85 protein-coding genes, 2 tRNA genes, 1 pseudogene and 2 riboswitches are annotated in these 111,154 nt (G+C 55.0%); of the genes and pseudogenes, 38 read left to right on the top strand and 50 right to left on the bottom strand.

Annotated elements, in window-relative coordinates:
- A riboswitch (cobalamin riboswitch) is annotated at nucleotides 1–199 on the bottom strand. This riboswitch is flagged as partial in the annotation.
- A 141-nt stretch (nucleotides 200–340) separates the two neighbouring features.
- Entirely contained in the window at nucleotides 341–1,138 is a 798-nt protein-coding gene (locus QZ725_RS13925; RefSeq protein WP_293780817.1) for a hypothetical protein, read from the top strand.
- Between the two features lie 112 nt (nucleotides 1,139–1,250).
- On the opposite strand, the gene QZ725_RS13920 is transcribed toward QZ725_RS13925, so the two are convergent.
- From QZ725_RS13920 to cobT, 3 genes are read right to left on the bottom strand one after another with little or no spacing between them, the layout of a single operon-like run.
- Complete coding sequence (locus QZ725_RS13920; RefSeq protein ID WP_293780813.1) at nucleotides 1,251–1,802, bottom strand: histidine phosphatase family protein; 552 nt, start codon at nucleotides 1,800–1,802, stop codon at nucleotides 1,251–1,253.
- A gap of 12 nt (nucleotides 1,803–1,814) precedes the next feature.
- The gene (locus tag QZ725_RS13915) at nucleotides 1,815–2,633 is read right to left on the bottom strand and encodes an adenosylcobinamide-GDP ribazoletransferase (RefSeq protein ID WP_293780810.1); all 819 of its coding nucleotides are present in this window, start codon (nucleotides 2,631–2,633) and stop codon (nucleotides 1,815–1,817) included.
- Nucleotides 2,634–2,664: 31 nt separating this feature from the next.
- Nucleotides 2,665–3,708, bottom strand: coding sequence for a nicotinate-nucleotide--dimethylbenzimidazole phosphoribosyltransferase (gene cobT, locus QZ725_RS13910; protein WP_293780807.1), 1,044 nt, complete (start codon nucleotides 3,706–3,708; stop codon nucleotides 2,665–2,667).
- A 470-nt stretch (nucleotides 3,709–4,178) separates the two neighbouring features.
- Here cobT and QZ725_RS13905 point away from each other — a divergent pair, with 470 nt between their 5' ends.
- Both QZ725_RS13905 and QZ725_RS13900 read left to right on the top strand, forming a co-directional pair.
- Nucleotides 4,179–4,976 (top strand): protein phosphatase CheZ, encoded by a 798-nt coding sequence (locus tag QZ725_RS13905; RefSeq protein WP_293780804.1) that lies wholly within the window; start codon nucleotides 4,179–4,181, stop codon nucleotides 4,974–4,976.
- Nucleotides 4,977–6,875 (top strand): chemotaxis protein CheA, encoded by a 1,899-nt coding sequence (locus QZ725_RS13900; protein ID WP_293780801.1) that lies wholly within the window; start codon nucleotides 4,977–4,979, stop codon nucleotides 6,873–6,875.
- An 81-nt stretch (nucleotides 6,876–6,956) separates the two neighbouring features.
- Here QZ725_RS13900 and ntrC read toward each other — a convergent pair whose 3' ends face one another.
- From ntrC to QZ725_RS13875, 5 genes are all read right to left on the bottom strand, one after another.
- Nucleotides 6,957–8,486: a nitrogen regulation protein NR(I) gene (gene ntrC, locus QZ725_RS13895; RefSeq protein WP_293780798.1), complete on the bottom strand. Its 1,530-nt coding sequence runs from the start codon at nucleotides 8,484–8,486 to the stop codon at nucleotides 6,957–6,959.
- A gap of 66 nt (nucleotides 8,487–8,552) precedes the next feature.
- Complete coding sequence (gene glnL, locus QZ725_RS13890; protein ID WP_293780795.1) at nucleotides 8,553–9,626, bottom strand: nitrogen regulation protein NR(II); 1,074 nt, start codon at nucleotides 9,624–9,626, stop codon at nucleotides 8,553–8,555.
- Nucleotides 9,627–9,714: 88 nt separating this feature from the next.
- Complete coding sequence (locus QZ725_RS13885) at nucleotides 9,715–10,230, bottom strand: DUF4124 domain-containing protein (protein WP_293780792.1); 516 nt, start codon at nucleotides 10,228–10,230, stop codon at nucleotides 9,715–9,717.
- A 152-nt stretch (nucleotides 10,231–10,382) separates the two neighbouring features.
- Nucleotides 10,383–11,798 carry a type I glutamate--ammonia ligase gene (gene glnA, locus QZ725_RS13880; protein ID WP_293780789.1) on the bottom strand — a complete coding sequence of 472 codons (1,416 nt, stop codon included), beginning with the start codon at nucleotides 11,796–11,798 and terminating at the stop codon, nucleotides 10,383–10,385.
- Nucleotides 11,799–12,114: 316 nt separating this feature from the next.
- A complete protein-coding gene (locus tag QZ725_RS13875; protein WP_293780787.1) occupies nucleotides 12,115–13,365 on the bottom strand; it encodes a putative Na+/H+ antiporter in 1,251 nt (416 codons plus the stop codon).
- A gap of 163 nt (nucleotides 13,366–13,528) precedes the next feature.
- On the opposite strand from QZ725_RS13875, the gene QZ725_RS13870 reads away from it, so the two are divergent.
- Complete coding sequence (locus tag QZ725_RS13870) at nucleotides 13,529–13,996, top strand: rhodanese-like domain-containing protein (RefSeq protein WP_293780784.1); 468 nt, start codon at nucleotides 13,529–13,531, stop codon at nucleotides 13,994–13,996.
- Here the strand turns inward: QZ725_RS13870 and QZ725_RS13865 are convergent, their stop codons facing one another.
- The 5 genes from QZ725_RS13865 to QZ725_RS13845 form a co-directional block, all read right to left on the bottom strand.
- On the bottom strand, nucleotides 13,997–15,346 hold the full coding sequence (locus QZ725_RS13865) for a TAXI family TRAP transporter solute-binding subunit (protein WP_293780781.1): 1,350 nt from the start codon (nucleotides 15,344–15,346) through the stop codon (nucleotides 13,997–13,999).
- A 124-nt stretch (nucleotides 15,347–15,470) separates the two neighbouring features.
- Entirely contained in the window at nucleotides 15,471–17,153 is a 1,683-nt protein-coding gene (locus QZ725_RS13860; protein ID WP_293780778.1) for a peptide chain release factor 3, read from the bottom strand.
- A gap of 105 nt (nucleotides 17,154–17,258) precedes the next feature.
- Nucleotides 17,259–17,477, bottom strand: coding sequence for a DUF1289 domain-containing protein (locus tag QZ725_RS13855; RefSeq protein ID WP_293780775.1), 219 nt, complete (start codon nucleotides 17,475–17,477; stop codon nucleotides 17,259–17,261).
- 83 nt (nucleotides 17,478–17,560) lie between these two features.
- Entirely contained in the window at nucleotides 17,561–17,992 is a 432-nt protein-coding gene (locus tag QZ725_RS13850; protein ID WP_293780772.1) for a flagellar basal body-associated protein FliL, read from the bottom strand.
- 158 nt (nucleotides 17,993–18,150) lie between these two features.
- Nucleotides 18,151–18,648, bottom strand: a complete 498-nt coding sequence (locus QZ725_RS13845; protein WP_293780769.1) for a LapA family protein — start codon at nucleotides 18,646–18,648, stop codon at nucleotides 18,151–18,153.
- 377 nt (nucleotides 18,649–19,025) lie between these two features.
- On the opposite strand from QZ725_RS13845, the gene QZ725_RS13840 reads away from it, so the two are divergent.
- Nucleotides 19,026–19,841: a phosphate/phosphite/phosphonate ABC transporter substrate-binding protein gene (locus QZ725_RS13840; RefSeq protein WP_293780766.1), complete on the top strand. Its 816-nt coding sequence runs from the start codon at nucleotides 19,026–19,028 to the stop codon at nucleotides 19,839–19,841.
- 310 nt (nucleotides 19,842–20,151) lie between these two features.
- Nucleotides 20,152–20,248: riboswitch (TPP riboswitch) on the top strand.
- A gap of 55 nt (nucleotides 20,249–20,303) precedes the next feature.
- On the top strand, nucleotides 20,304–21,635 hold the full coding sequence (locus QZ725_RS13835) for a cytosine permease (protein WP_293780763.1): 1,332 nt from the start codon (nucleotides 20,304–20,306) through the stop codon (nucleotides 21,633–21,635).
- A gap of 62 nt (nucleotides 21,636–21,697) precedes the next feature.
- Here QZ725_RS13835 and QZ725_RS13830 read toward each other — a convergent pair whose 3' ends face one another.
- The 4 genes from QZ725_RS13830 to QZ725_RS13815 form a co-directional block, all read right to left on the bottom strand.
- Complete coding sequence (locus tag QZ725_RS13830) at nucleotides 21,698–23,149, bottom strand: efflux transporter outer membrane subunit (RefSeq protein WP_293780760.1); 1,452 nt, start codon at nucleotides 23,147–23,149, stop codon at nucleotides 21,698–21,700.
- On the bottom strand, nucleotides 23,150–25,213 hold the full coding sequence (locus QZ725_RS13825) for a MacB family efflux pump subunit (protein ID WP_293780757.1): 2,064 nt from the start codon (nucleotides 25,211–25,213) through the stop codon (nucleotides 23,150–23,152).
- Nucleotides 25,213–26,739 (bottom strand): efflux RND transporter periplasmic adaptor subunit, encoded by a 1,527-nt coding sequence (locus QZ725_RS13820; protein ID WP_293780754.1) that lies wholly within the window; start codon nucleotides 26,737–26,739, stop codon nucleotides 25,213–25,215. Before QZ725_RS13820 ends, QZ725_RS13825 begins: the two co-directional genes overlap by 1 nt.
- 326 nt (nucleotides 26,740–27,065) lie before the next feature.
- Nucleotides 27,066–27,842 (bottom strand): ferredoxin--NADP reductase, encoded by a 777-nt coding sequence (locus QZ725_RS13815; protein ID WP_293780751.1) that lies wholly within the window; start codon nucleotides 27,840–27,842, stop codon nucleotides 27,066–27,068.
- A 413-nt stretch (nucleotides 27,843–28,255) separates the two neighbouring features.
- Between QZ725_RS13815 and QZ725_RS13810 the strand changes: the two genes are divergently transcribed.
- Nucleotides 28,256–31,534: an autotransporter domain-containing protein gene (locus QZ725_RS13810; RefSeq protein WP_293780748.1), complete on the top strand. Its 3,279-nt coding sequence runs from the start codon at nucleotides 28,256–28,258 to the stop codon at nucleotides 31,532–31,534.
- A 117-nt stretch (nucleotides 31,535–31,651) separates the two neighbouring features.
- Here the strand turns inward: QZ725_RS13810 and QZ725_RS13805 are convergent, their stop codons facing one another.
- The 4 genes from QZ725_RS13805 to QZ725_RS13790 form a co-directional block, all read right to left on the bottom strand.
- Entirely contained in the window at nucleotides 31,652–32,302 is a 651-nt protein-coding gene (locus tag QZ725_RS13805) for a formyltransferase family protein (RefSeq protein ID WP_293780745.1), read from the bottom strand.
- A 228-nt stretch (nucleotides 32,303–32,530) separates the two neighbouring features.
- Nucleotides 32,531–34,987 carry an EAL domain-containing protein gene (locus tag QZ725_RS13800; protein ID WP_293780742.1) on the bottom strand — a complete coding sequence of 819 codons (2,457 nt, stop codon included), beginning with the start codon at nucleotides 34,985–34,987 and terminating at the stop codon, nucleotides 32,531–32,533.
- A gap of 18 nt (nucleotides 34,988–35,005) precedes the next feature.
- Entirely contained in the window at nucleotides 35,006–35,452 is a 447-nt protein-coding gene (locus QZ725_RS13795; protein WP_293780739.1) for a response regulator, read from the bottom strand.
- On the bottom strand, nucleotides 35,449–36,849 hold the full coding sequence (locus QZ725_RS13790; protein WP_293780736.1) for a sensor histidine kinase: 1,401 nt from the start codon (nucleotides 36,847–36,849) through the stop codon (nucleotides 35,449–35,451). Before QZ725_RS13790 ends, QZ725_RS13795 begins: the two co-directional genes overlap by 4 nt.
- Nucleotides 36,850–37,301: 452 nt before the next feature.
- Between QZ725_RS13790 and QZ725_RS13785 the strand changes: the two genes are divergently transcribed.
- The 10 genes from QZ725_RS13785 (at nucleotide 37,302) to QZ725_RS13740 (ending at nucleotide 50,669) form a co-directional block, all read left to right on the top strand.
- Nucleotides 37,302–37,691 carry a hypothetical protein gene (locus QZ725_RS13785; RefSeq protein ID WP_293780733.1) on the top strand — a complete coding sequence of 130 codons (390 nt, stop codon included), beginning with the start codon at nucleotides 37,302–37,304 and terminating at the stop codon, nucleotides 37,689–37,691.
- A gap of 342 nt (nucleotides 37,692–38,033) precedes the next feature.
- Nucleotides 38,034–40,502 carry a poly-beta-1,6 N-acetyl-D-glucosamine export porin PgaA gene (pgaA, locus tag QZ725_RS13780; protein WP_293780730.1) on the top strand — a complete coding sequence of 823 codons (2,469 nt, stop codon included), beginning with the start codon at nucleotides 38,034–38,036 and terminating at the stop codon, nucleotides 40,500–40,502.
- Nucleotides 40,499–42,586, top strand: coding sequence for a poly-beta-1,6-N-acetyl-D-glucosamine N-deacetylase PgaB (gene pgaB, locus QZ725_RS13775; protein ID WP_293780727.1), 2,088 nt, complete (start codon nucleotides 40,499–40,501; stop codon nucleotides 42,584–42,586). The genes pgaA and pgaB overlap by 4 nt, the downstream gene beginning before the upstream one ends.
- A gap of 7 nt (nucleotides 42,587–42,593) precedes the next feature.
- The gene (gene pgaC, locus QZ725_RS13770) at nucleotides 42,594–43,913 is read left to right on the top strand and encodes a poly-beta-1,6-N-acetyl-D-glucosamine synthase (protein WP_293780724.1); all 1,320 of its coding nucleotides are present in this window, start codon (nucleotides 42,594–42,596) and stop codon (nucleotides 43,911–43,913) included.
- Nucleotides 43,910–44,395: a poly-beta-1,6-N-acetyl-D-glucosamine biosynthesis protein PgaD gene (gene pgaD, locus QZ725_RS13765; RefSeq protein WP_293780721.1), complete on the top strand. Its 486-nt coding sequence runs from the start codon at nucleotides 43,910–43,912 to the stop codon at nucleotides 44,393–44,395. Before pgaC ends, pgaD begins: the two co-directional genes overlap by 4 nt.
- A 234-nt stretch (nucleotides 44,396–44,629) precedes the next feature.
- Entirely contained in the window at nucleotides 44,630–45,082 is a 453-nt protein-coding gene (locus tag QZ725_RS13760) for a hypothetical protein (RefSeq protein WP_293780718.1), read from the top strand.
- Entirely contained in the window at nucleotides 45,075–45,458 is a 384-nt protein-coding gene (locus QZ725_RS13755; protein WP_293780715.1) for a cytochrome c family protein, read from the top strand. The genes QZ725_RS13760 and QZ725_RS13755 overlap by 8 nt, the downstream gene beginning before the upstream one ends.
- Before the next feature lie 283 nt (nucleotides 45,459–45,741).
- On the top strand, nucleotides 45,742–47,418 hold the full coding sequence (locus QZ725_RS13750) for a methyl-accepting chemotaxis protein (RefSeq protein ID WP_293780712.1): 1,677 nt from the start codon (nucleotides 45,742–45,744) through the stop codon (nucleotides 47,416–47,418).
- A 231-nt stretch (nucleotides 47,419–47,649) separates the two neighbouring features.
- Complete coding sequence (locus QZ725_RS13745; RefSeq protein WP_293780708.1) at nucleotides 47,650–47,772, top strand: entericidin A/B family lipoprotein; 123 nt, start codon at nucleotides 47,650–47,652, stop codon at nucleotides 47,770–47,772.
- Between the two features lie 1,199 nt (nucleotides 47,773–48,971).
- Nucleotides 48,972–50,669 (top strand): methyl-accepting chemotaxis protein, encoded by a 1,698-nt coding sequence (locus QZ725_RS13740; protein WP_293780705.1) that lies wholly within the window; start codon nucleotides 48,972–48,974, stop codon nucleotides 50,667–50,669.
- 602 nt (nucleotides 50,670–51,271) lie between these two features.
- On the opposite strand, the gene QZ725_RS13735 is transcribed toward QZ725_RS13740, so the two are convergent.
- From QZ725_RS13735 to QZ725_RS13720, 4 genes are all read right to left on the bottom strand, one after another.
- A tRNA-His gene (locus QZ725_RS13735) sits at nucleotides 51,272–51,347 on the bottom strand.
- A 62-nt stretch (nucleotides 51,348–51,409) separates the two neighbouring features.
- The gene (gene murI, locus QZ725_RS13730; RefSeq protein WP_293780702.1) at nucleotides 51,410–52,276 is read right to left on the bottom strand and encodes a glutamate racemase; all 867 of its coding nucleotides are present in this window, start codon (nucleotides 52,274–52,276) and stop codon (nucleotides 51,410–51,412) included.
- 43 nt (nucleotides 52,277–52,319) lie between these two features.
- A complete protein-coding gene (locus tag QZ725_RS13725) occupies nucleotides 52,320–53,852 on the bottom strand; it encodes a fumarate hydratase (protein WP_293780699.1) in 1,533 nt (510 codons plus the stop codon).
- A 54-nt stretch (nucleotides 53,853–53,906) separates the two neighbouring features.
- Entirely contained in the window at nucleotides 53,907–54,455 is a 549-nt protein-coding gene (locus QZ725_RS13720) for a YqhA family protein (protein ID WP_293780696.1), read from the bottom strand.
- Between the two features lie 303 nt (nucleotides 54,456–54,758).
- Between QZ725_RS13720 and acs the strand changes: the two genes are divergently transcribed.
- The 5 genes and pseudogenes from acs (at nucleotide 54,759) to QZ725_RS13695 (ending at nucleotide 59,759) form a co-directional block, all read left to right on the top strand.
- Nucleotides 54,759–56,741 carry an acetate--CoA ligase gene (gene acs, locus QZ725_RS13715; protein WP_293780693.1) on the top strand — a complete coding sequence of 661 codons (1,983 nt, stop codon included), beginning with the start codon at nucleotides 54,759–54,761 and terminating at the stop codon, nucleotides 56,739–56,741.
- A gap of 148 nt (nucleotides 56,742–56,889) precedes the next feature.
- Nucleotides 56,890–56,980, top strand: a tRNA-Ser gene (locus QZ725_RS13710).
- Nucleotides 56,981–57,144: 164 nt separating this feature from the next.
- Nucleotides 57,145–57,297, top strand: a pseudogene (locus QZ725_RS13705) (Arm DNA-binding domain-containing protein); the annotation flags it as partial.
- Nucleotides 57,298–57,502: 205 nt separating this feature from the next.
- Complete coding sequence (locus QZ725_RS13700) at nucleotides 57,503–57,643, top strand: hypothetical protein (protein ID WP_293780691.1); 141 nt, start codon at nucleotides 57,503–57,505, stop codon at nucleotides 57,641–57,643.
- 529 nt (nucleotides 57,644–58,172) lie between these two features.
- Nucleotides 58,173–59,759 (top strand): response regulator, encoded by a 1,587-nt coding sequence (locus QZ725_RS13695; RefSeq protein WP_293780688.1) that lies wholly within the window; start codon nucleotides 58,173–58,175, stop codon nucleotides 59,757–59,759.
- Between the two features lie 28 nt (nucleotides 59,760–59,787).
- Here the strand turns inward: QZ725_RS13695 and QZ725_RS13690 are convergent, their stop codons facing one another.
- Together QZ725_RS13690 and QZ725_RS13685 are read right to left on the bottom strand one after the other, a co-directional pair.
- The gene (locus tag QZ725_RS13690; protein WP_293780685.1) at nucleotides 59,788–60,243 is read right to left on the bottom strand and encodes a response regulator; all 456 of its coding nucleotides are present in this window, start codon (nucleotides 60,241–60,243) and stop codon (nucleotides 59,788–59,790) included.
- Between the two features lie 3 nt (nucleotides 60,244–60,246).
- Complete coding sequence (locus tag QZ725_RS13685; RefSeq protein WP_293780682.1) at nucleotides 60,247–62,496, bottom strand: ATP-binding protein; 2,250 nt, start codon at nucleotides 62,494–62,496, stop codon at nucleotides 60,247–60,249.
- Between the two features lie 274 nt (nucleotides 62,497–62,770).
- Between QZ725_RS13685 and QZ725_RS13680 the strand changes: the two genes are divergently transcribed.
- A complete protein-coding gene (locus QZ725_RS13680) occupies nucleotides 62,771–64,693 on the top strand; it encodes a PAS domain-containing sensor histidine kinase (RefSeq protein WP_293780679.1) in 1,923 nt (640 codons plus the stop codon).
- Between the two features lie 78 nt (nucleotides 64,694–64,771).
- Here the strand turns inward: QZ725_RS13680 and QZ725_RS13675 are convergent, their stop codons facing one another.
- Entirely contained in the window at nucleotides 64,772–64,936 is a 165-nt protein-coding gene (locus QZ725_RS13675) for a hypothetical protein (protein WP_293780675.1), read from the bottom strand.
- A 242-nt stretch (nucleotides 64,937–65,178) separates the two neighbouring features.
- Between QZ725_RS13675 and QZ725_RS13670 the strand changes: the two genes are divergently transcribed.
- The 3 genes from QZ725_RS13670 (at nucleotide 65,179) to tenA (ending at nucleotide 67,058) form a co-directional block, all read left to right on the top strand.
- Nucleotides 65,179–65,514, top strand: coding sequence for a nucleotide pyrophosphohydrolase (locus QZ725_RS13670; RefSeq protein WP_293780824.1), 336 nt, complete (start codon nucleotides 65,179–65,181; stop codon nucleotides 65,512–65,514).
- 118 nt (nucleotides 65,515–65,632) lie between these two features.
- On the top strand, nucleotides 65,633–66,331 hold the full coding sequence (locus QZ725_RS13665) for a TenA family protein (protein WP_293780673.1): 699 nt from the start codon (nucleotides 65,633–65,635) through the stop codon (nucleotides 66,329–66,331).
- 64 nt (nucleotides 66,332–66,395) lie between these two features.
- Nucleotides 66,396–67,058, top strand: coding sequence for a thiaminase II (gene tenA, locus QZ725_RS13660; protein WP_293780671.1), 663 nt, complete (start codon nucleotides 66,396–66,398; stop codon nucleotides 67,056–67,058).
- 77 nt (nucleotides 67,059–67,135) lie between these two features.
- Here the strand turns inward: tenA and QZ725_RS13655 are convergent, their stop codons facing one another.
- From QZ725_RS13655 to QZ725_RS13645, 3 genes are all read right to left on the bottom strand, one after another.
- A complete protein-coding gene (locus QZ725_RS13655; RefSeq protein WP_293780669.1) occupies nucleotides 67,136–67,867 on the bottom strand; it encodes a superoxide dismutase in 732 nt (243 codons plus the stop codon).
- A 194-nt stretch (nucleotides 67,868–68,061) separates the two neighbouring features.
- Nucleotides 68,062–68,220: a hypothetical protein gene (locus QZ725_RS13650; protein ID WP_293780667.1), complete on the bottom strand. Its 159-nt coding sequence runs from the start codon at nucleotides 68,218–68,220 to the stop codon at nucleotides 68,062–68,064.
- A gap of 32 nt (nucleotides 68,221–68,252) precedes the next feature.
- Complete coding sequence (locus QZ725_RS13645) at nucleotides 68,253–68,669, bottom strand: hypothetical protein (protein ID WP_293780665.1); 417 nt, start codon at nucleotides 68,667–68,669, stop codon at nucleotides 68,253–68,255.
- 305 nt (nucleotides 68,670–68,974) lie between these two features.
- On the opposite strand from QZ725_RS13645, the gene QZ725_RS13640 reads away from it, so the two are divergent.
- From QZ725_RS13640 to QZ725_RS13630, 3 genes are all read left to right on the top strand, one after another.
- Nucleotides 68,975–70,174, top strand: a complete 1,200-nt coding sequence (locus QZ725_RS13640) for an MFS transporter (RefSeq protein ID WP_293780663.1) — start codon at nucleotides 68,975–68,977, stop codon at nucleotides 70,172–70,174.
- A 91-nt stretch (nucleotides 70,175–70,265) separates the two neighbouring features.
- Nucleotides 70,266–70,718, top strand: coding sequence for a universal stress protein (locus QZ725_RS13635; protein ID WP_293780661.1), 453 nt, complete (start codon nucleotides 70,266–70,268; stop codon nucleotides 70,716–70,718).
- A 184-nt stretch (nucleotides 70,719–70,902) separates the two neighbouring features.
- Entirely contained in the window at nucleotides 70,903–71,247 is a 345-nt protein-coding gene (locus QZ725_RS13630; RefSeq protein WP_293780658.1) for a hypothetical protein, read from the top strand.
- An 80-nt stretch (nucleotides 71,248–71,327) separates the two neighbouring features.
- Here the strand turns inward: QZ725_RS13630 and QZ725_RS13625 are convergent, their stop codons facing one another.
- The 6 genes from QZ725_RS13625 to QZ725_RS13600 form a co-directional block, all read right to left on the bottom strand.
- Nucleotides 71,328–71,570 carry a hypothetical protein gene (locus tag QZ725_RS13625; protein WP_293780655.1) on the bottom strand — a complete coding sequence of 81 codons (243 nt, stop codon included), beginning with the start codon at nucleotides 71,568–71,570 and terminating at the stop codon, nucleotides 71,328–71,330.
- 116 nt (nucleotides 71,571–71,686) lie between these two features.
- Nucleotides 71,687–72,097 (bottom strand): glycine zipper domain-containing protein, encoded by a 411-nt coding sequence (locus QZ725_RS13620; protein ID WP_293780652.1) that lies wholly within the window; start codon nucleotides 72,095–72,097, stop codon nucleotides 71,687–71,689.
- A 182-nt stretch (nucleotides 72,098–72,279) separates the two neighbouring features.
- Complete coding sequence (locus QZ725_RS13615) at nucleotides 72,280–73,476, bottom strand: L,D-transpeptidase (protein WP_293780649.1); 1,197 nt, start codon at nucleotides 73,474–73,476, stop codon at nucleotides 72,280–72,282.
- A gap of 59 nt (nucleotides 73,477–73,535) precedes the next feature.
- On the bottom strand, nucleotides 73,536–74,687 hold the full coding sequence (locus QZ725_RS13610; RefSeq protein ID WP_293780646.1) for a tetratricopeptide repeat protein: 1,152 nt from the start codon (nucleotides 74,685–74,687) through the stop codon (nucleotides 73,536–73,538).
- 120 nt (nucleotides 74,688–74,807) lie between these two features.
- Nucleotides 74,808–76,916 (bottom strand): response regulator, encoded by a 2,109-nt coding sequence (locus QZ725_RS13605; RefSeq protein WP_293780643.1) that lies wholly within the window; start codon nucleotides 76,914–76,916, stop codon nucleotides 74,808–74,810.
- Complete coding sequence (locus QZ725_RS13600; RefSeq protein WP_293780640.1) at nucleotides 76,909–81,975, bottom strand: AAA family ATPase; 5,067 nt, start codon at nucleotides 81,973–81,975, stop codon at nucleotides 76,909–76,911. Before QZ725_RS13600 ends, QZ725_RS13605 begins: the two co-directional genes overlap by 8 nt.
- Before the next feature lie 244 nt (nucleotides 81,976–82,219).
- On the opposite strand from QZ725_RS13600, the gene QZ725_RS13595 reads away from it, so the two are divergent.
- A complete protein-coding gene (locus QZ725_RS13595; protein ID WP_293780637.1) occupies nucleotides 82,220–83,227 on the top strand; it encodes a catalase family protein in 1,008 nt (335 codons plus the stop codon).
- 18 nt (nucleotides 83,228–83,245) lie between these two features.
- On the opposite strand, the gene QZ725_RS13590 is transcribed toward QZ725_RS13595, so the two are convergent.
- Genes QZ725_RS13590 through QZ725_RS13580 form a run of 3 tightly spaced genes read right to left on the bottom strand, consistent with a single transcriptional unit; the run spans nucleotide 83,246 to nucleotide 86,111 of the window.
- A complete protein-coding gene (locus QZ725_RS13590; RefSeq protein WP_293780634.1) occupies nucleotides 83,246–84,778 on the bottom strand; it encodes a peroxidase in 1,533 nt (510 codons plus the stop codon).
- A gap of 27 nt (nucleotides 84,779–84,805) precedes the next feature.
- A complete protein-coding gene (locus QZ725_RS13585) occupies nucleotides 84,806–85,489 on the bottom strand; it encodes a hypothetical protein (protein WP_293780631.1) in 684 nt (227 codons plus the stop codon).
- Nucleotide 85,490: 1 nt separating this feature from the next.
- Nucleotides 85,491–86,111, bottom strand: coding sequence for a hypothetical protein (locus tag QZ725_RS13580; RefSeq protein ID WP_293780628.1), 621 nt, complete (start codon nucleotides 86,109–86,111; stop codon nucleotides 85,491–85,493).
- A 183-nt stretch (nucleotides 86,112–86,294) separates the two neighbouring features.
- Between QZ725_RS13580 and QZ725_RS13575 the strand changes: the two genes are divergently transcribed.
- From QZ725_RS13575 to QZ725_RS13565, 3 genes are all read left to right on the top strand, one after another.
- Nucleotides 86,295–86,660, top strand: coding sequence for an Hpt domain-containing protein (locus QZ725_RS13575; protein WP_293780625.1), 366 nt, complete (start codon nucleotides 86,295–86,297; stop codon nucleotides 86,658–86,660).
- An 88-nt stretch (nucleotides 86,661–86,748) separates the two neighbouring features.
- Entirely contained in the window at nucleotides 86,749–87,087 is a 339-nt protein-coding gene (locus tag QZ725_RS13570) for a hypothetical protein (protein WP_293780622.1), read from the top strand.
- A gap of 58 nt (nucleotides 87,088–87,145) precedes the next feature.
- Nucleotides 87,146–87,880 carry a glutamine amidotransferase gene (locus QZ725_RS13565; RefSeq protein WP_293780619.1) on the top strand — a complete coding sequence of 245 codons (735 nt, stop codon included), beginning with the start codon at nucleotides 87,146–87,148 and terminating at the stop codon, nucleotides 87,878–87,880.
- A 14-nt stretch (nucleotides 87,881–87,894) separates the two neighbouring features.
- Here QZ725_RS13565 and QZ725_RS13560 read toward each other — a convergent pair whose 3' ends face one another.
- Nucleotides 87,895–88,893: a serine/threonine protein kinase gene (locus tag QZ725_RS13560; protein WP_293780616.1), complete on the bottom strand. Its 999-nt coding sequence runs from the start codon at nucleotides 88,891–88,893 to the stop codon at nucleotides 87,895–87,897.
- 112 nt (nucleotides 88,894–89,005) lie between these two features.
- Between QZ725_RS13560 and QZ725_RS13555 the strand changes: the two genes are divergently transcribed.
- Nucleotides 89,006–89,704: a UPF0149 family protein gene (locus QZ725_RS13555; protein WP_293780613.1), complete on the top strand. Its 699-nt coding sequence runs from the start codon at nucleotides 89,006–89,008 to the stop codon at nucleotides 89,702–89,704.
- A 97-nt stretch (nucleotides 89,705–89,801) separates the two neighbouring features.
- Here the strand turns inward: QZ725_RS13555 and QZ725_RS13550 are convergent, their stop codons facing one another.
- The 5 genes from QZ725_RS13550 to QZ725_RS13530 form a co-directional block, all read right to left on the bottom strand.
- Entirely contained in the window at nucleotides 89,802–90,128 is a 327-nt protein-coding gene (locus QZ725_RS13550) for a hypothetical protein (protein ID WP_293780610.1), read from the bottom strand.
- Between the two features lie 25 nt (nucleotides 90,129–90,153).
- On the bottom strand, nucleotides 90,154–91,221 hold the full coding sequence (aroG, locus tag QZ725_RS13545) for a 3-deoxy-7-phosphoheptulonate synthase AroG (RefSeq protein ID WP_293780607.1): 1,068 nt from the start codon (nucleotides 91,219–91,221) through the stop codon (nucleotides 90,154–90,156).
- Nucleotides 91,222–91,531: 310 nt separating this feature from the next.
- Nucleotides 91,532–92,992 (bottom strand): metalloprotease TldD, encoded by a 1,461-nt coding sequence (tldD, locus tag QZ725_RS13540; RefSeq protein ID WP_293780604.1) that lies wholly within the window; start codon nucleotides 92,990–92,992, stop codon nucleotides 91,532–91,534.
- A 145-nt stretch (nucleotides 92,993–93,137) separates the two neighbouring features.
- Nucleotides 93,138–93,956 carry a carbon-nitrogen hydrolase family protein gene (locus tag QZ725_RS13535; RefSeq protein WP_293780601.1) on the bottom strand — a complete coding sequence of 273 codons (819 nt, stop codon included), beginning with the start codon at nucleotides 93,954–93,956 and terminating at the stop codon, nucleotides 93,138–93,140.
- Between the two features lie 4 nt (nucleotides 93,957–93,960).
- Nucleotides 93,961–98,157, bottom strand: coding sequence for a YhdP family protein (locus tag QZ725_RS13530; protein ID WP_293780598.1), 4,197 nt, complete (start codon nucleotides 98,155–98,157; stop codon nucleotides 93,961–93,963).
- 91 nt (nucleotides 98,158–98,248) lie between these two features.
- Here QZ725_RS13530 and glnE point away from each other — a divergent pair, with 91 nt between their 5' ends.
- Nucleotides 98,249–101,008, top strand: a complete 2,760-nt coding sequence (gene glnE / locus QZ725_RS13525; RefSeq protein ID WP_293780822.1) for a bifunctional [glutamate--ammonia ligase]-adenylyl-L-tyrosine phosphorylase/[glutamate--ammonia-ligase] adenylyltransferase — start codon at nucleotides 98,249–98,251, stop codon at nucleotides 101,006–101,008.
- 781 nt (nucleotides 101,009–101,789) lie between these two features.
- Here the strand turns inward: glnE and gap are convergent.
- Genes gap through tkt form a run of 3 tightly spaced genes read right to left on the bottom strand, consistent with a single transcriptional unit; the run spans nucleotide 101,790 to nucleotide 105,392 of the window.
- Nucleotides 101,790–102,800, bottom strand: a complete 1,011-nt coding sequence (gene gap, locus QZ725_RS13520; RefSeq protein ID WP_293780595.1) for a type I glyceraldehyde-3-phosphate dehydrogenase — start codon at nucleotides 102,798–102,800, stop codon at nucleotides 101,790–101,792.
- A gap of 43 nt (nucleotides 102,801–102,843) precedes the next feature.
- Nucleotides 102,844–103,401, bottom strand: a complete 558-nt coding sequence (locus QZ725_RS13515; protein WP_293780592.1) for a GNAT family N-acetyltransferase — start codon at nucleotides 103,399–103,401, stop codon at nucleotides 102,844–102,846.
- Nucleotides 103,398–105,392, bottom strand: a complete 1,995-nt coding sequence (gene tkt, locus QZ725_RS13510; protein WP_293780589.1) for a transketolase — start codon at nucleotides 105,390–105,392, stop codon at nucleotides 103,398–103,400. The genes QZ725_RS13515 and tkt overlap by 4 nt, the downstream gene beginning before the upstream one ends.
- 178 nt (nucleotides 105,393–105,570) lie before the next feature.
- On the opposite strand from tkt, the gene QZ725_RS13505 reads away from it, so the two are divergent.
- The gene (locus QZ725_RS13505; protein ID WP_293780819.1) at nucleotides 105,571–106,296 is read left to right on the top strand and encodes a 16S rRNA (uracil(1498)-N(3))-methyltransferase; all 726 of its coding nucleotides are present in this window, start codon (nucleotides 105,571–105,573) and stop codon (nucleotides 106,294–106,296) included.
- Nucleotides 106,297–106,575: 279 nt separating this feature from the next.
- Here the strand turns inward: QZ725_RS13505 and QZ725_RS13500 are convergent, their stop codons facing one another.
- Entirely contained in the window at nucleotides 106,576–107,169 is a 594-nt protein-coding gene (locus tag QZ725_RS13500) for a hypothetical protein (RefSeq protein ID WP_293780586.1), read from the bottom strand.
- A 463-nt stretch (nucleotides 107,170–107,632) separates the two neighbouring features.
- On the opposite strand from QZ725_RS13500, the gene QZ725_RS13495 reads away from it, so the two are divergent.
- Both QZ725_RS13495 and ileS read left to right on the top strand, forming a co-directional pair.
- Nucleotides 107,633–108,625: a bifunctional riboflavin kinase/FAD synthetase gene (locus QZ725_RS13495; RefSeq protein WP_293780584.1), complete on the top strand. Its 993-nt coding sequence runs from the start codon at nucleotides 107,633–107,635 to the stop codon at nucleotides 108,623–108,625.
- 82 nt (nucleotides 108,626–108,707) lie between these two features.
- The coding region (gene ileS / locus QZ725_RS13490; RefSeq protein WP_293780581.1) for an isoleucine--tRNA ligase at nucleotides 108,708–111,154 on the top strand (2,447 nt) is incomplete at its 3' end.

The following is a 111,154-nucleotide window of genomic DNA, read 5'->3' as shown; positions in this document are numbered from 1 at the left end:
TCCGGGCTGAACAAGCAAACGCACCTGACCTTCCCATGCATGAAACGCACAGTGGTATGAAGAAGTGAGTTGTCGTCGATTCGACGACGCTTGTCGACCGTTGCGGGGGCAGCACACGTCAGCCTTGTAAAGACCTCGTGTTTCCCGTTTAACTGCAGCCATGAATATAGCTGCGGGCACCTGAACGGACGCCATTGTACGTGGCTGAAACAGGCCGGGCAATTTTGAGGCGAGTCTTGTCGGATATGTACGACGCCATTGCCTATCTCTGTGGGGAAACACGTCAATCCATCGATAGGGCTGATCTATAATGCCCCCTCGCCTGCTCTTGCCTTTTTTCATGTTTACATCCGAACAGCAGAACGCCATCGATACCACGCTGATGGGCCGCCCCGGTCGCACGCACAAGCTGGATGTGGACGGCACGCCGGTCATCATCAAGCAGCTTGAGCCGCAGCTCAAGCATTGGGGCTATCCGGTGCTGGATACGCTGGCCGCGATTCTTGGACAACCGATGTTGCGTGCCGTGCCGGCGCCCGGCGGCAGCGACGCGCAGCGCATTGAAGTCATGCGTTTGCAGGCGCTGAAGGTAGCTGGTGCTTCGGTGCCGGACGTTCTACATGTGACGCCGCAGTGGTTTGCCATGTCTTTTCTGGGCGAGACGTCACTCGACCATATGTTGCGCGAGCATGCGGATGTAGGCCAGCGTTACTGGGAGGCTGGCCTGAATGCAATTCTCTCCCTGCATCGCCTCGAACAAACTGCGAGCCAGTGTTTCGCACGCAACATGATCTGGCATGAGGGCAAGGTCAGCTTCATCGATTTTGAAGACGATCCGACTAAAAGCATGCCGCTGGAAGCCGCACAGGCACGTGACTGGGTGCTGTATCTACATTCCACAGCCTACATTCTGCGCATGACGCCCGAGCACATCGCGTCGGTACTACTGCGCTATTTGCGCAAGGACAAACCCGACGTACAACAGCATGTCCTGCGCGCAGCCCGCACATTCGGCTGGTTGCGCGTACTACCCAACAAGCGCAAACCGTGGGGACGCGACGTTGTGTCGGCACATTTTGCCGCCATGACACTGCATCATCTGGTCGAGGAAGATCGGCGCGAACGGGCCATTTTCTAAGGATAAGAAGCCTCCGACTGAGCGTCGTAGCGCCTCAACGCCAACGCATTTTCATCAGCAAAGTAGCACGTAAAACATGCCGTGCAACCGCTGCCTTCCATCAGATCGATTTTCAGCAATCAACGATCAACAATTCGCCGTAGCCAATGCGATGCGGTTTCTGTGCCGCATACAAGGCCATCTCCGGTACGGACAGGGCATGCTCGCATGCTGCCAGCAAACGAATGGTGCCGGCATGACAAATGACGATGGCGTGTTCGATATCTAGTCCCGCAAGATCATCGCGAAATGCACGCACACGCTGTGCGACTTCCAGCACCGTTTCGCCACCGCCGGGACGATAACCGATCAGATCGCTGGTCCAGGCATCGATATCCGTACGTGGAATAGCGTCCCAAGGCTGCATTTCCCAATCGCCGAAATGCATTTCACGCAAGCGTTCGTCATAAACGGGCGCACAATCGAGCGCTTCAGCCAACCTGTTCGAAAGTACCGTACAACGACTGAGCGGACTGGAAAATATGCGGGCGCGCGTGGGTAAAAGAGGAAGCAGCGCATCATGCACCGAGGTCAGGGTTTCTTCCGCCACCTTCAGATCGCTGCGTCCGTAACACACGTTGGCGGCAACGATGGGTCGCGGATGACGAATCAGGTAAAGGTGCATGATGACCTCGGGTCAATAAGTGACGGCGCTCAACACTCCCAGATAGAAAGACACCTCGGCCACCTGCTGGACTGCACCAAGGCAATCGCCAGTATAGCCACCGAGACGGCGCTTGAACATTCTTGCCATCCAGAACGTCGCGATACCGGCCAGCAAGATGCCGAACACCACGCCATTCAGCGGTGCCCAACCGGAAATGGCTGCCAGCAAAAAGGCAACCACCACGATCAGCGAGGCAATGCCAAATTCGTGACTGGACATATGCTCGGCAATCGGCTTGGCCTTGCCATCTTCACGAGCGTAATCGAGTCGCCAGATCAGGCTGACGGCACACAGTCGCGATAACGGATGGCCGAGCAACAAGGCTGCCACCACCGTGGCCGGTGGCATGTCGATCAAGGCAACGGTTTTCAATCCCAGCATCAGCAAAATGCCGATCGCACCATACGCGCCAATGCGTGAATCCTTCATGATGGCCAGTGCACGTTCGGCAGTCGCACTGCCACCAAGACCATCGCAGGTATCGGCAAAACCGTCTTCATGAAATGCACTAGTCAACCATATGCCGGCAATCACACTCAGCAGCACGGCGACCGATTGCGGCCACAACAAAGTAGCCATGACGTAGACCAGGCTGGTGATCAGCGCCACGATGAAACCCACCAGCGGAAAATAACGGGCCGCCTGCGACAGCCAGCGTGGATCATGGCCGACCCAGCGCGGTATCGGCAAGCGCGTGAAGAACTGCAAGGCGACGAAGAACAGACGCACTTCGTGCATCATGCGCTTGCCCATGTCCTCTTCTTCAAACAGATCCGGTTCCATCCCCATGTTCGCCTCTTTTTATTCAGATTCTGCTTATTCAGGTTCTGCTGCAAGTCTTGTTGCTGACGGCGGCCGATTCGAAGGTCGCCATGTCGGACAGGAAATTGACTGCCGCGTGCAGCAAAGGCAAAGCCATCACACTTCCCGTGCCCTCCCCCAAACGCAAGCCAAGTTGCATTAGCGGCTTTGCCTGCAAGGCATGCAACAAGGCAGCGTGCCCGCGTTCGTCCGAACAGTGTGCAAATACGCAGTAATCCAGAATTGCCGGTTGCATGCGTGCTGCCACCAGCAAGGCACTGGTCACGATAAAACCATCGATCAGCAACACCATGCGACGCTCCGCAGCCGCCAGCATGGCTCCTGCCATCATGGCGATTTCAAAACCGCCAAAGGTTGCCAATACCTGCTGCGGTGTGCGTATGCCGGCATGCAGAGCGACGGCTTTTTCGATTACCTGCTGCTTGTGCAAGACGCCTTCAGGCGATAGCCCCGTGCCGGCCCCGACGCATTCCGCTGCCGGCAATCCCGTCAGCGCGTGCATGATGGCTGCTGCTGCAGTCGTATTGCCAATGCCCATTTCACCGAATCCGATGACATTGCCATGCAAGCCACGCACCAGCTCGGCACCGTGTTGCATGGCCTGTTCACATTCGGTCATCGTCATCGCCGGCTCTTGCGCAAAATTGCGTGTACCCGCTGCGACCTTGCGATCGAGCAGCCCCGCGCGCTCACCGAATACGTGATTGACACCGGCATCGACGATATGCAGCGCGCAGGCGTTCTGGCGTGCAAACACATTGATGGCTGCGCCACCGGCAAGAAAATTCTCGACCATCTGCCAGGTCACACTTTGCGGATAGGCCGAAATTCCTTCGGCTACCACGCCATGGTCGCCGGCAAATACGATCAACGCTGGATCGCGTAGTACCGGCTGAACCGTCTGCTGAATCAGGCCGATCTGCAAAGCCAGTTGTTCGAGTCGGCCAAGACTGCCTAAAGGCTTGGTCTTATTGTCAATGGCGTGCTGTATCTGCCGAGCGAGCGGCTGGTCTTGAATCGGGAGAATGGAAAACGCGGTCATGCATGAGGCCCGGCGCGATGCGGGAAACGGCAGGAGATGAAAAATGAGAGAAATACGTCGAAAGAAAACAGTCTGCTGCAATAAACAATTCAATAGGCAATTCGATAACAAAGCATCGTGGTAGCCAACGAAACTGCATGCCAGACGACCAGCAGCAGTGTATGCGCCGCCTGTCGGAGCGTCAATTACCGTACATGCAAGCGTCACGAATACGCAACCGTGTACCGCAAACGGCTCGTGAAATGCGAATTCGGCAAGAGGATTTCAACAAATTTCACAAGTGTTGTCTGCTGTCGCCATGTCGCTGGCATTCGCTATGCTGGCCCGGCAAATCTCGGTATTATTGCCTTCAGTCAACGCTCTTCGGGCGCGGTATCCTTGCAGCGTCAGGCTCAACCTGGCGACAAGTCTGCCGATAACAAACCATACGCACGCATCACGTGCGAAGATCATCACGAAAAGGGTTAGCAATGAGCGGGGATACGGACGATTTTGAAGCCTTGTTTGACGAAATTTCGGCACAGCGCCTGAGCGAAGTCGCCACACCCGCACCTACGCCCGCTGCCCCCGCGATGAGTGCCCCCGTTGCGCCTGCAGAACCCATCTCTGCTGCGCCAGTCAGCGCCACGCCGACCGGGGAGACCACGACAGACGAATCCGACAAACCGATGTACGAACGCCTGGGCGGTATTGTGCGCGTCATGCACGATTCCCTGCGCGAACTCGGTTACGACCGTTCGCTATCGGATGTCGCCTCGCAAATATCGGATGCACAAGGTCGACTCGAATATGTTGCGACACTGACCGAACAGGCAGCCAACAAAGTCTTGAATGCCATCGATATCGGTATGCCGGAACAGGAAGCGCTTTCCAAACAGGCAAAGGATATGGATACGCGCTGGGCGCAACTGTTCGAAGGCAAACTCAGCATCGACGAATTCAAGACGCTGGCCGGCGATTCGCGCAGCTTCTCGGCCACGGTTGCCCAAGCCACCGATGCCGAAAAAGCACGCCTGCTCGACATCATGATGGCGCAGGATTTTCAGGACATTACCGGTCAGTTGATCAAGAAGATCGTCGCGATTACCAACCGCGTCGAGACCGAACTGGCACAACTGCTGCTTGATAACGCACCCGCCGAAATCAAGGCCGCAGCCCAGGAACACAAGGCCGAAACACCGGCCGAACTGATGAATGGCCCCGCCATGCCAGCCGTTGCCATGGCGCAGGACGATGTGGATAGTCTGCTTGCCGATCTGGGATTCTAAATGGATGACATGCTCAAGGAATTCGTCGTCGAGGCGCTGGATCTTGCCACCAATGTGGAAGAACACCTGCTCTCGCTCGAACGCAATCCCGACGATCTGAACACACTCAATGCCGTGTTCCGCTCCTTCCATACGATCAAGGGCGGTGCCGGCTTCATGAACTTGCCGGCGATGGTGTCGGCCTGTCACCTGACTGAAAACCTGTTCGATGCCCTGCGTAACGGCCAGGTCCCTGTGACACCGATGGCTATCGAGGCCGCCTTGCAAGCCAGCGGCTTCGTGGCCGACCAGCTCGATGCACTGGCCAATGGCACACCAGCCGAAACGCTGCCTGCAATGCCGGCTGAACTCGAAAGCATTCTGACCAGCGCCATCGAAGGTGGCGCTGCACCAGCCGCCAGTGCAAACGCAGCAGCGCCGCTCGCAACTGCCGCCATGGGTGAAGCAGCCCCCATTTCCGACACCGCCATCATTGACGATGGACTCGATTGGCGTGCCATGTATTTGGCTGTCGTACCGCCCGGCACGGTGGTCGATATGCCTGCCGCTTCCGCACAAGCGCAAACACCTGCCATTGCAGCAACGCCAGCACCGACTGCCTCGGCTCCTGCCACACAAGCTGCGCCGGCTGGCAAACCTGCCGGTTGGGATGGTGTCGAACGTCGCACCGTGCCTGCCGCAGACAAAAACACTACGATCGTCAAGGAAGAAAGCATTCGTATCGATGCCGTCAAGCTCGATGCCTTGCTGGAAGTCGCCGGTGAATCGGTGCAGGCCGCTAACCAGGCCGCCGTATTACTAGAAAAACTGGCGCAATTCCCGTTCGAAGGCCAGGCCGCCACGCTGATGTCTGCTCTTGCGGAAACACTGGGACGTGCCTCACGCTATTCGACGGAATTGCAACGCGCCACCTTGTCCACACGCATGCAGCCAGTCGGCAAATTGTTCCAGCGCTTCCCGCGACTCGTACGGGAACTGGCAAAGGATCTGGGCAAGGAAGTCGATCTGCAGATCGAAGGTGCAGAAACCGAAGTCGATCGCGTGGTGGTGGACAGCCTATACGATCCGCTCGTCCACATGTTGCGCAACTCGCTCGATCACGGCATCGAAGATGCAGCAACACGTGCCACATCCGGCAAGCCGGCCAAATCCGTGATCCTGCTCAAGGCATGGCAGGAAGCCAGCAGCGTCATGATCGAAATTTCGGACGATGGTAAAGGCATGGATGCGCAGGCCTTGCGCGCCAAAGCCTTGTCCAAGGGATTGATTTCCGAAAACGCCGCACAAACGCAGGAAGAAATGCTGCAACTGGTATTTCTGCCCGGCTTCTCAACCAAGGAAGTGGCCAACAGCGTCTCCGGTCGTGGTGTCGGCATGGACGTGGTGAAAACCGCTGTAGAAAAACATCGTGGCGCCATCACCATCGATTCGCGTCTCGGCATCGGCACGCGCTTCTCCATCCGTTTGCCGATCGAACTGTCGATCGTGCCAACGATGCTGGTGCGCAGTTCGGATGCGGCACTGGCCCTGCCAATGGCCGTGGTCGAACGCGTCGTCGAATTGCCGGAGGAATTCGAACACGTCGGTGGCGCACCGGTCTTGCGTGATCAGGGCCGTCCATTGCCGGTACGCTCGCTGGCGGGTGCGCTGGGTTACGAACTGCAATCGGAACGTGTCGGCATCGTCATCGCGGCACCCCAACCTTACATTCTTTCTGTCGGCATGGTCGAAGGCACGGCCGATCTCGTGATCAAGCCGATGACCGCCATGCATGTGGATGGCATTGCCGGTACGGCACGTTCTGCCGAAGGTGAACTGGTACTGGTGGTCGGCCTCTCCTTCCTGCTTGAAGGCAGCAAGGCAACAGCCAAGCGCACGGTGGTCAAGTTGGCAGCCTGATATTGAACAAACAGGCCGATCTAAAAAAAATACCCCGACCAAGTCGGGGTATTTTTTTGCCTGTGACATAAACAGCTTGCGTCAGTCATCTTTCGCACCATCGATGTTGAGCTCATGAATCTTGCGCGTAATCGTATTGCGACCGATGCCCAGGCGTACCGCTGCATCGTTCTTGCGACCGTGCGTATGCTTGAGTGCTGTCTTGATCAGCACGGATTCGAACTGGCGACCCAATACATCCATGACTTCAGGCTGGCCGGCAGCCAGCAAGGCAGCCGCTTCGGCTTCCAGCAAGGCGGTCCATGTCGTCGATTCGCTGGATGCCATGGGTGCGAATGTAGTCGCAGTGTTAGCCGGCGAATTGGCGCTGGCTGCATACGTCTCCACATCCGGTGCCATATAACTGCCTGTAGACGACGGTGCAGCAGCAATACTCGGATTCATGCCTGCCGTGCCCTGTCCTTCCGTCAATTCCTGCGGCAAATCCTTGGCTTCGACCGTTTGGCCCGGCGCCATCACCGTGATCCAGTTGCACAGATTTTCGAGCTGACGCACATTGCCCGGCAGCTCAAGACTACTGAGGAACTGCATCGCACCTTCCGACATGCGTTTGACTTCCACACCCAACTGCTTGGCGCTTTGCGCAAGGAAATGACGCGTGAGAATCGGGATATCTTCCTTTCGTTCGCGCAAACTCGGCAAACGCAGACGAATCACATTCAGGCGGTGATACAAGTCTTCGCGGAACAGGCCTTCACGCACGCGATGTTCGAGGTTCTGGTGCGTCGCGGCAATCACGCGCACATTGGCTTTCAGCGGTTGATGACCGCCGACGCGGTAGAAATGCCCATCCGAGAGCACACGCAACAGACGCGTTTGCAGATCGAACGGCATATCGCCGATTTCATCGAGGAACAACGTACCGCCTTCGGCCTGCTCGAAACGACCGCGACGCGTTGCCTGCGCACCTGTGAAGGCGCCACGCTCGTGACCGAACAGTTCGGACTCCAGCAAATCCTTGGGAATCGCCGCCGTATTCAAGGCAATGAACGGCTGCGAAGCGCGCGGGCTGTGCTTGTGCAGCGCACGTGCGACGAGTTCCTTGCCCGAACCGGACTCACCGGTGATCAGCACCGTCACATTCGATTGAGAGAGGCGACCGATCGCGCGAAAGACATCCTGCATGGCCGGTGCCTGACCGAGAATCTCGGGCGTATCGGCCGACACATGTTCGACGCTGGTTTCACGCAGGCTTTCTTCCAGCGCACGGCGAATCAGTTCCACCGCCTTGTCGATATCGAAGGGCTTGGCAAGATATTCGAACGCACCGCCCTGAAACGCGGCAACTGCCGAATCCAGATCCGAAAACGCCGTGATGATAATGACAGGCAAGCCCGGATGCTTGGCCTTGACGGCCTGCAGCAGCTCGAGCCCGGATTCGCCCGGCATGCGGATATCGGAAACCAATACTTGCGGTGCGCCGTCCTTCAACGCTTCCATGGCATCACGCGCATTGGAAAAACTCTTGGTCGCCAGGTTCTCGCGCGCCAAGGCTTTTTCCAGCACCCAGCGTATCGATTCGTCGTCGTCAACAATCCAGATTGGTTTCATATGTCTTCTAATGTTCCGCGTGATGCGGCAATGTCGGCGACATTGCCAGTTTATTGTTATGCCGTATCAGGGCAAGGGAATCAAAATACGGAAATCCGTATAACCCGGCCGGCTCTCGCATTCGATGACGCCCATATGCTGCTGCACGAATGTCTGTGCCAACGTTAATCCCAAGCCACTACCGCCATCCCTGCCCGATACCAGTGGATAAAAAATCCGATCACGGATGTCCGGCGGGATGCCGGGTCCGTTATCGATAATATGCAAATCTAATGCCAGCCGATAACGCACCTTCGCCAGCGTGATCTGTCGTGCAATACGTGTACGTAAAATTAACTCGGCATCGCCCGCTTTCATGCGTTCGGTCAGCACCTGGGCGGCGTTGTGCGCGATATTGAGTACAGCCTGAATCAGTTGTTCCTTGTCACCCCGGAATTCGGGAATCGACAGATCGTAATCACGCCGAATCTTCAGACCGTTCGGGAATTCAGAGGTGATCAGGCTGCGTACACGCTCGCACACCTCATGAATGTTGACGTCGCCGACGATATGCGGACGACGATGCGGTGCCAGCAGGCGGTCCACCAGCGTTTGGAGGCGATCGGCTTCCTTGATGATGACCTGCGTGTATTCACGCAATTCCTTGAGGTGCCGCTCCGGCAATTCCAGCTCCAGCAATTGCGCTGCACCGCGAATGCCGCCAAGCGGATTCTTGATCTCGTGCGCAAGATTGCGGATCAGTTCCTTGTTGGCCTGGCTTTGATCCAGCAGACGCTCTTCCCGATCGAGCTTGAGTTGCTGCAGGTTCTCGCGCAATTCGATCAATACCGGCGTCTCCGGCTGATCGAGTGCCGTCACCACCGCATGTACCTGCAATGGTTCACGACTCAGACGTTCCAGCGTCAGTTCCTGCCGCTTGTCGGCAAAGGCTTGCTGCAATGCGCCTTGGAACAAGGCATCGAGCTCTTCGTTTTGCAGAAAGAGTTCGGAGAGTGTTTGGTTAAGCAGGATTTTGCTCGACGATTCAAGCAGATTCTCTGCTGCGGGGTTGGCGTAGATGATCCGACCTTCGGGATCAAGCACCAGGACGGCCGATGCCAGCAAATCCAGACCGGCAAGGGAAAGCATATGTTTATTCACAGAACTCCATCATAAAAGGCCGTTCAAAAAAGAATGGCCGCTACATGCGGCCAGACTAAAGCAAACATCATACCGATGCGAACACATCTTATTTGAGATTACCCAGTTCGCGTTTGAGAGCTTCCACATTGCGTTCGGTGCGCGCGACATCATCCTTCAATGCCGCGGTACGCTCCTGATATTTTGCATAGTTGCGCTCGTTGCCGAGACGCTCGGGTTCGCCATTGTTGTATTCGGCCTTGAGCGCGGCCAGCTTGGCTTCTTCCACTTTGAGTTCATCCTGCAGGATGCGTTTGCGGTCACTATCGCGTGCTTTCTGTTCGCCGCTGCTTACGCGCGGAAACTCGCTTGGCGATGTTGCCGTCGCTGGACGCGTAGCAGGCGCAGCAGGTGTCGCACGCGGCGCAGAGGAAGGTACAGTCGATACGCCCGGCAAATCGACCCGCTTGCAACGCGCCGTGGGGCCAGTGTTCTTGTACTCGCGACGACCTTCGGCATCGATGCATAGATAAACATCGTTCTGCGCAAATGCAGGCGTAACGAACGGCACTTTGGCAGACACCATCGCGGTCAGGCACAACAGGGAAATGCAGATGTATTTCATACGCACTGTTCGGTCGGTTGAGTCGCTCCTAGTGTATGACAGGAGACGCCAGGAAAACATCATGTTGCCGCATTTTCCGCAGTGCGAAGGCAAATAAAAAGCGGGAAAAGCTTGCGCTTTTCCCGCTTCGATAACACTACTACAACGAACGATTAGACCGAGTAGTACATATCGTATTCGACTGGATGCGCAGTCATGCGGAAACGCGTGACTTCTTGCATCTTCAGATCGATGTAGGCATCGATCATTGCGTCGCTAAACACGCCACCACGGGTCAGGAACTCGCGGTCTTTGTTCAGATTGTCCAGTGCCTCTTCCAGCGAAGCGCAAACCGTTGGGATCAGTTTGTCTTCTTCTGGTGGCAGGTGGTACAGATCTTTCGATGCTGCTTCACCTGGATGGATCTTGTTCTGAACGCCGTCCAGACCTGCCATCAACAGTGCTGCGAAGCACAGGTATGGGTTGGCCAGTGGATCTGGGAAACGGGTTTCGATACGACGGCCTTTTGGATTCGACACATAAGGAATACGGATCGAAGCCGAACGGTTCTTGGCAGAGTAAGCCAGTTTGACTGGCGCTTCGAAGCCTGGAACCAGACGTTTGTACGAGTTGGTACCTGGGTTGGTGATCGCGTTCAATGCCTTGGCGTGCTTGATGATGCCGCCGATGTAATACAGCGCGAATTCCGACAGACCGGCATAGCCGTCGCCTGCGAACAGGTTTTTGCCATCTTTCCAGACCGATTGGTGAACGTGCATGCCCGAACCGTTGTCGCCAACGATTGGTTTTGGCATGAAGGTCGCGGTTTTGCCGTAGGTGTGCGCAACGTTCCAGACAACATATTTCAGGTTCTGGGTCCAGTCAGCACGCTCAACCAGGGTCGAGAACTTGGTGCCGATTTCGTTTTGGCCAGCGCCAGCCACTTCGTGGTGATGCACTTCAACCGGGATGCCGAGCGATTCCAGGATCAGGCACATTTCCGAACGCATGTCCTGGAAGCTATCGACTGGAGGCACTGGGAAGTAGCCGCCCTTGACTGCTGGACGATGGCCGGTGTTGCCGCCTTCGATTTTCTCGCCGGTGGACCACGATGCTTCTTCCGAATCAATCTTGACGAAGCAGCCATCCATGCCGATTTTCCAACGGATGCCGTCGAAAATGAAGAATTCTGGCTCAGGACCGAAGTAGGCGGTGTCGCCCAGGCCCGAGGATTTCAGGTACGCTTCAGCGCGTTTGGCGATCGAACGTGGATCGCGGTCGTAACCTTTGCCATCCGATGGCTCGATAACATCACACTGCATGAACAGCGTGGTTTCTTCCATGAATGGATCGATGTTGGCGGTGTTTGGATCTGGCATCAACAGCATGTCGGATGCTTCGATACCCTTCCAGCCGGCGATCGACGAACCGTCGAATGCATGGCCAGCTTCAAATTTGTCCATATCGAAATGCGAAACTGGCACGGTGACGTGCTGTTCTTTGCCACGTGTATCAGCAAAGCGAAAATCAACGAATTTGACTTCGTTGTCTTTCACCATCTTCAAGACCTCTGCGGCCGTCATTGCCATGCGAATCTCCTAAATATGAGCAGGTAATACAAGAATAGGGTTGGGTTGTGATCCGTGCTGGTGTTCAACTGCGCAAACAGCGTGCGTCCATAACTCGCCCGGAATAATAGCAGATTCCATGCCACTATTTTGTAGCAAAAACAGGGTGGCCTGCCGGCATTTAAGTGATTGAATCACAAGGGAAAGCGCCGTTTTGGCGCAGGGATTGTCAAAGCAACCACGACCACGTAATCACCATAATTGTGCATTTACGATTTAACGCACTTTTAATGTGCAATTAATGATCAAAAATAGATATTTGCACTTTATTTGTGCATCAAAGCAATAGGAAACAAAGTGCGCCAGTTACGGTCGGTAAAATGGCGCCGAATAGCAATCCTTGCACAGTGACAACCCGATTGCGGAACCCGCCACGCAACAATGCCATCCCGGCAGGATTGGGGGCATTGGCGATCACGGTCAGGCCACCGCCCGCCACGGCACCTGCCATCAACATGTACTTTGCGGCATCCGACATGCCTTCGACCAGTGAGCCAAGGTAAGTCAGTGCAGCGTTATCGGTAATGGCAGTCAAGGCCAATGCGCCGAAGAACAAGGCGGTAGGCTCCAGATTCGCCACGATCGGCTGCAACCACCATTGCTGCATGCCTCCCAGCACCACCAATCCTGCAAGGAAGAAGCCGACCAGCAAGGCTTCTTTCAACAGCAACGGTGCCTGGTGCCGTGCATACGCCTTGGTAAAACCCAGAAAGAACAGAAAAAGTCCGAGAAAAATCACAGGGTGATGCGCAAACATCACGACGCCTGCCAGAAAAAATAGGTGGATCAGACAAACGATGCGTGGCACCCCCTCTTCATGTGAGGTCGGCACGATCTCGGCTTCGATCAGGTGTCGCCTTAACAACCAGCTCACGACCGAAGCATTGATCAGCACGGCCAGCGCAGCCTTCCAGCCGAAGTGCAAAAACATGAAGCTGCTGTCCCAGCCCCATTTCGCAGCCACCATCAACACCGGCGGCGCGGCAAACGAAGTCAAGGTGCCGCCAATCGATACATTGACGAACAACACACCGAGGCTCGCGTACTTGAGCCATTCCGGCATGCCGGGACGAAATACCAACGGTGACAGCATCAATGCCGCCAGCGTCATCGCGGCAGGTTCGGTAATCAACGAACCGATCAGCGGCACCAGCCACAGGCACAGCCAGACACGTGCCAGCGTCATGTCCATCGGCAGCATGCGCGCGATACGTGACACGACGGCTCTCACCAGTTCCAGCACGGGCCGCGAAGCGGCCATCACCATGATCACGAACACGAATAGCGGCTCGGTGTAGTGGCGCGACTCGGCATACTCAAGCGCCACATCGCCACCGGCGATCAAGGCCATGGCAATGATCAGAATGAATGCCCAAAAGCCGAACACCACTTCAACTTCGCCCAACAAATGCAGCAAACCTTCATGACGCGGATAGCGATGCGCCAGTCGGGCGAAGAAAGGCGCAGTGAATGTGTGGATCAAGGCAATCGCGAAAAGAAAGGCGGCGACGAATTGCAGCAAGGTCATGGGCGCTCCATCAACAGGATGCAACGATTATAAACACCGTCGGATTCCGATATAGATAGATCATCTGCATGCATACAGGCAAATTTGATGAGACTGCACATCTATAAGACGCACTCTATAATCGCCTTTCATACTCCTCCCCATCTTTCCCGGAATTCTCAGCATGACGACCGACATTCTTGCAGCAGGCCGCAGCCGTGGCACCGAACAGAATCGTCCCTATGCCGGTGCGCTGACACCGCAGGAAAGCTATGCGCTATTACAAGCTCATCAAGGCGACACCAAGATCAAGCTGATCGACGTCCGTACCGATGCCGAACGCGACTGGATCGGCAAACCGCAACTGGCAGCCGACCAGCAATTCGCTGTGCAGTGGACGCTTTACCCGGGCGGCAAACCCAATCCCGACTTTCTCGCACAGTTGGCGCAAGTCGCCGACAAGGATGACGTGCTGCTGTTTTTATGTCGTGGCGCGGTACGCTCCAAGGGCGCGGCCAAGCTGGCAACCGAACACGGCTATACCAACAGTTTCGATGTGCTGGAAGGTTTCGAAGGTGGCAAGGATGCCGAAGGTCATCGCAAGAATGTCGATGGCTGGTGCAAGGCCGGTCTGCCCTGGATCGGTGCCTGATCAGGCTTGTGGCTCGGCAGAAGAAGTCTGACTGAGCCAGATAATGCGCTTGCGCACGAGATTGATATTGCTGCGCAAGCGATAGAGTTCGTCCGCGAACGACAGCGGAATCACGATCTGGTTGACGCGCTCTTCCAGTTGCGCCAAGCGCCGCAACTGGGCCGGATACACCTCTTCACGGTCTTGCTGCGGCACTTCCTCGATCGCCTGCTCGATGCTGCGCAATTGTGCATACCAGCGATAAACACGCGAACGCACCTTCCATACATAAAGCGGTGGCAGGATGCGCGACAGCGGCAGGAACAAGGCGCCCAGCGCCACGATCACGACCCACATGCGCTCCATGAAATTGGCCAGCCAGAATGGCATGTAACGTTGCAGGAACGGCGGCCCTTCGCGATAGAACTTTTCGGCTTCCGCCACAACCGGAATTTCGGTATAGCGCGCATTCGGGAACTCGCCCTGTTTGCTGAACCAGCCCGCGCCACCATGCACGGTCGTCGCCGCTTGGGCAAACAGATCGACGAGTGCCGGATGCAAATTCTCGCGTGCTACCAAGGTCGCCGTCGGTGCCACCAGATGGTAGTCATGCGTCGGCAAATTCTTGCCCAGATCGACAATCCCGCGTGGCAGCGTCACATTTGTCAAGTAAGGCAAACGGCGCGAGTAAGCTTCGGCCTGCGAAAAGTCGAAGAGCTTGATACCCGGGGTCTGCAACAGCATCTGTACCAGCAGACTGTCGGGTGCAGAACTGAAGACCAGCGCATCGATGCGACCATTGAGCAAGGCCACTGTCGCCGGCGTATCTTCCAATTCGCTGAAATGGACTTGCTCAGGCTCGATACCGTTGACCGACAACAGCGCCTTGAACAGGCGCGGTACGCCCGTGCCTTCCGGCCCGACATTGACCTTGCGCCCTTTCAAATCCTTCAACTCGGCAAACGGCCGCTTTTCGCGAAAGAACAACCAGACCGGCTCGGTAAACAAGCTGCCGAGCGACACCAGCCCTGCACGTTCGGCGGCATCATGTTCGGTCGAACCGCTTTGCACGAAGGCGATATCGGTACCCGAATCGGGATCGTTCAGCCGACGCAGATTTTCCTGCGAGCCCAGTGACGGCTGCAAGGTCACGTCGATGCCGTAGCGCTTCAGGATTTCCTTGTAGCGTTTGCCGAACTGTTCATAGGCGCTGTTTTCCTGCCCCGTGGAAAACGTCACCTGGCGCGGCGGCGTTGGATCAACAAGGCGGTAAGCGAGGTAGCAAAGCAGTACGACGAGCAAAGCCATCGGCCCCGCCGTGACGATCAGATCGCGCAGGGAAAATTGCGTAAATTTGAAGATTCTTGGCATGACTGCCTCGCAAGGCGATAACGCATTTCGACACTGCATTTCAACGGCATATTTCAACCGTCAAATTTTGACTACGGCAAAAAGTGAAGCGGTTGCGACAACAAGCCACAACCGCTTCAACTTATCAATCCAGCTTGGCCGCGTGTTCTCGCGTTTCGTGGAAAACGACATCGGGCCAGCGTTCCTGCGTCAGGCGCAAGTTGACGCCCGAGCTGGCGAGATAGGCAAGATTGCCTGCCGCATCGTGCGCCAGATTGCCGCCGGCAGAAGACTTCTCGAATTCGGCCAGCTTCTTCTTGTCGGCACACGAAATCCAGCGTGCCGTGCTGATGCTGGTACCTTCGAACACGGCATCGACGCCGTATTCATTCAACAAGCGGCTTGCCACGACTTCGAACTGCAGCACACCGACGCCACCGAGCACGAGATCACTGCCATGCACCGGCTTGAATACCTGGATCGCGCCCTCCTCGCCCAACTGCTGCAAGCCTTTGTGCAACTGCTTGAGCTTGAGCGGATTGCGAATGCGGACTGAGCGGAAGAAATCAGGCGCGAAATAGGGAATACCCGTGAACTGCAGAAATTCACCTTCGGAAAAACTGTCGCCGATCTGCATGTTGCCGTGGTTGGGCAAACCGATGATGTCGCCGGCGTAGGCCTCTTCCACCTGCTCACGACTCGATGCCATGAACGTGACGACACTCGACAGCTTGATCTCGCGATTCAGCCGCAAATGCTTGACCTTCATGCCGCGTTCGAAACGGCCCGAGCAGACACGCAGGAAAGCGATACGGTCACGGTGCGCCGGGTCCATGTTGGCCTGGATCTTGAAGACGAAACCGGAGAATGGTTTTTCGGTCGGTTGCACCGCACGCACGGTCGCATCGCGTTCGCGCGGCGGCTGTGCCCAGTCGAGCAGCGCATTCAGAATCTCGCGCACACCAAAGTTGTTGATGGCCGAGCCAAAGAACACAGGCGTGCGACGGCCCGACAGAAATGCGTCGAGATCGAATGGATGCGACGCGCCGTGCACGAGTTCGACTTCCATTTTCAACTGCTCGATTTCAAGCGGGAACATTTCGGCCAGACGCGGATTATCAATACCCTTGACGACCTCGAAGGTCTGGTCGGCCTTTTCGCTACCCGGTGCAAACAACATGATTTCGTCGCGCAGCAGGTGATACACGCCGCGGAAATTCTTGCCCATGCCGATCGGCCACGTCACCGGTGCGCATTCGATCTTCAAGACCGATTCCACTTCATCCAGCAATTCGAGCGGATCGCGCGTTTCGCGATCAAGCTTGTTCATGAACGTGACGATCGGCGTGTTGCGCATACGGCAAACGTTGAGCAGTTTGATCGTCTGCTCTTCCACGCCCTTGGCGGCATCAATGACCATCAACGCCGAATCGACGGCGGTCAACACGCGATAGGTATCTTCCGAAAAGTCCTGGTGGCCCGGCGTATCGAGCAGGTTGACCACGTGATCGCGATATTCGAACTGCATGACCGAGCTGGCGACCGAAATGCCGCGCTGCTTCTCGATATCCATCCAGTCAGACGTTGCATGGCGACCACTCTTACGACCCTTGACGGTACCGGCGAGCTGGATCGCGCCCGAGAACAGCAGCAACTTTTCGGTCAGCGTGGTTTTACCCGCATCCGGGTGGGAAATGATGCCGAAGGTACGGCGACGTGCGACTTCCTTCTCGATCAGTTCGGAAGAAACGCTGCGCGTGGCAACCGGTTCGAGATCGTCGGCAGCGGAAATGGCGGCGGTATCGGGAGTATCGGGCGCGGAAGACATGGAATAGCCCTGCGAAAAAGGCCACAAGTCTACCGATTCCTGGGTGGGAAGTCTAATACCGTGGCCGATCTTGCCGTGGCGGCAACGCCTGGCAACAGTAAGAGTTCAGCGCTTTACCTTGAGCAAACCTGCCGCTTCGAGTCGATTCCAGACGGCTTCTTTTTCTTCATCGGTGTAGATGATCCAGTTCAACACTTCATCCCAGGTACGACCGCATCCCTTGCAGACTTCATCACCGTGCGAGGTCGAGCAATAGCCGGCACAGGGCGAATCTGGGCGCAAGGAGTGGCGACGCGCATCGCCGGAAGAATCCTGGTTACTCATGGAAATTGGAAAACGGGCAAACGCCTATTGTAGACGCGGAAGGGAAAGCGCGGTGTACGTATGGAAGATCGACGAATCGCGGATCAGTTTTGCTGAATGATGAAATCCGTCACCAATACGTCTTCAGCCATTTGCGGCCCCAGCACGCCACGTACAGAATCACGCGCAACCTGCTGCACGTAGGCAATACCATCTGGCTGGCGCACCTTTTCGGGATCGATATTGGATAAACCTGCCTGCAGCGCATAGCCGATCTGCTTTTCCTGCGCCTGTAGAGCGGTGGCATTGGCATGCCGGCTTTGTACGGAAACAGTAGTGCGCAAGGAAAAATCGTTGCTGCGCACAACCATTGGACCGAAACTCGTGTACGCCACTGCCGCATCGGTTCTGGCCTTGTATTGAAAATACATCCAGCCAGCGAACGCCAGAACACAAACGCTCAACACGGCGAGAAGAATGTAGGCAACCGTATTATCGGATTGCGGTGCCGACGACTTGGAAGACTTGGTAGCCATGAAGTGAAAAACAAACAAAAACGAGGCAATCGATGGGCTATGCAGTGTAACGCATCCGACGCCTCAGGCCATCAGCCAGACCGCCCAATATACGTAGGATGCTCCACGGCGTACGCACCACAGCCTGTGGTGAAATTGCCCCATGCTGCCATCCAATCTCACTCCACGATCTTGACGGCGACCTTGCCATCACGCTCCAGCCGATCTTCGACTTCACCGATCTGGGCTGCCAGCGAATTGCCTGTCTGATCGATATTTGCGCCCACACTGGCTTCCAGACGATCCAGACGCGCAAGCATCGCTGTGCGTGTCTCGCTATCCTGCCGCACGACGTTTTGCATTTCAGTCTCGATGAAATGGCGCAACTCAGTAAAGCGTGATGCTTCAGCCTGATCGGCCAATTCGCGGTTGACCTGCAACTCCTTGGCGTGACGACGCGCTTCCAGCAAGACCGACGATTGCAAGTAGATGATGAAGGTCAGGAAGAAAACCGTCAGCAAGCCCATCAACCCGAGCATCACGACACCCAGCGGCGCATAAACGGTGGTCACACCCAACCACAATTCAGTTGGTGTGGTGAACGTTTGCCAGTTGAACGCAGCAAGCGCCGCGACAATGGCCAAAATGACGAAGAAAACGAAGGTACGAATTTTCATGATGTTGCCCCTTTATCTTGTTGTGGTGGGCGTTTCTGTGGATGTCTTGCCTAAGATCGCAAATACCCTCTTATCCAGTTGCGCATTTGCACGCTTCAAGGCAGCACATCCATGTTTGCCAATTGAAATCATGAGCGATTCTATGTGCTCATGACGTTGGACAGCACACACAAGCAAAAGTGTTCTTGCAATATTGAAAATTTTTACATCGGCACATCAGCATGGTTTGGCATTCAACTTGGCCGGCAATGTCACATTCCTGCCAAAAAACCATAATAAAGACACGCTACCGCTCGCCTGCCGCTGTAATGCTCAGGTAACATTTGCAAAAAGCTTATTGCTGCATAACAACATATAAACGCTACGGAGCACATCCCATGAAATTGACCAAACTGGTCGCTGCGCTGGTTTTGACAGCAAGCGCAGGTATCGCCTTTGCACAGGAAATCGTTCTGGTAGCCGTCAACGAAGGCGTTACCTATCAGGAAGGCGGCCCGGCCAGTGAGCGCTACAAGCCGCTGCTGCAATTGCTTTCCAAGGAACTCAAGCAGCCCGTAAAATTGCAGGCTGTCGATAAATACGCCACCCTCGAAAAGGGATTGGCCGAAGGCAAATACGACTTGGCGTTTATCCATCCGGCCCATATCGGCCTGCTGGCCGTCAAGAAAGACGGCTATGAAGGTCTGGTAACCGCCAAGGGTTATACCGATTACCGCGCGCGCGTGCTGGTAGCAAAGAATTCTCCCCTGAAATCCATGGAAGATCTGCGCGGCAAGAAAATCGGCGTGCCCTCCCTGGAGTCCATTACGACCGTGATGTTTACCGCCAATCTGCGGGCCCTGAAGATTGCGCAACCTGAAAAAAGTTATACCGCTACGCGCTATCAGGATGCCGTGCCCTTCATGATCGACAACGGTTTTGTGGATGCTGGCGTAACGGCTTCGAATACCGTGGTGCAGGCATGGACCGCCAAGGGTGGGCGCGTACTGGGCGAAACCAAACCGGTACCGATCAAGCAGTTCATCGCTTCGAAAAAGATGAGTGAAACGGATCGCGAAAAAGTGAAGAAACTCTTGCTTGAACTGTCCGACAACGAAGCTGGCAAAGCCGCTTTGCAAAAAATCGGCATGACGGGATTCTTGCCTTGGAACGATGCCAACATGAAAGAGGCCGCCACGCGCCTTGGCCTGTAATCTCTTTCAGGTATCCCTTCAAAAGCCGCCTCTCTGGCGGCTTTTTCCTTTCTGGCAACAACTTCAACCGTCATACCAGTCTGACCAGACATGATTACAACACAGGCATAAAGCTCTCATGACGCGACCGACAAAGGCTGATATACTGTTTTTCCATACAGTATTTATACCGTATCTTTTTTAGCCGGATCGCGCTCTTCACAGTTTCATCAGCGATCCGGCTTTTCTCTTTGCGCGTGCAACACTTGCCGCCACATCTTCCCGTCCTGCTTGCCTATCCGCCGATTTTGGATCAAAGTAGCGCCCTGTCGTAATTCGCTCGGGGTCCTGCGCATAGGCGCGGGTGAGAAATACCCGTTGAACCTGATTGAGATAATCCTCGCGCAGGAAAGCCCGTCCTCCCCGCCCAGCCGCATGCCAAGGCGCCGAAGTAGCTGACCTGCCTTCATTCGAAAGTTGATGATGGCTTCCCAAGATGCCGGCACAAACGCCGCGCCCACCACCCCGCATTCCGTTGCATCCTCTGCTTCACTGACTGCCTCGCAATTCACGCCTATACCCGCCAGCGACCGCGTGTTTTCCTTTCGCGATCACGCCGCGCTCTGGTTCAGTCTCGGCGTCGGCCTGCTGGTCATCCAGATCGGCGCCTTTCTCGGTACCGCACTCGGTACGCAAACCGCGCTGTTTGCGATTGTCGTCGGCTCCGTGCTCGGTGCCGGCTTGCTGGCACTGGTGGCGTACATTGGTTACCAGCGGGGGCTTTCCAGTCCGATCCTGATGTGCCAGACGCTCGGCACCTCGTTTGCCAAGCTGCCAGTCGTCATGAACGTGATTCAGCTCATCGGCTGGAGCGCATTCGAACTCGTCGTCATGCGCGATGGCACGACTGCTCTGGTCAAAGACATCAGTGGTATCAATGCGCCGTGGGTGCCATATCTGGCGGCGCTGTTCTGGGGCCTGCTGCTGATTGGTTTGGCAACAGGTTCCATGATCGGCCTAGTGCGCTGGTTTGTTGGCCGCTTCGGTTTGCCGCTGGTGATCCTGTCGCTGGTGTGGCTGACCTGGCAATTCGGTTTGAAGGCACAGGCGCAAGGCTGGGAAGCGATCTGGCAGCGTAGCGGCGATGGTTCGATGAGTACGCTGGCCGGTATCGATCTGGTGATGGCGATGCCCGTATCGTGGCTGCCATTGGTGGCGGACTTTGCGCGTTACGGCAAGGCTGGTGCCTCGACCTTTCGCGGTACGTGGTTGGGTTTTGCGATTGCCAATATCTGGTGTCATGCACTGGGCGTACTGGTCGTCAGTACCACGGATGTCGGTGCCGACCTGATGGCAGCATTGCTGCTGGCACAAGGCGGACTGATTGCATTGGGTCTGATCCTGATCGATGAAATGGACAACGCTTATGGCGATGTCTATTCAGGTTCGGTGGCGCTCAACTTCCTGCATGGCCGCCGTAGCATTCGCTTCTGGGGCATCGCACTGGCCGCACTCGCCACATTGTGCGCATTGGTGCTGCCGATGCACGGTCTGGAACCTTTCCTGCTGATGCTGAGTTCCGTCTTCGTACCGCTATTCGGCGTTGTGGTGTCGCAACTTGCGATGCAAGGGGAAGCAACCACGCGACGCGTGAATCCGGTGCCGGTTGCGATCTGGTTACTGGGCATCGCAGCATTCCATATCTGCCCCGTGATCTGGCCGCAGGTTGGTTCGGCGATTCCGGCGTTATGCGTCACGCTGGTGCTGGGTGTGCTGTATCGCCGCCTGCGTTCACCTTCTTTGCAAGCGGCTTAAATCACGTCGCATCGTACTGCCAGATAAAGAAAAGGCTGACGCTATCAACGTCAGCCTTTTTCTTATTGTGCCGTTGGTTCTGACGAAGATGGCGGCGTGGCCGCCGTGCGCTCCCATCCGCCGCCCAGCGCCTTAAACAGATCGGTGGTGCCCGTCAGGCGCAATAGACGTTGCTGCGCCAGCGTGTCTTCCGCAGTGAACAGGGTACGCTGTGCATCGAGCAAGGTGCTCAGATCATCCACGCCTTCGCGATAACGCAGTTGCGACAGATCAAGCGCACGCTGCGCTTCCTGCCGGATTGCCAGTTGCGATCGCTCCTGTTCGCGATTGCGGTAGGCGTTGCCCAATGCGTCATCGACTTCCTTGAGCGCCGTATAAATGGCGCTGCGGTAACTTTCCACTAGTTGACGACGCGTCGATTCCGTCGTCTGCACCTGCAAGCGCAAGCGATTGCCATCGAACAGCGTTTGTACGATGGAAGCGGCGATGCCGACGCTATAGGTCGGGCTGCCCAGATTCAGCAAGGCAGAACTCGATGCGCCCGCAGCCCCGCTAAGCGAAATGGTCGGCAACAGAGCGGCACGTGCTGCTGCCACATTGGCATCCGCCGCCGACAACAAAGCTTCGGCGCTGGCCAGATCGGGACGGCGCGTGATTAGCGTCGATGGCAAGCCGGGCGTGACTTCCGGCACCGTCAGAGCATCGATGCCTTGCGCCTGTAACTGCAGATTCTGCGGCGAGCGGCCCAGCAGGATCGCCAATGCGCTCACGGTTTGCCGCTCCTGCACCTGCAAGGGTAATACAGTCGCGCGTTGCGCCAACACGGTACTACGCTGACGACTGACGTCGAGCGCGGACGCAGCACCGTTACGATATCTGGCTTCGACAATACGGAAGATACGCTCTGAAATCGCCAGGTTTTCCTGTGCAATCTTCAGTCGCGTGCGCAAGGCCAGCGTCTGGAAGTAGGCATTGGCAACGCCTGTCGTCAGTGTGGAGCGCACGCTTTCCAGATCGAAGCGACTAGCATCGAGCGAGGCATTCGCGCTAGCAACCGTCGCGGCGACGCGGCCCCATACATCGACTTCGTAACTCACTTGCAGCGATGCGCCTGATGACTCGCTCTTGGCCCAGCCACCAATCGTGGCCTCACCGGATTTGACGCGTCCGCTACCGGTATTGGCACTCACCGTCAGCAACGGAAACAGCGAAGCACCAGCACTGCGCGCCGTAATCTCGGCTTGCGTCACACGTTCGGCTGCGATGATGAGGTCCGGATTACCTTGTTGCGCTTCATCGATCAATGCGCTCAACTCTACCGAACCGAAACCGCGCCACCAGTCACGCTGCAATGCCGCCGAACCCGGTGCTGCTTCGGCCCAGGTTTGCGGCATGTCCACCGTTGGACGCGTCGTTTCGATGTGACCGGCGCATGCCGTCAAGGCGAGGATGGTTGCCGTCGCCAGCGCAATACGCGTGCGGGTGAAAAGAATGTGCTTGTCCATAATCTGCATTTATTCCGCCGACAAGGCGACCACAGGATCGAGTTGTGCCGCTTTCTTGGCCGGCAGATAACCGAAAATCAGACCGGTCATGAATGCGCAACCGAAAGCCAGCAACACCGGCGTCAACGAATACTGAATCGGCGTACCGAAGGCACCGATCACGCCAGCCGTCGTCAGACCGATCAACACGCCAATCGCACCGCCGATGGCCGACACCACCATCGCTTCGATCAGGAATTGCTGCATGATGTTGCGTTCGCGCGCCCCAGTCGCCATGCGAATGCCGATTTCACGCGTGCGCTCGGTCACCGATACGAGCATGATGTTCATCACACCGATGCCGCCTACCAGCAGCGAAATGCCGGCGATCGAGCCGAGCAGGATCGTCAGTGTGCTTTGCGTCTGCTCCATTGCTTCCATGATCGACGCCATGTTGCGGATCTGATAGTCCACCGTGCCGTGACGTTCGAGCAGTAGCTTGTCCACCGCATCCTGCGTCTCATCCATGCGCGCCGTGTCTTCGACTGCCACCGTTACGTTGCGCAGATAGCGCTGGCCCGACAGCCGCAGGCTGCTGGTCGAGTACGGTACGAAGATGATGTCGTCCTGATCGGAACCCATCGGCGATGCGCCCTTTTCCGACATCACGCCGACCACCTGAAACAGCAGATTGTTGATCAGTACAAATTCACCGACCGGATTCTGCTGGCCGAACAGCGCCGTCGCCGTCGTCTTGCCGAGCACCGCGACGGCTGCGTAATTGGCTTCATCCTCTTCGCTGAAGAAGGTGCCGATGGCAGGTTGCCATTGGCGTGCCAGCGGGAATTTAGCCGAGGTGCCGTTGACACTGGTAGACGTATCCGCGTCGCCAAAGCGCGCCGTCACACTGCTGTTCTGCTCTGGAATGGCAGCGAGGATATTGGGTAAGTCGTCGATGGCTTTCACATCTTCTACCACCAGCGTCGCCGTATTACTGAAGCCCCGCTGATTCGGCGCGCCCGGACGCACAAGCAATAGGTTGGAACCCATCGAACTGATGCGCTCCACCACTACCTGCTTGGCACCATCGCCAATGGCCAGCATAGCAATCACGGAGGCAACACCGATGACGATACCGAGCAAGGTCAGGATTGAACGGAAGATATTGGCACGCAGCGAACGCACCGCCATCTTGGCCGCTTCCATGATGTCGGCAAGATACGAACCCTCGCGCGGCACGATGGGGCGCACGAACGCCTGCTGCGTCGGCGATACGGATGCAGGACCGGGATCGGAAAGAATATTGCCGTCGCGGATTTCGATCAGGCGATGCGCATGATCTGCCACTTCGCGTGCATGGGTAATCAGCAGGACGGTATGGCCGCGCTCGGACAAATCGGCCAGCAGCTTCATCACATCCTGCCCGCTCTTGCTGTCCAGCGCACCGGTCGGTTCATCGGCAAGGATGATGCGACCGCCGTTCATCAGCGCACGCGAAATCGACACGCGCTGCTGCTGTCCGCCCGACAACTGGTTGGGACGATGATGCGAACGTTCGCCCAGACCCAGTTCCCCCAACAATTGCTGTGCGCGTTCATGACGCTCGGCTGGAGGCAACCCTGCATACATGGCTGGCACTTCGACATTTTCGGTCGCGCTGGCCGAGGCGATCAGGTTGTAACTCTGGAACACGAAACCGAAATCGTCGCGACGCAGCAAGGCCAGTTCGTCGCGATCGAATGCCGACACATCTCGCCCCATGAACAGATATTCACCGGTAGTCGGCCGATCGAGACAGCCGAGGATGTTCATCAGCGTCGATTTGCCGGAGCCGGATGCGCCCATGATGGCGACGAATTCGCCTTCGTAAATCTTGAGGTCAATACCGTGCAATACCTCAACAGCGAGACTGCCATTGCGGTAGGTCTTGGTCACGCCACGCAGCTCGATCAGCGGTATTTCGCTCTCGCTGCGGGATGTGTGCCCGACAGCGTTGCTGGCTGCATTTTCGACGGCATTGTCGGTTACTTTACCGAACGCGCCAGCGGTCGGTTCACCGCTCGCCGCATCCGCCTGTGATGGAAGATCGCTCATCAGCGTCCCCGCATTGGCGAGCCGCCCATGCCCGGTGGCAGACCGGCCACGCCGGATGGGCGATTACCTGCATTGGCCTGCTTCATGCCGGTGATGACGCGCTCACCCTCTTTCAGGCCGCTCAAGACCTGCATCTGCACGCGCGTAGTCACACCGAGTTCGATGGTACGCTGTTCAATATTATTGTCAGCATTGATCACGCGCACGGTGCCGGTTTTCTTGCCGCGTTGCTCGTTCTGCGCAGGCAAGCCGCTGCTGTCACCTGTCGAGATACTGTTTGTATCGGAATCAGTAGCGGCGGCATCCTTATTCTGTGTCGCCGCTTGCTGTGTCGCAGGCTTGTCAGCCGGGGCATCGGCTGTCTTCTCGTTTTCCTTTGCATTTTCCTGTGTGCGGCGCCGCTCACGCATTGCGGCGCGCTCTTCCGGCGACATCTTTTCGATGGCAGCACTGCGCTGTTCGGCGGTGATGCCGGCAAACGGATTTTTGCTGCTCCCCTGCCCTGCATTACCTCTGCTACCGCCACCTGCGCCACGCGTCAGCGTGACGGCGGCAGTCGGTACCAGTAGCGCATCCTTGGCGGTGGCCGCAACGAAAAACACCTGCGTCGTCATATTCGGCAACAGCGCCTGATTACGGTTGGGCACATCGAACAAGGCGTTGTACAACACCACATTATTCGTGACAGTCGGCGTCGGTTCCAGCTTGCGCAACTTGCCGTACCAGCGACGCCCCTGACTGCCGAGGGTGGTGAAATACACATCCATGTCTTTGCGCAACTTGCCAACTTCCGCTTCGGAAACCTGCGTCTGCACCGTCATGGTCGACAGATCGGCCACGCGCAGAATGGTTGGTGCCGACTGGTTGGCATTCAGTGTCTGACCCTGGCGTGCCGTCACCGACACCACGGTGCCGGACATCGGTGCAAAGATCTTGGCGTAATTGAGATTGGCTTCGTCGGCGCGCAAGGTGGATTCGGTTTGCTCGATCTGCGCCTGCAGAGCTTCGACCTGCGCCTGTGCCGATTTCAGCGTGGTTTCGGCGGTCTGCAAGGCATCTTTGGTAGTTGCATCCTCGGCGAAAAGATTGCGTTGGCGCTGCGCCTGTATCTGCGCCAGTTCGAATTGCGCCTGCTGGTTTTTCTTCGAGGCGATCAGATTGCGAAGGCCGGCACGGCGTGCATCCACGGTCGCACGCAAAACGGTCGGATCGATCTCGGCCAGCAGATCGCCTTCCTTGACGATGGAACCCACCTCGACGTGCAGCTTCTTCAACTGGCCGGATACCTGTGCACCGACGTCGACATATTCGAGCGGCTGCACGGTACCGGTTGCCGTCACCAGATCTTCCAGATCGCCACGCTCGATTTCGGCTACCTGATACTGGTTCGCCGCATTCTTTCTGGCATTCACTTTCTGCCATCCCCAATAGCCGCCACCGATCAGCAATACCGCCACCAGACCAGCAACGGTATAGCGATTGACGAAACGCTGGCGCAAACCGGCAATTTTTGAAGAAGACTTCATGGATTCAGTCATAAGAATGCGTTAGTGGATATGGCGAGAAAAATACCTACAAAACCAGCTCTCGCTGCTTACATTAATCGACAATTATTCAGCGAATATGGTCGGAACGACGAAGCAACGATAAACAGAGATTAAACGTCGAGCAACACAAACCATGCGTCTGGCAGGTAAAGAAATGTGAAGACACATGGCATGCCATTGCTCCTGATACATAAGCAGCGCGTTTGTTCCGCACACCTCTGGAGATGGATAAAAAAAAACGCCGCCATCGGAGGATGGTCGGCGTTTTTTGTCGCGCCATGCATGACGCATAGCCTGGGATCGGATCAGCGTTCGACGAAAGCGCGTTCAATAACGTAATCGCCAGGCTGGCCGATACCGGCGGAAACTTCGAAGCCCAGCTTGTCCAGCTCGGCCGCCGTATCTTTCAGCATTTCCGGGCTGCCGCAGATCATGGCGCGATCGGTCAATGGGTCCATTGCCGGAATGCCCAGCATTTCGCACATGATGCCGCTCGAAATGGCATGCGTGATACGACCCTTGTTCGGGAATTCCTCGCGCGTGACGGTTGGGTAGTACAACAGCTTGGCAGCGATCTCTTCGCCCAATCCTTCGATTTCTAGCAATTCCTTGCCGATGTAGTCGCGATACGCCAGTTCGCTGACCAGACGCACGCCGTGTACCAGAATCACCTGATCGAAACGCTCATAGGTGTCCGGATCACGAATGATGCTCATGAATGGCGCCAGACCGGTGCCGCTACCAAACAGGAACAGACGCTTGGCCGGCAGCAGATCGGAAATCACCAGCGTACCGGTCGGCTTGCGACCAACCAGCAACTCGTCGCCTACCTTCAGGTTTTGCAAGTGCTTGGTCAGTGCACCATCTTGCACCTTGATCGACAGGAATTCAAGATGCTCTTCCCACGACGGGCTGGCAATACTGTAGGCACGCAGCAGCGGTTTGCCATCGATGGGCAAACCGATCATGACAAAGTGACCGCTCTCAAAGCGGAAGCTGGGTTCGCGGGTAGTGGTGAAGGAGAACAGGGTGTCGTTCCAGTGATGGACCGAGAGAATACGAACGGTGTCAAAAGCAGCCATAAAAAGCAAATCCTAAAATCAAATATTGCGCCCACGCGCACCTGCGACAAGCCATGCAATTCTGGCCCGTGGAAAACCCGCTATTTTAGCAGTCCGGAAAGGCGCGCCGACTGGCGGAAGATTGTTCTGCATCAAGAACAGAAGAGAAAAATCCCTGTTTTGCAGATTCATTTGAGAACAGTTCTCAATTATAACAGTGGACAAATAGGCAGAGCAACAATGGCCGCTAGCATAACCGAGCCTGTACGACGTGCCATGTATCGAATGGTTATTTGTTTATAACTTGATGCCCTGCCCAGAAAAATCGTGGCACTGTTGCAGAAACGGCATTGTCATCGTTTCGTCATCGGATTGACACGTTGTTGTCACATACGCTGCCCATACTCCCGCTTTTTTCACGGGAGCTTAACAACATGATTTCGCCGAAATGCCTGCGGCCCTTGCCGCTGATCCTCGCTTTGCAGGCCGTCTTCGGCACATCTGCCTATGCGCAGTTTGTTGTTTCAAGCGGAACAGATACGGCGGGCAAAACCATCGCCACCGGTACTGGCTCGGTGAGTGCCGGTGCAACCTTGTCGACCTCCGGATCAACTGTCGCTATCACGGTAAATGCCGGTACCGTGACACTCGACAATGCGGGCACAATCAGCCAAATCGGTACCGCACGCACGATTGATGCGGACAAGGCGAACACCGTGCTGATGATCAACAACGAACTTGGCGCGACAATATCGGCAGTCGGCTCTCAGGCAATCCGCATCAGCAAGGCAAGTACGTCCTTCATCATCAATAACCAGGGCACCATCGCCCAGACCGGCGTGACCGTTGGCGGCGAACGTGCCATCAAGGCAGATGCGAATTACACCACAACGAATAACCAGATCATCAACGGCTCTAGCACCAATACCGCTGCCATCATCAGCTCGACCGGCAACGATGCACTACGCATCGGCTCGAACGTGACCTTGACCAATTACGGCAGCATTTTTTCGACCGGCTTCGTCAACACCAAGTGCCCTGATTACCTGGGCACCACCCTTTGTCCGTCAAGCGCCGCCTCGGCCGCCGATGGTGTTGCCATCGAAGACGGTATGAAGAATGTCGTGATCCTGAACCATGGCAGCATTACCGGCCCGCGTCATGGCATCGATGGTGGCGCGCCGGTCGCAGCCGTTGCAGATTCGGACCTGATCGGCATCGATCAACTGGTCGTGACATCGACTGGCCCCAATGGCGTGACATTCGACAAGATCGTCAATGGCGTCACCACGTCAGGAATCAAGATCGATAACCCTGTCGTCATCAACTATGCCGGTGCCACGATCACCGGCAATAACGGCTCTGGCGTTGGTCTCGATGGTCATGGCGTCGTCATCAACTACGGCACGATCTCAGGCAAATATGCTGGTGCCGGCAATGTCTATGACCATACCGGGACCGGCCTGACCACCAGCAATGGCGACGGCGATGGCGTGGATATTGACGGTGTCGCCTATGTGGAAAATTATGGCCGCATCGAAGGCCTGGGAGCCGGCGGCTTCGACTCCGGCGGTCAGCCCAATGGCGCAGACGGTATTGCCGCCGGTGGCGGCACCATCATCAACCATGCGGGTGCAACCATCTACGGTCAATCGAAAGGCATTCTGATCGATGACGGTTCGGACGGTCTTGCCATCGCAGCACAGCGCGGTACGGCGACGGCGACCGGCGCTGCTGCCACGATCCTCAACTATGGCGCTATCATGGGCGAAAAAAAGGTGGCCATTGGTCTGGTCGGCGATTTCGACGACAAGATATTCAATGACACCACGGGTGTCATCATCGGCGGTATCGAATCCACGCGTCTGGGCGAGAACAACAGCACCGTCGCCGGTGCCGCCATCCAGATGGGTGCCGGCAACGACATCCTGACCAACTACGGCTATATCGAAGGCAAGAACGGCTTGGCTATCGACATGGGTAGCGGGGACGATATCTTGCGACTCTATGGTGGTACGGTCGTCGGCACCATCGATGGCGGCACTGGCACCAATACCTTGCAAACTCAGGGAACACAGGTATTCCAGGCAGGTCAGCTCAGCAATTTTCAGAAATTCCATGTTGAAAGCGGCAGTACAACCTTCAACTATGCACTTGGCACCGTCAACAGCATGCAAATCGACAAGGATGCAACCCTCCGTGTAGATGGCAATTTTGGCACGAGTGGCGATTTGACGGTCAACGGTACGCTAGCAGCACCATCGAACGACGCATTCCGTACCGTTACTGTCGCCGGCAATTACACGCAAGGTTTGGACGGCGTACTCGAAGCACGCGTCGCTACCAACGGCCAGGGTGACAAACTGAAGGTTAGCGGCACGGCTACGTTGGCAGGTGGTGCGACCATTCGCGCTATTGCTTCTGGTTATATTGCAGATGGAACGCGCTACACGCTGATCGATACCGGAAGCGGATTAACAACGACGGGTAATCTGAATCTCAGCGTTAGTACCAGCTCCAATTTCCTGACCTACACACTACAGACTGTAGACAACGATCTGGTGCTGGTCGCCCATCGCAGCCGAACGCTGGAGAATCTACTGCCGATATCCGCAACCGGCGCTGCTCCAGCCGTACAGGCATTGTTAAACAACGGTTCCGCACGCTCGCTGGTCTTGCTCAACGCATTGGAATCGCTGCCCAACATGCAAGCACTGTCGCGTGCTACCAGTCAGTTGGCCCCAGAAACCAATGCAGCGAGCCGCCAGACTTCGGTCACTGCACAAAACAGCGTCTTCAGCGCATTCGAAAGCCGCATGGATGCCGCACGTAGCGGTGAAACTGCCGCACTCGATGGCCGCCAGACCGGCATGTCGAGTGGTGATGAAAGCCGTGGTCGTTTCTGGATACAAGGCCTGGCTGCTGTCGGCAAGCAAAAGGCACGTAACGGTGCCGATGGCTACGATGTCGATGCACAAGGTGTCGCCGCCGGCTATGAAACCGATCTGAATGCGCGCGACCTGATCGGGTTCTCCGGCGGTTACACGCAAGCCGGTACCGATGGCCGAGATGCCTCTGTCGGCGATGACAACAACCAGAAATCGCTGCACCTCGGCGTCTACTTCAGCCGCAATGAAACGGCATACACATTGGATGCCAGCGTAGCCCTGTCTGCCAGCCACAACCGCACACAACGTGTCGTGGATATTCCCGGCTTCAGCGAAACGCTGAGCGGCAAGTTCAACGGCAACCAAATCGGCGTACGTTTCGAATACGGCCTGCCGTTCGCCCTGAGCCCGACGTGGAATGGCCGCTGGTTACTGGGTGCCCGTTTGGCGCGCATCAACAATGGTGCATACACCGAAAGTGGTGGCATTTCGGCACAGAGCATTAGCAGCACCAGTGCCAACTCCGCACAAAGCGTGCTCGGTGCGGAATTCGTCAATCGTCTAGACGACAGTTCAAGCATGACCTGGCGCGCCCGTTATCTGCATGAATTCGCCGATACAGCTGCCGTTACCGCAACCTTTGTAAATGGCGGGCCCGCATTCGTCGTGAATAGCGTTCAGCCAAGCCGTGATGCCCTGCAACTCGGTCTGGGTTATCGCAAGATCACGCAGAGTGGCACCACCATTTCGGTCGGCTACGATCTAGAAGCACGCGACAAATATCTCGGCCATCAATTGACGGCCAAGGCTAAGTGGCAGTTCTGAGTCAGCACCGAATGCCGTTTCTCCAGACCGGCACGTGAAACGACAGAGGTAAAACGGCAGACATAAAAAAGCCCGCAGGCTTGCTACCTGCGGGCTTAGTCTTTTTCTAACGAAAATTTACTGCGCCGTTGCTGCTGCAGCCGCAGCGGCGGCAGCTTCGGCATCGGCCTTGAATTTTTTCATCGATGGTTCAACCGTGGCGATATCTTCATTCTGGATTTTCTTGATGATATTGCCCTGTGAGATGTCATTGCAAGCTTGCACCAGCAACTTGATCCCCAGCGGTTGCAGATCGCGTTTCCACAAAATATCCGGCGTATCACCCGGCAACACGAACACGTGCTCCTGTGCGGCAATCGGGCCGCCATCCATGACTTCATTGAGCCAATAGACGCTACCGCCTGTGACCTTGTCGCCTTTTTCAATGGTCCAGATGATCGCGTCCTTACCGCGATGCAAGGGCAGCAACGATGGATGATAACCAATGGCGCCGTAAGTGGTCTTGTTACGTGTCGGTTCGCGCACGAAATCATGCGAGTGCGCCGTCACGATCAAATCGACGCCATCAGGAATCGTGTTTTCGTTAAGCACGCCCGACTTCATCCACTTGACACCCGCAGCTTCGGCTAATGCTTTCAGGCGGTCAGGGCTGCTACCGTCGCTGCCGAATTCGGGAGAAGAAACGCCAACGATCGTGTGACCGGCATCTTTGAGCGCGGTGAACACTTCGGCAGCAAAATGCTTTTGTCCACAGATATAGATATTCACGAATTTAATTTTTTGAATGAATCGCCAGGAGCGATGAAGGTTCAGGGAAACGTTGTCATCGAATCCCGCTTGGAAGATGCGAGGCTGCAAGCCCTATTGCTTTTGCACAACAGCAAAATAGCCGCAACCAGGCGGTGCCGCAGCATTGTAGTACAGGTTACTACGCAGGTAAAAATCTGTGCGCTGATGCGCCGTAAAGTGGTACTGGAAAGATCAGAGCAGTCTGTGTCAGTGCAGGTAACGTGCACACAACATGCTGCGCAATTCATCAAAGGCCAGCGGACGGCCGATGTAATACCCCTGTCCTTCGTCGCAACCGTTCTGCTTGAGGAATTCCAGGTGTTCCGGACGCTCTACACCTTCGGCAATGACCTTGATCTTCAACCCATGCGCCAACGCAATGATGGTCTGCGAAATGATCGCATCGTCGGGATCGGTATCGCAATTGAAAATGAAAGATTGATCAATCTTGAGGCGATCGATTGGGAAGCGTTTAAGGTAAGCGAGACTCGAGAAACCGGTACCAAAATCGTCGAGCGACAACTGGATATGCATGGCATTCAACGCCTTGAGCACACCGATCACGTCTTCGACGTTATGCATGACCATGCTTTCGGTCAGCTCCAGTTCGAGACAACGAGGATCGATCCCTGTTTGATCGATGGTCTGGCGGATGACCGAAATGAAATCCGTGGCACTCAGTTGGCGTGCCGACAAATTGACCGCCACGCGTAGCGATGGCAAACCCGCTGCCTGCAGATCGCACATCTGGCGACATGCCGTTTGCAGCACCCAATTACCGATCGGAATGATCAAACCGTTGTGCTCCGCCATGGGGATAAAGTCCATCGGCGAAATCAGGCCACGCTTAGGATGCCACCAGCGAATCAGTGCTTCCACACCAATCACACGCCCCGTCTCCAGATCGATTTGAGGCTGGTAATCAAGGAAAAACTCTTCATTCTCCAGGGCTGCCCATAAATCATGCTCAAGCGTCAGGCGCTGCCCCGTCATGGCGTTCATTTCCTTGACGTAGAACTGGTAGTTATTGCGACCGCTCGATTTGGCACGGTACATGGCAGCATCGGCATTGGCGAGCAAAGACTCGGCATCGCTGCCATCCGCTGGATAGCAGGCAATACCCATGCTGCAGGTAACCACGATATCGTGACCACGAATCACCACAGGCTTGATCATTTCCTGCTGAATACGCTGCATCACATGCGATACACCGCTCTGCATGTTCTGATTGATCAGTAGCAGGACAAACTCGTCACCACCAAGCCGCGCCACCGTATCGCCGGAACGCACACATGTCTGCAAGCGCGCGCCCACCGTGGCGATCAGTTCATCACCCGCACCATGACCGAGGCTGTCATTGACCAGTTTGAAGTTATCCAGATCCATGAACACGATCGTCAACATTCCGCTATAGCGTTCTGCATGAATCAGTGCTTGCTGGATGCGTTCGCGCAGTAGATTGCGGTTGGCCAAACCGGTCAGCGCATCGTAATTGGCCTGATGCTCAAGATCGGCCTGATAGCGCTTGATTTGCGTCACGTCATATAAAACGCCGACGAAGTGGCGTACCGCATCCCCTTCGCCACCTTCATTGACCGGTGCCACATACAGTTCGTTGAGGAACATCGTGCCGTCTTTGTGATAGTTCCGCAAAAGGACGGATGCAGGACGACATTCCTTGATGGCGGCGCGTAATTTCTGCAGGTCCGCCTGTTCGGTATCCGTGCCTTGCAAGAAACGACAGTTGCGCCCCATCGCTTCTTCACGCGAATAGCCTGTAATCATTTCGAACGCGCCGTTCACATAAATCAACGGCATATTGGCCTGCTGCACATCGACAATCACGATGGGATTGACACAAGCCTCGATCGCACGATTGCGCAAACGCAGTTCGCGCTCGACATTCATACGCTCAGTAATGTCGATCGATATACCGCCGATCTGTACATTCTGCTCATCATCGATCAAGGGAAATTTGGTCGACAGCCAATGCCGCTCTTCACCCGTGGGAGAAGGAATGCTTTCGACAATCTGCATAGCCTTTCCGGCATGCACAACCAGCTTGTCGGATTGATGAAATCGATCCACGACATGTTTGGGCAGAACATCGATATCACGCTTGCCAATCGATTCGCCTTGCGGCAGGTTAAGCGCCTCATCGACTGTGTGATTGGCATACAGGAAATGTCCTTCCTGATCACGGATGAACGCGGCACCTGGCATATTTTCCATGAAGGTGCGAAACATCTGGTTGACGTCGTGCAGTTCCTTCTCGACGCGACGACGGGCATCGCGCTCCTCGACCTGTTCCATTACACGCGAAACGGCGCTGGACAGACGCGAGAGATTGGTCTTGATCACATAATCGCTGGCGCCCAGCTTCAATGACTCAATCGCCATTTCCTCGCCGATTCGACCTGACACGAAAACAAAAGGTGTATCGGGACTGACATGCCTGACTACCTTGAGTGCCGACAAGCCATCGAAACTCGGCATCGAGAAATCGGACAAGACGATATCCGGCACATACTCATTTAGCGCCGCCCGCAAGGCATCCTCGGTATCGACACGCCGACACTCGTGTTGAATGCCACTACGCTTGAGTTCGCGTGAAGCGAGCTCTACGTCGTGCAGCGTATCTTCAACGAACAGGATCTTGATCATAGGAGCAAGGCAACGATCTCAACGTGGAGCAGGAATACGATTCAGAATTGCCCAGTAAAACCCGACTTTTGCCACTTCTTCAAAGAATTTTTCCGATTCCACCGGCTTAACCAGATAACTATTCACGCCTAGCTCATAACAACGAACAATATCCGGCTCTTCTGCACTGGATGTCAGCATGATGACCGGGATCATGCGGGTTTTCGGATCACCCTTGATTACACTCAACACTTCCAACCCCGTGACCTTGGGCATCTTCAGATCGAGCATGATTAAGGTAGGATCGCCGTCCACACGGTTGGCGAATTCACCTTCGCGCGCGATGTAATCCAGCGCCTGTTGTCCATCTCTGACCCAGGTGATGTTGTTGACGAGACCAACGCGCTTGAGCGCGCGCAAAGTCATCTCGGCATCGGTTGCCGTGTCTTCCACAAGCAGAATATGCACTGGCAGCAAATCGTTCATGCAAATGCCTCGGTAGGTAAGCTAAAAGAAAAAACGGTTTCCTTGCCCGGCTCGCTCTGTGCCGATACCCGCCCACCGTGGCGCACGATCACGCGCTTGACGATGGCCAGGCCGACGCCCGTACCCGGGAATTCATCCTCACGGTGCAGGCGCTGAAACACGCCGAACAACTTGTCATAAAAGCGCATATCAAAACCCACGCCATTATCGGCAATACGGTAAATAGCTTCGCCATCTGCTTCCTCCGCATCGACGCGGATAGAAGGTTGATCCATCGTACTGCTGTACTTCACCGCATTCGACAACAGATTGACGAGCACTTGGCGAATCAAAGGGCGATCGCCATGACATTCCGGCAGATGGTCCTTATGAAAGAGCGGTTCCCTATCCGCATGCGACACCACCTCGCGCCACACATCCATCACCAACTCGTTCATGTCGATACGGCGTGCCTCGACCGGCTTGCGGCCCATACGCGAAAACGTCAGCAGATCGTCGATCAGCATGCCCATTTTCTTGCTGCTGTCGCGCACCACGTTCAATACGCGACGCCCTTCATCATCAAGTTTGTCTTCGTAGTCTTCCTGCAAGATTCGCGAGTAACCATCGATGGCGCGCAAAGGAGAGCGCAAGTCATGCGACACCGAATAACTAAAGCTTTCCAGCTCCTTGTTGGTCAATTCGAGCTGGGCTGTGTAACGCTGCGTTTCCCGTTGTGCTTGTCGGCGTTGTTCACTTTCGCGGAAGGTTGCCCACATTGCAAAACCGAGGAAGCCGACAGCGAACAGATTGCCGAAGAAAATCCACTGCCGTGTCGAATTTGCATTGTTCTCCACCTTTTCGGCACGTTGTTTGAGCTGATTTTCCTCAATCGATAGCATGCGATGCACCTGTGCATGCAATTGCGCCATCGAGGCCAGACCTTTTCCTTGCACCAGTTCCACCAGTTGCTCATTGTTAAGTGATGGCTTCTTGAACAACGTGATCCCCTGCTGCAAAGCCTGCAGACGCTGCGCCACCATCTGTTCCAGTACCGGCCATTCGTCATGCTGTTGAGATGCCATCTCGCCAATCAACTCGCGTAGCGAATGCATACGACCTTGCAATCTTTGTATCGTTGCATCATGGGACAGCAAGAAGGAATCCGCACCGGTAATCAAATATCCGCGTTGGACCGACTCGGCATCTTTTACATCGAGCAGCACCTGATGCAAGCCCTCGATGACACGGTGCGTTTGTTCAACTGTCTTGGAGCTTTCCGCAAACTGCTGGATGCGAACCAACGCCATCCATGAAAGCATGATGACCGCTACGAGCGCCACCGCAAGTCCTGCTTTGATCAGCAAGGTGCGTCGGTTCGCTTTCATCAATCGGTGCGTACCAGCCATGTTATCCATTCGAATGTGCCAGTGGTGGTGTTTCCCATCGGCATTAATTTCGAAATCTTGATGGGGCCAACAAGATTTATCGACAAATTCTCAGTGAAAAGGCAGAGCGTCTCGGTTTTTATCGTTTTGAGTCGATTCTATTAGATAAAAAAAAGTTTCCCCACAAAAAAATTTAAGTGGAGAAATTAATTAACAATGTGCCGTCTTTTTACAGCTAAATTCAACAAATACATCCCATATTCATGGGATATTTATTTAAAACATACGAACGTTCACATCAAGGACACATTTGCTGGTTGGAGGAAACGGAGACAAATCCAAGTGATGGCAGCGGCATTAATTGCTAGACAAAAAGGCAAATGCCATCGTCAACCTGCGCATCCTTGCGTACTATGCAAAAGCGCGAGGGGGCGTATACACTGCAGCCATCACCGTCCTATGATTCACAACGGGAGACAGCAATGAACCCCTTGAACGTTCAATTCAATGTCAATGTTCTGACGGTACCGGCCTTCATTCAACCCAACGAATTTCCTAGTTGGTTGAACCATGAAGCCCGCGCCCTGCAGGATCTTGCGCAAGACAACAGCCTAATCATCCTGCGTCTATTTCTCGCACAGCGCATCAAAGACGCTTGGGCAAAAGAGGAGCTCGATGTGCTGCTACAGGGCATCACGGAAAAATTCCCGCATATTTTCCGCGTCGAGATGCTGGTCATCGATGATGATTTCGACCTCAACATGGATGACATCGAATTCATGCAATCCGATGCCGAACACGATATCGCGCAATTGATGGAGTCCATCGAGCGCTACGAAGAGCAAAAGATCGCGCGCGGCAAGCTGCACTGATCTACCAGGTGTAGATCCGTATGCGGAGAATTTCCCGCAAGCGTCCAGATTTGTAAAAAGTTGAAGTTTATATTTTAACAATCTTTTTATTTCATTCGTGCGGCAACGTACCGAACACACTTTCCCCCGCAATTAATCTGACTCCCATATTTTAGGGAGTCTAGGCACGAGTATAAGGAAAGAAGTCGTACTTCCTATACACATGTCCGGTTGCTTTGCATTTGACGTTGTGCTTCTCGCACATCGGCCTTCCTGATCCAACTTACCTCTTTTCCTCATGCACTGCCTCTTGGGGCAGGAACATGTCTGCGCGACGTGCGGGGAATTTTTGACTTCAACTTCATGTCGAATAAAAATCATGTTGCTGCATCGGCCACCGCGCTCAGTCTCATTGCTGCACTGCTCTCTCCAGCCCATGCAGCCATTCAGGCGCAGGACTATGACACTGTCATTCAGGCAGCGCGCGAGGGCCAGGCACGCGAATCGGCGAACACGCTTCAGAGCTGGCACCAGTCCTATCCCGAAGACAAAAGAATTTTGCATGACCTGATCGTCGTGCTGGTTTGGTCCGATCGACCGGGCGACGCCCTACGCGAAGGTAGTCAACTCAAACCAGCTGGCGCGCCCTCTTACGTTCTGCGTGCATTGGGCAATGCCGGTTTGCAAGAACATGCATGGGATGATGCGGAACGTTACTTCCGCCAAGCCTTGCGCCAGCAAGCGAATGATCGTGAGGCACAGGCGGGGCTTGCCCTGTCGCTGCACGGTGCTGGAAAGGACGATGCTGCACTCGCACTCATCCGCGCCAGCCTGCCGCGTGAAGCGCGACTCTACGCCCGGCAGGATGCCACGCTGTTCATGGCGCTGGGACGCATCCAGCAAGAGCGAAATGCACTTCTCGATGCAGCCGAAGCCTACCGGCAAGCAAGTCGCCTCGATCCCGTATCGCGCGAAGCCTTTCGCGCTTATGTATTCAGTCTCAATGCAGCTGGCATGCCTTATCTGGCGAGCCGCATTGCCGATTCGCGAATAACACTTTTCTCTAACGAGGAACGTCAGGCCATCGCCCATGCAGCCGCGGGTGCGACGATCAATTACGGCCAAGCACAATTGAGTACCGATCCTGGGCCAAGCCGTTTCAACACGACAGATGCCGGTATCGCCGATAACGCCAGCGTCATGCGGCACTTCGGCAATCGTCCTGTTACGCAATTCGACCGCATGATCGCGCTGCGAGATCGTCAGCGCATGCAGGAAGTGGTGGATCTGTACGAACAGCTGCAATCCTCGCAACAACCTATTCCCTCTTACGCGCAAGCCGCCGCCGCCGATGCCTATCTGTACTTGCAACAGCCGGTAAAAGCGCGTGACCTGTATCTCTCAGCCCTGTCGCAAGCGCGTAGCGAAGATCGTGCCGATACCGATGGCTGGCGTATCGGTTTGACCTATGCCTATAGCGAAGCAGAACAACATACGCTGGCACAACAGACGGCAGACACCTTGCTGGCCGAGACACCCAAATTTTCCAATCGTGGCATTCCCGGCATCGAAGCGCCCAACGATGCCTACCCAACGGTCGCAACACTGACCGCGCTGGTACGCATGTATGCCGATCGTCTTGACGACGTGGAACGTCGACTGGATATTCTCAATCAGACCGCCCCCTTCAACAGCCAGATTCGTACGGCGCGCAGCGAATTGCACATGTCACGCGGCCAGCCGCGAGCAGCGCTGGAAAATTACCGCTTGCTGCAAGTCGATCAACCGGAAGAATTGGCTCCGGCACTAGGTATTGCCAATGCGCGTCTGGCTTTACAGGAATTTGGCGATGCACAGCAAATGGCAAATCAACTCGCACGCGATTATCCCGAGAACAAGGGCGTCCAGCGCCTGAACCACCTGCTGGATGTGCATGACCGCCCCTACCTGGATATCGACAGCACATTCGGTCGTGGTGGCGGGCAAGCCGGTGCCGAATCCGTGGTTGAAGCACGTCTCTATTCCAAACCACTGACCGAATCCCTGGGCGAGGCGTGGCGTATCTACGGCAGGTTATCGCGTGCCAGTGGCGAGATTGGTCGCAATCAGCCAAACAGCAGCAACGTATCTCGTCTGCTGGCCGGTGCCGGCATCGACTACCGTGTACGCGACTGGACGACTGAAGCGGAACTCAACAGTGCATTCCACCACGCCGAGCGACAAGGCGTGGCGGTACAGGTCATCCACGATTTTTCGGATTACTGGCGTGTATCGCTCAAGGCCGACACCAACGTCAACGATCTTTCGGCACGTGCCTTCAATGCGGACATCCATGCACGTCGCGTCACTGGAAGCGTTGCCTGGCGCGCAAACGAATCACGGCGTGTCGATGCCGAAATCGCCACGACACAATTCAGCGACAGCAACCGGCGCGATGCCGCCGGCATTGCCTGGACCGAACGCTGGATCAGCGGCCCCGTTTTCAAGCTTGATGGCATTACCTCGCTATCCGCGTCGCGCAACAGTCTGGACAATGCGGTCTACTTCAATCCTTCCAGCGATCGTGAGCTCGGATTGCGTCTCGAATCGGAATGGCTGACATGGCGTCGCTACCAGCGCAGCTTCACGCAAACCCTGCATGTCTGGGGTGGACGTTACAAGCAGGAAAATTTTGCCACCGGCACCACATCGGGTGCGCAATACGGCCATCGCTGGGCCATCGATGATGCCTTGCGCATCGAATACGGCGTCGGCCTCGCCAACCATCCCTACGATGGTGTGCGCGAGCGTCGCACCTACGGTTATCTGAATCTGAAATGGGCAATCAAATGATGCAGTCTTTGATCAAACGGCTGAGGCTTGAATGGCAATGCTCTTCTCGTATTCTTCTTTCCTGCTTTCTGCTATGCGCCAGCCTGCAGGCAAGCGCGCAAACCGACACGGCTGGGGTACGACTCGGTACGCCGCCATTGCAAACGCTCAAGAGTGCGAACGATCCTACCAACAGCTTTCGGGTGCTGGCCTATCACGACATTCGCGATAACGTGCGCGAGAGCTTCCAGACCTGGCCCGAATCGACAGCCATCGACACGCGCGACTTCATCCAGCAGATCGCATGGCTGCATCAGAATGGCTATCAAGCGGTGAGCATGCAGCAAATCGTCGATGCGCGCCGCGGCGGCAAGCCTTTGCCTGACAAGGCGATCTTGCTGACTTTTGACGATGGCTTTGCCAGCGTGTATCACAAGGTATATCCCGTACTTAAGCAGTTCCATTTCCCCGCCGTCATTGCACTCGTCGGTGAATGGCTGCAAACGCCTACCAGCCAACCCGTGCAATTCGGCGACTTGGCAATCGATCGCGCGCAGTTTCTGACCTGGGAACAAATACGCGAGATGCAAGCCTCAGGCCTGATCGAAGTCGCTTCGCACAGTTATGGACTGCATAAAGGCATCGTGACCAATCCGCAAGGCAACCTGTTACCTGCTGCAGTCGGACGTCGCTATCAGGCCGACCTGCCTTTGGGACAGCAGTACGAAAACGATGCCGACTATGCTGCCCGCATCGCACAAGACATGCGGCGCAACAGCGACCTAATCAAGAAAGAGACCGGCAAGGCGCCTCGCATCATGGTATGGCCGTATGGTGCCTGGAACCAGACGACCGCCGCATTGGCGCGCGACGCCGGCATGCCGTATTCGCTAAATCTCGAACCCGGCCCGAACACGCCACAGGACGATGTCACCGCCATTCGTCGCTCCTTGCCCATGTTCAACACGGGTTTAAGCGGGCTTATCACCATGCTGCGTCAGCCCGCTTCGCATGATGGCGAATCGCAGCTGCTCGAACGGGTTATTCATGTGGACCTGGATTACATCTACGATGCCGACCCTGTACAGCAGGAAGTCAATCTGTCACGCCTGATCGACCGCATCTATCGTCTACATCCGACAACGGTGTATCTGCAAGCATTCGCCGATCCTGATGGTGATGGCGTGGCCGATGCCCTGTATTTCCCGAATCGTCATCTGCCGATGCGGGCCGATCTTTTCTCGCGTACCGCCTGGCAATTACAGACACGCACCGGCGTACGTGTCTATGCATGGATGCCCGTGATGTCGTTCGCTTTACCGGCCACGCATCCGGCGGCGACACATGTCGTACAGCAGATGCCGGGGGCTCCGGCTTCTGCGTCACAAGGTCGTTACCACCGTCTGTCGCCGTTCGATAAGCTGGCGCGGCAAACCATTACCGAAATTTACGAAGACCTCGGCAAGAATGCCATCTTTACCGGCGTGCTATTCCATGACGATGCCACACTATCCGACTACGAAGATGCCAGTCCAGCAGCCATGACGTTGTATCGTGATCAATGGCATTTACCGGCCTCGCTCGATGTCATTCGCAACGATCCGGCGTTGCGTAGCCAATGGACTGAACGCAAGACAGCTTATGTCGATGACTTTACGCTGCATCTCGCCGCCACCTTGCGGAAGTATCGCCCTGCCCTGCAAACCGCGCGCAACATCTATGCCGAACCGGTACTCAATCCGGCATCGGAAGACTGGTTCGCGCAGCGCTTCTCACGCTTCCTGCAAATCTATGACTACACCGCCGTCATGGCCATGCCCTACATGGAAAATGCCAGCGATCCCGATGCCTGGCTGATGCGTCTGGTGGAAAAGGTCAAGGCACAGCCCGGCGCCTTGCGTACCACCGTCTTCGAATTGCAGAGCCGCGACTGGCGCAACGGTGAACCGATTCCCACCAGCACGCTGGCAAAACAGATGCGCGCCCTGCACGCAGCCGGTGCACGCAATCTCGGCTATTACCCAGACGATTTCCATAACGATCAGCCACAGGAAACCCTGATCAAGCCGGAAATTTCGGTGGAAACCCATACCGTTAGAAACTGAACAGCCCATGCGATTCGATAATCTGCTCTTTGCCTTTACTTTCTACTACCCGCTGTTCATGGCCTATGTCTGGATCATTGGCGGGATTACTTACTACCTGCGCTATGAACGCAAAGGATTGCATCAGGAAGACGCGTTGGCGCAACTGAAGGCAACCCCTTCAGTATCCGTACTCGTTCCCTGCTTCAATGAAGAGGATACGGTACGTGACGTCGTCGAGTCGCTGGCGTTGATGCAGTACCCGGACTTCGAAATCATCTGTGTCAATGACGGCAGTACCGATCGTACCGGTGAGATTCTCAATGAACTCATGCGCTTCTATCCGATGCTGCGGGTGGTGCATCAGGATCGCAATCAGGGTAAGGCTGTCGCGCTGAATACGGCTGCGTTGGTAGCGCGCAGCGAATACCTGCTGTGCATCGATGGCGATGCGATTCTCGACAAGGATGCGATTCCGTGGCTGCTACGCCATTTTGAAAGCGGGCCACGCCTGGGTGCCGTCACCGGCAACCCGCGCATCCGGACGCGCTCGACGTTGCTGGGACGGTTACAAGTGGGTGAGTTTTCCTCGATCATCGGCCTGATCAAACGGACCCAACGTATTTACGGCAGATTGTTTACTGTCTCAGGCGTCATCGCCATGTTCCGCCGACGTGCTCTGCTCGATATCGGATTCTGGAGTCCCGAGATGCTGACGGAAGATATCGATGTCAGTTGGAAGCTGCAACTGCATCACTGGGATGTGCGCTTCGAACCTCGTTCGCTATGCTGGATTCTGATGCCCGAAACCGTCAAGGGTCTGTGGCGACAACGCCTGCGTTGGGCCATGGGCGGTATCCAGACGATCTTCAAATATGCGTATGTCTTCACCGAATGGCGCTTGCGCCGTATGTGGCTGGTCTATCTCGAATACGTCACTTCAGTGTTCTGGGCGTTGGCGATGGGTTTTTCCCTGACACTCGCCTTGCTCAACCTGTTTATCAGCTTGCCACCGCATTGGCGTGTCGACCTGCTGCCAAGCTGGTATGGCGTGGCAATCGGCAGTACCTGCCTGATTCAGGTCTTCGTCGGCATGCTGCTTGATCGTCGCTACGACAAGAAAGCCTTCCGCCATTATTTCTGGATGATCTGGTATCCCATCCTCTACTGGATGCTCAATATGTGCACAACGATCTGGGCGATCCCGAAAACCATTATGCGCAACCGCCATCAGCGTGCAGTCTGGGTCAGCCCGGATCGTGGCATCGGTGCCGCGACTGCCGCCAACGCCGTCGCCCACGACAAGATGGCGGCACAACGTCAGAACACTTCACGAGAGCAATCATGAATAGAAGAAGCAAGGCACGCATCAAACTGATCCTCAATGCGCCAGACAAGGTATCGCGCGGCACCAAGCTTGGCAGCAACATCGTCACGATCGTTTGCTGGATCGCCTACATCTACCTATGGATACCGTTAATCACCTTGGTTGCATGGTGGCTTGGCGTGAACCATGCCTACGATGAACTAAGTTTTGCGCGACAGGCTGACGATCTGCAAAATCTGCTGCTGTTCTATGGCTTTATCGTTGCCATGCTCGGCGGCAGTCTGTTGCTGTGGGCTGCAAAGGAATATCTGCGTTTTCGCAATTCCACGCGCCGCCGAACACCGCCACATGCATCCGTCGTGGATCTGGCAACCTATGTACAACGCCCGGAAAACGAAGTGCATGCATGGCACGGTTTTCAGCAAATGATGGCATTACACGATGAAGAAGGCCGGGTAATCGGCGTGCAACCCATTACCGCCCCACCGCAACCGTCCCAATAAGCCGATTACAGCTTATACACATGCCCTAATGTGCCTATTTCTTGGGCACGAAAATTTTTACCTTAAGAATCAAGGACTTTTCCTCCTTGCCCACAGTTGCCCACAATCTTTTCCACAGAAATTGTGCACAAGGGCAAGCATTGTGGATTTAGGCGAACGACTGTGGTTAGATAACAGTCCGGGCAGTTTCCGTTTTTAACTGCGTGCTTTTTCCGTCTTACGTCGTGTATCTGCATGTCTGGTTATTTTTCTTTTCTTCTCAGGCAACCTTGTCCTCCTGGCGCATGCGAATGCGACCATGAAGCACTGCGTGCCGATATCCACGGCGATCAACGCATTCTTCGTCTGACGCGTGAAGAAGAGAAAAAGCTGCTGACCCATCTCGAAGAAATGCGTACCTATCAAGACCTGCAGCGCATGCAGCAACGCATGCAGGAGCAACTCGGTATCGTACTGACCATTACGCCAAGCGCACGTGGCGTACGAACTGTGCGCGGCCTGAACATTCGACTCGAAGAACAACGTGGCCTGTGTCGCAAGACGCGACAGACGATTCCGGCCGCCATTCGCCGCTGTCTGGAAAACAATCAGGCGATTGCCTTTGCGCTCGTCGATGCACACGATCTGCTGGCGCCGACTCAGGAGGCGCATACTATCGGCACCTTGTCTGACCAGAATCATGAATAACGTATTGGCTGTCTTTCTTTTCGCCCTGCTGGTGCCCGCCTCACCCACCATCAATGCGCAAACCATCCAGGGCGATATCGAAGCCGGACGACGCGCTTATCGCAATTGCGTGGCTTGCCATCAAATCGGTCCTTCCGCTCGCGCGGCATTTGGCCCACAACTCAACGGCATCGTCGGACGTCGCGCGGGCACAACCAAGGACTTTACTTATTCTCGCGCCATGAAGAACGCCGGTATCGTCTGGACTGAAGAAAAATTGCACGCCTTCGTGCGCAATCCAGGCAAGGTCGTACCAAATAACAAGATGCGCTTTTATGGACTCTGGAGCGATGCCGAAGCAAACGATCTGATCGCTTATCTACGCACGCTTAAGTAAGCCATGACAACGATGCATTAGCGTTTCACGGTTACTTTAAGTCACTTTCTGCTCGTCACCCAATTTAGTTTTTCATGTCAAAGATGGCTGGTTTGATTAATTTTTATCGGTTTTTGCTACAAAACTGGCTGTTTTTTCATGAATACCATATTCATGGTAGGGCTTCTTCAAGGCAAGCGTGATAGCGTCGCCATACTTTCCGCACGGAACTTTTCTAGCCAGTATTCTGGACGTTTGGCTCCTCTGCGCGACAGCCCAATTCCACGCTCCAAGGAGAAAACCGATGCTCACCAACATGAAAGTAGGTGCAAAGCTCGCGCTGGGCTTTGGCCTGACCGCATTACTGACATTTTTGATCGCCATCTTCTCGCTGATACGCATTTCCCAGATCGAGAGTGTCGTCACCTCACAGAATGAAATCCGCACACAACAGCTCGAACGTCTCTACAACCTGCGCGAAGCACTAGGCCAAACCGGCCTCGCCGCCCGCAATGCCTACATCTTCACCAACAATGCAGATGCACAACGCGAACTCACCTTGCTGGATGAGCAAAAGACCATCTTCTTGGATGCATTGAACAAACTGACACCTCTTCTCAAGGGAAATACGGATTTCGACAAGCTCCAGAAAGATCTCCTGATCATGGCACGCGAGCTCGACCGCCCCCGCCAGTTCCGCGAAAGCAATCAGCTCGAAGCATTCGGCAAATTCCTCGTTGAAGAATGCAGCCCGCTACGTCGCCAGATCGTGGAAAACATCGATGTCGTACTCAGGGACATCGAAAAAAGCGTGGATAGCAAGAGTGCCGAAGCGGCCAAGGCCACCGCCGAATCCTTCCTCATCATTTCCAGCGTTACCACTGTCGCCCTGCTGCTTAGCCTTGCCCTTGGCTGGCTCATTACGCGCGCCATCACGCAGCCCCTGCGACAAGCCGTCAAGATCGCGCAAACCGTCGCGGATGGCGACCTGACGAGCCAAATCGAAGTGCGATCGAAAGATGAAACGGGACAATTGCTGCAAGCTCTGAAGGATATGAACGCCAGCCTGATCGGGATCGTCGATCAGGTACGTAGCGGCACGGTCCTGATTGCGTCGGCTTCCACACAAATCGCCAGCGGCAATCTCGACCTCTCGTCCCGTACGGAAGAGCAAGCCAGCTCGCTCGAAGAAACCGCATCGTCCATGGAGCAACTTACCGCGACTGTGCGCCAGAATGCCGACAATGCCCGCCAAGCCAACACACTCTCGCAAACCGCATCGGAAGTCGCCCAGCAAGGCGGCAAGGTGGTAGGCGAAGTGATCGTTACGATGAACGGCATCAACGACTCGGCACGGAAAATTACCGACATCATCAGTGTCATTGATGGCATCGCCTTCCAGACCAATATCCTGGCGCTCAATGCCGCTGTCGAAGCCGCCCGTGCAGGTGAGCAAGGACGAGGCTTTGCTGTCGTTGCCGGGGAAGTACGCAATCTGGCACAGCGCTCCGCCACGGCTGCCAAGGAAATCAAGATGCTCATTGACGATTCGGTCGCCCGTGTCGATAACGGCAGCAAACTCGTCGAACAAGCAGGCAACACAATGGAAGAAGTGGTCGGCAGCGTCAAACGCATGACGGACATCATGGCTGAGATCATGTCTGCCAGCCAGGAACAGAGCGCCGGCATCGAGCAAATCAACCAGGCCATCACGCAGATGGATCACGTCACACAACAAAATGCAGCACTCGTCGAGGAAGCCACCGCGGCAGCGGCGTCATTGAAGAATCAGGCTGCCAAGCTCGAACAAACGGTTGGCGTATTTCGCGTCGACGATACCTTGCAAGCCTATGGAAACGAAACACGCCCGGCGACAAGCCATGGGCCAGCCCTTGGCGCACGACTGGCAAGCCTCAAGGAAAATGTATTGGCACCACGCCAGCGATTGACCGCAATCGCGGCTGCCCCCGGACTCGATTGAACACGATTCAGTTCGACACCGGACAAGAACGCGTCATCCACGACGCATTTCCAGTCATCTGACTGTTAACGCCATGGCCTAACCGTGGCGTTTTTTTTTGCATTGTCAGAATCTGCTGATTCACTGTGTGTATGAATGACTGCATTCACCTTCCGGGATATTGCAAGCCGATTTGCCCGATAGCATAATCAAGGCGCACATCTGCGTGCTCACAAACCGAAAGGAAAAATCATGAAAAAGCTGATCGCGATTTTTTGTGTACTCGCCATGGGTGCCAGCTTAACGGCCTGCAATACGGTCCAAGGCTTCGGCAAGGATGTAGAACGTGGCGGAGAGAAAATTCAGGGCAAATAATATTGCCAACGTCCTAAAAAGAACGCGCATGTCGCGTTCTTTTTTATGTCTATTCATGCGGGATTAAAAACATAAGAGGCTGATCGCTCTTCATGAATATGACTAAGCACTCATCATGCTTTACAGAAGAGGCAAGTACGCGCTTACGCTGCAGCGCAAAGGACCTTACTACACCCTTGTGTTTTGGTAGCGTGCAACGCCCAATCACCTGTTGAATGTGCCACCAAAAGCGTGCTTTAAGAATGCTGTTGCGTTGCAACCAATTTTTTTGGGGCAGTACTGTTTCAGCGCAAGTACTGCTAACGCACTTATGCCCATGACCTCAATACCATCCGTTTGTACTTAATCGCACAGCAGCAATGACTTTGCACGGAGGTGGTATAGCGCGTTCTTGTCTCGCTTGGAACGTCTTTTTTTTATTGCGGCATTCATCTTTGAGCAAGCGTCAAGTAACGACGCATAACGGTGCATTTCGCTGTTTTCTCTTGACGCTTCTATCTTGTTTTTATGTCGAGTATCACAGCGTGAACTTAAAATGTCAGCGCTCGCATAACCGAAACAGGGATGAAAAAGAGCAATGGAATTTGGAGACGCTACTTTAGTAGAGGGCAGACTTGCGGGCTCGCATTCAACAGGCAAGTAGTCACAAGGTAGCGGGACAAAGGAAGGGTTATGCCAGACGAAAGATCCTGGCGGCGGTGCATGTCATCAATCTGCTGAAAATGATCCGCTAACGATTGGCAAGAGCTCATTGCAGCGGGAACGCTGGAGCCAGGAGCCGGCACGATACCTTCCTTGATCCAGCAACAGTCAATATCGTTAAAGGCTGAAACTGATTTTTAGCCCGTAAATCGTTTTGCATGAAAAGCCAATGCCCAGTATCTGGAAGATAAAACTTTTAAAGTGTTTAAGTCCGTCCGTTATATAGATAGCACTTATTCCTCAAATTGTTCTTCGCCCTTTCACGCTTATCGCTGACGTTTGCATGCCAGCCGCGTTTTGACCTCACGCAACTCCGCTAAAAACTTATCGCGCCTGTGAGATGAATTTAACGCTCATTTAACTCAGCTTGGCGAAACATGTTGCTATCGAGCACGAATATAGTGCTTTCGGTCAACGAGGGCTCGCTTTTCACCGTTATTGCATATAACCAATGCAGAAGACCATTTGACGTCGTTATCAACTTTTCACTACTTATTATGCTGACCAATCTTTCGATCAAACTTCGTCTGGTCCTGACGATGACATTCATGGGCTTAATGCTGATAGTTGGCGGTGCTATGGGTGTCCTTGGACTGCAATACACCAATAACGCTTTACAAGAGGTATACACCAATCAAATGCCGTCTGCGGAAGCCATCCAAACCATGATGATCCGTATGGCTCAGGCACGTGCGACGTTGAACCGCGTGGCGATGCGTCCGGAAGATGCGAATGCTGGTTCTTCCATTGAGCGATCCGAAATGCTTTTCAAGCAAGCTGATGAGTCTTGGAAAAACTACCTCGCGTTGCCGGCGAACGATGAGGAAAAGAAGCTGGCAGCTGCCGTGGATAGCGACCGTAAGGCTTATTTGCATGAGTTGCAGACCGAATTAATCGCGGCGCTAAAAGCGAAGCAAGTGCAGAAAGCGGAAGACATTATCCTGCTCAAATTGTCACCGCTCAATCAGGCTCTGGTGAAAAGCGCAGATGCACTTGTCGACTATCAGCAGCAGGCTGCGGCAAGCGGGTATAACGCCAGCCAGCATATGTACGGAATTTTCCGATGGCTCGCGATCGGCGGGATTTTGTTCGGCCTGCTGGCAGTGGCCGTTTCCGCATCGTTCCTGATTCGTGCAATTACTCAACCATTACAGGAGATGCTGCGTCATTTCGAAGCGATTGCTAGTGGCGATCTGACTTCACGCATTGAGGTCCGCTCAAAAAATGAAATGGGTACCCTTATGGCTGGCCTGCGTACCATGCAAGAACGCTTGAAGGAGACAGTTGCGAAAGTACGTGAAGGCAGCGTGACAATCAGCACGGCGACCACTGAAATAGCAGCAGGTAACTTGGATTTATCAAGTCGTACTGAACAACAGGCAGCTTCTCTTGAGGAAACGGCATCCTCAATGGAAGAACTGACTTCCACCGTCAAACAAAATGCTGACAACGCACGTCAGGCAAATCAACTTGCTGTTTCTGCTTCAGAAGTTGCCACGCGCGGCGGGAGCGTTGTATCTGAAGTCGTCACCACGATGGAAGGTATCGAAACTTCGGCACGCAAAATCGTCGACATCATTGGAGTCATTGATGGCATTGCATTCCAAACCAATATTCTCGCGTTGAATGCCGCAGTAGAAGCTGCCCGTGCCGGGGAGCAAGGCCGCGGCTTTGCCGTCGTCGCATCAGAAGTGCGCAGTCTGGCGCAACGTTCCGCCTCCGCCGCCAAAGAAATCAAAACATTAATTGACGATTCGGTTAATAAGGTTGACCAAGGCAGCAGGTTAGTAGCCAATGCGGGGGCCACAATGCAGGAAGTGGTCCATAGCGTACGCAATGTCACCGACATCATGTCGGAGATCATGGCCGCAAGCCAAGAACAAAGTTCGGGCATCGAACAAGTTAATACCGCGATCAGTCAAATGGATCAGGTCACTCAACAAAATGCTGCGCTGGTAGAGGAAGCAGCTGCAGCCGCAGCATCCTTGAAAGAACAAGCAAACAATCTCACTGAAGCAGTCAGCATTTTTCGGGTAAACGAAAATGATGTCATCACGTCGGTACGTGCCATACCTCCGACGACCACCGCAACATCGAAACCAGCCACGAAACGCATTACAGCAGTCGCTGCGACAACGACACCGAAGCTTTCATCGAACTCAAAAGCCCAAGACAACGATTGGGAAGAATTCTGATTGAATCCAAATACATCAACCTCGCAGTATAAGGAGGTTGATGCGAAATATGGTTTGAAGAGAAAGCTTGTAAATTACCCGACATTTGCATTACATCGGCAGAGGCTAACACGAGGCAACGAGCCTCTAAAGCAGAGGCGTCCTCCAAAGCAGATGTATTGGATCTTTGCGCGTCGGAATTCGAAGGTTCTTACGACCGCATCGCAGCACTCGCTAAGAACGGAAACTGAATCAATTTCAGTGGATCAATTCTGCAAGCGTGACGATAAATTCAAAGTTATCGTCACCAGTATCGATTTGTCATACCCCTGATTCATCGCTCAAAACCAAGCTAGCTTCCAATCAACGCAATCATGCCGCCTGCGGTCTTTTGTTAGAAGACTGTAGACGATCTTGGATTTGGTTACGTGTGTATGAGAGAAGTGCTTTAGGAACGAAGAGACCTAGATAGAAAGTGCGTCTCTTTTAGGTATTCGCATGAGGTCACAATGGGGTGAAACTTACATGCAATCTGAAAGTGAGGTACATGCTGCTACAGCAAGTGCTACGCCGATCAATTTACCTTTACTGCAAGTCTTTGATAATCAAAAACTTTTTAAAACTGGGGTGGCTGATGGGACTCGAACCCACGACGACAGGAATCACAATCCTGGACTCTACCAACTGAGCTACAGCCACCGTCGTTTCCCTGCGAGACAGGGAAGCTGCGCATTATACAAAATATGCGCAGCCCTGGCAAATCATTCCGAAGTTTTTATGGATTCCCCCGAATCCAAGGCGGTTACTTCGGGATGCAAACCCAACAAATCAGCGAAGGCACGGCGCAGTGATGCGGCGCTGCCTGTCGTGTAGGCCTCGATACGACCGGGGTCCCCAACAAGTCGTTGCAGGCCGCGTTGTTGCAGCAGGCGTTCGAGTTGACGTGCAACCGCTTCGCCAGTATCGATGATGGTGACGGCTTCTTTGCTTTCGCGTTGCGCGATGGCGTTGATCAACGGTTCAACGAAGGGGTAATGCGTGCAGCCGAGCGCGATGGTATCGGCACCATTTTTCAGCAACGGCAATACAAAGCTTTCGACCATGGCGATGGTTTCTGGCGAGTCAAGTTCGCCATTTTCGATCTTGTCTACGAGGCCAGGGCAAGCTTGCGCAAGAATTTCAACACCCGTGGTTGCCGTGATGCGGTCGCAAAGCGCCTTGAAGCGATTGCTGGCGATGGTACTGCTTGTGGCCAGCACACCCGCCTTGCCGGTTTTGCTAAAGACGGCAGCCGGCTTCACGCCAGGCTCTACGCCGACTACGATTTGTTCCGGATAATGCTGACGCAGTGCTTCAATGGCAGCCGCAGTAGCGGTATTGCAGGCCACCACGATTGCCTTGACCTTCTTGGTCTGAAGGAAGGCCGCAATCGCCAGCACACGTTCGATGATCTCTGCATCGGTCTTGCCACCGTAAGGCGCATTACCGGAATCGGCGAAGCAGAGAACATGATCGGATGGCAAGCGCGAGGTGACATGGCGCAGTACGGACAGCGCACCAATGCCCGAATCAAAAATGCCGATCGGTGCTTCGGCAGCCACCGGATCGGGATAAGCGGAAAAAGCCATCGAATTTCTTGTAAGCGTTATTTGAAAAGACGAGGAACCCGGATCAGGCAGGCAATTTATCGAGACGAATCTTTTCGATCTTCTCTTTCCATTCCTTGGGACCGGTCGTATGTACCGAGGTACCGTTGGAATCGACTGCCACCGTGACCGGCATATCCTTGACATCGAACTCGTAGATTGCTTCCATGCCCAGATCGGCAAAGCCGAGCACCTTGGCACTCTTGATTGCTTTCGAAACCAGATACGCGGCGCCCCCCACCGCCATCAGATAGGCAGATTGATGGTTGCGAATAGCTTCGATCGCGGTCGGGCCCCGTTCGGATTTACCGATCATTGAGATCAGGCCGGTTTGCGACAGCATCATTTCGGTAAATTTATCCATGCGCGTTGCCGTGGTCGGACCAGCTGGCCCCACAACCTCGTCACGTACAGGATCGACCGGGCCGACGTAATAAATCACGCGATTGGTAAAGTCGACTGGCAGCTTTTCGCCTTTGGCAAGCATGTCCTGTATGCGCTTGTGTGCAGCATCACGGCCCGTCAGCATCTTGCCGTTGAGCAGCAGCGTCTGACCTGGTTTCCACGAAGCGACTTCTTCCTTGGTGAGCGTATCTAGATTCACGCGCTTGGATTTTTCGGTATCTGGCGCCCAACTGACGTCCGGCCATTCGGATAAGGAAGGCGGATCGATATAGGCCGGGCCGGAACCATCAAGTACAAAATGCGCGTGACGGGTGGCGGCGCAGTTCGGAATCATCGCCACCGGCTTGGAAGCTGCGTGCGTCGGGTGCATGGCAATCTTCACGTCCAGCACGGTCGTCAAACCGCCCAAACCTTGCGCGCCGATACCAAGCGCATTGATCTTGTCGCACAGTTCGATACGCAATTCTTCGGTCTTGTTTTGCGGACCACGCTGCTTGAGCTCGTACATGTCGATGTCTTCCATCAGCGACTGCTTGGCCATCAGCATGGCGCGTTCCGCCGTGCCGCCGATGCCAATGCCCAGCATACCCGGTGGACACCACCCTGCCCCCATCTGCGGGACTGTCTGCAAGACCCAATCTAAGAGCGAATCAGACGGATTGAGCATGACAAACTTGGTTTTGTTTTCCGAGCCACCGCCTTTTGCCGCAACTTGAACATCCACCGTATCGCCAGGCACAAGCTCCATGTGCACGACGGCAGGCGTATTGTCCTTCGTATTCTTGCGCTCGAAATGTGGATCGGCCACGATGGACGCACGCAGCGTGTTATCAGGATGATTGTAGGCACGGCGCACACCCTCGTTGATCGCATCGGTAATCGAGCGTTCGCCAAAGCCTTCGAAGCGCACATTCATGCCGATCTTCAGGAACACATTGACGATGCCGGTGTCCTGACAGATAGGACGCTTGCCTTCCGCGCACATGCGCGAGTTGGTAAGAATCTGCGCAATTGCATCCTTGGCGGCAGGGCTTTGCTCAGCCTCATAAGCACGCGCCAGATGCTGGATGTAATCCTTTGGATGGTAGTAGCTGATGTATTGCAGGGCTGCGGCTACGGATTCGATCAGATCGTCTTGTTTGATGATGGTCATGGCGGTATCGGCTAGAGTCAATCGGGTTGAGGGACGAACTTCGGGGCTTGCAGCTTAGTGATCCTTGCTGATGGCATGCGTGTCGGCCATGATGCGATCGGCATAGGCAATCGCCATCGCCGAGATAAGGAAGACAATATGAATGCCGGTCTGAGCATACAGCGTTTTAGCATCGTAGGCCGACGCATTGATGAAGGTTTTCAACAGATGAATCGAGGAAATGCCGATGATCGCGGTGGCCAGTTTGACCTTCAGCACGGACGCATTCACGTGCGACAACCATTCCGGCTGATCGGGGTGACTTTCCAGATGCATGCGCGAGACGAAGGTTTCATATCCACCGACGATGACCATGATAAGCAGGTTGGAAATCATGACGACGTCGATCAGGCCCAGCACCACCAGCATGATGGTCGTTTCAGTCAGCTTGGCGGCAGGTTGCGCACCGGGAACGGTAACGACTTCCAGAATATGTTGCAATGAATGCTGGTTGCCGAAAATGGCACCAATGAGGTCCGACAGCTCGACCCAGAAGTGGTAGACGTAAACGCACTGTGCGAGGATCAGACCCAGATACAATGGCAACTGCAGCCAGCGGGTCATGAAAATGAAGTTGGCCAAAGGCGGAATACGTTTTTTGGCGACGCATTTTTCTGGTTGCGAAGACGGATTCATGAGAAAACAGCAGAAAATGAAAGTCAGCATTTTACACGCGAGACTTACGTTTTCCTTGCGGGCGATGAGGCAAAATAGGGTTTCGAGCGCTTTGGGAAACCCACTTGAAGAAGCGCGTGTAATCAACATTCCATCGATGCGCCGAGAGCGCGTCAGTTTGGTGTAAGGCGGCAGTAAGCGTAAAAGATTATCGTACGCGCCAAATCAGAAAATCCGTAACCGGAGGGGACTATGTCCGATATCGAAAGCTTCAAACAAGAGGAGCGGGTATTCAACCCGCCAAAAGAATTCGTCAACAATGCTGCCATTAGCGGCATGGATGCCTATCGCGCATTGTGCGCCGAGGCCGCAGAAGATTACGAAGGTTTCTGGGCACGCCTCGCCCAGCAGAACATCCAGTGGATCAAACCGTTCACCAAGCGCTTGGATGAATCGGCCGCACCGTTCTACAAATGGTTCGAAGACGGCGAGTTGAATGTCTCGGCCAACTGCCTTGATCGCCACCTGACCAACGGCAATGCTGACAAGATCGCACTGATTTTCGAATCCGACGATGCCAAGGTCACCAAGATTACCTATCGCGAACTGTACGAACGCGTCTGCAAGTTTGCCAACGGCCTCAAGTCGCTCGGCATCGAGAAAGGCGATCGCGTCGTCATCTACATGCCGATGTCGATCGACGGTATCGCCGCCATGCAGGCATGCGCCCGCATCGGTGCCACGCACTCTGTCGTGTTCGGTGGTTTCTCGGCCAAGTCGCTGCAGGAACGCATCATCGACGCTGGTGCCGTTGCGGTACTGACGGCTGACTATCAAGTGCGCGGTGGCCGTCAGTTGCCCTTGAAATCCATCGTTGACGATGCGCTGGCGCTCGGCGGTTGCGACACAGTTCGTAAGGTCGTCGTTTATCAACGCACGGGCGGCGATATCAAGTTCGATCCGAACCGCGACATCTGGCTGCATGATCTGGTCGAGAAGCAAGCGGCAGAATGTGCACCAGTCGCTGTCGGCGCCGAGCATCCACTGTTCATTCTCTACACCTCGGGTTCCACCGGCAAACCGAAAGGCGTGCAGCATTCGTCCGCCGGTTACCTGCTGTGGTCCATGCTCACAATGAAGTGGGTGTTCGACATCAAACCTGACGACGTCTACTGGTGCACGGCCGATATCGGCTGGATCACCGGCCACACCTACGTCACGTATGGTCCGCTTGCGACCGGCGCCACGCAGATCGTTTTCGAAGGCGTGCCAACCTACCCGAACGCCGGTCGTTTCTGGGATATGGTGCAACGTCACACGGTCACGATTTTCTACACGGCCCCTACTGCGATTCGTTCGCTGATCAAGGCAGCCGATGCAGACAGCAACGTCCATCCAAGCAAGTACGATCTCACCAGCCTGCGTTTGCTGGGTTCGGTCGGCGAGCCGATCAATCCTGAGGCATGGATGTGGTACTACAAGAATATCGGCGGCGAGCGTTGCCCGATCGCCGATACCTTTTGGCAAACGGAAACCGGTGGCCACGTCATCTCGCCGCTGCCAGGTGCGACGCCTATGGTGCCGGGCTCGTGCACGCTGCCACTGCCAGGTATTACCGCTGCCATCGTCGATGACGCCGGCAAGGAACTGCCAAATGGCAAGGGCGGTCTGCTTGTCATCAAGCGCCCATGGCCATCGATGATCCGCAATATCTGGAACGATCCAGATCGCTTCAAGAAGAGCTACTTCCCGCCGGAACTGGGCGGCACCACCTATCTGGCTGGCGACGGCTCGATCCGTAACGAGAAAACCGGCTACTTCACCATCACCGGCCGTATCGACGACGTGCTCAACATCTCTGGTCACCGCATGGGTACCGCTGAGATTGAATCCGCACTGGTTGCCAATCCGATCGTGGCCGAAGCCGCTGTCGTCGGCAAGCCTGATCCAACCACGGGCGAATCGATCTGCGCGTTTGTCGTATTGAAGCGTACGCGCCCTGAAGACGGCGAAGCAGACAAGGTCGCCAAGGAATTGCGTGACTGGGTTGCCAAGGAAATCGGCCCCATCGCCAAGCCGAAAGAAATCCGTTTTGGCGACAACCTGCCGAAGACCCGCTCCGGCAAAATCATGCGCCGCCTGCTGCGCGTGATTGCGAAGGATGAGGAAATCACGCAAGACATCTCCACGCTGGAAAACCCTGCCATTCTTGAACAGCTCAAGCACGTCAAATAAGACGCGGCCGCTCAAGAAAGCCGTTGCAGAGCCCATCTGCACCGGCTTTTTCATTTCCAAAGGAAACGAAGAAATGAAAACCGGCAATTTGCTACAAACTTTTGCTATAATCAGCGGCTTCGCAAAAAGCACTCAGCGAACCGAATCAGGAGAGATGGATGAGTGGTTTAAGTCGCACGCCTGGAAAGCGTGTATAGGTTCATAGCCTATCGGGGGTTCGAATCCCCCTCTCTCCGCCAAAAACATATTTTAAGAAGTTCAGAAAGATACAAATAACCCGCGTTAAACCAAGTGTTTACGCGGGTTTTTTGTTTTTCTATGATCGAGGAAGTTCATTTACTTCCGACGAAATAAGGGGGTATTTTTCGGGGTACTTTCAAGCCCGGTAAAGATAGATACCCCTATGCCGTTAACCGACAGCATTTGCCGCAATGCGAAGCCCAAAGACAAACAGTACAAACTTACCGATGGTGCAGGTATGCATCTATTGGTTAAGCCCAATGGAGGACGCTACTGGCGAATAAAATACTATTTCGCAGGTCGCGAGAAGTTGCTTGCTCACATAAAGCCCGCATTGCGGGCTTTTCCTTTTTATGAATCTCCGAGCCTCAGGACATTATGTCCTAGGGCTTTATGCCTAATGTTCATCGCTGTTTGCTTGACCTAAAATAAAAACACTTTGATTGAGATGTCATGTGATGTTGAATGACATTCCTCACGATAAATAGTGTCAAGCATATAGCGTAGAAATATCAGAAATCATGGAATTGTTCCCTATTGTCGCCGGTACGTTTAAGGTTATCGTATTGGGTACTGGCATGTTCTTCGCCATCAAATGGCATTACGACAAAGCCAAGGCGGAGAAAGAGAAAAAAAGAAAGAGCGAAAATAGCGAAACATAAGTGTGCTTAGCGCTCCTTTCCGACGTCTTAAATTTTTCCGCAGGATGTCCATATTCCATTGGTCTATTTGCAACCAATGCATCAAGCCGGCAATCCTAGCCGCATGACGGATAACCTCTCAAACACGTACACCAAGTTAGCGAATCTCGATCTGTGGACTAATTTAATGGTTCGTTAAGCAGATCACCTAGCTGCACTCTCCGGGGCTTTTAGCAAGATCGACCTCAAACCTAGTGAACCAACAGGTAGCTTGAAGAAAAGCGCCTGCGGCGCTTCTGTCTATTAGAGAGTCTCATCAATACCTGTAAAGAAAAATCTTCAAGGCAATTAGTGCCTAATTTGCTCCAGATACTCCTGCACGGCATTTGCAAAACACCCGATTTTGTAAGAATGCTATATATTGTCGCGGTACCGGGCTGGCTAGGCACATGCTGGCGCATAATGAATTTCCTTTTGTTGCGGTACTCTTAGCAATCATTCTTTCTCCTCCATTTGCTTAATGCCTGAAAAAAACGATCCGTGCAAAGTCTTGCTCATCGACGATGAATCTTTAGGTGTGGAAATCGTGGAGCACATGCTGGCGATGGAGCCTGATATTGCATTCCTTTCAACGCACGATGGACGTAGTGCCTTCGAGACGGCAGAAACCTTCAATCCGACCATCGTGCTTGTTGATCTGCGCATGCCGCTCATTGATGGCTTCGAGATTATCAGTCGGTTTCGGGCTTGCCCCAATCTGCATCACCTGCCGATCGTCATGCTGTCTTCAGAAGATGACCCCGCACTGAAGGCAAAGGGATTCGGCCTAGGTGCGAATGATTATCTGGTCAAATGGCCGGATCGCCGCGAGCTGGTTGCGCGCATTCGCTATCACTCACTCGCTTATCTGGCGATGCGTGAACGCGATGCCGCCTTTGCTGCACTGGAAAAAAGTCAGGCCGATTTGCTCGTGCGTACAGAGGAACTAGAACAGAGCCGCACTGCCCTGCTGCAAGCACAAAAGATGGAAGCGCTGGGCAACCTGACAGGCGGTATTGCACATGATTTCAACAATGTACTGCAGATCATCAATGGCTCGCTGACACTGCTCAAACTGCAGATTCGCGATAACGAACAGGCGCAGAAGCGAATCGAAGTCGCGCTTGGCGGCGTCAATCGTGGCGCCAAGTTGGCGTCGCAACTTCTGTCCTTTGCCCGTCGTCAGGCATTGCAACCGCGCGTGACGTCCATCGGCAAGCTGATGGATGACGTATTGCAGTTGTTACGACACGGGATTGGCTTGACGACACCAATCGATATCGATCTCGCACCCGATTTATGGAATGTACTTGTCGATCCAAGCAAGTTCGAGAATGTCCTATTCAATCTGGCGATCAATGCGCGCGATGCCATGCAGAATGGCGGCCGCATCTGCATTCTGGCGCGCAATACCCACTTTTCTCATGCCGATCTGCCAGCAGGCGACTACGTGATGATCTCTGTCGAAGATAGCGGCAGCGGCATGCCAGAAGAAGTCGTACAGCGTGCCTTCGATCCGTTCTTCACGACGAAACCCAATGGCCAAGGTAGCGGTCTCGGACTCAGCATGGCCTATGGCTTCGTCAAACAGAGCAAGGGGCACATCGAAATCGATAGCACCGTCGGCGTTGGTACCAAGGTAAATATCTATCTGCCCCGCGCGCAAGCGGCCCATGCCGGCACAGCGCGTGACAAACCGCTGCACGACGTCAGCGGCAACGAAACGATTCTGGTAGTGGATGATGAAGTCGAAGTCTGCAAGACGACAAGTGAGCTTTTGCGCTCGCTTGGTTATCAGGTACTAGAGTCGAGTGATGGCGAAAGCGCGCTGGAAGCCGTGAAAAAAAACCCATCCATCGATCTGATCTTTACGGATGTGGTCATGCCGGGCAAGCTGCGTAGCGTGGACTTTGTCGCTGCAGCAAAGGCGATGCGCCAGGATCTTCCCGTTTTGTTTACCTCAGGTTACGTACAACCCGACATTTTGTCAGAATGGAAGAATCAGTCGCACATCCGCCTGCTGTCCAAACCCTACAATGTGCAGGAGCTTGCCAGCAAGATTCGGCATTTGCTGGATCACAAACAGAGCCAGCCATAATGATCCAGAGTGGACAGAACTAAATAGATCAATTACGGCGATGGGTGCGTACAGAGCCCGGTGGCGGTTCGTTCAGCACCGCCCAAAACACGCCAAGGTCCGAGATGGCCTTGATGAATTCCTGAAAGTCTACCGGCTTGACCACATAGGCGTTGACGCCCAATTCGTAGCTGCGCACGAGATCCTGTTCTTCCTTTGACGACGTCAGCATGACAACCGGCGTGCTTTTGAGTACAGGTGATTCGCGCACATGGCGCAGCACTTCCAGCCCATCCACCTTGGGCAGTTTCAGATCGAGCAGAATCACGGCAGGATTGCCGCTCGGACGATCCTTGTAAGCATCCGTCGCGTTCAAGTATTCCAACGCCTCGCCACCATCACGAATGACGATGACATCGTTGGCAAGCTTGCTCTTTTCGAGCGCGACCAGCGTCAGTTCCAAATCGTTCGGATTATCTTCTACCAGCAAAATTGGCTTCAACATGCGTCAGCCCTCTTCCAATTGCAATTTTTTGGGGAGTGAGAACGAGAAGACCGAACCTTCATTCGGTGTACTGTCCGCCCATACTGCTCCGCCGTGTCGTTCTATGATCCGTTTGACGTTTGCCAAACCGATCCCCGTCCCTTCGAATTCTTCCATGCGATGCAAGCGCTGAAAGACCCCGAATAATTTGTGTACATAATTTTTGTCGAAACCCACGCCATTATCGCGCACATGGAACACATACATTTTCTCGGTTTGTTCCGAGTCGATGGAAATCACCGCCTGCGCACGATCGCGCGAATACTTGACTGCATTCGACAGCAGATTGTAAACCGCCAGACTCAAGAAAGTCGGATCGCCCTGCACGACAGGCAAGGCGCTGATATTCCACGCAATTTTGCGCCCTGCGGTTTCGTTCGACAGGCGCTCCATCGATGCCTCGATCAACTCGTTCATGTTGACACTCGAAATATTGAGTGCGGAACGCCCCATTTGCGAAAAGCTCAGCAAATCATCAACGAGCTTGCCGGCAAAATGCGCCGAACTTTTGATCTTGCCCAGAAAACCGACGCCTTTTTCACTGAGGACGTCGCGTTCCATCTCAAGCAAGAGATCGGCAAAACCGGCGATGTGGCGCAACGGAGAGCGCAGATCATGCGAGACGGAATAGGAAAACGACTCCAACTCCTTGTTGACGCGACCAAGATGCTCGGCCAGTTCCGCCATTTCTTCGGCGCGCTGCAACACAATGCCGAGTATCGCCGTACGAAATTCCAGCGCTGTTTCCATTTCGCTCGGACGCCACGGAATCGAGGTCGCACGCACCGTTTCTTGCCATAACTCGAAACTGCGTCGCGGTGAAAGCGAGGTTGCCATATTGGCTGCGCACAGCTTCTCGTACGGATTACCTGCCCAATCGATGGTCTGAACAACTTCGGGCCTGAACCAGATCAGATAGTGCTTGTGAATCTGTGAAATCGAGACGGCCAGAATGCCGCTCGCGACATCCTTGTAGGCTTCTGCTGCCGGGTACTCCTTGCTCAGCGATTCGGTATGGAAAAGATCGTCCTGGCCTTTTTCGCTCAGCCACAAGACCAGTTCATTGATCTGGTGCTTGCCGGGCGTCGTGCCGAATACAGAAATAAAGCTACCCTGAATCAGCGCGGCGCCGGAGGCATTGGCAAACTTGAGCAAGTCGTCCGACACGCTAGAGATGTTGCCCGAAAAATCATTAGACTGGCTCAAGGCTGCCAGCATCGATACCAGCATGCCGCGCAGTTCGAGGCGATGGTTGAATTCCTTGCGCTCCTCCGCTGCCTCGAAGTGGACAGCCAGAATCTGTCCCAACTGCTCGCAGATCGCGCGAATTTCAAAAGGTACCCGACGCGGTTCGTTGTCATGACAAGAAATCATGCCCCACAGACGGCCGCGAATGGCAATCGAAATAGACATGGAAGCTTGCGTACCCATGTTGCGCATGTAATCCACATGCACCGGCGATACGCTGCGTAGGGTTGCCTGACTCAGATCGATCGGCTGCCCCGTTTCATCGCGTTGCGGCACCAACCGTACGGGCTCGTAATTTACATCGGCAATCAGGCGAATACGGTTAGAGATATAAAGCGCACGCGCTTGCTGCGGAATATCGGAGGCGGGAAAATGCTGATTCAGGTAGGAGTGATATCCATCGTCGAGCGCCTCGGCCAGCACTTCGCCATGCTGATTCTGGTCGAAACGGTATAACAGCACGCGCCCAAACCCGGTTATCTGCTTGATCTCCCGCACCGCCACATCGCTCATTGTTTCGATCGAGCTATTGGCAGCAATTTCGCCAACAAAGCGCGTCACGATTGGCGAAAAGAAACGGAAATCCGGCACTGACTCGACGGAAAATTCAAACTCCAGAATGAAACAATCTTGCCAACGATGCGCCAATACGTCGTAACAACGATCTTTGTCCAACCGCAACGTACCCAGATAAATGGGCTTCCCTTCGACAACATGAGTGAGCAGCGCCTGCTTTAGCCAAGGGCCGTGTGGCTGCGGAAAAATATCGAAGAAAGAAAGACCTATTACTTTTTCCGCCGACAAATCGAGATGTGCTTCCAGATTCGCACTGGCATGCCGAATAACGTGATCGTCCACGGCCGTAATCAGCATAAAACCAAAAGGCTGAATGCTGCCTGGGATATGAATAGGTTCCTGATCGCAGGTTGTGGGGTCGGCAAGGGCCTTTACGAAGGATTCGGTCATCTCTTGCTGGTTATGAATGGGTGGTCTGCAATCGGCCCGGAATGGTACGCCACCCAGTGTTTCCGCGATTATTGCACAGATCGCCAGGTAGCCCTTTCAAACCGAAAACGTCAAAATTTGTAGAAGTTACCTTGGTGCGACCTGCAAATTTGTGACACGTTCGCAAAATGGTGGGAATTTCTGCATATTTGAGAGGAAGCTGACATAAAATTTTTCCATACGGCATCAGGATAGAATGCTCCATCAGTCAGCCCTTCTGGATCTAAACGAGCCAATGCATAATTCGTCTCCCGTCCCACTTGTCGATTCAGATCGCTTCCGATTGCTGGTTGCCAGCATTACCGATTACGCTATCTTCATGCTCACGCCCGATGGCACCGTCGATAGCTGGAATGCCGGCGCACAACGATTTAAAGGCTATCGGGAGGAGGAAATCCTGGGGCGACATTTCTCCACCTTTTATACGGAAGAAGATCGCGCAGCCGGCATTCCGGCGCGCTCGCTGCGCATGGCTGAAGAAGAAGGCCGCTTTGAAGCTGAAGGCTGGCGTATGCGCAAGGACGGCACCTGTTTCTGGGCCAATGTGATCATCGATCCCATCAAGGACGAAAACGGCAGACTGCTCGGTTTTGCCAAGATTACACGCGACATTACCGAACGCAAGATGACGCAGGAAGCGCTACAGAAAAGCGAACAGCAATTCCGTCTTCTGGTTCAGGGCGTCACCGATTATGCGATCTACATGCTGGACACGAATGGCATGATCACGAGTTGGAATGCCGGTGCCCAGCACATCAAGGGATATACCGTCAGCGAAATCATCGGCAATCATTTTTCACGTTTTTATACCGTCGAGGATCAAGCGCTCGGCATTCCGCAACGTACGCTGAAAATTGCCTCCGCCGAAGGACGTTATGAGCAGGAAGGCTGGCGTGTACGCAAGGATGGTTCGCGTTTTCTCGCCAATGTCGTCGTCGATGCAATTCGCGACGAGCTGGGGCAATTGATCGGTTTTGCCAAGGTTACGCGCGACATCACGGAAAAACGCGCCGCCGCAGAACAATTGGAAAAAGCCAATACCGCCTTGCATCAGGCGCAGAAAATGGAAGCCCTCGGACAGCTCACCGGTGGTGTCGCACACGATTTCAACAATCTGCTGGCGATACTTTCCGGCGGTGTCGATATGCTTTCGCTGCAATTGCGTGGACAACAGGAAACCCGCATGCTCGACAGCATGCGACGTGCAATCGAACGCGGCGCCGGTTTGACGCAGCATCTCTTGTCATTCGCTCGTCAGCAACCGCTCAAACCCGAACAGTGCAACGTCAACACAGTCCTGAGCAATTTCGAAACCGTGTTGCAACGAGCGGGCAATGCCGGCATTCAACTGGAGCTTGCCCTTGCACCGGGCAAGCATGTGGCGCGAATCGATCCGGGGCAGTTTCAGACGTCCTTGCTGAATCTGGTCGTCAATGCTTGCGATGCCATGCCGCATGGCGGACATATCGTCATCAAAACTGCAGCAAGACAATTGCAAGCGCATGAAATCGGTTCACTGGCAGCCGGCTCTTACATCGTCATTTCGATCCGTGACAATGGCAGCGGCATGAAGGAAGAAGTCCGGCAACGCGCACTCGAACCTTTTTTCACCACCAAGGACGTGCACAAGGGGACTGGTCTTGGACTGAGTCAGGTGTACGGCTTCATGACCCAGTCCGGCGGTGATCTGACCATCGAGAGCAAGCCTGGGCAAGGTACGTTGATTTCGCTGTACCTGCCGGTCGTCGAGGAAGATGCGGCGATTGCAAACGATGTGGAAGAAACCAAAGACGAATATACGGAACATGTTCTGCTGGTCGAGGACGAAATCGACCTACTGACGCTAGGAGCCGAACTCTTTCGCGCAATCGGCTATGAAGTACACACCGCATCAAGTGCGGAAGAAGCCGTTGCCCAACTGGCCTTGCACGACAACATCGATATTCTGTTCAGCGACGTCATGATGCCCAATGGCTTGAACGGCATCGAACTGGCGAATCTGGTGCGCGAACGCTACCCGCACATCAAGATCGTCCTGGCGTCGGGCTACGCCATGCCGGCATTGCAAAACAATTTGCAGGATCTCGATGGCTTTACCTGCATCAACAAGCCTTACCAATTATCGGATCTCGCACGCGTGTTACGGCGCGCGATCTGAGAATCTAATTGAAGATATTTTTTACCTACCCATGAAAAAACCGCCCCACGGGGCGGTTTTTCGTTGATGCGGAATCGATCAGTGACCCAGTTGCGATTCAGCTGCAGCATTGGCCTTGCGAACGCGCTCTGCCTTGGCTGCCTCTTGTTCTGGCGTCAGCGGTGTGTCGGGAGCTTGTGCGTCGGAACCGCAACCAGCGAGCGTCAGGGCCAATGTAAATGCGACAAATAAAGACTTACCCATTACGTATTTCTCTCTCAGAAAATGAACAAATTCCAGATACACAGCACACTGCAACCTGAAGCGAAAACAGCTCTTGATACGTTAAATAAACGTGAAGCTTTTGTTGTGCAAACTATAGGGAAGCGTTTTTTCAGCGTAAACTGTGGATGTCACTTAGCAGCAAATTGAACGCAGATAACGGCACGTTCAAAACATTCCATTACAAATTTGTACCGTATGATGAAACCTTTTTATCGCCTTCCATGACCCAACGATTAATCGATACGTGCGCACTTGAAGAGGCGCTAGATGCCTTTGCGGATGCCCGCGACTGGCGACAATTTCATTCGCCCAAAAACCTTGCGATGGCATTGACAGGTGAAGTCGGAGAACTGGTCGAGATTTTCCAATGGCGTTCCGAACAGGCATCCTGGGACGTCGCGCGCATGCCCGAAACCGCCGAACATGTGCGCCAGGAACTGGCTGACGTTGCGCTCTATCTCGTGCGTTTAGCTTCGGTACTGGGCGTCGACCTGAATCAGGCTATCGCCGACAAGATGATCTTGAACGCGCAAAAATATCCGCCGCTATCGCGCTGAAAAAAGAAACGTTTTTCGAAGAATTGGCAGAGGTCAAGAACGCGCAGCCATTTCTTGCCTATATTGCTGCTTTTGCCCGTCAACGCACTACCAGGTGCATGCTGTTTTCAGGAGCCCCATGAACGAAGCAAGTTTTGAACAACGTTCGGATACATCCCTGCGTTTTACCGACTGGTTGCGAGAACAGAATCGCGCCAATTGGGATGCTGCCACCCAGCATCGTTTCATCGACGAACTGTTCGCCGGCAGCGTGGCCGACGACGTGCTCGTGCATTACCTGGTGCAGGACTATCAATTCATCGATCGTTTCGTCGCCCTTCTTGGCGCGGCAATCGCCAGTGCAGATCGCTTTGAATCGCGTGTGCGTCTGGCACATTTCGCCGCCATGATTACCAGCGATGAAAATACCTATTTCCTGCGCTCTTTCGATCATCTCAAGGTCGATGCACGCCATCGCAACATGCCGACGCTGACCGAACCAACCAAGGCATTCCAGAATTTGATGAGGGAAGCGGCAGAAAGCCAGGTGTACTCCTTGTGCCTGTCGGTTCTGGTCGTGGCCGAATGGTTGTATTTGAGCTGGGCCGATCGCAAGCATGCCGCATTGCCGCCAAAGTTCATCCATGCCGAATGGATTACCTTGCACAACAACAACGCCTTCGCCGATTTCGTCAACTGGCTACGCACCGAACTCGATCGCACCGGTCCTGCCCAGGATGCGGATACGCAGCGCCGCAGCGCCGACATGTTTGCGCGTGCTGTCCGACTCGAACGCGAGTTCTTTGATCACGTCTACACACCACTGCAATACGACTGACGCAACGTATCACTTGCCTCTTTCATCCGTCGCAACATGCGATTTTTTACCTTTACGAGAAACCATGTCCTTTACTGCTGAAATCTGGGAAAAGAATGCAGCGCTGTTCGAAGCAACGCGCACCATGCCCTTCAATACCGAACTGGCGGCCGGTACGTTGAGCCAGGAACGTTTTCGCCATTACATGATTCAGGATGCGCACTACCTGATCGCCTTCGGTCGTGCCCTTGCGATTGCAGCCGCCAAGGCCGACAACACCGACGAAATCGTGCAGTTTTCCATAGGCGCACAAACTGCGATCGTGGTGGAGCGCAGCCTGCACAAGGATTTCATGGAGCAGTTCAACGTCACCCCGGCGATGTTTGCCGCCACACCGCTTTCGCCTGCCGCCCATCACTACACGAGTTTCCTGATGGCCAACGCATGGAGCGCTTCTTACCCTGTTGTGCTGGCTGGACTGCTGCCCTGCTTCTGGATCTATGCAGAAATCGGACGCGACATCGTTGACCGTGCCGCAAAGAACAACCCCTACCAATCGTGGATCGATACTTACGCCGGAGAAGAATTCCACGCAGCCGTGCGCGCGGTGATTACGACCGTTGATCGTGTCGCTGCCGTCGCTAGCGACGAAACGCGTCAAGCCATGCACGCGGCTTACACACGTGCAGCGCAGCTGGAATGGATGTTCTGGGATTCGGCCTATCGCCTTGAACAATGGCCAGTTTGAACCTGCTCTGACACATATGCAAAAGCCCGGCATTGCAAGTGCCGGGCTTTTTTTACTATCGCATCGAATCCTGATGCTTATTTCTTGACGGCTTCGTCGAAACGCTTGTTGACCTCGTTCCAGTTCACGACCTTCCACCATTCCTTCAGATAATCGCCACGACGATTGTTGTACTTCAGATAGTAGGCATGTTCCCAGACATCGTTACCAAGAATTGGTGTGCCTTTGACCTCAGCCACATCCATCAGCGGGTTATCCTGATTCGGGGTGGAAGAAACAACCAACTTGCCACCCTTCACAATCACCCACGCCCATCCTGAGCCGAACTGCTTGGTGCCAGCGGTGTTGAACGCTTCCTTCATCTTGTCGAGTGAACCGAAATCGGTTTCGATACGCTTAAGCAGTGCTGCAGATGGCTCGCCACGCTGCTCTGCCGGTGCCATCGTGGCCCAGAAGAAATCATGGTTCCATGCACCACCGGCATTGTTACGAACCACGGCTGGATAGCGGGAAATCGATTTCATCAGTTGCGGCAAGGATTGCGCTGCCAGCTTGCTGTTGTCTGCGGCTTCCTTGTTCAGATTGTCGTAATAAGCCTTGTGATGCTTGCCGTAATGCAGTTCCATGGTTGCCATATCGATCACCGGCTCCAATGCATTGGATGCGTAAGGCAACGCTGGCTGCTGAAAAGTTTGCTTTGCTGCGGTCGTGGCAGAGGATGCTGCAGCAGGCTCCGCCGGCTTGGTCGATTGCGCATGCACCGCACCCACAGTCAGCATGAGGGCGAGCAACAAGGACGGTTTGAACATGGTTTCTCCTGATGAGTGTAAAAATCGGCTGGCTATGATCATCAAGTCCGCCTGATTGCAGCTTGATCGATCAGATACGCGATTACATGCGGCAGATAGGCTCAAAATCTGAAATCAACGATCAAAAATGGCAATGCTGCTCCATCCGGAGCAGTCCGCCAAACGTTGCACCTATACCTGCCCTCGCTTGACTTTTAGCGCTTGTAAGGAGGAATGGCGATGGTGACAAGCGTGCTGATTTGTGGCTGTTGCGCGAAGTTGCTCGATGGTTCGGCTGATGCGGCGGCCGGCTGCAACATCGTAAAAAGAATACCGGCTACTACTGCAGCCGCCGACAGGAAAGATGGTTTCATGACACTCTCGCTTGCTAATGGATGAGATCGAATCAATGTGGCGTGCCGGTTTCTACCGTAATGTGCGGTCCGAACGGCAAAACGTTTTCATGATCGTTCTTCGATTTTTCTTCGTTACTACTGCCTTGCAGCGCGCCAGTCAGCCATGGATTGCGCATGGCACGACGTGTCGAATTGGCTTGTCCCAGTTCGTTGACGAATTCCGGCGTGAAGACGCGGGACTCGACCTTGCTGTAACCATCCGTCAGATTTTGTTTTCTGGCGATCAGGTAGTGCAGCGCCTGGGCACGCTTGCGAGCAAGCGCCTGCTCGGCACGGTCTTCCGGATTTTCTTCCAACTGATGACGCGCCTCGACATAAGCGGGCCAGTCGATATCGCCAATTTTTTCGCGGCCCATGGTTTTCAGGATTTCACCAGCGTCGCGGTATGCAGGATGCAGAACAGACATGATTTCCTCCCCAAAGCATGGATCACGTTTTCATCAAGGCATGTGAGCATCCACAAAAAGAGACGGAACCTTTCTGTATGCCCACGGTCGTTGTAGCGTGCTTGCATCTTATCCACCCTCTTGCAGAGTCTCTATAGGACTGCTTCGCAAGTTCTTGTAGGAAAAGATGAGGAGATTTTGCTGGCCAGTTATTTCCCGCCAGACACACTGGCCACCCTTGCTGTTTTGCGCCATTGCGCCCTGTTTCTGTGCAAAGGGCCGATTTGCGGTACGCTTTCGCCTTCTTCACATCGTGTCCGCACAACATGGAAGCCTCTTCTGCCGGCGCTAGATCTGTCATTCCTCGCTTCACGATTCCGGCACTTTCTCTGGCTGCCTTCGGCAGTGCAATTTCCCTGCGCGTGACGGATCCGCTATTACCAAGACTGGCAAGTGAATTCGGTATTCCGCTCGGACAAGTGGCGTATGTAATTACCGTTTTTTCGATCGCCTACGGTATTTCGCAACTCTTCTTTGGCCCCGTAGGCGATCGCTTCGGCAAATACTTTGTGATCGCCTGTGCCTGTCTGGCCTGCGCAGGTACTGCCCTGCTGTGCGCTCTCGCGCCCAATTATCCAATGCTGATTGCGGCGCGACTGTCCGCTGGAGCCACGGCAGCAGCCATCATCCCGCTTTCGATGGCGTGGATCGGCGATGTCGTGCCCTATGAGGAACGGCAACCAGTACTGGCGCAATTTCTGATCGGACAGATCGTCGGCATTTCCGCTGGCGTACTACTCGGCGGTTATACGGCCGATCATCTGAGCTGGCGCTTTCCCTTCTTTGCCGTCTCGGCTTATTTCGTCGTCGTGAGCTTGACGCTCTTCGCCTTTCATAGGCGACTGCCACCGCATGCACTGACTACACACAAGGCGGAGGGCGCTGCCTTGCGCCGCATGTTCAACGAATTTCGTCTGGTATTGGCCCAACCGTGGGCGCGCGTCGTGCTGATCACCGTCTTTCTGGAAGGCGCCTTTCTCTATGGCGCGTTCGCCTTCATCGCCTCGCATCTGCATGCGGTTCATCATCTTTCACTGACTCGTGCAGCAAGTCTGGTGATGCTGTTTGGCTTGGGAGGATTTCTCTATGCCGTTGCTTCACGTGGCCTGGTGCGTCGTCTCGGTGAAAAGGGGCTGACCAGATGGGGAGGCATCTTCGTCAGCCTGTCGCTATTGACCATCAGTCTGGCACCGTCATGGTGGTGGGCCATTCCTGCCTGTTTTTCCTGCGGCCTCGGTTTTTACATGCTACATAACACCTTGCAAATCAACGCCACCCAGATGGCGCCTGAGCGACGCGGTGCAGCCGTCTCGATTTTCGCGTCCTGTTTCTTTCTGGGCCAATCAGCAGGCGTCGGCGCAGCCGGCTGGGCCATCGAACGCTTTGGCACTGGCAACGTGATTGCTGTCGGTGCACTGGGCGTACTAGCCGTGGCGGCAATCTTCTCGCATCTGAAAAAAAACTGACTCCGCCTGCACGCACGGCAAATCGCTTTCAAGCGATGCACTTGGCGATATACTGAAACTGTGTTTACCTTTCAGTTCTACGGGAGGCCATATGTATCGCAAAATTCTGATCGCCTATAACGGTACGCCGGAAAGCCAATCTGCCTTGCAGGAATGCATTCGCCTGGCGCCCGATCCATCCGCCGACATTCATCTTCTGGTCGTCGTCAATCCGCCCCAAGCCGTCGTGCTGGGTGAATATGCGATGGTTTCCATGGTTGGCATCGAAGAAGAAATCCAGGCTGAAAAGGAAAAAATGCAGCAGCAACTGGATGAAGGTCTGCATGTCCTGGAAAATGCCGGCATGCGTGTTTACACCCATCTGAAAGTCGGGGAGCCGGTCCCAACCATTGCCCATCTGGTCGAAAAGCTAGGCATCGAAATCGTGATCGTCGGTCATTCACGCATGCAATCGCTCGCCATGCGCTGGTGGCGTGGCGCGACGGATACGGTACTGGTAGAAAAAATTCGCTGTGCCTTGCTGATTGCGAGCGATCCGGCTTGATTTTTCGCCAATCTGTTGGCGTTATGACACCTGAAATGGCAGTAGTAGCTGCCTGCCATCGTCGAATGAAGCGCTTCTTGCCTTGCAGGAAACATCCGTTCTCTGCTGTTACAGTCTTTTACGCATTTGGTATTGAGAAAGCGAAGAGCGTGCAGTTAAATGGAATGACTTAAGGAGTATTTCCATGTCCATTCCACTACGCCACCTGATTCTTACCCTAACTCTCGGTACGGCAGTCGCCGCACCGGCATTTGCCGGTGGTGGCGTTAGCTGGTCGATCAGTGTAGGTGGCGGTTATCCCGGTTATGGCTATTACGCGCCACCGGCACCGGTTTATTATCCGCCACCGCCGGTCTACAACAACTACTCAAACTATTACGCTCCACCTGTGGTGTATGGTCGCGCAGTACCGGTTTATGAACCGCCGCCGGTCGTTGTATATGAAGCACCGCGTTACTACCGCCCCTACCCACCACCGGCAGTAATTTATCGCTATCACGATCGTGAGTATCGCGACTACCGTCGTTAAAATCTTCAAGAATCTCTTTCGGCACCCGAAAAGAGGCACATACAAAAAAGGCTGATCATGATGATCAGCCTTTTTGTTTTTTAGCGACGCCAGCCCGGGCCAGGACGGTAATAACGCGGATGGTAATACCGCGGGCCAGATCGATAATAGACACTTGGGCCCACATAAACAGGTGCCGGTGCGACATAAACCGAAGCATTATAGGCAGGACGTGCGTAATAACCATCGTCATACGGTACCACCGCACAACCTCCGAGCACACCGACTGCCAGCAGCGGCAGGATCAATCGTCGCGTCGTACGCGACATGACAATGCGTTTCATGTTCAACCTTTCGGCAGAACCGCTGCATGCATCGGCAATTTCACCCGAATCAGACGGTCCCGCATAACACCGATTCATCATGTCTTGAAGATTGAATCGGAAAGTTAGCAACAACATTAGCGACGATAGTAATCACGCTCGTATTGATCATGGCGACGATACTCAACACGTCTTTCGTCGCGGTAATAACCCCCGTCACGATAGCCATATCCATCGCGGTAGTATCGACCTTGTGGTGCTGGCTGGTAATAGACGGGTTCGCGGTAAGGCTCACGGTAGTAACGCTGGGGTGGCCCGGCATAGCGACGATCGTAATCACGATCACGTCCCGAAGAAGCTGTCGCACCGACTACCGCCCCGAGTACCCCACCGACAACCGCACCATCCTGACCGCCGACAGAATTGCCGATGACGGCACCAAGCACTGCACCCAGTGCGGTATTGACGCCCCGGTTATCGGCAGAAGCGGTAGTCGATACGGCCGCGGTAGCAAGCAAGGCAACTGCGATCCATTTCTTGTGCAACATGATTGACTCCTTGGGAGCCCTGCACTCACCACAGTGGCAAATTACTCGCAGGGACATGGTGTCAATATATAGATCGCATCGTGGAAATCCACGAACGAAATAGACTTTTACATTTGTAATGAATTTGAATTAGCGCACGATCGTGCAAGGCAAAGGCCGAAACGTCATCGGCTACATGTGGCCTATTGAATATTGGCTTCAGAAACAATGCGCCATTGCGCACCTTCTTTTGCCCAGTACTGGCGTTTTCGTGTTACGTGTCGTCCCTTGCCAATAACCGCTTCCTGCGTGAAAGCAGCGACGATCATTTCCCTTTGCCCCTTTTGATCGGGGTAACGGAACAGGGATACATCCTTGAGATCAACCTTGATCTGACGCGCACCCAGATTGGTTTGCTGAATACGCTCAAGCCAGCTATTGAGGTTCTGTCCGCGCATTGCCTTGAAATGCTGCGAATAATGACGACGCAACTTTTGCGGGTCGGTACTTTCCAGATCGACGCGCCAGGCTTCCAACATGCGATTGGCATGGATGCGGTCCGCTTCGGCACGCACCGGTGTAACGAACTTGAGTGTCTCGGCAATGATCACGGGCGTCATGCCAACCTGGACACGTTCCGACAGCTCAATCATGTCGGGATTCGGCAGCACGATACAACCGTCGGAAGACAGCGGAGGCCGGCTGTAACTATCGGGTGGCGTGCCGTGAAACCAGATACCGGAACCACCACGGTCATTGACCCGATCCCATTCGTTCGGATAGTTGATCGGCAATGCACCCGGTCCGTAAAATTCGGGCAGACGCGGTCCCGGCACACGGGATGTGATGTAGTAAATGCCAAGGGGCGTTTTCTGGTCGCCTTCCTTGAATTTATCGACGCCGAGTTTGCCTTGACTGACGTAGTAATCACGCACGAGTTTGAAGTGATTGTCGCTGCCACGCTCGTAGACATAGAGGCGCGAACGACGCGCATCCATCAGCAACACATTTTTCTGATCGGGTCGCAATTGCAGTAGGGGTTGCGGCACCAGATTGGGATCAGGACGTTCGCGCAGCGATTTAAGCCGCACCATCGCTTCAGCACGCAAGGCTGCAAGATTGTCGGCTGGCGCGTCTTTTGCTGCACCAAAGGTCTTAATCGGTTGTGTGTGCAACAGCAGCAAATCACCGCGGACAAGTTGCCCCAGACGGAAGTTCGGATAGGCTGCAACTAACGCATCCGCCTTGGCCTGCGCCTCGCGCAGACGGTTGGCAGCCAGTGACTTGTAGACATCGATCAGCATCAATTCCGGATCAAGTCGCGATGGCACACCTGGCTTGGTACCGTTTGCCAGCGCCGGCAAGGCAAACATACCGGCGAGCAGCAAGACTGAAGTCATGCGTACGCCCCACTGCACTGCCCACCTCACCCCACTAATATGCTTTGTTGCTGCCACCATCAGTTACCTGTGCGCTCCTGCTGAATACGCCATGCATTACCTTGTTGAATAAGCACCAGCGTCTTGCTGCTTTCCGATTTGAAGGTATTGGAATCGTAAGCCTGACGGAAACGCACGGTTGCCGTCTCACCCTTGATGCTGACCTTGGGCGAGAGGATACGTACATTGATGCGCGTCTTGTCTTCGATGCGTGCACGGCGCTCGGTTTCCCATGCCTTGCGCGACTGGCCGGCAGGCAAGGCGAAATCCTTGCTGTAGGCATTCAGATAAGCGCCAACATCCCGTGCACTCCATGCCTTGGCCCAATTTTCCACGACTGCCAGCACCTTGGCCTGCGCTGCATCGGCAGCTTCTTTGGCCTTGGCCTGTTCAGAACGGCGACGCTCGGCTTCCAGACGCTTCTGTTCAGCCGCTGCATCGACTTTGGGTTCCGGCTTGGACGCTTCTACCGGCTTCGGTGTCGGTTGAACAGCGGGTTGCGGTGCCGAATGTGGTGCTGGCGTCACCGGTGCTGGCTGTGGCGCTACTTGCGTCGGTGCCGGCGTCTGCGCGCGTGCTGGTGCAGGTGCAGGTGGCGTTACGGCAGCAACCTGCGGACTGCTGCCGCCTGTTGTGTTGCCCACCAGATTGCGTACCAAGGTCAATTTGGATTTGGCCGCGCTGTTGCTCTGATCAAGCTGCAAAGCCTTGTCATAAGCCTGACTCGCTAGCTTGGCATGCACGTCGCCCAGATTCTCGTATGCAGTGGCATAAGTCGGATTAGTCCGAATCGCCTGATCGAGTGCTGTGCGTGCCTTCTCGTACTCGCCAGCCGAGGCATACAAAACCGCCAGATTGTTGTATGGCTCTGGCAGCGTCGGGTAATCCTTGCTTAGCTTGGTAAACACATCGATTGCTTCTGCCGACTTGTTCTGCTCGGTCAGAATCACGCCCTTCAGAAAGCGCATTTGCGGGTCACGCGGCTTCTGCTTCAAAAATGCATCTGCCTTTTCCAGCGCATTCGTGTATTGGCCGGATCGCAGCAACTGCTGCACATCGGCTGCCTCATCTGCCATGGCAGGCGTAAACTTCATGGCAGCCAGCAAACCGGCGATCAACAAGGAGCGCTGCATACGCTGGCGCAAAGCCGGACGCGACGGAAGACGCGACATTGAAAACATATTGTTTCCTGATGGTGGGAAAAATGGTTAAAAAATTACAGGCGCTATAGTACGACAAACCCTCGCCGCTGCCCATTCAAAACCCGGCAGATTGACGCCTGCAACGCTGTTTCAGCCATGTCGTGCGGTCAACTCCTGCAAGATGCCGCCAAGACGCTCGATACGAAAAGGCTTGATGAGGAAATAATCCATACCGGCATCCATGCATGTCTGAATATCGGACAGCGCACCTGCTGCAGTCAAGGCAACAATCGGCACGGTAGAAGCTGGCAACGGCAAGGCACGGATCGCCCGCGTCGCGCAGATGCCATCCATCTCCGGCATGTGCATATCCATCAACACCACATCGAAATGGCGCCGCTGCACGGCCAATACCGCTTCCGCACCATTTTGCACAACTTCGACTTGGTGGCCGGCCTTGCGCAATAACGTAGAAGCCACTTTCTGATTGATTTCGTTATCTTCGGCCAGCAGGATTTGCAAGCTATCCGTTGCAGAAAAATCTCCCTCAATCGGCTTGCCCTCAGTGGAAGCAAGCATATCGGCAAGGGCAAAATCCAGTTCGAACCAGAAACAGCTGCCTTCACCAAGCCGGCTTTCCGCGCCGATACGGCCGCCCTGCATATCCACCAGCTTCTTGCAAATCGACAGGCCCAAACCAGAGCCACCGAAACGCCTGGAAATCGAGCTATCCGCCTGAGAAAATGCGTGGAACAGGCGCGATTGCGCTTCCTGACTCATGCCAATACCGCTATCGATCACGGAGAAACGCAGCCGGACGTTGTCGTGCGTACTTTGCAGTTGCTGCATCTGAATCAGGACACGCCCCTTTTGCGTGAACTTAAGTGCGTTGCTGACCAGATTGAGCAAAATTTGCCTCAATCGACCGACGTCACCGAGAAGCTGACGCGGGATACCCACGTCGTAGTCGGTATCCACCACGATGGCATTGGCGTGCGTACGCGAATGCAAGAGATTGACAACACTGTCCACGGTCTTGACTGGATCGAAACTCGCAGCCTCGAACTGGATGTTGCCTGATTCCAGCCGGGAAAAATCGAGGATGTCGTTGAGAATCGTCAGCAAGGCTTCAGCCGAATACTGAGCCGTTTCCAGATGCTCGCGCTGTAGCGGATGCGTCGCCTCGCCGAGTGCCAATTGCATCATGCCCAGCATGCCATTCATTGGCGTACGAATTTCGTGACTCATCACGGCCAGGAATTCGGATTTTGCACGATTGGCACGCTCTGCCTCTTCCTTCGCCAATTGCAGTTCGCGCGTGCGTGCTACGACCTGGTTTTCCAGATCACTACTCAAGGCCTTGAGCGAATCGTACAACTGCACTTTAGCCAGGCCAGCACCAACATTGGCACAAAAAACATCGACAAGTTGCCGCTCCAATTCCGAAAGCGGGCGAAACAGCGAAAAACAGATCGCGTATTCACTGTCTCCGCGGGCGGGCCGAATATAAAGACTCAGGTGATCATCCTCAACCACATGTCGCCCGCCATCCAGGACGCTCCTGAGTTTGCTCATGCACGATTGCTGCAAGGGCGTACTCTCATCGAACGCGGCGACAATGACGAGCTCATCGGCATGGAGCAGACGACGAATGACACGGCCCTCGATCGGCTGCCGCAACAACAGCCGCAACTGCCGCAAGACTTCCACAGCAAAGGTGCGCTCCGACACCGCTTGCAGCAGCACGCCGGCCGCCTCGATAACGCTTTCCATCCCATTACGCGCACGCTCCAGCGACACAATGTCATCAAAGGAGCGCAAGGTGGAAATCACGCAAGTTAGAAGCTTTTGTCGCGTCAGCTCGGTTTTCGACTTGTAATCGTTGATGTCATAATCAATCACGACATCCCGTTCCGGCGCCTGGCCCGGCTGCCCTGTACGCAGAACAATACGCACACGACGATTCTGCTGCACCTGTCGAATATGCCGCACCAGTTGCAAGCCAGCATCCTCAGTCTCCATCACAACGTCGAGCAAGATGATGGCAATATCATCTTCAGCCATGAGCATCTCGCGCGCTTGCTGGGCAGAATAGGCATGCAGAAAAACCAGCGGCCGTTCCTTGAATATCAAGTCCGACAATGCAATACGCGTGATTTCGTGCACCTCTTCTTCATCATCGGCGATCAGGATCTTCCACGGCGCGGCAAGCGATCGCTGCGCATCAGGTTCGGGTGCAAAGGCAAAATCATCAAACATCAGGATCCTCACGCGGAGTGCTGACAGCAGCATGCGCATCGTCGGCTGATGGCGCGGCATGAGCAGTAAGATCCGCCTGTTCCGCCCCATCGGGAAAACGCAAAATGAAAGTGGTACCGACACCGGGCTGGCTTTCTACATTGACTTGTCCCTGCAGCGGGCCGCTGACGAGATTGTGAACGATGTTCAAGCCCAGGCCGCTTCCCCCCTGTCCGCGCATGGTGGTGAAAAAGGGATCGAAAATCTTGCCGAGATTTTCTTGCGGAATACCGCAGCCGTTATCGGAAAAACGCAATTCAATCAAATTGGTTTTCTGCCCTTTTGCATAGACGTTGCGCACGACGATCAGCATTTCACCTTGTGCATCTTCTGGGAAGGCATGCTGCAATGCGTTCATGACCAAATTGGTGATGATCTGCGACAACGCGCCGGGATAGGTATCCACCTCGATACCGTCATCGCAATTGACGGCGATATGGTGATCGGAACGGCGTAGCAGTGGCTGCAGATTCGACAGCACTTCATCGATATAGCCCTTGAGCCGGAAGACGCGCCTTTCCTCACTTGTCTGATCGACCGCCACATCCTTGAAACTTTGTATCAGCGTCGCTGCTCGCTCCATATTGGACAGCAACAACTTGCTGATGGCACCCGCCGTACCCACGTAGGCATCGAGATCGGAACGCTTCATGGCGCCGCTCTGGAACAGCGATTTCAGGCGTGCTGTTTCTTCTGCCAATGTCGAAGCACCCGTCACACCCACACCGACCGGCGTGTTGATCTCATGCGCGACTCCTGCCACTAGTTGTCCGAGCGAAGCCAGTTTGGCGGATTCGACCAGTTGCTTTTGCGTATGGCGCAAAGAGGAAAGCGTTTCGCGCAGCTCAGCGTTCTTTTGGCTCAATGCCTGTGTGCGCGCTTCGATCTTCTGTTCAAGGTCGTTGTAAAGCCCTGCATTTTCGAGGGAGATGGCGATCTGCGTCGATAGCATTTGCAAGAGCTCGGCATGATGCGAGCTGAATGCATCGATCGCCAGATTGTTTTCCAAATAGAGAATACCGACCAGTTGCCCTTGCTTCTGCAAAGGCAGGCACAGAATGGATTTGGGTTGCTCGCGCTCGATGTAGGGATCACCATTGAACTGGCTGTCGTTGACGGCATCACCGATGACGACCTTTTCGCCGGTACGCTTGACGAAATTGACGATGGCAAGACTGACACTGCGACTCTTTTCCAACGCCACCCGGTCCTGCACGGCCACCGTATCCTCATGTATCTCTGCGCAGATGAAGAGTCGGCCATGCTCCATCATGAGCAACGCACCTTTCTGCGCACCAGCATTCTCGATGAGCAGATACATGAGCTTGGATAACAACTTGTCGAGCTGGATTTCTTCCGATAGTGTCTGCGATGCGCGTACCAGGGTCTGCACATCGACCTGCCGCTCTCTGCCGCCCGTCGTGTCACTACGTTCCGAACGACGGCGACCAACACGTACTAAAAGATCGGGATACAAGGCTTCAAGCTGCGCTGCCTTGGCATCTGCGCCCCACTCGTCATAACGCGCATGCGCCTGTTCCAGATGCATACGCGCATTGATTTCCTTGCCTTGCGTCAGAAAATAACGGCCGGCCAACTCGTGCGACAGTGCCTCATCGCTCAAGAATCCGTGAATGCGGGCACCATTGATCGCTTCTTCATAAAACCGTTCTGCGTGGCGATATTTGCCTGCCAGACGATAGCGCTCTGCTTCGACAAGCTGCCATTTGTGCAGATAGTTCATCGGCGCATTGTCGGCCCAGGCGCGGAAGCGCCTTTGCATCGCCTTGACGATTTTCAGCGTGGGGCTGATCTCGCTCCGATCTGCCGTACAAGCAGCAATGCGGGCCAATGAATGTATCCACAGGAGGAAACCGGAAGAAGGCGTACCGAAATCGAATCCGGGCAAACTCAATGCCTCACCTGAATGTTCACGCGCCTCAAGGTACTCGCCGAAATAGTATTCGCCAATTGCCTGGATCGTACGTACGTAGAATATTCCCCACGGATCTGCCGCAGCACGACGTGCCGCCACGTAATCTTCCTGCGTGCGACCTTGCGTGATGTCGATGATGGATTCGCCGACAAAGCGTGCATATAGCAAGCCCCACGGAATCATGACGCCCAGCAGCGCCGGATAATCCATCTTGCGATAGATATCGATATCCTTGCGAATCGTCGTCAATCCTTCATGCACATTGCCGCCCGACTGGAAACGAATCGCATCCGAGAAAGACAATGCCACCATGGCGCCTGGCCGATCGCCGGTTTCCATCGCCTTGACGTAGGTATCCATCAAGGGCTCAAGTGAAAGACGCAGATGTTCACGACGATGGCGAATGATGCCGTGGAAAATACCGACTGCGCCAAGCAAAGGCTTGTCGCCCCCCAGCATGGAAGCCACCTTGCCGAACTTGTAGCCTTCGTCGACCTGACCGTACCGACCGGCCAAGGTACGGCCCCACACGGCATAGGCATAGGCACTCAACGGTGAAGAACCATAGCGAATCGAGCGCCGGATAATATCGAGCGCAACCCACAGCACCACCTTGGAACCTGCGAGATACGTGAATCCATAGCCGAGAAATGCCATGGTCGCGTGTACCTGCAACAGATAATGCTGGTTTGTCGCCGGCGGCAGACTGGCTAGTGACAACGGATCGCGCCCCCGCATTGCCAAGGCCAGACGCCAACGTGCCAGCCGGATATGTCGCTCATCCAGATTCTTGGGCACCTTGATACCGGCGATCTCCATCATTTCGATGCCGGTCTGCATCAGCTCTTGCGGCTTGTAAACCGCGCCATAACAACGGATCAGATAATCCATCGCTGCCACGCTTTCCAGCGGGGTCGTGCTGTTCTGACATACGACCTGGCAAAGGCGCTCCATCTCGCGATAATCGGCGCGTGCAAACGCGGCATTGATCAGCTCCATGTACAGCTCATGCATGAAGCATTGCTTGCTGCGCCAATCGGCAACCGTGCCCAAATCACGAGCGATCTCGACGCAATCTCGATGCACATCTATTGCAGCCGATTGCCTTGCGCGTTTGGCCGCCATCAAATTGAGATCGGCCAGTTCCTTCTTTTCCTCTGCTGTAACGAGCAGCGTGCGCCCCTGATTGAGGTGATCGACGATATCGAAGATCGCTTCTTCACGCTCTGTCGGCGTCAAGCTGTTCATCAGCAAACGACCGATCTGCAAATGAATTGCATTGGTTTCGGCACGCGCAATGCCCTCGTACGCGGCCTGCTGGACACGGTCATGCAGGAACTGGTACGAATAGGACACCACCGTCGATGCCGCCACCTTGTTTTCAGACGGCTGAATCAAGCCAGCCTGGATCGCATCCTGCAACAGTTCGCGTATTTCATCTTCACTCTTCTCGCTGACAATGCTCAGCGTCTGCAAATCGAAACGGCTGCCAATACACGCCGCAATCGTGAGCAGGCGGTGCGTGCTCGGCGACAGTCTCGACATCTCCTTCATCAGCAGATCGATCACGTTGTCCGTGATGTCGGATGTGCGAATACGATGCAAATCCCATTGCCACTGCCCATCATCGAACGTCAGCATGCGCTCGGCATGCAGATTCTTGATGAATTGATTGATGAAGAAAGGATTGCCGAGGGTCTTGCGATAAATCAGTTTTGCCAGTGGCCGTACCTCGATTACTTCGCGACGCAGTGTATCGGCCAACAGTTCGACGATGTTTTCTTCTTCGAGCGCGTTCAGTTCGACCGTAATGACCGGAACATCCTTGCGAATCTGATCAAAAATGACCGTCAGCGGATGCGACACATCGACTTCATTGCTGCGATAGGCACAAATCGGCAATAGCGAAGGACTGTCGAGATTCTTCATCAGCAAGCTGATGAGCTTGAGCGAAGCCGCATCGGCCCATTGCAAATCGTCGAGGAACAGCACAATCGGATGATCCGATTGCGTGAACACGCCGACGAAATTCTGCATGGTGTAATGGAAGCTGTTACGTGTTGCGCCAAGCATCGGGGCAGCAGGCTGCTTGCCAATCACGAATTCCAGTTCGGGAATCGCATCGATGATCAATTGTCCGTTCGGCCCGAGCGCCTTGAGCAACTTGGTACGCCATTGCGCAATCCGCGTTTCGCTCTCGGTAAGAATCTGCCGCATCAATTCACGCAGCGCCTGATTGATAGCCGAATAGGGAATCGAACGACGGAACTGATCGAACTTGCCCGAGATGAAATAGCCGCCGTGCGCCACCACCGGTTTGTGCATCTCATTGACCAGCGACGACTTGCCGATACCCGAGTAACCGGTGATCAACAACAACTCGGCCTGTCCTCTGGTCACGTTGCGGAACGCATTCATCAGACGGCTGTATTCCCTCTCGCGGCCATACAGCTTTTGCGAAATCTGCAGGCGGTCACAACTGTCGTGCCGTGCCAGCGGAAAGGTTTCGACGATACCTGTTTCATCGATCGCCTTGCGACAGCTTTCAACATCAAACAGCAAACCTTCCAGGCTCTGGTAGCGGTCTTCCGCATTCTTGGCCAGCAGCTTGAGAATGATGTTCGACAAGACTTCGGGAATCACCGGATTGAGCAAGGTCGGCGGTTGCGGCTTCTTGGCGATGTGCGCATGAACAAGCTCCATCACGCTATCCGACTCGAACGGCAGATGACCGGTACACAACTCGTACAGCACGATGCCAAGCGAGTAGTAGTCGCTACGATAATCGACGTGCCGGTTCATGCGGCCGGTCTGCTCCGGCGAACTGTAAGCCAGTGGCACCATCGCGTCGTTGCGAAATTCGATCTTGCCATCATGCTCGATACGCAGATTGGCCAGACACAATGCGCGATGCAATTCGGTATGTCGATGCACTTCACGCAAGCCGCGAATCAGGGCAATGAACAGATCCAGCGCGCCCGGCAGATCGTAGGACGGCAAGGCGGCATCGCCGGTTGCAGGTGCATTTGGCTCGACGGCAAGCCGGAAAAACATCATGCGATGCAAGCCGGTTTTCGGTTGCACGACGTGTCTAACTGTGGCCCAGTCCGTATGCTCAGGGAACGTGATTTGGTGCTCCGGTTTCAATTTGATCCGCGCCGGGGAGATGGTCTTGCAAAATCAATCGTTGCAGTTGATCATTAGCAACAATCTGTATCGGATGCGCTTGCATGCAGCCACCCGTTGTTAGTTCCGTAATATAGCGTGAAACCTGCGTCTCCACGAGATATCCGCCCTTCAATCGAACACTTCAGACACGCCTTTGCCCATGTCCGACAAGTTGCTTGCCCAGGAATTCATCCCGCCCAACGAAGCTGCCGATACGCGAGACCTTGCCGCTCGCCTCAAAGCCAAAATCATTCGCGACAATCCAACCGGCATCATGCGGCGCGATGCCCACCCGAAGATGCATGGCGTCGTCAAGGCAGAATTCATCGTCGAACCCGATCTGCCGGACGACCTGCGCATCGGCCTATTTGGCGAAGCCAAGACTTATCAGACCTGGATACGCTTTTCCAATCAGGATGGCACCATCCAGGCAGACAAGGCGCGCGATATTCGCGGCATGGCCATCAAGCTCATGGGCGTTCCGGGAGACAAACTGTTGCCGGCGGAACGCAACGAACAAACCCAGGACTTCATCCTGATCAGCACGAATGTCTTTGTCACGCGTGACGTCGCGCAATTCGACGCCATGCTCAAGGCGATGACCTCGGGATTCTGGCCAAAGGTGATCTTCTTCGGTACTCACTGGCGCGTCGTCTGGAACCTCATCAAATCGCTCAAGAAATTCGCCAATCCGCTGCAGATGCGCTACTGGAGCACCACGCCCTATCTGTTCGGCACAACAGCGGTCAAATACTCCGCCATTCCACACCAGACCGACGACATCATCCCGACCAATCCTGGCCCCGACTATCTGCGCGATGCCATGATCGCCCAGCTTGCGAAAGGCGAAGCGCTGTTCGATTTCTGCGTCCAGTTACAAACCAACGCAGAACGCATGCCAATCGAGGATCCGGGCAAGGAATGGCAGGAGTCAGAATCGCCGTTCCGCAAGGTCGCCACCATTCGTATCCTGCAACAAAGCTTCGATAGCGAAGTACAACGCACTTTTGGCGAAAATCTTTCCTACACACCCTGGCACAGCCTGCCCGCGCATCGGCCGCTGGGCGGCATCAATCGTGCACGCAAGATCGTCTACGACGCAATTTCGACCTTCCGTCACGAATACAATCACGTGCCACGGCGTGAACCAACCGACTGGTCGATCTGATTCACGCCTGGCCATCCGTCAGGTTGGATCGACAATTCCCAATCCCATCATGCGCAATGCCGTCATGCTGGGCACAAAGAAATAATCGCCACCACGCGTTTCTACCAGGCGCGGGATTTTCTTCAGGAAATAGGGCGATTCTTCGCTATTCGGTTCCACCTGCAGAACCGCGCGACTCGGTGCATCGTCATCGCCGTGGTTGCCAAGAATGATTTCCTTGTCATTGGATGCAAGGAAATCATTGCCATAGTTGATCCATTGCTGCTGCACGAACTCGAACTGCCTGCTAATGCTGGCATTGAGCATCATGATGACGATGCCGTGGTTGCCGTCATCACGGGCAGGATCCTTGACTTCGCCATACGGCAGGCCACGCCGTAACACGCGACGCCGGTTGGTCAAGGCGCCAGGCGTGTTGAAGGCATCCTTGTTGAATTCGAGCGAAGCACGCGGATTGATCCGTCGCACGTGCGCGCTAAACGGACATTTGGCACCCTGCATGTCATCGTCATAGGTGAAGCCACTCAGCATGCGATCCTTGTCCAGCGGTGACGCTCTGCCGAAACGCTCGTCCCATGCGGCCTTGCTGGTTGCATCCGGCGCCGAGACGATGGGCGCACCGTTGTCTCGCCAGCGACCGACGAACTTGGCGGCCAGCAGCTCCTTGCCACCGGGATAGCGGTTCCCTTCGTCTTCAAGGAAGCGATTGAAGGTACCGACATTTTCATGCAGCTTGCGATACACCATGAAAGTGCCATTACGCGACAGCAGTTGCGGCGAAGGTGCAATCGGATATTCCTGCGCCTCATCGAGATGGCCGAGTACGAATTCCCCGGTTGCCAACGGTGCCCAGTTACCATCCTTCATCTGCTTGCCGCGCCCAACAACACGTTCCGGTTTGCTTGGCATGCCTTCAAAAACGGGATCACCGATACCGTCGGTGTAACCAAAATGCTCCTTGCTGGTTGGTTTGCCGTCCTCGAACAGCACATGCACATCCTGATATGCCAGATTGTCGCGACCGTCGTCACCGCGATGACCTGTCAGGATCTGCACGCCACCAGCCGTATCGTGCACAAGTTGCAGTAGCTCTTCATAGCCTGAATGCAGGTCTGCCAGCGTCTGCGCATTGATGGCCAGCCATGCATGCACATCTTTGTGGCGATCGCGATGGCGACTATCGCGCCAGATCGGGTCCCAGTATTCGGGCGCACTCCGCTTGTCATCACCCAGAATATCGGCTCGGGGCCGCATGCCCATCACGAATTCCATCGGGAAACCGATCAAGGAGGCGCGCGGCAACTCGATCGCTTTCAAGCCTTGATAGGTAAAGGCGATGTTCAGCGTATGCATGGGCTTTTGCACAGGATCGGGGCCTTCGCCCCAGCTCACGGCCGTCGTCACGCGCTCGGTAATACCCTGCAGCCAGACACGGCCGCGCGCGCCGTCTCGAATGTTCACGAACACATAGCGTGCATAGGGAAAATTGTAGCGGCCATAGGCGCGCAAGACATTACCCTGAATATCCATCAGGTCCAGCTTTTTGGTCACGATCAACCTCGATTCGATGAGTAGGGTTCAGGGACGCGAACGGCCAGGCTGCCAGCTCGGCGCGTTCAGATTGTCGGGCTGCACACGCACGATGAAGGCACGGAATGCCTGCTGCAACTCGGCAGCCGGCAAACCCTGATGTTCGGCAGCAAAGCGCGAAAATTCCTGCTTCAGGTACAAGCCTTTCAGTTGTTCCTCCAAGGGCTCATCGTTGGAGCCAACGAAAAACAGCGAGGCATCGAGCTGACACTGCTTGATGTAATGAACGAAGGTATCCGCACCCTTGACTTCGTCGAAGCCATAGCAGAACTCCCACAGCACGCGGATTTCATCGCCAATAGCGGCCCACATGCCGCGCAGATAGGTATCCAGATCGCCATGGATATTGCAGCACCAGACCAGATATTTGGATTGCAGGTGATCTTCGCGCGGCAAGGCGGCGAGACGAAAACGATCCGAAAAAAAGGACATGACCTCATACCAACGACTCCAGAAATCTGGCCCCGATAGCGCTTCGTAATACACGTCATCAAGCACAAAAAAGCGCGTCAGGTAAGTCTGCGGCACTTGCGCCATCGGGCTTTGCTCATGCAATCCCCACTTTTGCAGGCGATGACGAATCTCGTCGCTGTAGGCAGTACCATGATGATGGCCCGGCATGATGGGACACAGACAAGTCAAGGCATAGGCGTTGTTGCTGACGTTTCCCATGTCAATGTCCTTTCGCCTGCTCAGCCAGGCTGATGATGGGCGTCATCTGCATATCGCCAAGGTCATGCTGCAAACTGCGCAGCAATGCGTTGTACTGCTTGAGAAACTGATCGGCGGGTGCCTCGCCGAATTGCGTATCGAAACCGATCAATGCATCCTTGATGCGCTTGGCTGCCTTGATGTCGTTGGCCGTCGCCAGCGGATAAGCCGTGTAGTAATGATCAGTCTGAATCTGGTTGAACTGAATGTACGAATGGAATGGCGTCAACGGCACCGATTTCGGATAACGAATATTCCACTTCCAGAACAAATCGAGCCCGGCTGGAATGGCAAAAGTGAACGAATCCACGTATTGCGCCCAACTACCATTGAAATTGCTGAAAAACAGCATGTAGGAATAGTTAAGCTTTTCCTTGGGCTGCTGTGGCGAAAGATGTGGAAACTGGTTACGCCCGATGATGACCCAGCGCGCGTAATGAATCAGAGAGAGCGTGATCAAGCCCTTCAACGTGGATGGACGTTTTTGCGCCACCCAAAAAATCACTTTGTTGATCCAGGCCATATACCACCGGATTGGGGTAACCACATTCATTGCATAGGCTTTGCCTGCAATATTCGACATGCATTCTCCCTTGATGCGACTTCCATTGATTTGCCGGAACCGCCCGGCATAAGAAGCGGGAGAGCCTAGTACCGAATATTTCCTTAACGCAATACCATGAATATGGTGTTTACATCCGCCAAATGCTGTGTAAGCGTGTCAAAGATTTTCTTTTCACTCTTCTAAAAACGTATGCCAGCCTCTATGCCCAATTCCCCTGCTGCGGCATCTCTGCTGCTGGAAGAAGACGAACTACGCAATCTGCAAGATTTGCTTGGGCAAGAGTTCAACGACATCGCGCGTCTTTTTCTGAGTGACAGCATCCAACGACTCGAGACACTGACAAAAGCAGCACAGAATGGCGACTTCACCACGCTGCAAAAAATCAGCCATAGCCTGTGCGGTAGCGCTGCCTCGATCGGTGCCACCAACCTGTCACGTCACTGCAATATGCTGGAAACCGACTTGCGCCGAGGCCAAACGCAGCAGGTTGCTGCGCACTTGCATGTAATAAGCCAGGAATTCCAACTGATCGAAACAAGACTGCAAGGCATACTGACTTCTACCTGAGCATAGACAGCCTCAGCAACCCGGCGTGCCGGAAACCGGCAAACAGGGCACAATACCGGGCATCGTTGTTCTATCGGTCGCTCACCCCATGAACCAGATCCCTGAATCGAAAAAGAATCACCTGTGGCGCAAAACCATCTGGTACACCGATCCCGAAGCTTTTCCGCTGGGGCCACACCATTCGGCCGAAGTGTATTGCTGTGAAGAGTCGAATGGCTATGCGGTATGGTATGCACGCCGCCTTGCCAAGGATGACAAACGCAACACCGGGCAAGCTGACAATGGCGATTACCTGCTGCGCTATTTCCGCAAGACGCAGCGCGACGATGCCATCGAATTTGCAGTGCTGTGCGCCAATCGTTCCGAGTCTGTCGATGAAGTGATTGCCGCGCTCGATGTTCTCGCCCATCAGGCGCAGAAAGTCTGATTCGGGTTGTCGGCATGCGCTTTGCTTCATCCCGGCAAACATCTGCTTTTTCCCATACATGAAGCCTTTAGTCATTTTCAAGGTCGGCGAGACCTTTCCCGAACTGGCACAGCGTGCCGGTGACTTCGAACATTGGATCGAACAAGGCTTGGGCCAAACCGGCCTGCCTGTCATGATCGTCGATGCTCGAACACAAACTGCATTACCTGAATGGCACACCGTTGCGGGTGCCATCGTGACCGGCTCGCATGCGATGGTCACCGATCGTGCCGACTGGAGCGAGGCACTCGCTGCATGGTTGCGCGAAGCGGTCGCACAAAAGTTGCCACTACTTGGCATTTGCTACGGCCATCAGTTACTGGCTCATGCGCTGGGCGGACACGTGGACTACCATCCCGATGGCATCGAGATCGGTTCCGTGCAGGTTTGCATCGCAGCGGCAGCAGGAAACGATCCGCTGTTTCACGATCTACCGACAAGCTTCATGGCGCATGTCGTACATCGCCAGAGCGTACGGTCCCTGCCGTCTAAAGCGGTCGTGCTCGCCCACAATGAATTCGAGGCGCATCACGCATTTCGCGTTGGCGAAACCGCGTGGGGCGTACAGTTCCATCCGGAATTCGATCATGAAGCGATGCGCGGCTATCTGCAGAAGTTGGCACCCGACCTGAGAAAGAATGGCACCGATCTTGCCACGCTGGAGTCACAACTCGCTTACACATCCACGGCTGCCAGTATTCTCGGCAAGTTCGGTCGCTTTGCCCGGCAACGCTCGCGTGAATCGGTTGCCTGAACTGATTGCCTGATTCAGGCAGGCCAAAGTGGCGGTTCATCCATCAACGCGATTTGCTCGCGTAGTTCAAGAATGCGATCCTGCCAATAACGCTGCGTGTTGAACCAAGGAAAAGCCAGAGGGAAAGCCGGATCATCCCAGCGCTTGGCTAGCCATGCCGAATAATGCATCAGGCGCAGCGTACGCAAGGCTTCGATCAGATGCAGCTCACGCGGATCGAATTCCGCGAAATCTTCATAGCCCGCCAATAGGTCGCTTAACTGTCCCACCATGTCATGGCGCTCGCCAGACAACAACATCCATAAATCCTGAATCGCCGGACCACTGCGACTGTCATCAAAATCAACGAAGTGCGGACCGTCATCGGTCCACAGCACATTCCCAAGATGACAATCACCGTGCAAACGCAGTATCTTGATTTGCCCTGCCCGTTCGTAGCATCGATGTACGCCTTCGAGTGCTTGCGCCGTCACGCTGGCATAGGCCTCCCGTAAATCCGGCGGCAGGAAATTATTCTCCAGCAAGTAATGACGAGGTTCGATTCCAAAAGTTTGCATGTCGATGGCGGGTCGCTCGGCGAAGCGCTGCTGCATGCCGACGGCGTGAATGCGACCGATGAAGCGTCCCAGCCATTCACGCGTCGCGCCATCGTCCAGCTCTGGAGCACGCCCGCCATGACGCGTAAACACGGCAAAACGGAAGCCGGCAAAATGCTGCAAAGTCTGTCCGTTTTGCAAAACCAGTGCCGGAACGACGGGAATCTCGAGGTCAGCAAGTTCACGCACAAAGGCATGCTCTTCCAGAATCGCCGCGTCGGACCAGCGTGCCGGGCGATAGAACTTCACTACCACTGGCGCGCCCTCTTCCATGCCGATCTGATACACGCGGTTTTCGTAACTGTTGAGTGCCAATAAACGACCGTCGCTATACAACCCGACACTCTCCAGAGCATCAAGTACGCAGCCGGGCGACAGGGAGGAAAAAGAAACAGGAGATTGCGTTTGATCGGTCATGCCGCATTGTACGTGGCATGACGCCTATACAACCACCCACATCGCGGGCGTGAACCCGGCCCCTGCTGGTACACTGTCGCCCTCATTGCACTACTCCCTGCGGATTTTCACCATGCATCTCGACCAGCCACTCTCCGACAAAGAATTCGACGAACTCGATAAATTCCTGCTTTCCGATCGTACCGCCGATGACTGCATGGCGATGGATTCGCTGCACGGGTTTCTCACTGCGCTGGCGATCGGCCCGGAAGAAGTACCTTTGGCCGAATGGCTGCCGCATGTATGGGGCGCCGATGCCGAAGCCATTCCCAAGTTCAAGACAGACAAGGAATACGAACGCATCGTCGGTCTGATCGCGCGCTTCATGAATGAAATCGCCATCACCTTCGAAGTCGCGCCCAAGGAATACGAACCGCTGTTCTGCGAACACGAATGGGAAAGCAAACCTGTGCTCGATGGCGAAGCCTGGGCATGGGGCTTCACCGAAGGCATCGCCTTGCGCGAAGAAGCCTGGCAAGCCATCTACGAATCGCCGATTGCTCCTGCGATGCGCCCCATCTACCTGCTAGGCGCGGAAGAAATCGAGGAAGAAGAACTCACGCTCGTCGATACGCCACTCAAAACGCACAAGCTGACGATCGAGATGGAAGCAGCAATTCCTGCCATTCATAAATTCTGGCAACCGCTGCGTAAATCTGCCGTCAAGACGGTGCAACGCGATGCGCCCAAGGTCGGACGCAACGATCCCTGCTCGTGCGGCAGCGGCAAGAAATACAAAAAGTGCTGCGGTGCCAGTGAGGGGGACGAGTGAGTCTGCCACCTATCAATACCCGAGTCACCATCGAATAAAAACAATCGGGAAAATATCCGCACACCCCTTTAACCTGACAACGCCGCTGGCGAGCCGGTTAGGTGTTCCCCGCTGTGACGATGCCATTGAAGAAGCTAAGGAAAAATGGATCAAGAAGTGAGCGTTGTCTGAGCACGTAGTGCGCGTTTCGCTCACTTCCCATTTTTTCCTTCGCTTCAATGGAAACCCCGCAGGGGCAGCGGCAGTGCGGTCGCCTTTCTTTGCGCACTTTTTGGGCGAACGCAAAGAAAGTAGCTAGCCGCCGGGCTACCTCCAGCATGTCTCTTCGAAGAAACGTCAGCAATAAGCAATGCACAACCAAAAAATCAGACAAACCATTCCAAATCCACAAATAAAAATGCCCCGACTGTCGGAGCATTTTCATTTACACCTTCCATCCAGAGAGGGAATCACGCATCCGGGTCCTTCACATGGCGACGCTGCTTGACCGCTTCCGCCAGCCCTTCCAGCACGCTCAAACTTTCTTCCCAATTGATGCAGCCATCGGTAATCGACTGCCCGTAGGTCAGTTCCTTGCCTGGAATCAGATCCTGACGACCGGCCACCAGATGCGATTCGACCATCACACCGACGATACGCGTGTCACCGGCGGCAACCTGCTTGGCAATATCGGCGCAGACTGGCACCTGATTTTCCGGCTTCTTGCTGCTGTTCGCATGCGACGCATCAATCATCAAACGTGCTGCCAAGCCATTGGCAGCGATATCTTTCGACGCTTGCTCAACGCTCGCCGCATCGTAGTTCGGTGCCTTGCCACCGCGCAAGATGATATGGCAATCCTCGTTACCCAGCGTCGAAACGATGGCAGAATGACCACCCTTCGTCACGGACAGGAAGTGATGCGGTTGCGATGCGGCCTTGATCGCATCGACGGCAATCTTGACGTTGCCGTCCGTACCGTTCTTGAAACCGACCGGGCACGACAGTCCTGAAGCGAGTTCGCGGTGTACCTGCGATTCGGTCGTACGGGCACCGATAGCCCCCCAGCTAATCAGGTCAGCAATGTATTGTGGGCTGATCACGTCGAGGAATTCAGTACCGGCAGGCAAACCAAGCTCATTGATGTTCAGCAGCAACTCACGCGCGATACGCAGGCCTTCGTTGATACGGAAACTGCCATCCAGGAAAGGATCGTTGATCAAGCCTTTCCAGCCGACTGTCGTGCGTGGTTTCTCGAAATATACGCGCATGATGATTTCGAGTTCGCCAGCAAAGCGCTCACGCTCCTTGATCAGGCGATTCGCGTATTCCATGGCAGCCTTGGTATCGTGAATCGAGCAAGGGCCGATCACGACCATCAAGCGATCGTCCTGACCGTGCAGAATGCGGTGCAGTGCAGTACGCGCATTGGCCGCTGTTTCGGCTGCCTTGTCGGAGCAGCCAAGCTCGCGGATCAGATGCGACGGTGGTACCAGTTCTTTCATTTCCTTAATCCGTAAATCATCAGTGCGTGGCATGGTTTTTCTCCGGTCAAAAATCGTTTCTGCAAAAGAAAAAACCGCCATCACGGCGGTTTTTTCAAGAATTTCGGTTTAGCTTTTGTTTAACTGCGCGCTTACCGCTTCTCCACCGCCATTGGGTTGGAATAGCTAAAGTAAAACCAGAAAGCGAAGCGCAGGGACGTCATGTCATTACAGTCAAAGCGGTTAAGTGAAGGCAATAGTGCAGCAAATCAGGTCGGTTGGCAAGCAAAGCCGAGAAAAAGCGTGGCATATCAGGCAAATCGGTGCGGCAGTAGGCGATTTGCCAACAATCCTGACGAATCGCTTACGCCGTACCGCCGACCGTCATGCCATCGATACGCAAGGTAGGCTGACCAACACCGACGGGTACACTCTGCCCTTCCTTGCCGCAGACGCCGACACCGCTGTCGAGACGCATGTCGTTGCCGATCATCGAAACACGCGTCAGCGCATCCGGGCCGTTACCGATCAACGTCGCGCCCTTGACCGGATAACTGATTTTGCCGTTTTCGATCATGTAGGCTTCACTGGCCGAGAACACGAACTTGCCATTCGTGATATCCACCTGACCGCCACCGAAGTTGACCGCGTACAAGCCATTCTTGACCGAAGCCAGGATTTCTTCCGGCTCCTTGTCGCCACCGAGCATGTAGGTGTTCGTCATGCGTGGCATCGGCAAATGCGCATACGATTCGCGGCGCGCATTGCCGGTCACAGGCATCTTCATCAGACGCGCATTCATAGTGTCCTGAATATAACCTTTCAGGATGCCGTCCTCGATCAGCGTCGTGCACTGCGTCGGATTGCCTTCATCATCGATGTTGAGCGAACCACGGCGATCGGCAATCGTGCCGTCATCCACCACCGTCACGCCCTTGGCCGCCACACGTTCGCCGATGCGGCCAGAGAACGCACTCGATCCCTTGCGATTGAAGTCGCCTTCCAGACCGTGACCGATCGCTTCATGCAACAACACACCTGGCCAGCCGGAGCCGAGCACAACCGTCATCGGCCCTGCCGGTGCCGGACGCGCATCCAGATTCACGAGTGCCGAAGCGACCGCTTCGCTTGCATATTTTTCCAGCAGTTCGTCACTGAAGTAGGCGTAGCTGTAACGACCGCCACCGCCACTGGACCCCATCTCGCGGCGGCCATTCTGTTCCGCGATCACGGTAATCGACAGACGCACGAGCGGGCGAATGTCGGCAGCCAGCACGCCGTCACTACGCGCGACCAGCACCACATCGTATTCGCCAGCCAATCCAGCCATCACCTGCACCACACGCGGATCCTTGGCACGCGCGATACGCTCGACGCGCTCCAGCAGTTTGACCTTTTCAGTCGCATCGAGTGACGTCAGCGGATCGTGCGGCAAATACAGCGAACGGCCGCCAACAGGTTCAATAGCTGATGCAACCTTGATCTTGCCCGCACCTTGTCGCGCAATCGTGCGCGTTGCCAAAGCAGCTTCGGTCAGGGCACGCTGCGAGATTTCGTCCGAATAGGAAAACGCCGTTTTGTCACCCGACACCGCGCGCACGCCGACGCCTTGGTCGATCGAAAAGCTGCCGGTCTTGACGATGCCTTCTTCCAGACTCCAGCCTTCGCTCTTTGTGAACTGGAAATACAGATCGGCATAATCCACGCGATGTGCAAACATCGTGCCGAGCGTCTTGACCAGCGCAGATTCGTCGAGACCGAATGGCGTCAACAGGATGTCGCGAGCGACGGCAAGTGTCTTGAGATTGGGTTCGAAAGGCGTCATGAGACTTCGTTGGTTGAATAATCAGAGTCGGACGAAAGCGTATGCAGGCAGGCACTTTCGTCGGTAAAAAATCATCAGGAATAGCCGCATTGTAGAGCAATGCACGCCAGCACGCGGTCTTTCAAAAATCGTGCTCCGTGGCCAATCAGAGAACGCGATGCTTTAACGCCGGCAGATTTTCGCGTACACGCAAGAGATGGTGGGGTTCGATATCGCCGATTGCAAGGCCTTCGCCCTCGTTCCAGACCGATTTGATCTCGCCCCACGGATCGATCAGCATGCTGTGCCCCCAGGTCGTGCGACCATTTGGATGACGACCGCCCTGCGCCGCTGCCAGCACATAGCACTGGTTTTCGATAGCACGCGCACGCAGCAGGACTTCCCAGTGTGCACGGCCCGTTGTATAGGTGAATGCGGCCGGCACCACCATCAGTGTGCAATCGCCCATCGCCCGATAAAGCTCGGGGAAGCGCAAGTCATAACAGACCGACAGACCGACCTTGCCGAACGGCGCATCGAAGGTACCGACCTGCTTGCCATGCAAGATGGTGCGTGCCTCATCGTAGGATTCCTCACCGCGCGTAAAGCTGAACAAATGAATCTTGTCGTAGCGCGACACGCGTTGCCCCTGATCGTCATAGACCATCATGGTGTTGAGCACCTTGTTTTCCGTTGCGACCAGCGGCAGGGTGCCACCGATCAGCCAGACCTGATAATCACGCGCTGCACGCGCCATGCATTCCTGAATCTGGCCTGCACCGTCTTCTTCCGCCAGCGCGATCTTGTCGGTTTCCTGCATGCCCATTGCAGCCCAGTACTCGGGCAGCAAAATCAACTTTGCGCCCTGGCTGGCAGCTTGCGCGATCAGACGTGTCGCTGTCGCAATGTTTTCTTCAACCACCGGTGTGGACACCATCTGGATCGCGGCAACACGTGTCGGCTGATCGTTTTTTTCGGCGTGCATCATCTCATCCCTCGTAGAGTTTTTTGTTGATGGCGGAATTGGGCGCAGGCTCGATCTTGCGTTCGATCTTGTTGACGCTCGGATCGCTCCAGCTACCGGTGATCGCATACTCGTAGGTGAAGGCACGTGCCAGCGGTGCGCGCAGGAACAATTGGGCGAGGAAAGTGCCCGCACCGATCACAGGATTGACCGCCAGCGCATACGCCACCGAGGCGGCACCGGCATTAATTTCGGGAACCACAACTGCACGCAGGTCCTGTGTTTCTTTCACGATATCCGCCGCACCATCAATCAGCACGGTAGCGGCAACACCACGCATCTTCAGATTATCGGTACGTGCCAGCCCCTTGCTGATCTGCGCATTGCCATTGATGCCATCAAAGGCAAACCCTTCCGAAAACACATCGCGAAAATCCAGCGTCAAGCGACGCGGCAAGGACTGCATGCTGAGCACCCCTAGCAGCTTGGCTGCGCCGGGCTCGACCTTGAGGAACTGGCCTTTCTTTACGTCAAGCGCGATCTTGCCCGACAAGCTGGGATAATCGATGGCAAACGGCATGCCGTTCCAACTGATATCGCCCGTCAAACTACCTGCGCCATCCTTGAGCACATCGGGGAAACCGAAACGCGCCAGCAACTTGCCAGCATCCTCCATCTCCAGCTTGTAATCGAGGCTGGACGTGCTGGTGCCATTCCGAACCAGCCAATTACCCGTCGCGGACAGACGTGCATCAGGATTGCTGACTGTCAGATTGCGAATTCGCCATTCTCGCCCACCCGTGGCACGCACATAATGCGCAAGCAATTCGAGACGGCCGAGCTTCTTGCCATACAGTTCGAAATTGTCGGCAACGATATCGAGTGCCGGCATTTCCGTATCCTGGTCTACCTGGGACAGCATGTCCTTCACATCGGCACCGGCGGTCTTCGGTATCTTGAGCGACGTCAGGCGCGCGGTGATTCGGCCCAAGCCACGGCCGCTACCGGAGTCACGCCAGTTCAAATGGCCCGTCATTTGTGACGATTCGATATTCACCTGCCACAGATCATCCGCATGCGTGAGGCCGGCGACAACGCTATCGAAACGCTTGCCGAGCACGAACAATTCATCGGTGCGCAAGGCGAGCTTGTCGGTTTCCACGTACTGACCGAGCTCGGGGCCTGAGCTTGTTTGCGTTGCCGACTTGCTCGCAGCGGTGGAAGTAATCGAGGAAGTCGCCTTGATCCAGTCATCGATATTCAAGGCAGGCACATTCACATTCGCCTGCAAACCGCTGTTCGGCTCTGGGGGTGCGGCATTGATGCCGATGCCCCCTCGCGCAACACGCCACGAAGCGCCATTCGGTCCCGGCACACGTTCACGCTGATAATTGGCAGCGATCACATTACCAAGATTCACACGAATCGTATCGCGCGACATCGTGCCGTTTTCTACCGCGCCGCCGCTTTGCACAAAACGCAAAGGCAAGGCATCGCGCGCATCCTTGTGCAAAGGCGCAGGAAAGTCCAATCCCAACCCACGCAGATTGGACTCCACTGTCACATCCACCGCTTTGCCACGCACGGCGACCAGCGTGGTGAAACGTGTACTGCCATTGACGCGATCAATCAGTTTCTGCGCCTGTGCCGCAGGATAAGCCTTGCGCAAACCTGCCACCGTCAAGGTGCCATCGGCGCGCACCTGGATCGTGCCGTCTTTCTGCGTGCCGCCACCGATCGTCAATGGCCCACCGAGAAAATTGCCCTTGATGTTGTGCAGCGTCACGCCTTTCTCATCGAATTCCAGACGGCCATTGGTCTGGGCAATTTCCGGCATGTCGCGCATGAGCGTGACACCGTTGTTGGCAAACTTGAGCGTACCGTTCACCTTGGCGTGATGCATGTCATGCAATGGCAGATCGAGTTTCAGCGCCAGCGTCGCGTTACCCGTACCGCTGGACTCATCGGTGAAATGCCCGATCCATTCACCGACCGGGCTATCCACCGTGTAACGCAGAAGACGTTGCAGCGGTCCGCTTGCAGTGCCATCGATCTGCAACACGGACTCATGCGACATCAGATCGGGAACGACGGCCTTCACATTCGCCACCTGTGCGCCATGCGTTTCGCCCGTATCGCCATGCACTTCGAGACGTGCCTTGTCGAACAAGATGCTGCCCTGGATCTTTTCGAGCAAGGGCCACATCGGCGATTTACCGTCCGGCGCGTGCATATCGGGCGCGTAGTTGAGCACGCCGTCGTGAATCTTGCCAGCGAAGACGAATTCCCCACGGTTCTTGTCGGTCGGTTTATCTTCATGGAACGGGAAACGCGCCAGATCACCCTTGAGACGCAAACGGCCGTCCTGCAAGGTGCCACCAACCAGACCATGCGTGAGCCATTCGCGCACATCATCGGGCATGCCGAGAGGCAGATAGTTGCCGACACGATCCAGCTCCAGTCCACTCACCGTGCCGTTGAGATCAATCACTCCTGGCTCAGCCTTGGCCTGTTTGTCGATCGGCATCAGATGCGTGCCGGCCAACGCCACATGCAAGGCATCCTTGGCAAAGGACAGGTTGCGCAGGGTCAGCAACAACATGTCGTTTTTTTCAAATTTCCATTTGGCATCGGCATCCAGCGTATCGAAGCCGATGGTGGGCTCCGCAAAATAAGCCGGTGAAACAAAGCGAACCTGCTTCGAAGCAAGCTGGAAAGCACCTCCCTTGTCACTCGCATCGATATGACCAGACAGATTCTCAAAACCCGGAATGGCCGGGACCGCCGCCTGCGCCGGCACCTTGGCCGTAGCGGCACGTGCAGCGCGCGCAACCTGTGGCGCCAGACCGAGATTGAGGAAATCACCCTTCACCTGATACGACTGGATGTCGGGATAAGCACCCTGCCACTGCGCCGAGAAATTATGCAAGCTGCCACGCGGAGCAAAATCGCGCAGCATGCGCAACTGTGCCGGCGGCAAGGGCAAGCGTTCCGCCAGTTGTGCCAGCGCCTGCAGATCGAGCATCTGCACCTGTACTTCTGTACGCTCTGGCGTACTGCCCTTGGCCGCCACGTAGCGCTCACTCATGGTGGTTTTCGGCAAGATCAGTCCGTCGCGCGTCTGCACAGTCAGATCGGTCACGGCAACTGCATGACCATTCAGGCCGAAGGTCGGATTGCCGTCGCGTACCTGGCTATCGATGGTTTCCTGCACAGAAACGCGTCCATTCGCCGACACCAACTCAAGTGGCTCCTGATCCTTGCGCAACTTGACGACCACATTCGACAAGGCCAGATCGGCAGTCAGGTTTGCCACACGTGCATGGTCGAAGGCCAGCCAGGCACGCAACGAACCCGTGGCCGCTCGTAAATCGACCGGGAAGTCGAGGTAGGTTTTCCAAGTCGCGAGATCGGTATCGCGCACATCGGCATAGATTTCGCCGGTCCACAGCAAGGGATCGGATTTACGCCCACCGAAACGCGAATGCTCGAAGCGCGCACGCACATCGAGCGGGGCCGCGATCGATGCCGGCGGTGTGGCTTTCAATGCAAAGCGATGTCTGGTGCCACTGTTCTGCAGCACGATGTCGACCTGCTCCAGTTGCAACTCAGGCGCCTGCCGCAAGCCATCTTTCCAGCGCAAGCGTCCTTGATTGATATGAATATCATGCTGCGACAGCACCCAGTCGCCAGCACGGCCGTCGGTTTCCTCACCGGTCTTGACCAGCATGCCCGCCACATAAAAATGGCCTTGGGCATCGCGTTCAATTTCCAGATCGGGGCGATCGATATCCAGCCGATGCAGCCGCAAATCGAAAGCTGGTACCGACCACCACGAAATCACTGCCGATACGCGAGGCAAGCGCAGGGCCGGCTCGTCGTCCTGCCCGTAGATCGTCACATTTTCGAGTTGCAGCGAAGGCCGCAGTTTTTGCCAGCCGCCGGACAGCTCACCGATCGTGACCGGGCGACCGATCGCCTTGCTAGCAAACTGCTCGACATCGGCACGGTAGTCGGCGATCTGCGGCATGACGACATAACGCAAGCCCAGCAAGGCAATACCGAATAGAAAATAGCCGACCAGCAGCAGCTTGAGCGTGAAACCCAGAAGATGATGACTGGCGTCATTGAGGCGACGATACGATTGCCCTGCCGCAGCCCAGCCTGCCCGCAAGCGTGCAGGCACAGAGGTCTGATCGGTTTGGTCTTGCTCGATAGGCATTAATCAGAATCGTCGGGTAAGAGACATCGCGTAGAATGAAACGAACCACATGCGGCCCGGTTGACCATGCCCCTGCAGGTCAGCGTCGCTCATCAGAACAAGATCAACCCATTCCGACTACCAGACGGCAAAGAACATGTCCCTGCCCATTCTCGACGCTTCCCGATTTTATACACGGTGGATCAATGCAGACAGTACACGCGCACAAAAGGTTGCCGAAGTTGCCAAATTATCCCTGAACACCGAGGTTTTCGCTCAGGTTTTACAAAACGAAACAGACTCGGGCGTCCCATTGACAGGCGCCATGCGACGTCTGCGCAATCTGGTCATCGCCACGCTGATCAGGCGTGACCTGGAAGGCACCGCCAATCTGGAGGAAGTCGTATCCACCATGACCGCGTTCGCCGATTTCGCCGTGCAACGCCATCTGGCCGCCGTCATGAAAGAAATGACCACGCTCCATGGCACGCCGATTGGCGAGGAATCGGGCGAAAGCCAGGAAATGATCGTGCTCGGCATGGGCAAGCTCGGCGGCGGCGAACTCAATGTGTCTTCCGATATCGACCTGATCTTCGTCTACCCCGAAGATGGCGAAACGCAAACCAGCACGCCGGAACAGCGCAGCCTGTCCAACCACGAATTCTTCGTACGTACCGGCAAGAAACTGATTGCGGCATTGGCAGAAATCACCGGCGATGGCTTCACCTTCCGCGTCGACATGGCCCTGCGCCCCAACGGCAACTCCGGTCCGCTGGCCGCCAGCTTCAACATGGTCGAGGAATACCTGATCGTGCAGGGTCGCGAATGGGAACGCTATGCATGGGTCAAGGCGCGGGCGCTGACCGGCAAACCGGCCGATATCGCTGCACTCGACAAGATCGTGCGCCCCTTCGTCTATCGACGCTATCTGGATTACGGCTCGATCGATGCGATCCGCAACATGCACGCGCAGATTCGCGCCGAAGTCACGCGGCAGGAAACGCGGCATCCCGAGCGCAGCCACAACGTCAAGCTGGGGCGCGGCGGCATTCGCGAAATCGAATTTCTGGCGCAGGTTTTCCAATTGATCCGTGGCGGGCGCGATGCCTCCCTGCGTGACCGCTCAACCCGCAAGACCTTGCGCACGCTTGCCGAAAAACAATTGCTCAAGCCCGAAGTGGTCGAGGAATTGCTGCACGCCTATGTCTTCCTGCGCGATCTCGAACATCGCTTGCAATATCTGGACGATGCGCAAACCCACACGCTGCCTGCCAGTGACGAAGATCGTCTGGCCGTTGCCCGCATGATGGGCTATGACGATGTAGCAACTTTATTGAACAAATTGGAAGAACAGCGCGTTCTGGTAGCACGTCACTTCGACGAAATTTTTCGCGACAAGAGCGAACAGCAGCCCGAAGAAACCAATGTGGATGCTGAACTCGCTGTCGTGCTATCGAGTTCGGACAGCGAAGAATCGATTACGCACTATCTGGCGCAACTTGGCTTCGATGCGCCCGATGACGCCGCGCGCCGCATGCTGGCGACCTGGCGTTCATCGCGCCTGCAAATGCTGCCCGAAGCCAGCCGCAACAAGCTCGTGGCACTCGTCAACACCAGCCTGCCACTGATCGCCGCCGTGACCGACAAGCATGCCGCCACACTCGGCCGCCTTCTGGACTTTCTCGAAGCCATCGCACGTCGTGCAGCTTACCTTGCGCTGCTGACCGAATACCCGCACGCACTCGAACGCGTGATCCGCATGATCGCCGCCAGCAGCTGGGCCGCGACATACCTGACGCGCCATCCGCTGCTATTAGACGAATTGCTCGACGACCGCACGCTGAAGGCCGCCCCCGACTGGGAAGCTTTTGCACACGATGTGCGTCAACGACTGGAAGAATCGTCGGGCGATACCGAACGCCAGCTCGACATTCTGCGCGAGATGCATCATGCGCAATTGATCCGCTTGTTGGCGCAGGATCTGGTCGGCGATGTGAGCGTGGAAAAACTCGCCGATCATCTTTCCGCCCTTGCGGACAAACTTGTCGAAGAAACCCTGCGCGCAATCTGGATGACATTTGCCAACAGCCATCGCGACGATCCGCAATTCGCCGTCATCGCCTACGGCAAACTCGGCGGCAAGGAACTTGGCTACGCCTCCGATCTCGATGTCATTTTCCTCTACGACGACGAGCACCCCGATGCGCCTGCACTGTACGCGCGGCTTGCGCAACGCTTTATCACCTGGATGACCACGCACACGCCTGCGGGCATTCTGTTCGATGTCGATATCGCCCTGCGCCCCGACGGTGCAAGTGGCCTGCTGGTTTCCACCGTCAACTCGTTCGAGAAATACCAGACTACCTCCGCCTGGCTATGGGAGCATCAAGCCCTCACCCGCGCCCGCTATTGCGCCGGCGACGCCGAGATTGGCGCACGCTTCGAAGTGATTCGCGAGAAAGTGTTGCGACAAGAACGCGAGCCAGAAAAGCTCAAACAGGAAGTCCTCGCCATGCGTCAGAAGATGCATGATGCGCATCCGAACAAGAGCGACGAATTCGATCTCAAGCACGACAGCGGCGGCATGATCGATATCGAATTCATCGTGCAATACATGGTGCTGCGTCATGCGGCGCAACATCCGCAATTGACGGGCGACATTGGCAATATCGCGTTGCTCAAATTGTTTGGCCAACTTGGCTTGATCGATGCCGAGTTAGGCATCAAGGTTGGCGACGCGTATCGGACGTTCAGGAAGATGCAGCATCAGATTCGTCTGCAAGGTGTGGATCGGTCGCGGGTTGTTGCCGAACGTGTGGTGGATGAGATTGCGGCGGTGAAGGGGTTGTGGGGGGAAGTGTTTGAGGGTTGAGGATTTTTTGTTAGCAACGTTGGTGGCTGCTGATTGTTAGCGGCTCTTCGAAGAGACTTGCCGGGGTAGCCCGGCGGCTACTCACTTTTCTTGCTTCGCCAAGAAAAGTAAGCAAAAGAAGGCGACCGCAGGTACACAGCCCTTCGGGTTCCCGCTGATAACGCGTACAAATCGGGAAACGGGCGAAACTCGCACTACGTGCTCAAACACACCCGTTTCTGATCCGATTTGCACATGTCATCAGCGACTGTGTACAAGCGGAACGACTATTCCGGCTCGCCTGTGGCATTGCCGGGGAGATGCGAAGAGTTGAGTCAGACCGCGATTCGAGATTGTCCAGCAATACAAATTTGGTTGTACTTCACTGAAAGAAGTCTTTAACCAACTAGCAGTCACCCAAACAACCAGCCCAACTCCCCAATGCCGCGATCCGGCAATGCCGCAGGCGAGCCGGATCCACAGGTCCGCTTTGACGATGCCATTGAAGCAAAAGAGAAAAGGGATCAAGAAGTGAGCGTTGTCTGAGCGAAGCGAGTTTCGCTCACTTCCCATTTTCTCTTTTGCTTCGATGGGAACCCCGCAGGGGCAGCGGCAGTGCGGTCGCCTTTCTTTGCCTACTTTCTTTGGCGAACGCAAAGAAAGTAGGTAGCCGCCGGGCTACCCCCGGCACGCCTCTCCGAAGAGAATCCAGAATCAGCAACCCCGCAAGCAACGCAAACCCAATCAAAAAAAACAAAAATGCCCCGACCAGCGGGGCATTTTTCATTCGAAGCAGAACAGCTTACTTCGCCGACATCAGCGCAACCGTCGTATCTAGCATGCGATTCGAGAAACCCCACTCGTTGTCATACCACGACGACACTTTCACCAAACGCCCCGACACCTTCGTCAGCGTCGCATCGAAGTTGCTCGATGCCGGATTGTGGTTGAAGTCCACCGAAACAAATGGCTCGGTGTTGTAGGTCAGGATACCTTTCAGCGCGCCTTCCGAAGCTTCCTTCATGATCGCGTTGATTTCTTCGACAGTCGTGTCACGTGCTGCAATGAACGACAGATCAACGATCGAGACGTTGATCGTCGGCACACGGATCGCGTAGCCATCGAGCTTGCCATTCAATTCTGGCAGAACAAGGCCGACAGCTGCAGCAGCGCCGGTCTTGGTCGGGATCATCGATTGGGTGGCTGAACGTGCGCGGCGCAGGTCTTCGTGCATGACGTCGGTCAGCACCTGGTCATTCGTGAACGCATGAACCGTGGTCATCAAACCGTTGATCAGACCGATCTTGTCGTTCAGTGGCTGTACCAGCGGTGCCAGGCAGTTGGTGGTGCACGATGCGTTGGAAATGACCGTATCGGTCGCTTTCAACACATTGTTGTTGACGCCGAACACGACGGTCGCATCCACATCCTTGCCGCCAGGTGCGGAGATAATGACTTTCTTGGCGCCGCCCTTCAGGTGCGCCGAAGCTTTCTCCTTCGTCGTGAAGAACCCCGTGCATTCGAGCACGACGTCCACGTTCAGGTCGCCCCAAGGAATCTGTGCCGGATCACGTTGTGCGAACACACGGATACGATCGCCATTGACGACCATGTAATCGCCATCGACTTCAACAGTACCGGGAAACTTGCCGTGGGCCGTGTCGTAACGGGTCAGGTGCGCGTTCGATTCCGGCTTGCCGAGATCGTTGATCGCGACGATTTGAATATCGTTTTTCTTGCCGCTCTCGTAATGGGCACGCAAAACATTGCGACCGATACGGCCATAGCCGTTAATTGCCACGCGGATTGTCATTCTTTTTCTCCAGAAAATTGCAACATCAACGAAAGAAAGGTCACTACATCGATGGCCGCTTGCTTGCGCAGGCCTGCTGCAAAGCAGGCAAATCGCGCCAGCCATAGCCAGTTTCCATAAGGTCGAGGCCATCCCAGGTGAACGGTTGTTCGACTAACAACGCGCCACCGAGTTCTTCATAAAATTGGCGAGCCGGCTTGTTGTCGGCAATCACCCAAACCAGCAAACCGTGTGCGCCCTGCTGCTGCATCGCTTCTGCCACGAGCGCCAGCAAGCGACGACCAACCCCGCCACGTTGCGCGATCGGTTTGAGATAGATCGCGGTCAGTTCGGCATCGATCTCATGCTTGGGCGGCATCAACAACATGCCGGAAGCAAAGCCGACCAATTCGTCATCGGCCATTGCCACGAACACCGCAATCGAGGGCACATCGGCCTGCAATACCTGCGACCACATACCGACGCTATCCTCGGTCTTCATACCATCGAGGTAGGCTTCGGGCATCACCCCGCGATACGTCGTACGCCAGCTATCGACACGCAAGGCGGCAATCGCGGCTGCGTCGTCGGGTGTGGCGCGGCGGAAGGTGATTTCGGTCACGCCAGTACTTTTTTGACGGTGGCGATCACGTTCTCGACCGTGAAGCCGAAGTGCTTGAACAGCACACCAGCCGGTGCCGATTCGCCGAAGGTATCGATACCGACCACACCGCCTTCAAGGCCGACGTACTTGTACCAGAAGTCGGTCACACCGGCTTCGATGGCGACACGTGGCACACCTTTCGTCAGCACGCTCGCTTTATATGCTGCGTCCTGACGATCGAACACGTCCGTCGATGGCATCGATACCACGCGTGCAGCAACGCCATGCTTGCTCAACTCGTCCGCCGCCTTGGTCGCCAGTTCGATTTCCGAACCGGTGGCGATCAGAATGACTTTCGCATCCTTGGCATCACGCAGGACATAGCCACCGCGCTTGATGTTGGCGATCTGCTCGTCGCTACGCTGCTGGAACGGCAGGTTCTGACGCGAGAAGATCAGCGTGCTTGGACCCTTGCTGCGCTTGACGGCTTGCTCCCACGCTACCGCCGATTCGACGGTATCGCATGGACGCCAGTTATCCAGATTCGGAATCAGGCGCAGGCTCGAAACGTGTTCAACCGACTGGTGCGTCGGACCATCTTCACCAAGACCGATGGAATCATGCGTGAAAACGAAGATGGAACGGATTTTCATCAATGCCGCCATGCGCAGGGCATTGCGGCTGTAATCGGAAAACGTCAGGAAGGTCGCGCCGAACGGGATGTAACCGCCATGCAAGGCGATACCATTCATCACGGCGCTCATGCCGAATTCGCGCACACCGTAGTTGATGTGGTTGCCAGCCTGATCGCCACGCACGGCCACGCATTCCTTCCAGTTGGTCAGGTTGGAGCCGGTCAAATCGGCCGAACCGCCGAGGAATTCCGGCAGCACAGGTGCCAATGCCTGAATCGCATTCTGGCTGGCTTTACGCGTCGCGATGGTTTCCTGCTTTTCGACGCAGGCAGCGATGTATTCGTTAACGGCCTTGTCCAGATTGCCCGGCAGTTCCCCTTGCATGCGGCGGGTCAGTTCGGCGGCTTCGGTCGGGAATTGCTTGGCATAGGCATCGACCTTGGCTTGCCAGTCATTCTGGCGTTGCGCGCCGGCTGCTTTTGCATCCCACGCGGTGTACACATCGGCAGCGACTTCAAATGGCGCATCGCTCCAGCCGATCGCTTCACGCGTGGCGGCGATTTCCTTGTCGCCCAGCGCAGCACCGTGCACATTGTGCGTGCCAGCCATGTTTGGCGAACCTTTGCCAATCACGGTGCGGCAGCAGATCAGGGTTGGCTTGTCGGATTTCTTTGCGGCTTGAATGGCGGCATCGATGGCATTTACATCGTGACCATCGACGGCGCGAATCACGTTCCAGTTGTAGGACTCGAAACGCTTCGGCGTATCGTCGGTGAACCAGCCTTCGACATGGCCATCGATCGAAATGCCATTGTCGTCATACAGCGCGATCAGCTTCGACAACTTGAGCGTGCCGGCCAGCGAGCAGGCTTCGTGCGAAATGCCTTCCATCAAACAGCCATCGCCGAGGAATACATAGGTGTGGTGATCGATGATGTCGTGACCAGGACGATTGAATTCCGCCGCCAACAACTTTTCAGCCAGCGCCATGCCAACCGCATTGGTGATGCCCTGACCCAGCGGGCCGGTCGTGGTTTCGATACCCGGCGTGACATCCACTTCAGGATGGCCTGGGGTTTTCGAATGCATCTGACGGAAATTGCGCAGCTCTTCCATCGGCAGGTCGTAACCCGTCAGGTGCAACAGCGCATAGTGCAGCATGGAGCCGTGACCGTTCGAGATGATGAAACGGTCGCGATTGACCCATTTCGGATCAGCCGGATTGTGCGCGTAATGCTTCGACCACAGGGCAACGGCAATTTCGGCCATGCCCATCGGCATGCCTGGGTGACCGGAATTGGCCTTTTGAACAGCATCCATTGCCAGCGCGCGGATCGCGTTAGCCATTTTGGTGGTCGGGAGCGAGGAAGTCATGTTTGGTGTGAGAGCGGTGGAAAGAATCTCGAAACCGGCAAAAGCAGCCGATCCCTCGTTGAAAAAACAAGGGGTTGTGAAGCCCGCTATTTTACCAGAGTGCTCGGCACAGACTAAAATCGCCGTTGGTGAAATCTTTTACAGTCGCATCGTTGCGACGCCCTGCCGGAATCCCGCCATGCCCCGCTTTTTCTGCCCGCAACCGCTCGCCATCGGCGACACCATCGCCCTGCCCGACCATGTAGCGCACCATATTCAAGTCGTTCGCCTGAACGTGGGCGACCTGATCACGCTCTTCAATGGCGAAGGCGGCCAGTACACCGCCGTTCTCGGCAGCATCGAAAAGAAGCGCGCCAGCGCCGAAATCAAGCTATTCGAGCCCATCGAAACCGAACTGCCCTACGCCATTACGCTGGCGCAAGCGCTGCCCGAAGCGTCCAAGATGGACTGGATCATCGAAAAAGCCGTGGAACTTGGCGTACATGCGATCCAGCCGCTGGCCTCGCAACGCTGCGTGGTGCGCCTGTCCGCCGAACGTGCCGTCAAGAAAATGCAGCACTGGCAAGGCGTGATCGAAGCTGCGTCAGAGCAAAGCGGTCGCAACCGCCTTGCGACCTTAGCAGAACCGGTGGATTTCAATCAATACATCGGGCAGCAAGATCTGCATGTGCGCATTATGCTAAGTCCGCGCGCTGAACAATCTCTCTCCGACTGGGCGCGGCATCATCCACCGCAATCCGTCGGATTGCTGATCGGGCCAGAAGGTGGTTTTACGGAACGGGAAGAGAATGATGCGAGTGCACATGGAGTGCTGATGCTAGGGATGGGACACCGGGTGTTGCGGACAGAGACGGCAGGAATAGCAGCAGTGGCAGGGTTGAATGCGGTTTGGGGTGAGCTGTAACTAAACTATCAGGAGTCAAAGAACAAGTTTTTCATTTCCTTAAATACCGAAATTTCGAAAAATTTTGCGTTCTCGGAAATTGTAAGGAAATGCTGTTACCTGAGAGGAATATCAATTGGATTTACATATAACTGATGTAATCATCTGCGCAGTCATACGTAACATCTGAGGGGAAGAGTAAATTTTTTCTTTCCGCTCTTTTTAATACCTATCTTGTTGGTGCCCAAAGATAAATGAAACAACAAACAGTTAAGGCTGACAGCCCATAGGGAAGTTAATTTATTGACGAAGTAAGGTCATTTCGATGGCCTTTACATCTGACTCGGCAGCATGTTTGATCCACAACTGCCTACGCTCTCTAAGTTCATTTCTTTTCCGTTCCACGTCATTTCCACTTTCTCGCGTGGTAACAGGCGTCGGCACCGAAAATCGGTATGCAATCTGCAAAGACACAACCGCTTTCCCATCCGTGCTCTTCCAAAGCCGGAATACGTTTAGCTCCATAAATTTCTGATCCTGAGGCCAAGTCAGGAAGTCAATGATTGCCTCATCGGACTGCTTGTTCCTGATGATCTGGAAATTGGCTTGTGGATTTGCCTGCTTCACCATCTGCCCCAAAAAAACTGCATATTTGATCGGGTCATTCTCAAGACCAGGCAATTGTTGATAGCGATAGCCGATCAGCTTGGTCCAATTATCGAATGACTCGCTGTCGCGAACAAATTCCAGCAGCTTGTCTCCATTAGGAGGCGTCCCAACAAATTTCTTCGCGAAAATCTCGCCATCAACACTGACAACCGGCAATACCTCTTCAGCTACCGAAATACGACAAAACACCAAAAGCAACAGTACAACCTGTGCAATGCGACACATGAATGAACTCCGTCAGAGAGCATTAGACGACCGACTGGCAATGCCTTTTTGCAGTCAGCGGAATTGAAGAGAGCCATAATGCCCACCCATGCGAATACTTAGCCACTTAGTAGCGGCAAGAAAGGAAAGTGCCGGGTGTAACTACCTGCCAAAGACTCAACAACAATAAAATTACAAAGAGACAATTCTAGGTGTTATCTGTGTCAAGACATCCCCATAAATATGGGGTTTTATGCAATAAATGCTGGATGAAGTTTTGAATTTTGAGCAACGATCCCGGACATCTCAATGTCATTTCGCGGATTTTTTGCTTTTCTTTCTCTTTCAGCTTTTACGTCCAACGAGAAAGGGATGAACTAAGGTGATCACTCATCAGCGGCTTCTCTAGGCTAGTACTTCCTCAAAACCATTTATAATGCCCGGTTTTGCAGCCAATCCGCTGCCAAGGCTCTCTCCCATTCCCATGAAGGTATTTCGCGGACTTCCCAATGCCGCCTCGCGTGCGCCGTGTGCGCTGGCGATCGGCAATTTCGACGGCGTGCATCGCGGCCATCAGGCGCTGCTGGCGCGTCTGCGCGAAGCTGCTTCGTCGCTGGGGCTGGAGTCGGCGGTGATGACCTTTGAACCGCATCCGCGTGAGTTCTTTGCCGAGCGTGCTGGCGATCCGTCGCGTGCGCCGCTGCGCATTGCCAGCCTGCGTGACAAGCTGGCTTCGCTGTCGCAGGCCGGTGTCGATCGTGTGATCGTCGAGCATTTCAATGCCCATTTCGCTTCGCTGTCGCCGCAGGAATTCGTCGAGAAGATTCTGGTGGAAGGCTTGCACGTCAAATGGCTGATCGTGGGCGAGGATTTTTGCTATGGCGCCAAGCGTGCCGGCAATCTGTCCACGCTGGTGCAAGCGGGTGCCGAATTTGGTTTCACGGTGGAGTCGCATGCGACCGTCACTACCAGCGGCGGGATGCGTGTGTCGTCGTCAGCCGTGCGTGAAGCACTGGTCGCAGGCGACTTCGCAGCGGCGGAAGCACTGCTCGGTCATCCGTATTCGATTTCCGGCCATGTCGTGCATGGTCAGAAGCTCGGGCGCACCATTGGTTTTCCCACGCTGAACCTGCGTGTACCGCATAACCGCCCTGCAGTTTCCGGCATCTATATCGTGCAGGTGCACGGCCTGGAAGAACAACCACTGCCGGGCGTAGCCAGCATCGGCGTGCGTCCGACTGTGGATGACAGCGGCCGCGTGCTGCTGGAAACGCACATCTTCGATTACGCCGAGCATTGCTACGGCAAGCTGGTGCGTGTGGAATTTTTGCAGAAGCTGCGCGACGAGGAAAAATACGTCGATCTGCCCACGCTGACTGCCGCGATTGCGCGCGATGCAGTAGAAGCGCGTGCCTACTTTGCCCAATTGCCGACGCAACGCAGCGACGGTGCCACCTCGGCAACCGACCGAATTTGACGATCAAACATGCCCCCGCGCCATGGCAAACGCCTGTCGCGATGCCCGTTTGATCCACCGCATACTTTTCGAAAAGCAGACCATGTCCGACAAGCAGAAGAACACTGAAAACAAGCCAGACAACAAAGCCGCCAAGCCGGCCGGCCAGAACAAGCCGTCCAGCAAATATCCGGTCAACATGACCGATACGCCGTTCCCGATGCGCGGCGATCTCGCCAAGCGCGAACCGCAATGGGTCAAGCAATGGCAGGAAAAGAAGCTGTACGAAAAAATCCGTAATGCCTCCAAGGGTCGTCCGAAGTTCATCCTGCATGACGGTCCGCCGTATGCGAATGGCGACATCCACCTGGGCCACGCCGTCAATAAGATCCTCAAGGACATGATCATCAAGAGCCGTCAGTTTGCCGGCTTCGATGCGCCTTACGTACCGGGCTGGGATTGCCACGGTATGCCGATCGAAATCCAGATCGAGAAACTATTTGGCAAGAGCTTGCCGACCGCAGAAGTGATGGAGAAGGCGCGCGCCTACGCCAATGAACAGGTGGAACGCCAGAAGAAAGACTTTATCCGTCTGGGCGTGCTCGGCGAATGGGACAACCCGTACAAGACCATGAACTTCGGCAATGAAGCCGACGAACTGCGCGCGCTCGGCACGTTGATGGAAAAAGGCTATGTGTATCGCGGCCTGAAACCGGTCAACTGGTGCTTCGATTGCGGTTCGGCACTGGCCGAGGCCGAAGTCGAATATCAGGACAAGCGCGATCCAGCGATCGATGTCGGTTTTCCGTTTGCTCAGCACGACCAGATCGCCAAGGCCTTCGGCCTGTCGACACTGCCGACCGACAATGGCTACATCGTCATCTGGACCACGACGCCGTGGACGATTCCATCGAACCAGGCGCTCAACGTCCATCCTGAACTGCAATACGCACTGGTGAAAACCGCGCGCGACGGCCAACCTTTGCTGCTGATCGTGGCGGCCGATCTGGTGGAAGACGTGCTGCAACGCTACGGCTTTGAAGGCAAGACGATTGCTACGTGCGAAGGTGCTGCACTGGCTGGCATCGCCTTCCATCATCCGCTCGCAAAAGCGGAGGCAGGCTACGATCGCCTGTCGCCGATCTATTTGGCTGACTACGTTGCCGCCGACAGCGGTACCGGCGTGGTGCACTCCGCACCTGCCTACGGCGTGGATGACTTTATCTCGTGCAAGACCAACGGCGTGAAGGACGACGACATCATCGCGCCTGTCATGGCAGACGGCAAATACGCATCGTGGCTGCCGCTGTTCGGTGGCATGACGATCTGGGAAGCATCCAAACCAATCTGCGACGCGCTGACCGAAGCAGGCTCGCTGTTCAAACTGATCATGTTCAGCCACAGCTATATGCATTGCTGGCGCCACAAGACGCCAATCATCTACCGCGCGACCTCGCAATGGTTTGCTGGCATGGACGTAACGCCGAAAGATGGCGGCAACAGCCTGCGTACCACGGCACTGACGGCCATCGAAGAAACCGAATTTTTCCCGAGCTGGGGCAAGGCGCGCCTGCATGGCATGATCGCCAACCGCCCAGACTGGACGCTGTCGCGCCAACGCCAATGGGGCGTGCCGATGGCCTTCTTCGTGCACAAGGAAACCGGCGAGCTGCATCCGCGCACGCCGGAATTGCTGGAACAAATCGCACAACGTGTCGAGAAAGAAGGCATCGAAGCCTGGCTCAAACTCGATCCGAAAGAACTGCTGGGCGACGAAGCCGACCAATACCTGAAGAACAAGGACACGCTGGACGTGTGGTTCGATTCTGGTTGTACGCACCAAACCGTTTTGCGCGGCTCGCACAAGGATGAGCTGGCTTTCCCTGCCGACCTTTATCTCGAAGGTTCGGATCAGCATCGCGGCTGGTTCCATTCGTCGCTGCTGACTTCGTCCATGCTCAACGGTTGCGCACCGTACAAGGCGCTGCTGACGCACGGCTTTACCGTCGATGGCGAAGGCCGCAAGATGTCGAAGTCGCTGGGCAACACGCTGGCACCGCAAAAGATTTCCGATACGCTGGGTGCCGACATCCTGCGTCTGTGGATCGCTTCGACCGACTATTCGGGCGAGCTGTCGATCTCTGATGAAATTCTGAAGCGCGTGACGGAAAGCTATCGTCGTATCCGCAATACGCTGCGCTTCCTGCTGTCGAATACGTCCGACTTCGACGCGCAGAAGGATCTGGTCGATGTGGCCGATATGCTGGAAATCGATCGTTATGCGATTGCGCAAATGCATACGCTGCAAGCCGACATCCTCGCGCATTACGACCGCTACGAATTCCATCCAGTCGTGTCCAAACTGCAAGGCTATTGCACGGAAGACCTCGGCGGCTTCTACCTCGACATTCTCAAGGATCGTCTCTATACCTGCGGCGTGACCTCGCATGCACGCCGTTCAGCGCAAAGCGCGATCTGGCATCTGACGCATGGTCTGTTGCGTCTGATGGCACCGATGCTGTCGTTCACGGCAGAAGAAGCCTGGGCCGT

This window comes from uncultured Oxalicibacterium sp. (assembly GCF_913776015.1).
Lineage (GTDB): Bacteria > Pseudomonadota > Gammaproteobacteria > Burkholderiales > Burkholderiaceae_D > Oxalicibacterium.
The sequence above is the reverse complement of the archived record's forward strand: the minus strand, read 5'-3'. Positions and strand labels throughout refer to the sequence as shown.

Coding starts and splice junctions, on each gene's coding strand:
- QZ725_RS13925 (WP_293780817.1), top strand. CDS start 341: ATGTTTACATCCGAACAGCAGAACGCCATCGATACCACGCTGATGGGC.
- QZ725_RS13920 (WP_293780813.1), bottom strand. CDS start 1,802: ATGCACCTTTACCTGATTCGTCATCCGCGACCCATCGTTGCCGCCAAC.
- QZ725_RS13915 (WP_293780810.1), bottom strand. CDS start 2,633: ATGGGGATGGAACCGGATCTGTTTGAAGAAGAGGACATGGGCAAGCGC.
- cobT (WP_293780807.1), bottom strand. CDS start 3,708: ATGACCGCGTTTTCCATTCTCCCGATTCAAGACCAGCCGCTCGCTCGG.
- QZ725_RS13905 (WP_293780804.1), top strand. CDS start 4,179: ATGAGCGGGGATACGGACGATTTTGAAGCCTTGTTTGACGAAATTTCG.
- QZ725_RS13900 (WP_293780801.1), top strand. CDS start 4,977: ATGGATGACATGCTCAAGGAATTCGTCGTCGAGGCGCTGGATCTTGCC.
- ntrC (WP_293780798.1), bottom strand. CDS start 8,486: ATGAAACCAATCTGGATTGTTGACGACGACGAATCGATACGCTGGGTG.
- QZ725_RS13885 (WP_293780792.1), bottom strand. CDS start 10,230: ATGAAATACATCTGCATTTCCCTGTTGTGCCTGACCGCGATGGTGTCT.
- glnA (WP_293780789.1), bottom strand. CDS start 11,798: ATGGCAATGACGGCCGCAGAGGTCTTGAAGATGGTGAAAGACAACGAA.
- QZ725_RS13875 (WP_293780787.1), bottom strand. CDS start 13,365: ATGACCTTGCTGCAATTCGTCGCCGCCTTTCTTTTCGCGATTGCCTTG.
- QZ725_RS13870 (WP_293780784.1), top strand. CDS start 13,529: ATGACGACCGACATTCTTGCAGCAGGCCGCAGCCGTGGCACCGAACAG.
- QZ725_RS13865 (WP_293780781.1), bottom strand. CDS start 15,346: ATGCCAAGAATCTTCAAATTTACGCAATTTTCCCTGCGCGATCTGATC.
- QZ725_RS13860 (WP_293780778.1), bottom strand. CDS start 17,153: ATGTCTTCCGCGCCCGATACTCCCGATACCGCCGCCATTTCCGCTGCC.
- QZ725_RS13855 (WP_293780775.1), bottom strand. CDS start 17,477: ATGAGTAACCAGGATTCTTCCGGCGATGCGCGTCGCCACTCCTTGCGC.
- QZ725_RS13850 (WP_293780772.1), bottom strand. CDS start 17,992: ATGGCTACCAAGTCTTCCAAGTCGTCGGCACCGCAATCCGATAATACG.
- QZ725_RS13845 (WP_293780769.1), bottom strand. CDS start 18,648: ATGAAAATTCGTACCTTCGTTTTCTTCGTCATTTTGGCCATTGTCGCG.
- QZ725_RS13840 (WP_293780766.1), top strand. CDS start 19,026: ATGAAATTGACCAAACTGGTCGCTGCGCTGGTTTTGACAGCAAGCGCA.
- QZ725_RS13835 (WP_293780763.1), top strand. CDS start 20,304: ATGGCTTCCCAAGATGCCGGCACAAACGCCGCGCCCACCACCCCGCAT.
- QZ725_RS13830 (WP_293780760.1), bottom strand. CDS start 23,149: ATGCAGATTATGGACAAGCACATTCTTTTCACCCGCACGCGTATTGCG.
- QZ725_RS13825 (WP_293780757.1), bottom strand. CDS start 25,213: ATGAGCGATCTTCCATCACAGGCGGATGCGGCGAGCGGTGAACCGACC.
- QZ725_RS13820 (WP_293780754.1), bottom strand. CDS start 26,739: ATGAAGTCTTCTTCAAAAATTGCCGGTTTGCGCCAGCGTTTCGTCAAT.
- QZ725_RS13815 (WP_293780751.1), bottom strand. CDS start 27,842: ATGGCTGCTTTTGACACCGTTCGTATTCTCTCGGTCCATCACTGGAAC.
- QZ725_RS13810 (WP_293780748.1), top strand. CDS start 28,256: ATGATTTCGCCGAAATGCCTGCGGCCCTTGCCGCTGATCCTCGCTTTG.
- QZ725_RS13800 (WP_293780742.1), bottom strand. CDS start 34,987: ATGATCAAGATCCTGTTCGTTGAAGATACGCTGCACGACGTAGAGCTC.
- QZ725_RS13795 (WP_293780739.1), bottom strand. CDS start 35,452: ATGAACGATTTGCTGCCAGTGCATATTCTGCTTGTGGAAGACACGGCA.
- QZ725_RS13790 (WP_293780736.1), bottom strand. CDS start 36,849: ATGGATAACATGGCTGGTACGCACCGATTGATGAAAGCGAACCGACGC.
- QZ725_RS13785 (WP_293780733.1), top strand. CDS start 37,302: ATGAACCCCTTGAACGTTCAATTCAATGTCAATGTTCTGACGGTACCG.
- pgaA (WP_293780730.1), top strand. CDS start 38,034: ATGTCGAATAAAAATCATGTTGCTGCATCGGCCACCGCGCTCAGTCTC.
- pgaB (WP_293780727.1), top strand. CDS start 40,499: ATGATGCAGTCTTTGATCAAACGGCTGAGGCTTGAATGGCAATGCTCT.
- pgaC (WP_293780724.1), top strand. CDS start 42,594: ATGCGATTCGATAATCTGCTCTTTGCCTTTACTTTCTACTACCCGCTG.
- pgaD (WP_293780721.1), top strand. CDS start 43,910: ATGAATAGAAGAAGCAAGGCACGCATCAAACTGATCCTCAATGCGCCA.
- QZ725_RS13760 (WP_293780718.1), top strand. CDS start 44,630: ATGTCTGGTTATTTTTCTTTTCTTCTCAGGCAACCTTGTCCTCCTGGC.
- QZ725_RS13755 (WP_293780715.1), top strand. CDS start 45,075: ATGAATAACGTATTGGCTGTCTTTCTTTTCGCCCTGCTGGTGCCCGCC.
- QZ725_RS13750 (WP_293780712.1), top strand. CDS start 45,742: ATGCTCACCAACATGAAAGTAGGTGCAAAGCTCGCGCTGGGCTTTGGC.
- QZ725_RS13745 (WP_293780708.1), top strand. CDS start 47,650: ATGAAAAAGCTGATCGCGATTTTTTGTGTACTCGCCATGGGTGCCAGC.
- QZ725_RS13740 (WP_293780705.1), top strand. CDS start 48,972: ATGCTGACCAATCTTTCGATCAAACTTCGTCTGGTCCTGACGATGACA.
- murI (WP_293780702.1), bottom strand. CDS start 52,276: ATGGCTTTTTCCGCTTATCCCGATCCGGTGGCTGCCGAAGCACCGATC.
- QZ725_RS13725 (WP_293780699.1), bottom strand. CDS start 53,852: ATGACCATCATCAAACAAGACGATCTGATCGAATCCGTAGCCGCAGCC.
- QZ725_RS13720 (WP_293780696.1), bottom strand. CDS start 54,455: ATGACCCGCTGGCTGCAGTTGCCATTGTATCTGGGTCTGATCCTCGCA.
- acs (WP_293780693.1), top strand. CDS start 54,759: ATGTCCGATATCGAAAGCTTCAAACAAGAGGAGCGGGTATTCAACCCG.
- QZ725_RS13700 (WP_293780691.1), top strand. CDS start 57,503: ATGGAATTGTTCCCTATTGTCGCCGGTACGTTTAAGGTTATCGTATTG.
- QZ725_RS13690 (WP_293780685.1), bottom strand. CDS start 60,243: ATGTTGAAGCCAATTTTGCTGGTAGAAGATAATCCGAACGATTTGGAA.
- QZ725_RS13685 (WP_293780682.1), bottom strand. CDS start 62,496: ATGACCGAATCCTTCGTAAAGGCCCTTGCCGACCCCACAACCTGCGAT.
- QZ725_RS13680 (WP_293780679.1), top strand. CDS start 62,771: ATGCATAATTCGTCTCCCGTCCCACTTGTCGATTCAGATCGCTTCCGA.
- QZ725_RS13675 (WP_293780675.1), bottom strand. CDS start 64,936: ATGGGTAAGTCTTTATTTGTCGCATTTACATTGGCCCTGACGCTCGCT.
- QZ725_RS13670 (WP_293780824.1), top strand. CDS start 65,179: ATGACCCAACGATTAATCGATACGTGCGCACTTGAAGAGGCGCTAGAT.
- QZ725_RS13665 (WP_293780673.1), top strand. CDS start 65,633: ATGAACGAAGCAAGTTTTGAACAACGTTCGGATACATCCCTGCGTTTT.
- tenA (WP_293780671.1), top strand. CDS start 66,396: ATGTCCTTTACTGCTGAAATCTGGGAAAAGAATGCAGCGCTGTTCGAA.
- QZ725_RS13655 (WP_293780669.1), bottom strand. CDS start 67,867: ATGTTCAAACCGTCCTTGTTGCTCGCCCTCATGCTGACTGTGGGTGCG.
- QZ725_RS13650 (WP_293780667.1), bottom strand. CDS start 68,220: ATGAAACCATCTTTCCTGTCGGCGGCTGCAGTAGTAGCCGGTATTCTT.
- QZ725_RS13645 (WP_293780665.1), bottom strand. CDS start 68,669: ATGTCTGTTCTGCATCCTGCATACCGCGACGCTGGTGAAATCCTGAAA.
- QZ725_RS13640 (WP_293780663.1), top strand. CDS start 68,975: ATGGAAGCCTCTTCTGCCGGCGCTAGATCTGTCATTCCTCGCTTCACG.
- QZ725_RS13635 (WP_293780661.1), top strand. CDS start 70,266: ATGTATCGCAAAATTCTGATCGCCTATAACGGTACGCCGGAAAGCCAA.
- QZ725_RS13630 (WP_293780658.1), top strand. CDS start 70,903: ATGTCCATTCCACTACGCCACCTGATTCTTACCCTAACTCTCGGTACG.
- QZ725_RS13625 (WP_293780655.1), bottom strand. CDS start 71,570: ATGAAACGCATTGTCATGTCGCGTACGACGCGACGATTGATCCTGCCG.
- QZ725_RS13620 (WP_293780652.1), bottom strand. CDS start 72,097: ATGTTGCACAAGAAATGGATCGCAGTTGCCTTGCTTGCTACCGCGGCC.
- QZ725_RS13615 (WP_293780649.1), bottom strand. CDS start 73,476: ATGACTTCAGTCTTGCTGCTCGCCGGTATGTTTGCCTTGCCGGCGCTG.
- QZ725_RS13610 (WP_293780646.1), bottom strand. CDS start 74,687: ATGTCGCGTCTTCCGTCGCGTCCGGCTTTGCGCCAGCGTATGCAGCGC.
- QZ725_RS13605 (WP_293780643.1), bottom strand. CDS start 76,916: ATGTTTGATGATTTTGCCTTTGCACCCGAACCTGATGCGCAGCGATCG.
- QZ725_RS13595 (WP_293780637.1), top strand. CDS start 82,220: ATGTCCGACAAGTTGCTTGCCCAGGAATTCATCCCGCCCAACGAAGCT.
- QZ725_RS13585 (WP_293780631.1), bottom strand. CDS start 85,489: ATGGGAAACGTCAGCAACAACGCCTATGCCTTGACTTGTCTGTGTCCC.
- QZ725_RS13580 (WP_293780628.1), bottom strand. CDS start 86,111: ATGTCGAATATTGCAGGCAAAGCCTATGCAATGAATGTGGTTACCCCA.
- QZ725_RS13575 (WP_293780625.1), top strand. CDS start 86,295: ATGCCCAATTCCCCTGCTGCGGCATCTCTGCTGCTGGAAGAAGACGAA.
- QZ725_RS13570 (WP_293780622.1), top strand. CDS start 86,749: ATGAACCAGATCCCTGAATCGAAAAAGAATCACCTGTGGCGCAAAACC.
- QZ725_RS13565 (WP_293780619.1), top strand. CDS start 87,146: ATGAAGCCTTTAGTCATTTTCAAGGTCGGCGAGACCTTTCCCGAACTG.
- QZ725_RS13560 (WP_293780616.1), bottom strand. CDS start 88,893: ATGACCGATCAAACGCAATCTCCTGTTTCTTTTTCCTCCCTGTCGCCC.
- QZ725_RS13555 (WP_293780613.1), top strand. CDS start 89,006: ATGCATCTCGACCAGCCACTCTCCGACAAAGAATTCGACGAACTCGAT.
- QZ725_RS13550 (WP_293780610.1), bottom strand. CDS start 90,128: ATGAAAATGCTCCGACAGTCGGGGCATTTTTATTTGTGGATTTGGAAT.
- aroG (WP_293780607.1), bottom strand. CDS start 91,221: ATGCCACGCACTGATGATTTACGGATTAAGGAAATGAAAGAACTGGTA.
- tldD (WP_293780604.1), bottom strand. CDS start 92,992: ATGACGCCTTTCGAACCCAATCTCAAGACACTTGCCGTCGCTCGCGAC.
- QZ725_RS13535 (WP_293780601.1), bottom strand. CDS start 93,956: ATGCACGCCGAAAAAAACGATCAGCCGACACGTGTTGCCGCGATCCAG.
- QZ725_RS13530 (WP_293780598.1), bottom strand. CDS start 98,157: ATGCCTATCGAGCAAGACCAAACCGATCAGACCTCTGTGCCTGCACGC.
- gap (WP_293780595.1), bottom strand. CDS start 102,800: ATGACAATCCGCGTGGCAATTAACGGCTATGGCCGTATCGGTCGCAAT.
- tkt (WP_293780589.1), bottom strand. CDS start 105,392: ATGACTTCCTCGCTCCCGACCACCAAAATGGCTAACGCGATCCGCGCG.
- QZ725_RS13505 (WP_293780819.1), top strand. CDS start 105,571: ATGCCCCGCTTTTTCTGCCCGCAACCGCTCGCCATCGGCGACACCATC.
- QZ725_RS13500 (WP_293780586.1), bottom strand. CDS start 107,169: ATGTGTCGCATTGCACAGGTTGTACTGTTGCTTTTGGTGTTTTGTCGT.
- QZ725_RS13495 (WP_293780584.1), top strand. CDS start 107,633: ATGAAGGTATTTCGCGGACTTCCCAATGCCGCCTCGCGTGCGCCGTGT.